This window comes from Glycomyces tenuis DSM 44171 (assembly GCF_000427885.1).
GTDB classification, from domain to species: domain Bacteria; phylum Actinomycetota; class Actinomycetes; order Mycobacteriales; family Micromonosporaceae; genus Glycomyces; species Glycomyces tenuis.
In genome coordinates this window covers 1-113611 of record NZ_ATYW01000015.1, presented here as the reverse complement: position 1 = coordinate 113611, position 113611 = coordinate 1, and the positions used below count along the sequence as shown (strand labels likewise).

Genomic DNA, 113611 nt, shown 5'->3' with positions numbered 1-113611 from the left:
GCAGAACTACCGCTCCACGCAGACGATCCTCGACGCCGCCAACGGCGTCATCCGCAACAACACCGAACGCGGCCGCGAGAAGCGACTGTGGAGCGACGAGGGCGCGGGCGCGCCCATCCTCGGCCACACCGGCGACAACGAGCACGACGAGGCCGCCTGGGTCGCGAACCGCATCGACGAGCTCGTCGACGCCAAGGAGACCGCCTTCGGCGACGTCGCGATCTTCTACAGGACGAACGCTCAGTCCCGCGCCTTCGAAGAGGTCTTCGTGCGCCGCGGCATCCCCTACAAGGTCGTCGGCGGCGTGCGCTTCTACGAGCGCAAAGAGGTCCGCGACCTTCTGGCCTACCTCAAGCTCACCGTCAACGGCGACGACACCGTCTCGGCGCAGCGAGTCGTCAACGTGCCCAAGCGGGGCGTCGGGGACCGCGCCGTCGCCGAGATCGAGGCGCTCGCCGCCCGGCACCGGATCTCCTTCCCGGCGGCCCTGCACCGCGCCGACGAGGCCGCCGGTGTCTCGGCGCGGGCCCGCGGCGGCATCAAGCGGTTCTGCGAGATCATCGACGAGGCCACCGAACTGGCGCGCACGGCCGGGCCCGAAGAGGTCCTCGACAAGCTCATCGCCGACACCGGCTACCTCGAAGGGCTCGAGCAGAGCACCGACCCCAGGGACGAAGGCCGCGTGGAGAACCTCCAGGAGCTCGTGGCCGTCGCCCACGAGTTCACCGAGCAGGTCGTGCGCGGCGCGGCCGACGCCGTCGACGAGGAGCCCGACATGGCCGCCGACGTCGCCTCGTTCCTGGAGCACGTCGCGCTGGTCTCCGACGCGGACTCCATTCCCGACCCCGAGGCCGGGGACGGCGGCGTGGTGACGCTGATGACGCTCCACACCGCGAAGGGCCTGGAGTTCGACACCGTGTTCCTCACCGGCATGGACGACGGCATGTTCCCGCACGAGCGGTCCATGTCGAAGCCGAGCGAGCTGGAGGAGGAGCGGCGGCTCGCGTACGTGGGCCTCACCCGGGCCCGCAAGCACCTGCACGTCACCCGCGCCGGGACGCGGAACGTGTTCGGGCAGCCGGAGTTCTACGCCGCCAGCCGCTTCCTCTCCGAGATCCCCTCGGGGCTGATCGAATGGACCGAGGCGGCGCCGCCGCCGCGCCCGCCGAAGGGCCGCACGCCCTCCTTCGGGCAGCCGATCGCGATCCGCGACCCGGCGGACGTGCCGTCCTTGGAGGTGGGGGACAGGGTCACCCACGACAAGTGGGGCCTGGGCCGGGTCGTCGAGCTCAAGGGCTCGGGCCCGAGGGCGCAGGCGCGCATCGACTTCGGCGACGGCGAGCCCAAATGGGTGATCCTCAGGCTCGCCCCGATCACGAAGCTTTAGGGCCTGGTTAAGCATCCTGGACGGGCGTTATCCGGCCCGTTTGCCCCGCCCGTCGCCCACCGCCACCCGACATCGTGCTCGCTGCGCTCGCTCTGAAGGGAAGGCTGCGTTGTCGGGGCGACCAGATCCAACACCGGGATCTGGGCGCCCCTCCGCCCTCGTGGCGACGCTTGCGAGCCATACCTTGGCACTGCGAGCGAACAAATGGACTCGGATACCGCCTCGCCCGGGATGCTTAACCAGGCCCTAGGTCAGCTCCAGACCGGCCGATTCGAGGTAGCCGATCGGCTCCACCGGCTCGCCGTCCACATGCACCTCGAAGTGCACGTGCGGGCCGAGCGAGAAGCCGGTGTTGCCCGCGTCGGAGATGTGCGTGCCCGCCTCGACCCACTGCCCTTCGGCGACGACGATCTCCGAGTTGTGGGCGTAGTAGGTCTCGACGCCGTCGCCGTGGTCGATGACGACGAGGTTCCCGAAGCCCGACTCCCATCCGGCGTAGGCGACGGTGCCGGGGGAGGCGGCGTAGACGGGCGTGCCGGTGGCCGCCGCGAAGTCGATCCCGTTGTGGTTGCGGCCCCACCGCTGCCCGAACAGGGACGTGATGTTGATGTCGTCGAGCATCGGCTGCCATTCGATCTGCGCCGGCTGCGCGGCGATCGGCGAGTCGCGCTGCTCGGCGGCGGCTTCGCTCGGCGCGGCCTCGGCCGCGGCGGTCGCCTCGGCCGGCGCGTGCGAGGACCGCTCGCCGGAGGGCTGCTCGGCCGAACCCGTTGCGGGGGCGGCGGTCTCCTCGGCGATCGCGGCGATGTCGGCGACGGCGTCCGAGGCGGCCGGGTCGGGCTCGTCGGCGGGAAGGCCAGCGGCGCCGGCCATGGCGACGATCGAGGAGGCCGCGACGGCGGAGCCGACGACGGCGGTGTATCGGCGCTGCGTTCCGTCGATCAGCGGGGCGAGTTCGGCCGCCCACGAGGCGCGGTGCTGGCCTCGCATGCGGTGCGGCCGGGTGGCGTGGCGTCGGATCGTTCCGGCGCCGGCCGGTCCGGGTCGGGACATCTATCCTCCGGGTTCGTGGCTGCGCTCATCGCGACGCGCCCGCGGGCGGGCGCAAACGTGAGCATGACAACCGGAACACCGTAACGCCGCCTCGCGCGGCGGAGCGAGATTCGTCACCGGTCGGTGTGTCGCAGCGCCTCCTGCGACTCGGTGAAGATCCGCACCACTTCGGGCCGGATCTCGGCGCGTTCGGTGAGTGTTCGGCCCCAAGGGATCCGGATGGCCTCCTCGACGCCGCCGACCGTGACGACGTAGTCGCCGCCGGAGCCGTCGAGGCCGGTCATGCGGGCCGCGGTCGCCTCGGGGCGGCCGCCGAGCCCGCGGCACATCACGAGCGTGTCGGCGGCGTGGTCCTCGTTCATGTGCCGGCGGACCGCGGCGACGACGTCGGGGCCGAACGGGTTCTCGCCTTCGCTGAGGTGCGAGGCCAGCGCCGCCAAGACCGATCCATTGTGGTCGTATGCGGTGAGGACCTCGTCGATGAGGTCCTCCCGCTCGGCCTCGTCGAGCTCGGCCTCGTCCAGCAGCGAGCGGTAGGCGTCCTTGAACGCCCCCGGGTCCGGGATGCCGGTGAAGTCGTAGAAGGCCGCGCCGCCGTCCGCGAAGTCGAAGCTCCGGCGCGCGGCCTTGCCGAAGGCCTGCCCGCCGGAGAGGTCGCCGAGGTAGCGGGTGTAGGCGTGGGCGATGTAGCCGCCGGGCCGGGCGCCGGCGGCCCGTTCGATCCGCTCGACGTAGCCTCGGGTGGCCGCGAGCGGCGCGATCGCGGTGCGCCAGTCGGGCCCCAGGAGGAATTCCAGATCGGACGCGAGCGCGTCGAGCCGCGCCAGCTCGCCGAAGACGAACGGCCCGGCGACCGGGTGGCCCCTCCAGTGCTCGGCGGCCGACTCGATCGCCTCGTACACGAAGTATTGCTGCGCATGCCAGCGCGTGTAGTCGCCCAGTGGGAGCGTGCCCTCGAAGAGCCGGCCGAACACGCCGGGCGCCTCGCCGTCGCCGTCGCCCGGATCGAGTGCCCGATGCCTCGACCGGCTCGCTTCGCGGACGCGGACCGAGAACGGCGTTGACGCGATGTCGCTTGCGGTGTTCGCCGGCATGTGCGGCCCCCCAAAGTGATCAGCGTTCCCATTCGATGGTAAGGCAAGCCTAAGCTACCGCGTCTCGGAGGGCCGTGGACGCGATCGCCGGACCCGTCATCAAGGACGGATCGAGCATCGGAGAGAATAATGCGAGTCGTACTCACACGTTCGACTGAAGCCAGAAATGGCCTGAGAATCACGTCGCAGGACTTTCCATGTGCGAGAGGACTGTGGCACGATGGCTGTACTGGTCCCCTTGAACAATACGGAACTCAGCAACTCACGGGAGGCCTCGTGAAACCGGTCAGACTGCTCAAGAAGGTCGCTGCCACCGCCGCGGCTGGTCTCCTCGCGTTCGGCATCGTCGCCGGAACCGCCTCGGCGGCCAGCGCCGGATCCGGTGAGATCGCGAGTGCCGGCTCGGGCGAGATCGCCAGCGCCGGTTCAGGTGAGATCGCCGGCGGCTCCGGCGAGATCGCCGGCGGCTCGGGCGAGATCGCTTAAGGCCGCGCTGCGGCCGAACAGCGCTCGGACGGTGTGCCGGTGATCCGAGAGCGGTACCCCCGACTATTCCGGGTCATGCCATGGGTGATCACCGGCCTCATCCTCTCGTGCGGCGTCGCCGGACTCATCGGGTTCGGCCCTCCTGACGGCTTCCCGCTGCTCGAACTCGCCTTCTTCGTGCCCGCCGTCACGGTCGCCCAGGGCCTGCTGGTGCAGCATCACGCCCGCGGGATGCGCATCTCCTTCAACCTCACCGACATCCCGCTCGCCCTCGCCCTGTTCTACCTCTCGCCGTTCTGGGTGGTGGCCGTCAAATTCGCGGCCTCGACGCTCTTCTACGGCTCCCGCTACCTCCGCACCGACATCGGTGCGCTCAAGCCGCTGTTCAACATCGGCCTGACCTCGACCGGCACCGTCGCGGCGGCGCTGTTCGTCCAGTACGCGGGCCTGCGGGCGGCGACCGACCCCTACACGTGGCTCGTCCTCATCGTGGCAATCGTCATCATGGGGATCGTCACCACGGCCTTCATCTCACTGATGCTGTACTTCCTGTCCGGGTGGGACAGCGTTGTCAAAGCCTGGATCGGCTTCGCCCTCACCATGGCCGGCCCCGTCGTCGCCGCCTGCGTCGGGCTGATCTTCCTCATCCTGCTCGACGCCACGCTCTGGGCGGGCCTGCTCGTCGGCTTCGTCGTCGTCGCCGTGGTCTACCTGGCCCGCAATTACATGCGGCTGCGCCGCCAGCGGCACGTGCTCTCCGAGCTCAACGACTTCACGCAGCTCGTCGTCGACTCGGTGCGCTCCAACCGCCTCATCGACGCCATGCTCGGCCGCCTCCGCGAGATCCTCTCGGCCGAGTCGGCCACCGTCTGGGTCCCGGCCCGCGGCCGCTACCCCGAGATCCGCCTCACCTCCGGCGTCGACGACCCCGGCCTGACCGACCTCGACCCCGTCCCCGGCAGCCTCCAGAACCAGGTCATGGCCTCCGGGGAGGGCGTGCTCGTGACCCCCAAGAACGGCAACCGTTCTCAGCACGCCGAGCTGGAGGCCGCGGGCCTGCGCTGCGCCATGCTCGTCCCGCTGCGCTCGGGCGACGAGGTCTACGGCTGCCTGTCAGTGGCCGACCGCATAGGCGGTGAGCTGTCCCACTTCGTGCCCGGCGACCTCCAACTCCTCGAGACCATCGCCGCGCACGTCAGCATCGCCGTCCAGAACGAGCGGCTCGTCGACCAGCTCCGCTACGACGCCTTCCACGACCCGCTCACCGGCCTGGCGAGCCGCCGCCGCTCCCTTGAAGCGCTTGCCGAAGCGATCGCGATCACCGTGCCCGGCGAGGTCGTCGCCGTCCTCATGTTCGACGTCGACGGCATGCACGAGATCAACGACGCCCTCGGGCACGAGGCGGGCGACGCCCTCCTCACCGAGTTCAGCCGCCGCCTCGCCGAGCACGCCCCCGACGCCTCCTTCATCGGCCGCATCGACTCCGACGAGTTCATCCTCCAGACGCGGCTGCCCTCCACCGAGGCCGCCGCCGACACCGCCAGGCGGCTGCGGAGCGAGGTGCAGGGCCCCTTCGAGTTCGGCGGCGTCGCCGTCGAGGTCTCGGCCGCCGTGGGCGTCGTCACCCACCCGGACTTCGCCACCGACGCCGACGAGCTCCTCCAGCGGGCCGACACCGCCACCCGCCAGGCCAAGCAGGCCGTCGACGGCGTCCAGACCTACCACTCGGGACTCGAATCGGAGAGCCTGCGCCGCATCGGCCTCGCCTCCGACCTGCGGCGCGCCCTCGACCGCGGGGAGCTGGAGGTCCACTTCCAGCCGAAGGTCGCCCTCGAGAGCGGCGCCCTGGTCGGCGCGGAGGCGCTGGTGCGCTGGCCGCACCCGACGTACGGGCCGCTCTCGCCCGAGGAGTTCATCGCGATCGCGGGCAGCACCGGGCAGCTGGGGCGGCTCACCGAGATGGTGCTGGCCGAGGCACTGCGCCACTCGGTCGAGTGGGCGAGGGAGGACGGGCCGCTGCGCATGGCGGTGAACCTCTCGCCGCGGACCCTGGCCGACGCGGCCTTCCCCGAGCGGGTGGCCGAGCTGCTGGCCGGTCACGGCGTGCCGCCGGACCGGTTGACCTTCGAGATCACCGAGGACGACATGGTCACCGACGGCTCGCGCCTGGCCCCGGGGCTCGACCGGCTGCACGAGACGGGCGTGCGGCTGTCGGTCGACGACTTCGGCACCGGCTACTCCTCGCTGGCGTACCTGCGGCGGCTGCCGATCCAGGAGATCAAGATCGACCTGCGCTTCGTGCAGGGCATGGCGACCGACGCCGACGACCGGGCGATCGTCAAGGCCGTGCTCGGCCTGGCCAGGCACTTCGAGATCGACGTGGTGGCCGAGGGCATCGAGTCGCACCAGACGGTCGAGCAGCTGCGCTCGATGGAGTGCGAGATCGGCCAGGGCTACTACTTCTCCCGGCCGCTCCCGCCCGACCGCTTCGCGGCCTGGCTGGACACCCAGGGCGGCGGCAAGGGCTCGGGCCGCCTCAGGGCCGTCTGAGCGGATGTGGCCTGAACCGCATCACCGGCCCCGCTTCGGACGAGCGGGCCGAATCATGTACTCTTGTCAAGGCCGCGTGAGAGCGCGAGCGCCCCAATAGCTCAGTCGGCAGAGCGTCTCCATGGTAAGGAGAAGGTCAACGGTTCGATTCCGTTTTGGGGCTCGGAGACACTGCGACATACGGCGGCGAGCCTCGCGAACCGCACGCGCGGTGTCCTGTGACTGCCTCCGACGAATATCCTGATGGCAGTGGGCGCACGGCGGTGTAGCTCAGTGGTAGAGCAAACGACTCATAATCGTTGTGTCGCCGGTTCGATCCCGGCCATCGCTACTTTTGTTCAGCGTCGACTACCGAGCTAGGCTAGTCGACGCTTTTGTTTTGTCCGACCGGCGCGCCCGAGGCGCGCTGCTTCACGAGGAAGGCACTCATCGTGGCCAAGGCTACCGACGTTCGCCCCAAGATCACCATGGCGTGCGTGGAGTGCAAGGAGCGCAACTACATCACGAAGAAGAACCGGCGGAACGACCCCGACCGGCTCGAGCTCAAGAAGTACTGCCCGCGCTGCAAGACCTCGCGAGTTCACAAAGAGACCCGCTAGGCTCCGCGCGCCCGGCATGCTCAACGCTTCGTATGCAGGGCGGACCCTGCCGACCACCGGACCGGTGGCGATCACCGCCGAGTCGGTGTCGCGTTTCGCGCGCGCCCTCGGGCTGAGCGACGCCGCCTCCGTGCCGCCCACGTATCTGATCACCCTCACGCTGCCCGCCGCGGACCCGCTCATCGACGACCCCGAGTTCGGGCTCGACTGGTCGAAGGTCCTGCACCGCGAGCAGCGCTTCGCCTACCATCGCGAGCTGCGCGCGGGCGCCGAGGTCACCTGCACGCCCGTCGTCGAGTCGATCAAGACCGTCGCGGGCAATGACCTGTTGACACTGCGCACCGAGGTCGCCGACGCCGACGGGCTCGCCGCCGAGGTGTGGACCACCCTCTTCGTCGCCGGAGACCCCCAGTGACCGAGCTCGCCGACCTCACCCCCGGAGACCGGGTCTTCGCCGCCTCCTTCCCCGTCTCGCGCGCCGACCTCGCCGCGTACGCCGAGGCCTCCGGAGACCGCAACCCCATCCACCTCGACGAGGCCGCCGCCAAGGCCGCGGGCCTGCCCGACGTCATCGCCCACGGCATGTACACGATGGGCCTCATCTCGCGGGCCGTGCTCGAATGGGCGGCCGAGGCCGGCCTTGACGCCTCGCTCGGCGAGTTCTCGGCGCGCTTCGCCAAGCCCGTCGTCGTCCCGGCCGGGACCGGGGCCGTCGTCGACGTGGAGGCCAAGGTGCGCAAGGCCGAGACCGGCTCGGTCGAGCTCGCGATCACGGCACTCAGCGGCGGCGAGAAGGTCGTCGCCCCGGCGCGGGCCACGCTCACTTCGAACTGAAGCGGGCGCCGCCGTCCGGCAAGCGCGATCCGACGCGCCCGCACCGCTGCGGAAAGCCGTTACCGCCCTGTCGTGGCGAGCGCGCCCCTCCTTCACTCGCCGTAGGCGAAGAAGCCCTTGCCGCTCTTGCGGCCCAGTTCACCGGCCGCCACGAGCCGGCGCAGCAGCGCCGGCGGGAAGAACTTCGGGTCGGCCGTGTCGTCGTAGATGTTCTCGGTGGCGTGCGTGATCACGTCCACACCGGTCAGGTCCGCCGTCGCCAGGGGCCCCATCGGGTGGCCGAAGCCCAGGCGGCAGGCCGTGTCCAGGTCCTCGGCCGAGATCACCCCGTCTTCGACCAGGCGCGCCGCCTCGTTCACGAAGGCGCAGATCAGCCGCGTCGTCGCGAAACCGGCCACGTCCCGGTTCACCACCACGCAGGTCTTGCCCGCGCTCTCGGCGAAGGACCGCGCCCGCTCCAGCGCCTCGTCGCCGGTGTGCAGCCCGCGCACCAGCTCGCACAGCCGCATCATCGGCACCGGGGAGAAGAAGTGCGTGCCCACCACCCGCTCGGGGTGCGCGGCCGCCGCGGCGATCTCCGTGATCGGGATGGCCGAGGTGTTCGTCGCCAGCACGGTCTCGGGCCCGCAGACCTCCGAGAGCCGCGCGAAGACCTCCTGCTTGACGTTCAGGCGCTCGAACACCGCCTCGACGACGATCTCGGCGCCGGCGGCCGCGCCCAGGTCGGTGGTGGAGGCGATGCGGCCCTGCGCCGCCCGCGCCTCGTCCTCGGCGACCTTGCCCTTCGCGACGAACTTGTCGAGGGAGTCGCCGATGGACGCCCTCGCCCGCTCCAGGGCGCGCGGATCGCTGTCGATCAGCGTCACGTCCCAAGCGCCGAGGGCCGCGACCTGCGCGATGCCCGAACCCATCAGTCCCGAACCGATTACCGCCACATGCGCCATGGGCAGAGGCTATATGGTCGAAGGCATGGCGGTCAATCTCACCAGGATCTACACCAAGACCGGCGACGACGGCACCACCGGCCTCGCCGACTTCTCCCGCGTGCCGAAGACGCATCCCAGGCTCGCCGCCTACGGCGACGTCGACGAGCTGGGCGCCGCCGTCGGCACGGCGCTGGCGTTCGCCGGCGGCGAGATCGACGAGCACATGACCGCGATCCTCCTGGCGGTCCAGAACGACCTGTTCGACGTGGGCGCCGACCTGTCCACTCCGGTCGCCGAGGACCCGAGGCATCCGCCGCTGCGCATCGACGAGGGCTACGTGACGCGCCTGGAGGGCTGGATCGACGAGTTCAACGCCGAGTTGGAGCCGCTGCGGTCCTTCGTGCTGCGCGGCGGCTCGCCGGGCGCGGCCCTGCTGCATCAGGCGTGCACCGTCGCCCGCCGCGCCGAGCGTTCGACGTGGACACTGCTGGAGGCCGAGCCGGAGACGACCCACCCGGTTCCGGTCACCTACCTCAACCGGCTCTCCGATCTGCTGTTCGTACTGGCGCGCACCGCCAATCCCGGCGGCGACATCCTCTGGCAGCCCCGGAAGTCGCAGCAGTAACACCGGTTCATTCTGGACACTGCTGCCCCTGCGTTGCTGAATTGTTACGCCTCGCGGACCGTCGAGCCTTGACCTGAGCGGTAACACCGGCAAAAATATGATCGGTAACATGCACCTAATGAATTCAAATCCCTCAAAATCTCACTCCAGTAGAAAGGCAGCACTCCCGTGCTCAAGAAATCCCTTGCCGGCCTAGCGGCCGGAGCACTCCTCCTCAGCGCGGCGGCCTGCGGCTCGGGCGACGACGGCGGCGGCGGTTCCGAGGACGGACTGGTCGTCGGCTTCGCCCAGGTCGGCGCCGAATCGGCCTGGCGCACCGCGAACTCCCAGTCCGTGCAGGACTCGGCCGCCGCCGACGACCGCATTGCCGACCTCCAGTTCGTCGACGCCCAGCAGGAGCAGGAGAAGCAGATCGACGCGATCCGCAACTTCATCACTCAGAAGGTCGACGTCATCGTCCTGGCACCGGTGGTCGAGACCGGCTGGACCGACATCCTCACCGAGGCCGAGCAGGCCGGCATCCCCGTGATCCTCGCCGACCGCGGCATCGAGGCCGCCGACGAGGACCTCTACGTCACCCGCATCGGCTCCGACTTCGTCGAGGAGGGCCGCAAGGCCGGCACCTGGACCACACAGGAGTTCGCCGAGAACGACACCACCCGCATCCTCCAGCTCGAAGGCACCGTCGGCGCGGCGCCGGCCAACGACCGCAACGAGGGCTTCTTCGAGGTCCTCGACTCCGAGGGCTTCTCGTACGAACTGGTCGACTCCCAGTCCGGCGACTTCACCGCCGAAGGCGGCAAGGCCGTCATGGAGACCTTCATCTCGACCCACGGCCTCGACGACATCGACCTCCTCTACGCCCACAACGACGAGATGGGCCTCGGCGCGATCCAGGCGATCGAAGAGGCCGGGTACGTGCCGGGCGAGGACATCAAGATCATCATCGTCGACGGCTCCAAGGCCGGATTCCAGGCCGGCGTCGAAGGCAAGCTCAACTACATCGTCGAGTGCAACCCCGCCTTCGGCGACCAGCTGATGGACCTCGTCGTCCAGGTCGCGAACGGCGAGGACGTCGAGAAGTTCACCCCCGTCGAAGAGGGCGCCTTCACCGCCGACCAGTTCGAGGCCGAGCTGCCCAACCGGCAGTTCTAGACGGTCGACCGCCCCGCGTCCGGGCGGCGACGGCGAGACCGAGTCCCGCCGGCCGCCCGGACGCCCCAGCCCTCCGACCCGTCCACCGAGCGAAGGTGAGAGCCCATGTCCGACGAGCCGATCGTCCAGATGACCGGCATCACGAAGGACTTCACCGGAGTCCGCGCCCTCGACGGCGTCGACTTCACCCTCCGGCCCGGCGAGATCCACGCCATCATGGGCGAGAACGGCGCCGGGAAGTCCACACTGATCAAAGTCCTCACCGGCGTCCACAGCCCCGACGCCGGACGGATCCTCCTCGACGGCCGGCCGGTCCGCTTCCACAGCCCCGGCCACGCCCAGTCCGGCGGGATCTCCACGGTCTACCAGGAGGTCAACCTCACCGACAACCTGTCGGTGGCCGAGAACCTCTTCGCCGGGCGCGAGCCGCGCCTGGGGCCGTTCATCAACTTCCGCGCCATGCGCCGCCGCGCGCAGGCCCTGCTGTCCGACATCGGCGTCGACCTCAACGTCGCCGCGCCGCTGTCGTCCTACTCGATCGCCACGCAGCAGCTCGTCGCCATCGCCCGCGCCGTCGACATCGAGGCCAAGGTCCTCATCCTCGACGAGCCGACCTCCTCGCTCGACCGCGAAGAGGTCGCCGTGCTGCTGCGCGTCATGCGCACCCTCGCCGACAACGGCTGCGCCCTGGTGTTCATCTCCCACTTCCTCGACCAGGTCTACGAGATCTGCGACCGGATGACCGTGCTGCGCAACGGGAGGCTCGTCGGCGAATGGGCCACGGCCGAACTGCCGGAGAACGAGCTCATCGGCCACATGCTCGGCCGCGAGATCGAGGCGCTCGAAGCGCTCGAACGGCGCTCCTCCGCAGGAGGCGCGGCCGAAGCGGCGCCGCTCGTCTCCGCCAAGGGCCTGGGCCGCAAGGGCGCCATAGCCCCCTTCGACCTCGACATCCGCGAAGGCGAGGTCGTCGGGCTCGCCGGGCTCCTCGGCTCGGGCCGCACCGAGACCGTCCGGCTCATCGCCGGAGCCGACCGCCACGACTCGGGCGCGATCGAATTCGACGGGCGAAGGCTCGGCGGCCACAACCCCCGCACCGCCGCCGCGCGCGGCATCGGCTTCTGCCCTGAGAACCGCAAGACCGAAGGGCTCGTAGGGGAGCTGACCGTCGCCGAGAACATGATCCTCGCGATGCAGGCCTCCCGCGGCTGGGCCAGGGCCATCCCGCCCGCCCGCCGCGCCGAACTGGTCGCCGAGTTCATCGCCAAACTCGACATCCGGCCGGCCAACGGCGACCTGCCGGTCAAGAACCTCTCCGGCGGCAACCAGCAGAAGGTCCTCCTGGCCCGCTGGCTGCTCATCGAGCCGCGCCTGCTCATCCTCGACGAGCCCACCCGCGGCATCGACGTCGGCGCCAAGGCCGACATCCAGCGCCTGGTCGCCGAGCTGTCCGAGGGCGGCATGGCCGTCCTGTTCGTCTCCGCCGAGCTCGAGGAGGTCACCCGGCTGTCCGACCGGATCGCCGTCCTGCGCGACCGCGAGCTCATCGACGTCCTCCACCAGGAGTCCGACATGACCACCGAACGCATCGTCGACACGATCGTCACCCGAGGGGGCGCCGAATGAGCAAGGCGTCCAACGCGGGCCGGACGGCGGGCGAGGGGCGGGCCGGCGCCTACCTCAAGCGGCTCATGTGGCCGCTCATCGTCCTCGCGGCCCTGCTCATCGTCAACATCGCCGTCACCGGCTTCGACTTCATCGTCCCCGACGTCCACGACGACCGGCTCTCCGGCGCGTTCGTCAACATCCTGCGCCGCGCCGCGCCGCTGCTGTTGATCGCGCTCGGCATGACGCTCGTCATCGCCACCAAGGGCATCGACCTGTCGGTCGGCGCGGTCTACGCCATCGGCGCGGCCATCGCCTGCCAGTACCTGGCCGGCCGCGACCAGTCCGCGGTCGGGGCCGTCGCCGCCGCCGTCGCGCTCGCGCTCGCGATCGCCGCCCTCATCGGCGCCTGGAACGGCACCATGGTCGCCCACTTCGGCGTCCAGCCGATCGTGGCGACCCTGATCCTCATGATCGCCGGACGGGGCATCGCCCAGCTCATCACCGGCGGGCAGATCCCGACCGTCGCCGACAGCTCGCCGTTCGTCGAACTCGGGCGCGGCGCCATAGCGACCGTCCCGGTGCCGATCTGGATCGGCGCCGCCGTCTTCGCCGCGCTCGTCCTGCTCACCCGCACCACCGCCCTGGGCATGCTGCTCGAATCGGTCGGCGGCAACCCCGAGGCGTCCCGCCTGGCCGGGATCCGCTCCAAGGGCATCACCGTCCTGGCCTACCTCATCGCCGGGACCTGCGCCGGGCTCGCCGGGCTCATCGGCGCGGCCAACCTCGGCAGCGCCGACGCCAACAACGGCGGCTTGTGGATCGAACTGGACGCGATCCTCGCGGTCGTCATCGGCGGCACCGCGCTCATGGGCGGCCGGTTCTTCCTGCTGGGCACCACTGTCGGCGTGGTCATCATCGGCACCCTCGAGGTCACCATCATCAACGTCGGCCTGTCCAGCCAGTGGCAGTTCACCGCCAAGGCGATCGTGGTGTTCATCGTCGCGATGCTCCAGTCGCCGGAGTTCCGCGCCTGGATCCTCAGACCGTTCCGGCCCAGAGCGGCCGAGCCGGCGCCCACCGACCCCGACCCCGAGAAAGCCCTCGCCAAATGAGCAGCACCACGCTGACCGAGCGGCCGACCCGCTCCACGCTCTTCGACGGCCTCAGCCGCTACATCCCCGTCGGCGCCACCGTGGTGCTGCTGGCGGCCATGTACCTCGGCGGGATCGCCCGCTACCGCAACTTCGACAACCCGCAGCTGATCCCGGACCTGTTCATCGGCAACGCCGCGCTCCTCATCGTCGCCGTCGGCATGACGTTCGTGATCCTCTCGGGCGGCATCGACCTGTCGGTGGGCTCGGTGATGGCGTTCTCGACGATGGCCTGCGCCTGGCTGACCGTCGACGCCGGACTCCCCGCGAGCGTCGCCGTCCCGGCCGTGCTCGCCTTCGGGGTCCTCTCGGGCACCTTCACCGGCGCGGTCATCCACTACTTCAACGTGCAGCCGTTCATCGCGACTCTGGCGGGCCTGTTCCTCTACCGGGGCCTGACGCTCCAGATCTCCGACCACGACGTGTCCATCAGGGAGATCGACTTCTTCTCGTGGGGCATGGAGCGCGTCGAGTTCGGCGACCCGCGGGACGGCGGCTTCAGCCTGCCGTACATCTCGTTCATCGCCTTCGCCGTCGTCATCGTCGCGTTCGTCGTCCTGCACTACACCAGGTTCGGGCGCGGCGTGTACGCCGTCGGCGGCTCCGAGCAGTCGGCGCTGCTCATGGGCCTGCCGGTGGCGCGCACCAAGATCGGCGTGTACGCCATCAGCGGCTTCTGCGCCGCGCTCGGCGGCGTCGTCGCCGCGTTCTACACCAAGAGCGCCAACCCGCTCGCCGGCGTCGGCTTCGAACTCGACGCGATCGCGGCCGTCGTCGTCGGCGGGACGCTCCTGACCGGCGGCGCCGGCTTCGTCCTCGGCACGGTCGCGGGCGTCATGGTCATGGGCCTGCTCTCGACGATCATCGCCTTCCAGGGGAACCTGTCCTCGTGGTGGGCCAGGATCGTCGTCGGCGTCCTGCTGCTGGCCTTCATCCTGCTGCAACGGGTCCTGGCCCGCTCGGGGGAGAAGCGCAAAGGCTGACCGGGACGGCGCCGGGGCCGCAGGCCCCCCACTGGCCGGCGGCCCCGGCGCTCGGCGCTACCGCGGCGCGAGCTCGACGCGGCGCAGCAGCTGCGCGTTGAGCGCCACGACGATCGTCGAGGCCGACATGAGCACCGCTCCGACGGCCGGGCTCAGGGTGAACCCGGCCCAGGCCAGCACGCCCGCCGCGAGCGGGATCGCGACGACGTTGTAGCCCGCCGCCCACGCGAGGTTCTCGATCATCTTGCGGTAGCTCGCCTTCGACAGCCGGATCACGCCGCTGACGCCGCGCGGGTCCGAGGAGGCCAGCACCACTCCGGCGGACTCGATCGCCACGTCCGTGCCCGCGCCGATCGCGATGCCGACGTCGGCCCTGGCGAGCGCCGGCGCGTCGTTGACGCCGTCGCCGACCATCGCCACGGTCAGGCCCCGGCCCTGGAGTTCGGCCACGGCCCGGTCCTTGTCGGCGGGCAGCACGTCCGCGAAGACCTCGTCGCGTCCGGTGAAGCCGAGGTCGGCGGCGACGGCCTCGGCGACGGCTCTGGCGTCGCCGGTGATCATCGCGATCGTCTCGATCCCCTGCGAGCGCAGCTCGGCGATGGCCTGCTTCGCTTCGGGCCGGATCTCGTCTTCGAGCGCGATCGCGCCGAGCACCCGGGACGGCCCGAGATCGACCAGGTACAGGACCGTCGCTCCGCGGGCCGACCAGCGCTCGGTCTCGCCGCCGAGTTCGCGCGGGGCCTCGGCGCCGAGCTCGCGCAGCAGCGCGGGCCCGCCGACGGCCAGGCGCCGCCCGTCCACGGTGGCCTCGACGCCTCTGCCGGTGCGGGAGCGGAAGTCGCTCGCGTGCGCGCCTTCGCCGTGCGCGTGGCCGTGGTGGGCGACGATCGCCCGCGCGAGCGGGTGCTCGGAGTCGGACTCGACGGCGGCGGCCAGGTGCAGGACCTCGCCCGAGTCGACGCCGTCGGCTCCGGCGATCCCGGCGACGGTGTGCTCGCCTTTGGTGAGCGTCCCGGTCTTGTCGAACAGGACGGCGTCGACGGTGCGCATCCGCTCGATCGCGAGCCGGTCCTTGACGAGGATCCCGGACTTCGCCGAGACCGCGGTGGTGATCGCGATGACGAGCGGGATCGCCAGGCCGAGGGCGTGCGGGCAGGCGATGACGAGGACCGTGACGGTCCTGACCACGCCGGAGGCGACGTCGCCGACGAGGGACCAGACCGCGAAGGTGACGGCGCCGACGCCCATCGCCACGTAGAACAGGGCGGCGGCGAAGCGGTCGGCCAGGACCTGGCCTCTGCCGCGCGAGGACTGCGCCTGCGAGACGAGGCGCTGGATGCCCGCCAGGGCCGTGTCGTCGCCGACGGCGTCGACGCGGACGCGGATCGCCGAGTCGGTGGCGACCGTCCCGGCCACGACGCGTTCGCCCGGGCCCTTGGGGACGGGCTTGGACTCGCCGGTGATCATGGACTCGTCGAGTTCGGCCTCGCCTTCGGCGATCTGGCCGTCGGCGGGGACGCGGGCGCCGGAGCGGACCAGGACGAGGTCGCCGACGGCCAGTTCGGCGACCGGGACCGAAGCGGCCCGGCCGTCGGGGCCGATGCGTTCGGCCTCGTCGGGCAGCAGGGCCGCGAGCGCGGCGAGCGCCCCTTGGGCCTGGCCGATGGCCTTCATCTCCTGCCAGTGGCCCAGCAGCATGATCGTCACCAGCGCGCCGAGCTCCCACCAGAAGTCGAGGTCGAACAGGCCGAACGCGGTGGCGAGGGAGGCGGCGTAGGCGACGGTGATGGCGGTGGCGATCAACAGCATCATGCCGGGGGCGCGGCTCTGGATCTCGCGGACGCCGCCGACGAGGAACGGCCGGCCGCCGTAGCCGAACACGGCGGTGCCGAGCACGGGGCCGACGAGCCCGATGCCGGGGAAGTCCAGTGTGTACCCGAACCAGTCCATGATCATGGGGCTGGTGGCGACGAGCGGGACCGTCAGCGCCAGCGTCAGCCAGAACTTGCGGCGGAAGGCCTCCGGGTCGTGTCCGGCGTGCTTGTCGTGCCCCGCGTGGGAGCCGTGGCCCGCCTGGGCGGTGTGGTCGGGGTGCGCTTGGCGGTGCTCGTGCGGAACGGGGGCCCCGGGCTCGCGGGCCTCATGGCCGTGGTGCCCGTGCTCGGCCCGGTGGCGCTCGTGGTCCGCGTGTTCGGCCTGGTGGTGGCCGTGGTGCCCGTGCGGGGCGTGGTGGTCGCTCATCGTCGGCTCCTTCGAGGGTCGTCGTACGCCTCAGCACAACATACCCTAGGGGGGTATATATTCCAAGGTGCCGAACGCCACTGCGACTCCTCGAATGCCCGGCTCGCTCGGCCTGAAACCGGCACGACGCCATAACGGATTGCGGAGTTGTTCGTCAAGATGTAGTATTCCTGCTATCAATCGAACGACTCCTATGATGGAGGTGATCATGGCGCAGCCCCCAACCGACGCCGGCCACGCCATCGCCGTGTCCGATCTCCGGATGCGATACGGCGACAAGGACGTCCTCAAAGGCGTCGACTTCACCATCGAAGCCGGCGGCGTCACCGCCCTCCTCGGCCCCAACGGCGCCGGCAAGACCACCACGATCGAGATCCTCGAAGGCTTCCGCTCCCGCTCCGCCGGCAGTGTCGAAGTCCTCGGCGCCGACCCCGAGCACGGCGGCGAGCGCTGGAAGGCCCGCATGGGCATCGTCCTCCAGGAGTGGCGCGACAACGGCAAATGGCGGGTGCGGGACCTCGTCGCCCACTTCGGCGACTACTACCGCCCGTACGCCGAGCCGTGGGGCGCCGACGAACTGCTCGACGTGGTCGGCCTCGCCACCCAGGCGAAGCAGCGCGTCCAGAGGCTCTCCGGCGGCCAGCGCCGCCGCCTCGACGTGGCCCTGGGCATCATCGGGCGCCCGGCGCTGCTGTTCCTCGACGAGCCGACGACCGGTTTCGACCCGCACGCCCGCCGCGAGTTCCACGAGCTCATCCACCGGCTCACCGATCTCGAGGGCACCACGATCCTGCTGACCACCCACGACCTCGACGAAGCCGAGAAGCTCGCCGAACGCATCCTCATCCTCGCCGGCGGCCGCATCATCGCCGACGGCTCGCCCGACCAGCTCGCCCGTGCCGCCGCCACCACCGCCGAGGTCAAGTGGATGCAGGACGGGCGGCTCCAGGTCCACGCCACCGACGACGCGACCGCGTTCGCGCGCAAGCTCCTCGCCACCGACGAGGGCGCGGTCACCGACCTGGAGATCCGCCGGGCCAGCCTCGAAGAGGCCTATATGACGCTCGTGGAGCAGTTCGAGGCCGGCGAGGCCGAGGCCGCCGTCGACAAGTTCTTGTCCAAGTTATGGCTCGCAAGCTTCGCCAAGAAGGAGGCCACCAAGTGAACCCCGCTGTGAACGCCTACAAGACCGGGTGGCGCCGGGCCCTGATCGAGACCAGGATCTCCCTGGCCACGCCGTCCGAGGTAGTGGGCATCGTCTTCCCGCTCGCCCTCGCGGTCACGGTGCTGCTGTTCCTGCGCGGCGTCGACGTCGACGACTCCCCTGTCTCCCTCGGCTCGATGAACATGCCGAGTCTGATCGGCATGATGATCGTCTGGGGCGGCGCCCTCGGTGTCCTCAGCACCATGCTGCTGGACCGCACCAACGGCACCATGCTGCGCGCCAAGTCGATGCCGGGAGGCATGACCGGCTACCTGGTCGGGAAACTCGGCATGACGGCGCTCGTCACCGCCTTCAACGTCGTGGTGCTCCTGGTCGTGGGCCTGGTGTTCTTCGACGGCGTGGAATTCGGTTCCCCGGACCGCTGGCTGCTGTTCCTGGCGGTGCTGGCGCTCGGCCTGGTGGCGACCATCCCGCTCGGCGCCGTCCTCGGGGCGCTGTTCGACAACCCCAGCAGCATGGCGCTGGTGATGATGCCGTTCATGGGGCTCGTCGCGATCTCCGGCATCTTCTACCCGGTCACGGCGCTGCCGGAGTGGCTCCAGGTCATCGGGCAGGTCTTCCCCACCTACTGGACCGGGCTCGGCATGCGGCACGCCCTGCTGCCCGACAGTGCCGTGGCGGTGGAGATCGGCGGGGACTGGCGGACGCTTACGATGTTCATCGTGCTCGCGGCCTGGGCGGTGGCGTCGCTGGCGTTCGCGCCGAAGCTGTTGAGCCGCATGGCGCGCCGTGAGTCGGGATCGACGATGACGGCCCGGCGCGAGAAGATGCAGCAGAACTGGGGGTAGGGCACGTGGCCGACGACGTCGTGCACAACCGCATCGCGATGCTGCGCGCCGAACGGGGCATCTCGCGCCGCCAGCTCGCCGACGCCCTCGGCGTCCACTACCAGACCGTCGGCTACCTCGAACGCGGCGAGTACAGCCCCAGTCTGTACCTGGCGCTGAAGATCGCCGAGTACTTCGAGGTCGCCGTGGAGGTCGTCTTCTCCACCAAGCCGTTCCCGAGACTCGGCGAGGGAACGTGAGTACGGCCGCGCCTCGGCGAGGGAACATGAGCCCAGCCGCGCACAGAACCTGAATCAGGGGCGGTTCCGCTCCCCGATCGGCCACAACACCCACAGGCCGCCGGGAGCGGGACCGCCCGCCTTCATCGACCGCAGGCATGCCATACGTATGGCATTCTTGAGTCATGTTGAAGACCACGGTTTATCTGCCCGAGGACCTCAAGGACGCCCTCCGGCGAAGCGCCGCCCAGCGCGGCGTGGCCGAGGCCGAGTTGATCCGTGAGCTTCTCGCGGCCGGGCTGGCGTCCGAAGCGCCGCAGTGGGACAAGCTGCCGACCATCCACAGCCCTGAACTCGCGGCGCTGGACGACGATGAGGAGTTCCTGCGATCGAGTGGCTTCGGCGAGTGATCGTCTGCGACACGAACTGCCTCCTCAGTCTGGTCAACGCTGACGATCCGCACCACATGGCGGTGCGCGAACTCGCCACTTCGCAACCGCGGCCGCTGCTCGTGAGCCCATTGGTGCTGGCCGAGTTCGACTACCTGGTGCGAAAGGTCGTGAGCGGCGCGGCGGCGCGCGGCATTCTGGTGCGGCTGCTGGAGGGGGGAATGATCGAAGTCCCGTCGCTGTCGCACGCGGATCTGCTGACGGCGATCAAAGTCGACGCCGAGTACAAAGCCCTGGATCTCGGCCTCGCCGATGCCAGCCTGGTCGTTCTCGCCCACCGCTATCACACCACCGACCTGCTCACCCGCGACGAACGGGATTTCCGGCCAGTGACACCACTGCAGGGCGGAGCGTTCCGGCTGCTGCCGAAAGACCGGTGACCGGACTGAGGTCCTACACACGCCCTGCCGGACGGCGGAGCTCAGCGGCCTTCGTAAAAGGCCGCCCCCGGAGGAGCGGCCTCGAGCCAGGACAGGAAACCGGTGACGGCCGAGTCGGTCATCGCCAACTCCACCTCACCGGTGGAACTCTTGCACCGCAGGATCGCCACCTCCGGCGGGAAGATCTGGGCCTCGGGGCCGGCCGGCTCGCGCCGCTCGGCCACCTGGAGGTCGGCGCGGGCGAGCGTGTAGCGCGGCCCGTACGCCAAGGAGAACATCCGGTACCAGCGCAGCGAACCGCGCTCGTACACGGCGAAACCGGGGGCCCACCCGCGTCCGGCCATGCGCCGCGACAGCCTCGCGGCCATCGCGACCGAGCCGTGCTTGGACAGCACGGAGCGGCGGACGTAGGTCAGCAGGAGGAACACCGCGACGGCGACCGCCAGGGCGGCGGCGACGAGCAGTGCCTTGACCATGGCCTACGCCGCGGCGGAGTCGACCGCTTCGGCGGTCTCGGCGAGGATGGTCACCCCGTCGGTGGTGACCGACAGGAAGCCGCCCTCGATCTGCCACGCGTGCTCGGCCCCGCCGGTGTGGATGCGGACCTGGCTGCCGACCTGGAGCTCGCCGAGCAGCGGCTGGTGGCCGGGGAGGACGCCGAGTTCGCCTTCGGTGGTGCGCGCGTAGACCGCCGTCGCCTCGCCGGACCACACCTTCGACTCGACGGCCACGACTTCGACGTTCAGTTGCTTGGCCACAACGCTCCTTCAAGCAGACTCCGAGGATGGATAGGGGGAAGTCTAGACGCCGCGGGCGCCGGCGTCGAATCGACCACCCCGGGCGGACCCGAGGATCACCCGCATGAGAGACGACGAGACCCCCGGCTCGGCCGGGGGTCTCGGGCGCTGTGCGGGTCCGCGTCGGCGGCGGTGCGGCGCCGGTCACGGACCGCCGCGTGCCGCTCGGTCAGACGCGGGCGCGGCGGGCGAGGCGCTCGGGGTCCATGATGATGACGCTCTTGCCGTCCAGGCGCAGCCAGCCGCGCCCGGCGAAGTCGGCGAGCGCCTTGTTGACCGTCTCGCGGGAGGCGCCGACGAGCTGCGCCAGCTCCTCCTGGGTGAGGTCGTGCGTCACGCGCAGGACGCCGCCGTCGCGGGTGCCGAAGCGGCTGGCCATGTGCAGCAGCGCCTTGGCGACGCGGCCGGGCACGTCGGTGAAGATCAGGTCGGCCATGGAGTCGTTGGTGCGCCGCAGGCGGCGGGCGATCACACGCAGCAGCTGCTCGGCGATCTCGGGCCGGTTGGCCAGCCACGGCCGCAGCGCGGTCTTGGACAGCCGGGCCATGCGGGTGTCGGTGAGCGCGGTCGCGGTGGCGGTGCGCGGACCGGGGTCGAACAGGGCGAGCTCGCCGACCATGTCCGAGGGGCCCATGACCGCGATCAGGTTCTGGCGGCCGTCGGCGGAGCGGCGCCCGAGCTTCACCTTCCCGGACATGACGATGTAAAGACTGTCGCCCGGCTCGTTCTCGGTGAAGACGGTCTGGCCCTTGTTGACGTCGACGTACTCCATCTCCTTGATGAGTGACTCGACAGCTTCGGGGTCGACGCCCTTGAACAGGGCGGCCCTGGCCAATACATCTTCCATGTCCGTTCGCACCTTTCTTCAACGCACCGCTAGTGCAAGTACTGAGTCTATGCCTCTTGTCCGCATTGCGGGAGCGAGACCCCCGTAAATCCACATGCGCACCGTCGACGCCGAAATCGACATTCGTACCCGAGCGAATGGGTTCCGGCGTTTCCGAGTACCACATCGTGAGCATAGACTCACCTGGTGAGCAGGGGTTTCGCTCGAAAACGGCAGTAGCGTCGGCGACGACCGGGTACAGCCTACCGCCATTGTGACGATCCGCCCAACGGCGAGTTGACGCCAGGTGCGGGACATGCGCCGTGCGCGCGCCGAATCGGCCGCCGTCACGTGCACGAACCGGTGTCGACCGCACCCGAGGCCCGCTCGCCCTCCTCGAGGACCGGCACCGTCTCGGCCATGGTGAGCGCGTACCCGGTCTCGGGGTCGTCGACGGCGGCCGCGAAGATCACGCCGAACACCTCGCCGTCGGGGGTGAGCAGCGGCCCCCCGGAGTTGCCGCCGATGATGCGCGCGTACAGCTGGTAGACCTCGCGGGTGACCGTCCCTGAGTCGTAGATGTCGGGGCCGGTGACCGTGCGGGCCTCCCGCACCCGCGCGGCGGTCGGCGTGTAGGGGCCCCCGCCGGGGTAGCCGACGACGATCGCGTCGTCGCCGGTGCCGCCGACCTCCGCGCTCAACGGCAGGGCCGGCGCGTCCAGCCCGGGCACCGACAGCACCGCCAGGTCCTTCTCCGGCTCGAACACGATCACCTCGGCGTCGAGCAGCTCCCCGTCGGATTCGACCCGCACGTCCTCGGTCCCGGCGACGACGTGCGCGTTGGTCGCCACCAGGCCGTCGGCGTACACGAAACTGGAGCCCTCGATCTGCCGGTCGCACTGCGGGGCCGAGCCGTGGACCTTCAGCACCGACGCCTGGGCGCCCACGACCACGCCGGAGGCCGCGAGCTCGGGGTCGGGCGGGTCGACCGGGCGGACCTGCGTCGGGTCGAGCCCGGAGAACACGTCGGGGATCTGCGAGGTGTTCAGCGATTCCCGCATCGAGTCGTAGACGCCCTTGACGGCCTCGGGCATGTACTCGTCGATGCCGCCGACCAGACTCGAGTTGCGGACGGCGGCGGCCACGGCGGGCATGCTCGAGTTCGCCAGCGGCGCGGCGGCCATCCACGTGACCAGCAGGACCGCGAGCACGGACACGACCGGCCCGGCGAGGTGGTCGAGCCGCATCGAGCCGTTCCGTTTGACCTTGCGGCGCAGTTTGAAGCCGATCGCGGTGGCGACGGCCTGCCCGCCGAGGGCCAGCGCGAAGACGACGACGAGCGCGGCGATGAGCTTGGCCAGCGGGTCGGTGTAGATGTCGGCGGCGAACGGCGCGAGCTGGACGCCGAGCAGCGCCCCGCCGAGGAAGCCGAGGAACGTCGCCGCGGAGATGATGAAGCCCTGCCGGTAGCCATTGATGGCGAACAGGAGCGCGAGCAGGACGATGACGACGTCGACCATCAGGCCGGCACTGTCCGCCTCCATCGCCCCTCCTCGCCTCGCCCGCGCCTCAGCACCCTTCGAGTTCCATCATCCGGCCAGTGTTCCATGGGCGCGACCAGCCTCCCAAGTCGAGCAGCCACGACAGTACCCCCGCGGTGAACCCCCAGATCAGCGGCACACCGGGGACGAGGAAGCCCGGCCCGGCCCGGCCCGAGCGGTAGCGGACGGTGCCCCGGGAGCCGGGGTCGGCGAGTTCGGCGACCGCCACCTGGTGGGCGGCGGCGACCTCGTCGCCGTCGACGGGCGTCACCGGATGCGGATCGGTCCACAGCGCCAGGACGGGCGTGACCGCGAAACCCGACACGGGGATCCACAGCGGCGGCAGGGCCGCGCCGACCGCGACGGTGCGCGGGTCGACGGCGAGCTCTTCGGCGGCCTCGCGCAGGGCCGTGGCGGCGGCGTCGGCGTCGCCGGGGTCGGCCGCGCCGCCGGGGAAGGCGACCTCGCCGGGGTGGTGGCGCAGGCCGCTGGCGCGCTGCTGGAGCAGCACCGACGGCCCGCCCGCGGCGCCGCGGTCGCTGAGCAGCACCAGCACGGACGCGGAGCGGGCCTCCTCAGGGGAGCGGAGCCGCGCGTTGTCGGCGGCGACCCTCGGCACCTCGGGGCCGCCCGCCTCGTCGGCGGCGGTGACGAGCGGGCCCCACCAGGCCGGGGGCGCGGGCCGCCGCGCGGCGCTCACGACAGCTCCAGACCGAACGCGGCCTCGGCGGCCGCGGTGAGGCTCCCGGCGGTCACGCCGGGCTCGTTGACGACGTCGGCGACGGTCCCGTCGGGGGCGACGAACGCGACCCCGGGCAGGGCCGGGACGCCGAGGGCGATCCGGACCGCTTCGTCGGCGTCGAACACCGACGGGTAGCTCAGCTCGAAGTCCTCGGCGAACCAGCGGCCCTTGTCGCGGACGTCGGCGCTGTCGACGCCGACGACGTCGACCTGGTCGCCGTGGGCCTGCCAGAACGCCTCGACTTCGGGGGCCTCTTCGATGCACGGGCCGCACCAGCTGGCCCACAGGACGACCACGAGCGGGCGGCCGTCCGTGACGCCGAACGCCGTGGGGGCCCCGTCGCCGAGGCACGGCAGCTCCAGTTCGCCGACCGGCTCGACCGGCGTCGTGGCGGCCTCGCAGGCGACCGACCAGCTCGGTTCGGGCCCGGCCGCGCCGCCCGGGTCGCCGGCGCCGTCGTCGGCGCCGCCCGAGCAGCCCGCGAACAGGGCCAGCGCCGCCGCGGCCGCGAGCGCCCGCCGCACCGGACCGCCGCTCACAGGGCCGCCTCGATGCCGGCCAGCTTCGCGAGCGCTTCGACGTTGCTGCCGCGCAGCAGCGTCACGGCCTCGGCCGGGTCGGTGGGGCCTGTGCCGAACGCGGGGCACTGGGAGGCGAGCGTGCACGCCCCGCACGCCGGCCTGCGGGCGATGCAGACCCTCCTGCCGTGGAAGATGATCCGGTGCGAGAACATGGTCCACTCGCGCCGCTCGATGAGCTGCTGCAACTGGAACTCGAGCTTGACCGGGTCCTTGCCGTCGGTGAGGCCGAGCCGGTTCGTCAACCGGATCATGTGCGTGTCGACGGGGATGCCGGGCAGCCCGAACGCGTTGCCCAAGATGACGTTCGCGGTCTTGCGGCCGATGCCCGGGAGCTTGACGAGGTCGTCCATGCGGTCGGGCATCGTGCCGCCGTGGTCGGCGACGAGCGCCCTGCCCAGTCCGATGATCGACTTGGTCTTGTTGCGGTAGAACCCGGTCGGGCGGATGATCGCCTCGACGTCCTCGGGGTTCGCGCCCGCGTAGTCGACGGCGGTCCGGTACTTCGCGAACAGCGCCGGGGTGGTCAGGTTCACGCGGACGTCGGTGCACTGGGCCGAGAGGATCGTGGCGACGGCCAACTGGAGCGGGTCGGCGTAGTCGAGCTCGCATCGGGCGTCGGGGTGGGCCGCGGCGAGCAGCCGGTCGATGCGGCGGGCGCGCCGCTTCTTGGCGAGCTCGCTCTCGGTTCCGTCTCGGTGGGAGGCGCGAGCCATCAGTCGGTCCAGTGGGAGTCGGCGGCGGTCACCCCGCCATGGTACGCGGCCGGGCCGAGGCGGCCCTCCCGGCGAAGCGCACGCGCGCTTCAGCGGCGCGCACGCGCCGTGCGCCCCACCGGGACGCGCCGCCTCGCGTGCAGCACCGCCGAGGCGCCCAGCAGCAGCACGGCGCCCGCCGCGGCCCAGGCCGGCCACGGCGCGAGCTCGGCGGCGGGTTCGGCGGCCGGCCGGGGCGGCGGGAGGCTGCCGGGGTCGGCGGCCACCGCCTCGGCCGCGTCGACCACGCCGGCGCCGAGGCCGTCCCCACCCGGCCCGGTCTCGGCGGTCGCCGTCAGCACGTGGCGGACGAGGTCGGCGTCGAGCCCGGGGTGGGCCGAGCGCACCAGCGCCGCCGCGCCCGCGACGATCGCCGAGGCGAACGAGGTGCCGGTGGCCTCCTTGTGGCCCCCGCCCGCGGCGGCGACCGTCAGGCCCGCGCTCGGCGCGGCCAGGTCCGTCTCGGCGCCGGTGACGGCCGTCGGCCACAGGTGACCGGACCGGTCGACGCCGGTGACGGCCAAGACGTCCGGGAGCCGCGCCGGGAACCACACCGCGTCGCCGTCGCCGGCCTCGTCCTGGTTGCCGGTGCAGGCCACCACGACCACGTCGTGGCGGTCGGCGTAGTCGATGGCGTCCGCGAACGCCTCCGAGTCGTACTGGCCGCCGAGGGAGAGGTTGATGACGTCGGCGCCGTTGTCGACCGCCCACCTGACCGCGTCGCCGACCATCGCCGAATCGTGGTACCGGTTCTCGTCGTCGAGGACCCGCACCGGCAGGATCGCCGCGCCCGGCGCCACGCCGGGGTGGCCCGTCGCGGCCCGCCCGGCGATGAGCCCGGCCACCGCCGTGCCGTGGCCGACCGGGTCGGCCTGCGCGAACGCCCGCTCGTAGACCGGGCCGGGATCGGAGCCCAGCGCCAGCAGCTGCGGATCGGCGCCGGTGCCGGCGTCGACGTAGCTGCGGCCCGGCAGGACCGCGCCGTCCAGGTCCGGATGGTCGGCGTCCACACCGGAGTCGATCACCGCGACCGTCACGCCCGAGCCCGTCGCCGAGGTCCACGCCTGCTCGGCGCCGACCGCCGCCAGGTGCCACGCCGCGGCGGGCGAGCCCTCGGCGGTGGGAGCGATCAGTATGACTGCCAACAGCGTCGAGCAGACACATGCGATAGTGGTGCGTGCACAGCGGTCCTTCATGAGAACGGGATCGTTACACAGCGAGGCCGGACGGCCACGGTAATGACACGCGTTCGTCTTTATGAATTCGTTATTTTTGCCCTACTGACGGAAACTTGACAACACCCTCGCGTTACGGTGACGATCGCGAGGGAACGCCGCGTTACCTCGTCGCTGCCCCATCGAGGACCGGTAGGGGGGAAGGGCTGAATGGGATCGATGTGGGAACCGAGTAACGAGACCGAGCATCGCCTCCGGGAGGTGCTGCGCGCCGACGACCAGGACGGATACTTCCGCATCCTCTCCCAGATCGAACTCGTCCTCCCTCTCTCCTATGAGGATCCGACGGGGCTGGGCGGCGCCGACACCTGGGCCACCTGGACCACCGACGACCGCACCCACATCCTCGCCTTCACCTCCGAGACCGCCCTCGCCGCATGCCTGAGGGACAACGCCGGCTCCTCCCGGCGCGTCCGCTTCGGCGCCCTCGCCGAAGCCTGGCCCGACGAGGACTGGTGGCTGGCGGTCAACCCCGGCCTGCCCATCGAGGGATACCTCCCGGCATGGTTCGTCTCACAGGTCGCCCAAGGCATGACCACCGTCCCCGGCGACCCCGCCCCGCCCGAGCCCCACTCCGGCGAGCAGTCCTTCGCCACCATGGCCCACTCCGACCCCTTCGCCAACCCCATGGAGCCCGCCCCGCCCGCCCGCGGCGGCAGCTTCATGCCCGCCGCCCCGCCCGTCCCCGAAGTCCCGCCCGTGCCGCGCCGCTCACCCGAGCCCGGCACCGCCGCCTCCGGGGCCTACTCGACCGTCGCCGGCACCACCGACGCCGGCCTGCCGCTGCGCCAACCGCCCGGCACCGAACCCCCCGCGCCCCCGCCGCCTCTCGCGCCCTCGCCGGGCTCCTTCGGCGAGCAGAGCTTCACCTCCCAGCCCGGAGCGCAGCACCACACCTCCCAACCCGAGCAGGCCTTCCCCGAGCAGCCCGTGTGGCCCGACGAGCAGACCGACTGGCCCGACGCCCCCGACTGGCTCCGCGAACAGCAGACCGGCCCCGCCGGCGCCCTCCCGCAGCGCGAACCGGCCGAGCCGTACCACGCCCCGGCCGACCCCTACCAGCCCCAACCCGGCTCCTCGGCGTTCGCCCCCCCGAACTCCTTCGAACCCCCCGCCCCCACCGGCTCCTTCGAGGCATCGAACTCCTTCGAGCCGTCCGGCTCCTTCGCCCCCTCCGGCGAGCAGCCCCCCTCCGGGCCGCCATCGGCCGAGTCCTTCGCCTCCATGTCCAGCGCCTTCGGCCGCAGGCCCTCCTCGCACAGCCAGCCCGCCCCCGGCGAAGCCGCACCGCAGCACAGCGAACCGGCACCGCCGGCCCCCGTCGAACTGTCCGGAACCGAAGCCGAGCCGCTCCTGGCCGAATCGGCCGCCGTCGGCGACACCGCCGCGTTCCTCCAGACCCTGCTGTGCACCACCGTGATCCTGCCCGTCGCCGACCCCGACGCCGTCGCCATCCGCGTCGGCGACCCCGCCTTCCGGTGGGCCTCGGACATCGTCGACGGCATCCACGGCATCACCGTCTACACCACGCTCGAGCGGATGCGCGCCCGCGCCGGCGAGGACGCCCCCCACACCGAAGTGCCCTTCGGCTGGCTCATCCAGCACTGGCCCGGCGTCGAGTACGCCCTCTACGTCAACCCCGGCACCGAGGTCGGCGCCAACATGTCCGGCCCCGAGGTCGAACCGCTCATCAAATGGGCCGAGGCCAAGGACCTGCTCGCCCTCGCCGCCGAGATGGAGCGCCGCCAGGCCGCCGAAGCGCGCGCCAAGGACCCCTCGCAGAGCGTCAAACCCGTCCTGTGGCAGAAGACCATCCCCCACGAGCAGGTCCCCTTCTACCTCGAACGCGGCTACGACCGCGTCGGCGGCTTCGTCCACCCCGCCGAAGCGGTCGACCACCTGCGCACCCCCGCCCAGCTCTACCTCGCGCTCGGCCTCCTGCGGGGCTCGGACGCCTTCAGCCCCACCGACGACGCCGTCCACGTCCTGCGCTGGATCGGCTACCGCACCGACCTGTACCCGCTCGCCCTCGGCGGCGGCGACGAGGCCGCCGCCCAGGCGCGCGGCGGCTGGATCATCGAACCCGGGCCCTTCCGCGGCGACGGCCTGGCCCCCTCCGAATCGGCCGACGACCAGATCCCCGAGCACAAGGTCGACTCGGTGCGGCTGCCGCACGGCGCCCAGATCTTCAGGATCGACTCGCGCGGCGACGTCACCGAGATCGCCGTCTTCGACGCCGACACGCGCGAATGGGCGCCCGTCGACGGCGCCGGCCGCCACACCTCCCACCGCGCCGACGGCGGCGGCCGACCGGCCGCCATCGAGGCGGCGCCGGCGCTCCCGGCCGCGCCGCCCGGCGACGCCCCGATGCCGACCGGGCCGATGGGCGAGGCCGCCCCCGGCTACGACGCCGCTGGCTACGAGAGCTCCGCCCTGGGCGACGCCTTCGGCTCCGACCCCGCCCAGGGCCACTACGACCTGGTGCGGCCCGCCCCCGAGGACAAGGCCGCGTCGGTGCTGGACAACCGCGAGTGGAAGGGCGCCTGAGCGTGAGGGACGGCTACATCGCGCGCTGGAACGGCGCCGAATACGACTCCAGCCCCGACGGCGCCCACGTGCGGCTGTACTCGCCGACCGGCGGCGACGGCTTCGTGCAGGTCGCCGAGGGCCGCTACCGGCGCGGCGTGCCGATCGGCGAGCTCGAGGACTTCTTCTACGTGCGCACCGCCTGCGTCTGGCGCGGCGAGCCGTTCTTCGTGCTCGGCGAGTCGGGCGACTGGCTGCGCCTGGAGTACCGCGGCGGACGCAGCGACGTGGCGATGCGCCTGGGCCTGGAGCCCTACGACACCGGCGTGTACCAGATCTGGGCGCCCGTCGGCGAGGTCAGCGAGATCGCCGAGCAGTACCTCTAGAACCGAGCGGTCCCCCTAGCGCGCAGGAGCACTCGGCAGGGCCCCTCGTCAGGTGAAAAACCGGCAGCGACCGCTTTCATGCGGCCGCCGTTTTGCTGTATGCTTCAGGAAACCGCAAGAAAGCGTTTGCCGCTCCCGTGTCGTCCGAGGAGCCGCGAACCGGCACAGCAGCAACCGTCTGGAGCAGCCCCTATGACAGAACGAATTCCCGTCGGCATCGCCGTCAACGGCGTCACCGGGCGCATGGGATACCGGCAGCACCTGGTGCGCTCACTGCTCGCCATCCGCGAGCAAGGCGGCGTCGAGCGCACCGACGGAACGGTCATCTGGCCCGAACTGACCCTCATCGGCCGCAACGCCGACAAACTCGCCGAGATCGCCGAACGCCACAACCTGGACCGATACACCACCAGCCTCGACGAAGCCCTCGCCGACGACGGCATCGACATCTACTTCGACGCGCTCACCACCCAGCACCGCCTCGGCGCCGTGGGCGCCGCCATCAAAGCCGGCAAACACGTCTACACCGAGAAACCCATCGCGACCAACCTCGACGACGCCCTCAACCTCGCCCGGGCCGCCCGCGACGCCGGCGTCAAGAACGGCGCCGTCGCCGACAAGCTCTACCTCCCCGGCCTGCGCAAACTCAAACGACTGGTCGACTCCGGATTCTTCGGCCGCGTCCTGTCCGTGCGCGGCGAGTTCGGCTACTGGGTCTTCGAAGGCGACTGGCAGGACGCCCAGCGCCCCTCATGGAACTACCGCGCCGAAGACGGCGGCGGCATGGTACTCGACATGTTCCCCCACTGGTCCTACGTCTTCGAAGGCACCATCGCCCCCATCAAAACCGTCACCGCCCACGTCACCACCCACATCCCCGAACGCACCGACGAACACGGCAAGACCTACGCCGCCACCGCCGACGACGCCGCCTACGCCATCTTCGAACTCACCGACGGCACCGTCGTACAGATGAACTCCTCGTGGTGCACCAGAGTCGACCGCGAAGAACTCGTCGAATTCCACGTCGACGGCACCGAAGGATCGGCCATCGCCGGCCTGCGCAAATGCCGCGCCCAGCACCGCGCCCACACCCCCAAACCCGTATGGAACCCCGACATCGACCAGCCGATCTCCTTCAGAAGCCAATGGTTCGAAGTGCCCGACAACGACGACTTCGACAACGGCTTCAAACTCCAATGGGAAGAGTTCCTCCGCCACGTCGTCGACGACGCGCCCTGGCACCACGACTTCCTCGCCGCCGCCCGCGGCGTCCAACTCGCCGAGGCCGGCTACCGCTCCGCCCGCGAAGGACGCCGCATCGAGCTCGAGGAGCTCCAGCTGTGAGCCGCGCATTCCACTCCCGCGTCATCTACTCCGCCGCCCACGTCGTCGCCGACCCCCTCGCCGACAACGGACCCGGCCGCCCCGCCGCCGTCGACTGGGACGCCACCCTCCAATACCGGCGCCACCTGTGGGACCTCGGCCTCGGCGTCGCCGACGCCATGGACACCGCGCAACGGGGCATGGGCCTGGACTGGGAAGCCACCAAAGAACTCATCCGCCGCTCCGCCGACACCGCCGGACCCGACGACCGCCTCGCCTGCGGCGTGGGCACCGACCAGCTCCCCGCCGCGCCCGCCGCACTCGACCAGATCCGAGCGAGCTACCTCGACCAGCTCGCCATCGTCGAAGACGCCGGCGCCGGCACCATCCTCATGTGCTCCAGAGCGATGGCCGCCACCGCCAAAGGCCCCGACGAGTACAAAGCCCTCTACGGCGAACTGCTCGGCGAAGTCAGCGGCAAAGCCATCCTCCACTGGCTCGGCCCCATGTTCGACCCGGCCCTCGACGGCTACTGGGGCTCGAGCGACCTCGACGAAGCCGCCGACACCTTCGTCGAGATCATCACCGAGAACGCCGACAAAGTCGACGGCATCAAGATGAGCCTGCTCGACGCCGACGCCGAGATCGCCCTGCGGCGCAGGCTCCCCGAAGGCGTCCGCTGCTACACCGGCGACGACTTCAACTACCCGCAACTCATCGCCGGCGACGAACAGGGCCACTCCGACGCCCTCCTCGGCATCTTCGACCCGCTCGCCCCCCTGGCCGCCAAGGCCGCCAAACGCCTCGACGAACACGACACCGACGGCTTCCACGCGATCCTCGACCCCACGGTCCCCCTGGCCCGCAAGGTCTTCGAAGCACCCACGTTCAACTACAAGACCGGCGTGGTCTTCATCGCCTGGCTCTCCGGCCACCAGGACCACTTCAAGATGGTCGGCGGCCTGGAATCGGCCCGCTCGATCACCCACCTCAAAGCGATCTACGAACTGGCCGCCGCCATCGACCTCTTCCCGAACCCCGCCGTGGCCGAAGAACGCTTCGACGCCCTGCTGAAAGTGGCGGGCCAAGCCCCGGTGGGCCCGCGATGAGCAACCGCGAACACTTCCCGCTCAACCGGTTCTCCTTCAACCACGCCACCGCCAAGTTCTGGGACCAGAGCGAGGCCATCGAACGCTGCGCCCGCACCGGCTCGGGCATCGGCCTGTGGCGCGAACCCGTCGCCGAACACGGCCTGGCCGCCACGGCGAAGCTGGTCCGCGACACCGGCGTCCGCGTCACCAGCCTGTGCCGGGCCGGGTTCTTCACCGACCCCACCGCGCAGGCCATCGACGACAACAAACGCGCCATCGACGAGACCGCCGAACTCGGCGCCCCCGCGCTCGTCCTCGTCGCGGGAGCGATCCCCGAAGGCGGCACGATCGACAGCGCCCGCGACGGCGTCGCCGAAGCCCTCGCGCAGCTCGCCCCGTACGCGGCCGAACGCGGCGTGACCCTCGCGATCGAACCGCTCCACCCCATGTTCGCCTCGGACCGCTGCGTCGTCTCCACCCTCGCCCAGGCCCTCGACCTCGCCGCACCCCACCCCGCCGAGGCCGTCGGCGTCGTCGTGGACACCTACCACATCTGGTGGGACCCCGAGGTGTGGAACGGCATCGCCCGCGCCGGAGCCGAAGGCCGCATCGCCTCCTTCCAGCTCGCCGACTGGATCACCCCGCTGCCCGCCGGCGTGCTCACCGGCCGCGGCCAGCTCGGCGACGGCTGCATCGACATGCGCCGCTACCTCGAGGCCGTCGACGCGACCGGCTTCGACGGCCCCATCGAGGTCGAACTGTTCAACGAAGCCCTGTGGGCCAGGCCCGGCGCCGAGGTCTTCGAGGAGACACGGGCGGCGTTCGCGCGCGTGCTGTCCTGAACCGCGAACCTCGCGGCCGTCGAGCCGCGGCCCGGGCGGCCAGACCCGGACCGCGGCTCGACGACCGCCGCTGACGCTCCTGCTCAGTGCCCTTCCGCGGCGGCTCCCGCCACGCAGAACCGGTTCCCGTCGGGATCGGCCAGCACCGTCCACCGGAACGACCCGCCCGGCGCCTCGTGGTCCGCGACGCGGGAAGCGCCCGCCTCGATCAGGCGGCCCACCTCCTTGTCGGCGTCGTCGGCCGCCAGATCGAGATGCACCCGCCCCGGCTCCGTGCCCTCCACGTACTGGAAGGCCAGCCCGGTCCCCGAGCCGAAGCCGACCATGACGTACTCGCCCCAATCGGTGGTGATCTCGCCGCCCAGCGCCTCGGCCCACCACTGGGCCAGCTCGCGAGGGCGATCGGTGTTCACCGTGACGTTCACAATGCTCAAATCCATGCCGGCCAACGTAGCCGCCGCCTCCGACAAGTCGAGGCGGGCGAGGCACCGGCGCGGGGCGGTCGCCTGGAGCGAGCCGAAGCCCGTGTCGCTCAAAGCGCCCCCGGCCGTCGGCGGCTCGGGTCGAACACGAGCATTGCCGCGAGGTGGCCGGCCGGCTCGTCCGGATCGAGCCGGCCGGTCCCCTTCCCGCGGGACCTCCGTAGGCGCCGCGCGGGGAGCGACCCCGCGCGGACTTGTGGTGGCGGTGTCTGCAGATCCCACTGCACCGCCGTGCCTACAGAGGTGGGAATGAAGCCTTGTCCGGGTTTTTCACAAGATCATCACCCCGTTGTCAATAGGGGGCAAGAAAAAGTTTTGGGCCTGTGGATAACTTCGGGGCCATCTGCCACGATGAGGTCATGAAGCTTCCCGGGAGCGGCCTCGTCAGCGGTCTCGCCGCCACCGCGCGCACCGCCACGCGCCGCGCCGTCACCCGCCAGTACCCCGAGCACGAGCCCGAACTGCCCGAGCGCACCAGAGGCGTCATCGCCCTGCTCGAGAGCAACTGCACCTCCTGCATGCTCTGCGCGCGCGAATGCCCCGACTGGTGCATCTACATCGACTCCCACAAGGAGACCGTCGAAGCCGAAGGGGCTGCCCGCCCCCGCCAGGTCAACGTCCTCGACCGCTTCGACATCGACTTCTCGCTGTGCATGTACTGCGGCATCTGCGTCGACGTCTGCCCGTTCGACGCCCTGTTCTGGGCACCCGACTTCGACTACGCCGAAGGCGACATCCGCGACCTGCTCCACGACAAGGAGCACCTGGGGGAGTGGATGGACGGCGTCCCGGCCTCGGCGCTGCCCGAGACGGCCCGGGCGGACGGTGAGCAGCGGTGACCCTCGCCGACGTGCTGCTCCTGGCCTTCGGGCTGCTCGCGCTCGGCGCGGCCCTGGCCGTGGTCACCACGCGCCGCATCGTCCGCGCCGGCCTGTGGCTCGCCGTGGCCTTCGCCGGCATCGCCGGCGCCGCCCTCGTCCTGACCGCCGAGTTCCTCGCCTGGGTGCTCGTCCTCGTCTACGTCGGCGCGATCGTCGTGCTGCTCCTGTTCGCCACCATGCTCACCAAGGCCCCCACCGACCCCTCCGACGAGCTCGACCGCCCCCGGCTCCCCGGCGCCGTCATCGCCGGCGGCGTCGGCCTCGGCCTCGCCGCCGTCCTCGTCGGCGCGTTCGGGTGGACCCGGGTGAGCCTCACCGGCCGCGAGAGCGGCGACGCGGCCGCCATGGGCGAGGCGATCTTCTCCGACTGGGTCCTGCCGTTCGAGGTCCTCTCGCTGCTCCTCCTCGCCGCCCTCGTCGGCGCCATAGCCGTCTCCACCAGGGGCTCGGCTGGCAACGAACGCATAACGGAGCCTCACTAGCCGCGCGGTAAGCTAGCGGCCATGACCTCACCGATTTTCGCACTGGCCGACGAGTACATCACCTCGTTCGCACGGCTGCATCCCATGGTCGCGGGCTCCATTGGCATCACAGGCGACTTCGGCGTCGCCTCCGACCTCGGGCCCGACGCCGAGGCCGAGCGCGCACAGCTCGCCCGGGACACCCTCGCCCGGCTGGGCGCCCTCGAATCCACCGGCTCGGCCGACGATCTCGCCCGGCTCCACATGACCGAGCGGCTCGAGTCCCAGCTCGCCCTCCACGACGCCGGCGAGTGGCGCCGCGCCCTGCGCGTCCCGTACGGCTTCCTCCAGAGCCTGTGCTCGTACGTCGACCTCGCGCCCCGCGGCACCGAGGACCAGTGGCGCACCACCGCCGCCCGCATCCGGGCCATCCCCGAGATGCTCGCCACCTGGCGCCGGACCATGGACGCCGGCATCGCCGCCGGGCAGACCGTCGCGAAACGGCAGGTCGCCGAGGGCGTCAAGCAGGCCCGCCGCAACGCCGACGCCCGCGTGTTCGACAAGCACGTCAAGGCCTACGGCGACGGGCCGCAGCTCCAGGACCTCGCCGACGCGGCCGAGGCCGCCTACGCCGCGTTCGTCGCCACCGCCGCCTACCTCGAGGCGGACTACGCGCCCCACGCCGAGGACCGCGACGGCGTCGGCGAGGAGCGCTACCTCCTCCACGCCCGCCACACCCTCGGCGCCGCCCTCGACCCCCGCGACGCCTACGCCTGGGGCTGGGACGAGCTGCACCGCATCGAGGACGAGATGGCCGCCGAGGCCGCCAAGATCCTCCCCGGCGCGAGCCTCGACGAGGTCGCCGCGCACCTCGACGCCGCGGCCCCCCTCACCGACCACGACGCCTACCTCGGCTGGCTCACCGAACGCCACCAGGCCGCCCTGGAGGCCCTCGACGGCGTCCACTTCGACATCGACCCGCGCCTGATGGCCCTCGACGTCGAACTCGTCCACGGCTCCTCGGCCGGATCGCCCTACTACACCGGCCCCAGCGAGGACCTCACGCGCCCGGGCCGCACCTGGTGGCCGGTCGCCGAGCGCGAGCACTTCGCCGTCTGGCGCGAACTCACCACCGTCTTCCACGAAGGCGTCCCCGGCCACCACCTCCAGATCGGGCAGACGAAGATCGCCGGCGAGGGCCTCAGCCGCTTCGCGAAGAACTACGGGTCCCTCTCGGGCCACAGCGAAGGCTGGGCGCTGTACGCCGAGCGCCTCGCCGACGACCTCGGCTGGCACTCCGACCCGGCCACGCGCCTGGGGATGCTCAAGGGCTCGGCGATGCGGGCCGCCCGCGTCGTCATCGACATCGGCTGGCACCTGGACCTGCCGCTGCCCGCGGCCGAGGCCGCGCGGCACGGCGAGCGCTGGAACTTCGAGGTGGCCCTGGAGGTCCTGCGCGAACGCGGCGGGATCGCCGGCCACCGGGCCCACGCCGAGATCGTCCGCTACGCGGGCTGGCCCGGACAGGCCATCTGCTACAAGCTCGGCGAGCGGGCCTGGCTCGCCGCCCGCGACGAGGCGAAGGCCGCCGCCGGGGCCGACTTCGACCTCAAGGCCTGGCACACCAGGGCGCTGAACCTGGGGCCGATCGGCCTCGACAACCTCGCCGCCGTCCTGCGCGGCTAGCGACGAAGACGACGGGGGCCGGGACGCATCGTCCCGGCCCCCGTCGTGCTCGTGCGGTCATTCATCGGTGATCTCGAGCCTCGCTCCGAGGGCCTTCACCGCGACGACCAGGGCCGCGGCCACCAGCACGATGTCCTTGACGATGTACTGCACTTCGAGCGTCGGCCCCGAGGCGAACAGTTCGTCGGCGAACAGGAACAGCGGTGCGAAGAAGCCCGCCGCGGCGCCGACGAGGGCCACCAGGCCCAGCAGCAGCAGCCGCCCGGTGATGAGCGCCAGCCCGATGAAGGTCTCCAGGGCCGCCACCGCGATCATGCCGAGGCGGTCGGGCATGAGCCCGAAGCTGAGCGCGTCGACGGTCTGGACGACCAGGCCCTCCGCCGGGCTGAGGCCGGGGACGAACTTGAGCGCGCCGAACACGAGGAAGACCAGGCCGAGGCTGACGCGCAGGACGTCGATGCTGGAGGGGGCCAGCGCCGCCGCGACGCGGCGGCGCACGGGCACTGAGCCGGACGGGGGAGCGGTCATGGTGGGAGTGGACATTGGAACCTCCTGGATTCCGTTGCGAAAGCATGTCGTTGACGGTCTCCAGAGTTCCGCTCGGGCACGCCCAGCCGAATCGGCCGAGTGATGTAAACCCGCCTGCGTCGTCCGCCGTAGGACGACGGCCGCGGGCGGTACCGGTGTGCCGCACGGGCGCGACGCCCGCGGTCGCGCCGGCGTAGCCGCGGCTACGCCGCTCGACGTACGCTCAGCGCCACCGCTCGGCCATCGCGGCGGCGGCCTGGTCGGTCTCGTCGCCGAGCTGGTGCAGCCGCTGCTGCTCGAGTTCGGCGAGGCGGGCGTTCAACCGCCTGGCCCGGTCGGCGCCGGGCAGCCGCAGCAGCCAGTTCCGGGCGACGGCCGAGAGCCGGTACTGCTCCAGGAGGTGCTCGAGGCCGGTGACCGGTGCGATCACGTCGTCCGCGGCCCGTCCCATCGCCGGGCGCACGGCCTCGGCCATGGAGCGGGCGTCGCGGGCGGCCTGGCGCACCTCGTCGCGCGCGACCGTCAGGTCGGCGGCGTGGCGGAGCCCGGCGTAGGCGTCCAGCAGGTGCGTCTTGGCCCGCGTGAGCGCCCCCATCAGGGAGGCGGCGGGTTTGCGGCCCTCGCGGGTGAACTCGGCGTGTTCGGCGAAGACCCGCACCTGCCCCAGCAGGGCCGCGACCCACGCCTGCGTGCTGATCCGGTCGATCTGCCGGTAGGAGTCCTCCTGCTCGGCCTGGAGCGTGCCGTACCAGCGCGGGTACTCGGCGACGGTCAGGTCGAGCTGGTCGAAGCGGTCGGCGAAGTGGACGCGGAGCGCCTCGAGGTCCTCGGTGTGCTTGAGTGCGGCCAGGAGCTGGTCGAGCTGCGGGCCGCCGTGCGGGGTGCCGATGAACAGGTGCCGGTAGCCGCGGACGGCGGTGCGGACGCGGTGGACGGTCGCGCAGGTGAGGCCGACCGATCCGGGCTCGTAGCGCTGCGTCTGCGCGATGGCCCGGTTCAGCACGTCGACCTGCTCGCCGATGTAGGCGCGGACGACGACGCCGGCGGGCGTGGACGGCGTCATCGGGCCGGTGCGGGCGTCACCGGCGGCAGCGGTCGTCGACACGGCTTCTCCTCCCGAATCGTCCTGCGATCAGTATCGCAGCGGCGTTCCGGGAGGAGGAGCATAAGTGATGATTTTTCGCCGTCGGCGCTATGACGGTATGCAGTCGAGTTCCGGCATCGACGTCAGCGAGCCGTTGACGTTGAAACCGAAGGTCACGGACTGGCCCGATGCGATGCTGGCGTTCCAGCCCGCCGGGCCGGCCATCTGCATGTCGCCCATAGTGGATATCTCGGTGTTCCACGCGTTGGTGATCGTGATCCCCGAGTCCGGAGGCCACAGCCAGTGGATCATCCAGTCGCCGATGTTGCTCGCGCCCGTGTTGGTGACCGTCATCTCGACGGTCGCCCCCGATCCCCAGCTGTTGACGCTGGCCTCGGCGGTGCAGGTGCCGTCGGTGGGCTCGTCCGGGGTGGTCGGGTCGTCGGGGTCGGTCGGGTCGTCGGGGTCGGTCGGGTCCGGGTCGTTCACGCCGCCGTCGTTGCCCGGGAAGTCCGCGTTCGGGTTGACGCCCGAGATCTCGCCGTTGCCGCCGTCGAACATCAGGTCGGAGCAGGCGTAGAAGTTCTCGTTGCTGTCAGACCGCACCCAGTGGGTGAAGATCATGTGGTAGCCCGAGCGCTCCGGCAGGGTGAGGCTCGCGTAGTAGTAGTTCCCGTCGTTGCCCGGTCCGCCCGACTGGGGCGGGTCCTGGATGGTCTCGAACTTCTCGATGTCGTCCCAGCCGATGGGCGTGTTCGGGTCCCAGCCCGGCTTGGTGATGTACAGGTCGAACCGGCCCGGGTGGTGGGCCCAGTTGTTGTAGCGCCACTCGTAGGTCGCGCCGGAGGTGACATGGGTCTTGGGCCAGTCGCCCTGGGCGTTGTAGGGCTCGAAGTCGTACGGGCCGCGGCCGCCGCCGTCGCACAGGCGGCCGTCGGGGATGTAGCCGACGGTCTGGCCCGCGCCGTTGGAGTCGAGGTTGCCGAACCAGTTGTAGAACGCGTTCGGGCCGGCCTCGTCGAGGGCCCGCTGGCACATCTCGTTCGTCGGGTCCAGCGCGCCGTTGCCCGCCAAGGCGTCGAAGTAGCAGAAGTACTGCCGCGAGCCGGGGAACACCGTGGCGCCGTGCGCTTCGGCTTTGGATTGTGTGAAGACCGTCGACAGGGCGGCCGCCATCGCCGCTGCGATGGCGACGGCCACTATCGCGATGAGCCTGCGGTGCCTTCTGCGCAGGCCCACGGCTGTCGCTGTGGACATGAGGTTCTCCTCTGTCGGTATGGAGCGCTCCCAACCTGGTTCTTCTCGAACCCGCGCTGTACTGCTGTCCTGGAGATCCGGCGTCCTGCGGACACCGCCAAGGTTATTCTAATATTCGAGTCTATCGATATAAAGGTGTCAGTGCAACGGCAGGGGCGCCCGACGTCGGATGCGGATAGACTCGTCTCCATGGACACCGGCGACACCGCTCCCGATTTCACCCTTCCCGACGAGACCGGACGGGAACGCGGCCTCGGCGAGCTGCTCGAGCACGGCCCGGTGGTGCTGTTCTTCTACCCGATGGCGCTGTCGGCCGGCTGCACGGTCGAGGCCTGCCACTTCCGGGACCTCGCCGCCGAGCTCACCGAACTCGGCGCCCAGGCGGTCGGGATCTCCACCGACGACGTCGCCAAGCAGGCCGAGTTCGCCTCCAAGCACTCCCTCGGCTACCCGCTCCTGTCCGACCCCGACGGCGAGGTCGCCGCCGCGTTCGGCGTCAAACGCAAGATCAGCGCCCTGCCGACCAAGCGGAAGACCTTCGTCATCGACACCGACCGCACCGTCATCGGCGTCGTCAAGAGCGAAGTGAAGATGAACGTCCACGCCGACAAGGCCCTCGACATCCTGCGCGAACGCCGGAACTCTCGCTGAGGGACACGGGGAGCCCACGACCGCCCGACCAGGACACGGCCTCCGCAGGGCGACGCCGAGCGGAGCACCGGAGACCGGATCGCTCACATGACGGCGTCGCGCAGGACGTCGTGCAGCGAGACCGTCGGCCGGTGGATCAGATCGCTCAAGTCCGTCGAGTCCGAATCCAGATCGCCGCGGGCGATCCCCTCGTCGGCGTCGGTGGCCATCGTCGCCGCCGGCAGCGGCAGGCCCGACTCCACCAGCGCCCGCGTGTACGCCTCGGGGTCCATGTTCTGGTAGACCACGTCGGTCCCGGCGACCTTCCCGATCGTCGCGGCCAGCTCGTCATAGGTGAACGGCTCGTCCCCGCACAGCTCGAAGACCCGGCCCGCACCGTGGTCCTCGGTCAGCAGCACCGCCGCGGCCTCGGCGTAGTCGTCCCGGGTCGCCGCCGCCACCCGGCCCTTGCCGGCCGCGCCGTACAGGGCCCCGGACTCGATGACCTGGTCGAGGTTCCGGGTGTAGTTCTCCATGTACCAGCCGTTGCGCAGGACCAGGTACGGCACGCCCGCGCCGTGGAGGTACCGCTCGGTTCCGATGTGCTCGGTGGCGAGGGCGACCTGCGAAGTGTCGGCGTGGAGCATGCTCGTGTACAGCAGCAGACCGACACCGGCGTACTTCGCCGCGTCGATGACACTGGAGTGCTGAGGCAGCCGCCTGCCCACCTCGGGACTCGAGACCAGCAGCAGTTTCTCGACGCCCGCGAGCGCGGGCTGGAGCGTGGCGGGCCGGTCGTAGTCGGCGTGGCGCACCTCGATGCCTCGTTCGGCGAGATCGGACACCTTCGCCGGATCGCGGACCAGCGCGATGATCTCGCCCGGCGGCACCTGGCGGTCCAGCAGACGTTCGACGGCGAGACGACCGAGATGCCCGGTCGCACCGGTGACGGCGATCATGTCGCATTCCCCCTCACACTTGCCCCACCGCCCATCGAAACACAGTCGGCAGCACCTGTCAGGGCAAGAGGGAAGTCAGCGGCGGCGGTTCACGACCGGGCCACAGATTCCGCTCGCGAGCTCGCGGCTGGGCCTCAGATTCCGCTCGCGAGCTCGCGGAATGCCCTCCCGCGGTGCGAGATCGCGTTCTTCTCGTCGGTGCTCATCTCGGCGCTGGTGATGTCGTACCCATCGGGGATGAACAGCGGGTCGTAACCGAAGCCGTTCGCGCCGCGCGGTTCACGGCCGAGGCGGCCGGGCATCTCACCGTGGACCACCAGTTCCCGACCGTCGGGCCACACCAGGGCCGCCGCGCACACGAACGTCGCGCCGCGCTTGTCGTCGTCGAGGTCGGCGAGCTGATCGAGCAGCAGCGCATTGTTCGCCTCGTCGTCCTTGGCGCGGCCCGCCCAGCGCGCGGAGAGCACACCGGGCATCCCGTTCAGCGCGTCCACGGCGAGACCGGAGTCGTCGGCGACGGTCGGCAGACCGGTCCGCGTCGCGCCGTCACGGGCCTTGAGCAGCGCGTTCCCCGCGAACGTCAGCTCGGTCTCAGGCGTCTCGGGATAGTCCTCGACGGCGTCGAGCCCCACCAGCTCCACCGAGGGCGCGGCCTCGGCCAGGATGTGGCGCAGTTCGGCGATCTTGCCCGCGTTGCGGGTGGCCAGCAGCATCCTCATGGCGACTACGACAGCAGCGTCCGGGCCTGGAGCGTGGCGAGCTCCTTGCAGCCCTTGACGGCCAGATCGAGCAGCTCGTCGAGCTCGGAGCGGTTGAACGTGGACTCCTCGCCGGTGCCCTGCACCTCGACGAAGTCGCCCTCGCCGGTGCACACCACGTTCATGTCGACCGACGCGGCGACATCCTCCTCATAGGGCAGGTCCAGGACCGGGACGCCGCGCACGACGCCGACGCTGATCGCCGACACCGAGGTCGTGAGGACCTTCTCCGGTTTGCGCGCCAGCTTCTGCTCCTTGAGCCAGGTGACCGCGTCGTGGAGGGCGACGTACGCGCCGGTGATCGAGGCGGTGCGGGTGCCGCCGTCGGCCTGGAGGACGTCGCAGTCGAGGGTGATGGTGTTCTCGCCCAGCGCCTTGAAGTCGACGCAGGCGCGCAGGGACCGTCCGATGAGCCGCGAGATCTCGTGCGTGCGCCCGCCGATCTTGCCGCGGATCGACTCCCTGTCGGACCTGGAGTGGGTCGAGCGGGGGAGCATCGAGTACTCCGCGGTCACCCAGCCTTCGCCGCTGCCGCGGCGCCACCGCGGGACACCGGGGGTGACGGAGGCGGTGCACAGTACTCGAGTGCGGCCGAACTCGACGAGGACGGAGCCCTCGGGATGGTCGGTCCAGGAGCGGGTGAACTTCACGGGGCGCAGCTCATCGGCCGCGCGCTTGTCGGGTCGAGTCATCTCCACCAGCGTACGGGAACGAACAGGCGTGTGACACACTGGTTGCTGCTCCTCCGCCCCTCGGCGGGGGCCGCGTTCGAGCGGCGACCGTGCTCTGCGGCCGCACGGCTCGGCTTCGCACGAGTGGCGGAACTGGCAGACGCGCAGGATTTAGGTTCCTGTGCCCTCGGGCGTGGGGGTTCGAGTCCCCCCTCGTGCACAGGATTTCTTATCAGGACCCGGCAGGTGACTGCCGGGTTCTTGTCATGGCCGGACCCTTCGGCGATCAACGCCCGGATTGGACCCCCTTCGTCGGCTCGTCGGCATGTTCGTGAAGTCGGGGCTGTATGGCCTGAGGACGGGTGGCGCTCGCTGCGAGCTGCGCATCGTTGGACAATTGCCAGGTTTATCAGAAGTGATAATCTTGAGTCATGGATGAGACCGAGCACGCATATGCGGAGGCCAGCCTTGACCTGCGGGCCGTATTGGACTCGGCTGCGCGGCTTCAGGAACTGGTTCCGGATGCGGTCCTGGTGGGTGGCTCGGCCGCGGCGCTGTATGCCGGGCATCGAGATTCGTATGATCACGACCATGTAATGGCTGACCTGCGGGATCGGTTCGATGTCGTGCTCGAGGCGCTCGAGTCCGAGGGGGAGTGGGTCACCAATCGAGTGCGTCCGGGCAAGATCATCCTCGGCAGTCTCGGTGACATAGAGACCGGTGTACGGCAACTGATCCGCCGGCGGCCGTTGGAGACCGCCGAGATCGAGTTGGGCAGTGGTCGGGTGCTTCGGGTGCCCACGCCCGCCGAGACTTTGCGGGTGAAGGCGTTCTTGATCGTGCGGCGGAACCAGACCCGGGATTATCTCGACGTGGCGGCCTTGAGCGATCGATACGGCATCGAGCGCGCGGCAGCGGTCCTGGGCGGCATCGACGAGTTCTATGCCGATCAGGGCAGCGAAGAGGAGGGGGTCCGGTCGCAGTTGATCCGCCAGCTCAGCGAGCCGCGTCCGGCGGACTTCGGAGTCACCGCTGAGCTCGGCGCCTATCGCAACCTCAGCGAGCGGTGGACCCATTGGTCGAATGTGGTCGCCGCCTGTGCTGAACTTGCCGAGCAGATCGCAAGGGGATGAGCGATGGCACTTCGATTCCGAAACCTGAACGTCTCACCGGACGATCCAGTGGAGCGATGGCCGGTCGAGGCCGTCCAGACCGCGCTGGAGCGCGGCTCGGTGCGGGACTGGCAGCGGCTGATCCAGGCCATCGACCGCGATCCCTGGGGCAAGACCGCCCGCCAGGTCGAGCACGTTCTGACCTACAGCCGCCCCTACGGTGTCGCGAACCTGATGGAGCGGGTGCTGCAGAGCGCCCGGACAGGTGCCGAACGCGCCGAGCGTGAAGTCGTGGCCGGGAGGATCACGCAGGCCATAGCCGACTCGGGACTGACACGCGCCGATTTCGCCTCGCGTATCGGGACCTCGGTCTCCCGCCTGTCGACCTATGCCACCGGCAAGGTCGTGCCGTCGGCGGCGCTCATGGTGCGCATTGAGCGGGTCGCCGCGGAGGCAGCTCGTCAGAAAGTCGCAAAATCAGGGCCGTGACCTGGGGTGACGGGTTCAGGTAGGCGGTTGCCAGGTGCACGGACTTCCTCATCCGGGTCCGGCAGGACCACCCGCCGGACCCGTTCCGGTGCCGTCGCCCGGCCGGTTCGAGGCCCGCGAACCGCCCCTCGCCCAAGGGGCGGCCGGGCCGGCGCCTCGAGACGCCGCGGGAAGCGGCGCGAGGACCGGGCGAAGCGTTCCGGACAAGCCGTCGTTTCGCAACGCCTCGATGCGAGAACCGAGGCATTGCCGGGAGCCGCCTACCGCCGCGACCTCCCGGCGTCGGTCCCGGAGGCGGCCGGTCGCGCGGGCCGGGACCGCCGAGAGGGCCGTCGGACGCGAGCCGATCCCCGCGACTACGGGCCGGGCGCAGGCCCCGCCGGGGCGGCGAGGTACCGCGGCCCCGGTGTCCACCTGCGCACGCCGCGGGAGAACGCCATGCAGAACGCGGCGATGGCGAGCACGCAGGCGGCGGCAGCGGCGAAGGACATCGCCACCAGGGCGGGCGCCAGGACCGCTTCGTGACCGGTGAGGTCCGCGTCGTTCAGCCAGTCGAGCGAGAGCTGGACCCACAGCAGCGAGCCCGCGGCTGCGACGCCGGCCCAGATCGCGGTGTGGACGCGGGCCCAGGCCCGTCCCCGCCGCAGCCCCACGATCGAGACGGCGGCCGGCAGCGCGAGCGCGAGCACGACGACGAGCGAGAGGACGAGCTCCGGCAGGTGCTCACCGAGCAGCAGCTCGGCGAGCGTCGGCTCCGGCTGCTCGGTGCTGGACGCCAGGTCCCCACGGGCCTCGGTGATCGAGGCGTTGACCGTCGTCAACGAGGTCAGCGCGATCAGTCCGACGGCGATCTGCAGCAGCGGCACGGACACCGGCCGCTTCGCCGGACGCTCGGATTCGGCCACGGCGACCGAACCCGGCGGGACCGTGCCGTGCGGCGCGGTCTCGACCTCGACCTCGCCGCGTCGGATGCGGTTGACGAGGATCCACCGCCGCGTGGGCCCGGCGCACAGCAGCCGCAGCAGCGAGCCGTAGACACCGGCCTGGACGGCGCCGATGACCAGCGTCGGCAGTGTGTGCTCGAGGTTCTCCAGCGCGGCGACGATCATGAGGACCGCCACCGGCAGGCCGATGGAGGATCCGATCACCGGCCAGACCCACGCCCAGCGCCTGCCTCGGCCGAGGTTGACCGGGAAGAGGACCGACAGCGCCGTGACGGCGACGGCGCCGACCAGCCCGAGCACACCGACGGGGCTGGGAGCCGTCGCGAGGTGCACGGCGGAGTAGATCTCGCCGGCGGCGGCGAGCGCCACGAAGACCCACAGCACGGCCTGCGCGGCGGTGACCGCGCCCGGTTTGGTCATCGACAGCTGCACGAGCCGCGGCGGCCGGCCCGCGGCCGGAGGGGAGGGAGGCTGGTGCGCGGGCTGCCGCGGCGGCGGGAAGGACATGGGGGTGATCCTCAACATCGATCGGTTTGGATCCCGCCTAGGTTAGCGGAGCCCGGCCAAGACGCCCGGACGCCGGTTCCGCCGCTCCCGACCGCCGGGTAACTGACTCACCGGTAGATGCGCACCAGCCCCTAGGCCAGCAATTATGGCGAAACGTGACGGATTCATCGCTCTTCGGGTATAAACAGGAGCATGGGGCTCGCCAGCGAACTGACGGCGGTCGGCATGTGGATACTTCCGGCCGAGGATTTCGAGCTGCTCGTACTCGGCGTCTTGGCGGCCCTGTTCTACGCAGCGGTGCACGCGGCGATCTTCCCCTGGCGCAAATGCCGCTGGTGCGACGGCTCGGGGAAGCGGTTCTCCCGGCGCACGTGGTACCAGCCCCGCACGTACCGGCCGTGCTGGTGCTGCCACGGCACCGGCAAGCACCTGCGCCTGACCAGGCGCAAGATCACGCGCCGCCGCGAAGGGCGGTGACCGCGCCGCGGGCACGCCATCGCGCCGGGCCCCGAACCGCCGGCGGGAACCCGGTCCGCGCGGCGTCAGTCGAGGCCGAGCTGCTTCTTGAGGCGGGCGACGTGGCCGGTGGCCTTCACGTTGTACTGCGCCAACGCGACCGTGCCCGTCTCGTCGATGACGAACGTCGAGCGGATCACGCCCTGGACCGTGCGGCCGTAGTTCTTCTTCTCGCCCCACGCCCCGTACGCCTCGAGCGCCTTGTGCTCGGGGTCGGACAGCAGCGGGAACGTCAGGCCGTCGCGCTCGACGAACTTCGCCAGGTCGGCGGGCTCGTCGGGACTGATCCCCAGCACCGCGTACCCGGCCTGCTGGAGCCCCGCGAGGCTGTCGCGGAAGTCGCAGGCCTCCTTCGTGCAGCCGGGGGTCATGGCGCGCGGATACGCGTAGAGGATGACCTTGCGGCCCTGCAGGCTCGACAGGGTCACCGTGTCACCGGTGTCGGCGGTCAGCGTGAAGTCAGGTGCGGCGTCACCAGGCTGAAGTCGTACGTTCACAGCAGGGAACACTACCGTCCGTCCCTGACAATCCCCTGGGAGCTCGCTCGACGGTAGCTGCGCGCACTCGACTGGACACGAGGCGCCCGCTTAACGCAAAATGATTGCAATAGCCCAATGGTGGACGCTTGAAGCCACCTGCCGGCGCCCCGCATCCGGCGCGGCCCCGGCCCCTACCCCCGTCGAAAGGCGGCGACGCCCATGTCCGAGCTCGCACTGCACATACCCAACGGCATCGTCGACATCCCCACCTCACTGGCGTTCGGCCTAGTCGCGGTCCTCGCGGTCGGCGCCTGCACCGTGGCGGCCCGCCGCGGCCTCGACGAGCGGCTCGTCCCGCTCGCGGGCCTGGCCACCGCGTTCATCTTCGCCGCCCAGATGCTCAACTTCCCGGTCGCCGCCGGCGTCTCGGGCCACCTGCTCGGCGGCGCCCTCGCCGCCGCGCTCCTCGGGCCGTGGCTCGGCGTGCTGTGCGTGACCGTCGTGATCGCCGTCCAGGCGCTGCTGTTCGCCGACGGCGGCGTCACCGCCCTGGGCCTGAACGTCGTCAACATGGCCGTCATCGCCACCGTCGCCGCCTACGGCGTCATCGCCCTGGCCTTGAAGCTCCTCCCGCGCACCCGCGTCGGCCTCACGGTCGCGGTCTTCGCGGCCTCGGTGGTGAGCGTCGTCGCCGCCTCGGCCGGGTTCGTCCTCCAGTTCGCGATCGGCGGCGAGGCCCCCGGCCAGACGCTCGGCGAGGTCGCCGGCGCGATCCTGTCCGTGCACGTCCTCATCGGCGTCGGCGAAGGCGCCATCGCCGCCGCGGCCGTCGTCGCCGTCGCCCTCGCCCGCCCCGACCTCGTCCACGCCCTCAAAGGAGCCCGGCTCGCCGAGGCCCCGACCGCGAAGGAGACCGCCCGCCCATGACGACCTCACGGTTCACACTGATCGGGGCGCTGGTCGCCCTCGTCCTGGCCGGCGGCGTCGCCCTGTTCGCCTCCTCCTCGCCCGACGGCCTCGAATCGGTCATGCTCGAAGGCTGCGAGACCGGCGCCGACGGCGAGATCACCGGCGGCGAATGCACCCTCCAGCAGGCCGGCGGGCACGAGATCGGCGGCCCCCTGGCCGACTACGGCATCAGCTTCGTCGGCTCCGAGACCCTCGGCGGCTCGCTCGCCGGGATCCTCGGCGTCCTGCTCGTCCTCGGCCTCGCCACCGGCCTGTTCCGGCTGCTCGCCCGCGGCGGGAAGGCCGACGCGGGAAGCGGCGGGGCGTGAACGGCGCCGAAGGGCTCTACCGGCCCGGGGCGAGCCCGCTGCACCGGCTCGCCCCGCAGGCCAAGCTCACGGCGCTGGTGGCGCTCACCTTCGCGGTCGTCGCCACCCCGCGCGAAGCGGTGTGGGCCTTCGGCGTCTACGCCGCGCTGCTGGCGGGCCTGTTCGCGCTCGCCCGCGTCCCGGCGGGATGGATCGCCTCCCGGAGCCTGGTCGAGGCGCCGTTCGCGCTGCTGGCGCTCGCGTTCCCGTTCCTGGGCGGCGGCGAGACCGTCCACTGGGGCCCGGTGGAGCTGTCGGTCGAAGGCCTGTGGGCCGGGTGGAACCTCATCGCCAAGGCCACCCTCGGGGTGTGGGCCGCGCTGCTGCTCGCCGCCACCACGCCCGTCGCGAGCCTCCTCGCCGGGCTGACGCGGCTGCGCTGCCCGCAGATCCTCCTCCAGATCACCGCGTTCGCGATCCGCTACGCCCACGTGAGCGCCGCCGAAGTCGCGCAGATGCGGCGCGCCCGCCTCGCCCGCTGCGACGACCCGCGCTTCCTGTGGCAGGCCGGGGCGCTCGCCCGCAGCCTCGGCGTCGTCTTCATCCGCTCCTACGAACGGGGCGAACGCGTCTGGCAGGCCATGGCCGCCCGCGGCTACACCGGGCGGCTGCCGCTCGACGTCGGCCCCGCCGGCGCCGGCATCGGCCAGTGGAGCGCCGCCATGGCCGTCCCCGCCGTCGCCGCGGGCGTCGCCCTCTGGGCGGCGGTGGGCGCATGAGCGCGCTGACCGTCGCCGGGCTCCGGCACGCCTACCCCGACGGGCACCGCTCCCTCGACGGCGTCGACCTGCGCGTCGAAACCGGTGAGCGCGTGGCCGTTCTGGGCCCCAACGGGGCCGGGAAGACCACGCTCATGCTCCACCTCGTCGGGCTCCTCGACGCCGCCGAAGGGACCGTCGCCGTCGGCGACCTGACCGTCGAGAAGCGGCACCTCGCCGAGATCCGCCGCCGCGTCGGCATCGTCTTCCAGAGCCCCGACGACCAGCTGTTCATGCCCACCGTCGCCGACGACGTCGGCTTCGGCCCGGCCAACCTCGGCCTCGAGGGCGCGGCGCTGCGGCGGCGGGTCGACGCCGCGCTCGCCGACGTCGGCCTCACCGAGCTCGCCGACCGGCCCCCGCACCACCTCTCGGTCGGGCAGCAGCGGCGCGCCGCGCTCGCCGGCGTCCTCGCCATGCGCCCCGAGATCGTCGTCCTCGACGAGCCGAGCGCCGGCCTCGACCCGGCCGCCCGCCGCGAACTGGCCGCCGTCCTGCACCGCACCGCCCCCACGCTCCTGCTGGTCACCCACGACCTGCCGTACGCGCTGCAGCTGTGCGAGCGGGCCGTCGTCCTCGACGGCGGCCGCATCGTCGCCGACGCGCCGACCCCCGCGATCCTCGCCGACGCCGCCCTGCTCGAGCGGCACCGCCTCGAGCTGCCGTTCGGCTTCTCCCTGGAGGCGGCGCTCGCCGCCGAAGGCTGAACGGGCGGGCGCCTCGGCGCCCGGACGCCGGATGCGCCGAACGGCGCCTCAGGAGCCGTTCGCGATCGCCGCCTCGACCTCGGCGACGAAGTCCGCCGGGTCGACCTCCTCGCCGCCCACCTTCACCGTCGGCGTGCCCGACACGCCCTGGTCCCCGGTGGCCGACTCGGTCCCGGCCTGCACCCAGCCCTTGTAGGCGCCGTCCGCGACGCACTGCTCCCAGTCCGAGCCGAGGCCGACGTCGGCGCCGATCGAGGTCAGCTCGTCGTCGCTCAGCCCCTGCGAGTTCTCCGCCGGCTGGTGCTCGTACAGCGCCACGGTGTAGTCCAGGAACTCCTGCTCGCCGACGTCGGCCGCGCACACCGCCGACGCGGCCGCCCGCGTCGAGTACTCGGTGCCCTGCGAGAGCCGGTCGAGGATCGCGATTGGGTGGTAGTTCACCGTCACCGAGCCCGCGTCGACCCACGCCTGGATGTTCCCGGCGTACGTCGACTCGAACTGCTTGCACGCCGGGCACAGGTAGTCGAGGTAGATGTCGACCTCGACGGGGCCCGAGCCGATCTGGACCGCGTACGAGTCCGTGGTGGCCGCCGCCGGGTCGTTGACCTCGTAGCCGGAGTCGCGGTTCAACCAGATCCCGAGGCCCAGCAGGCCTCCGATGAGGACGACGGCGCCGCCGATCGCCACTCCGAACAGGACCTTCTTCCGTCTGGCCTCGGCCGCCCGCTGCCTCCGCAGGGCCTCGGCGGCCTGCCTGCGCCCGGACTTCCCCATGCCGATCAACACCTCTCTCAAACCTGTGCTCGATCCACGAGGCGGATTCGAGTACGCTCGGCGGCGATGCCTCGCCTCGACCCGGTCCGCCTCGGCCCGCTGACGTTCGCAGCGGCCGTCATCGGCGTGCTGTGGGCCGCACCGGCCTTCCCGCACGCGCTCGCGACCGGCTCCGAACCCGCCTCGGGCGACGTCCTCGACTCCCCTCCGGGCGAGGTCATCGTCGAGTTCAACGAGCCAGTCACCCCCGTAGACGCGGCCACCGGCGTCGTCGCTCCCGATGGTGACCGAGTCGACACGGGCACCGAGCTCGGCGACGGCGGGGACGAGATGGTCATCGCGATGGATGCCGACCAGGAAGGCACCTACCTCGTCGGCTACCGCGTCGTCTCCGACGACGGGCACCCCATCTCCGGGACCTTCACCTTCGCCGTCGGCCACGAGACCGAGGCCCCCGGCGCCGAGGCGCTCGCCGCCGAGACCGACCCGCTCGTCCAGGCCCTGCTCTACGCCGACCGCGGCCTCGGCTACGCCGGGCTCGCCCTCGCGCTCGGCGCCGGCGTCCTCCTCGCCGTCGGCGCCCGGCCCCGCGACTTCGCCGCCCGCCTCGTCGCGACCGGCCTCAGCGCCGTCGCCGCCACCGCCGTCGCCGGCATCGTCCTCCAGGCCGCCTACGAGTCGGGCGTCGCCGTCTCCGGCGTCGACGCCGCCGCCCTGCAAGCGGTCATGTCCTCCAACTTCGGCCTGGCCGCGCTGCTGCGGCTCCTGCTCGTGCTGCTCGCGCTGCCGCTGCTGCGCCTGCTGACCACCGGCGAGGCGCCCGGTAGGCCCGTCCTCGCCGGACTCGTCGGCGCGGCCCTGGGGCTGACGGCGACCTGGCCGCTCGCCGGGCACCCCATGGCCACCGAGCCGGTCGCCCTCGCCTTCGCCGCCGACTGGATCCACGTCGCGGCCGCCCTCGCCTGGGCCGGCGGCGTCGCCGTCCTGCTCATCCTCGCCTGCCACCGGCGCGGCGAGGTCCCCGAGGACGGCCGCCGCTTCTGGGTCGCGCTCGTGCCGTGGCTGCTCGCCTGCGTCGTCGCCGCCGGCCTCGCCGGTGCCCTGCTCCACATCGACTCGGTCGAGGCGCTCACCGACACCACCTACGGGCGCCTGGTCGCGCTCAAGGCCGCCCTCCTGACCGTCATCGTCGCCGTCGGCCTGTTCACCCGCCGGGCGACGCTGCGCGGCGCCGCGGGCCGCACCGCCCTGCGGCGCCTGGCGGGCGCCGAAGTGGCCCTGGCCGCGGCGATCCTCGCGGCCGTGGTGGTGCTCGTGCAGGCCGTGCCCGCCAAGACCGCGCTGCTGGAGACCGAGCAGGGCCCGACGTCCGCCGAGTCGACCGGTACCTCGACGCTGGTCACCACCGACGTCTTCTCCGGGCAGCTCGCCCTCGAACCGGGGCGGCCCGGCCCGAACTCGGTGCGGATCATCGCCACCGGGCTCGACGGGCAGCCGTTCGAGGCCGTCGAATGGGAGGCCTCCTACGGCCTCGAAGGCGCCGAGGCGGCGACGCTGCGGCTCATCGAACTGCGCGGCGGCATCCTCGGCGGCGAGGTGAGCCTGACCGAGGCCGGGCGGTGGGTGTTCGTCTTCACCCTCACCGACGCCGCAGGGAACACCGCGACGGCCGAGGCCGCCGTCGACATCGCCTTACCAGTCGCCGAAGGCGTCCCGCGTGTTCTGGGCGAGCCGCTCGCACCACTGCTCGAGGTCGCGCCCGAGGTGCTCGGCCAGGAACCGCGCGGTGTAGTTCGCCAGCGCCGGGTGGTTCCGGTGGCCGCGCACCGGCACCGGCGCCATGAACGGCGCGTCGGTCTCGACCAGGACCAGCTCGGCGGGGGCGGCACCGGCCGCCCCGCGCAGCGACTCGGCGTTCTTGAACGTCACGTTCCCCGCGAAGCTCATGTGGAAGCCGCGCCGGGCGCACTCGGCGGCGAGCGCGGCATCGCCCGAGAAGCAGTGCATGACCACCCGGTCCGGCGCGCCCTCCTCGTCCAGGATCGACAGGACGTCGGCGTGGGCGTCGCGGTCGTGGATCACCAGGGCCTTGCCGCGGCGCTTGGCGATCTCGATGTGGGCGCGGAAGGACGCCTGCTGGGCGGCCCGGCCGGTCTCGTCGGTGCGGTAGTAGTCCAGTCCGGTCTCGCCGAGCGCGGCGACGCGGGGGAGCGAGGCGAGCTCGTCGACGGCGGCGAGCGCGCCGTCGAGGTCGGCCAGGAGCGGGGCCTCGTTGGGGTGGAGCGCGACCGCGGCCAGGACGCGGCCGTCGGCCTCGGCGAGGGCGGCGGCCCAGCGGGAGGAGGCGACGTCGGTGCCGACCTGGACGAGCGTCGCGACCCCGGCGGCCTCGGCCTGGTCGACGAGTCCGCGGACCTCCTCGCTCCCCGGCTCGGGCGCGACCGACTCGTCGACCGGGTACCCGGCGGCGACGATGTCGAGATGCGTGTGGGTGTCGGCGATCGGAGCCGGAAGCGGCTCGGGACTGGGTGCCGGATCGGGTCGGTACACGCCTCAACCATGCCACGCCGGCCCCGCGGCGGGACCGAGCGGGACCGGCGGACTCGCCCAAACGCCTGCGATGCCCTCGTCGTAACATCGACTTCACATTCCCGACATAACAATCTGACAGCCGGGTTCTAGCTTGGCGAGCAACCGTATACCGGTCGTGGACACCACACACACCGCCTCCACGGCTCCGCCGCGGCCCTCGCCGCGGCGCCGAACCCCCACACCCCCTCGGCGGGTGTCGCCGACGCCCGCCCCCGTACCCCGCGCCGAAACGAGCCGCCCATGACACGTGACCTCGCTTCCCGTCGAAACCGAGCCGCGGCGCTCCAGCAGCGCCGCCCGACGGACCAGACCGACCCCGCCCCGCACGCGATGCTCGTCACCGTCGAATGGCGAGGCGAGAAGTACCAGGCCGCGCCCTTCGCCGGCGGCGCCGCGTGGGAGCTGTTCTCGGCGCTGCCGCGCCCCGACTTCGTCCCCAACCCCCGCCCCGGCACGGAGTACCCGCACCGCTGGTTCGCGAGCGCGGGGGAGGTGCTGCGCGACGGCGTGCCGGTCAGCGTCGGCGACGAGCGCTCCATGATGGTGCCGCTCGCGCCCGGCTTCGACCTGGAGTACGTGCGGCGGCTGACGCAGACCCCCCACCTGGACCCGGCCGCGCGCCTCCTGCTCGACCGGGTGCGGCGGTCCTCGCCGCTGGTCGAGGGCGAGCCGATGGAGCGGCCGCTGACCGCGGCGCAGGCGGTGCGCATGATGGAGACCGCCGCCGTCCCCGGCGGCTTCTGCTACCGGCACAGGGACATCGCCTACCTGCGCACCCCCTCGGGGCGCAGCATCCTCGGCGGGGAGACCGAACCGGGCGACCAGCGGGTGTTCGCACTGCGGTGGCCGGTGGCCTCCCCCGAGGACTACCACGCGCCGGTCGCCCCCGAATACGAGGGCCTGGCCGCCATGCCGTCGTCGGACCGGCGCGGCATGCCGGTGCTGGGCACCGGGTTCGCGCTCTCGTCGGGGCACCTGCTGCCCGAGTACGTCACCGCCGACATGGTCGACCTGCCGCTCCCGGAGGGAGCGAAGCTGCTGGCGTACACCACCGACGGCTCGGAGACGGAGCTGTTCGCCTACGCGGACCGGCAGTGGACGCCGCTGAGCGCCGACCGGCGCGTCGCGATCCCCGGCGTGGAGGCCGGGCGGGCGGTGCCGGTGCGCCGGATCCTCAGGGAGGTCACGAAGGCGGTCTGGAAAGGCGTCCCCGGTTCGCTGGTCGACGCCGACGAGGAGTGGGGCCGCTTCCGGCTCTCCAGGCCGAGCCCCGACGCGCTGTCGCGCACCGGCGCCGAGCCCGTCAGGCGCGGGGTGTACGAGAAGTGGACGGCCCGCAGCGAGCTGAGTCGGCCCGGGTGAGCGGCCCCGCCGACGGCCGCGGCCCCCGCGCCCCGGACGGGGCGCGGGGGCCGCGGCCGTCGCCTCACGCGTTCAGCCGCTCGATCTCGTCATCCACGATGGACGGGTCGAGCTTGGCGAAGATCGGGACGGGCTTCTCCAGCGGCGTCCCCGAGCGCACCGGCACCGACTCCCACGCCGGGACGTCCGAGTAGTCGCCGGTCAGGATCGGGTACGTCCCGTCGATCGCGCCGCCCTCGTCGAGATCGGCGACCTCCTCGACGCGCGGCATCGGCGCGAAGACGCCCTCGCCGCCGAGCAGCTCGTACACCCGCTGCGAGGAGTGCGGCAGGAACGGGCTCATGATCGTCTTCAGGTCGCTGACGGCCTGGAGCACCGTGTGCAGGACCGTGCCCTGCCGCTTGGGGTCCTCCTTGAGTTTCCACGGCGCCGTGTCGGCCAGGTACTTGTTGGCCGCGGCCACCGTCTTCATCGCCTCGCCGATCGCCGCGCGCACCTTGTTGGCGCCGATGAGCCCCCCGACCGTGTCGAAGGCCTCCCGGGTGGCGGCCAGCAGCTCGCGGTCGACCTCCTCCAGCTCCCCGGCCTCGGGGATCGCCCCGAAGTTCTTCGCGGCCATCGCCACCGAGCGGTTCACCAGGTTGCCCCAGCCGGCCACCAGCTCGTCGTTGTTGCGCCGCAGGAACTCCGCCCACGTGAAGTCCGAGTCCTGGTTCTCCGGCCCGGCCGCGCAGATGTAGTAGCGCAGCGCGTCCGGCGAGTACCGCTCCAGGAAGTCGCGGACGTAGATCACCACGCGCCGCGAGGAGGAGAACTGCTTGCCCTCCATCGTCAGGAACTCCGAGGAGACCACCTCGGTCGGCAGCTCGAGCCGCCCGAGTGCGCCCGGCTCGCCGCCGGCGGCGCCCTCGCCGTTGTTGCCCAGCAGCATCGCCGGCCAGATCTCGGAGTGGAAGACGATGTTGTCCTTGCCCATGAAGTAGTACGAGACCGCCTCCGGGTCCGACCACCACCGCTTCCACGCCTCGGCGTCACCGGAGCGCCGCGCCCACTCGATCGAGGCCGACAGGTAGCCGACGACGGCGTCGAACCACACGTACAGGCGCTTGTCGGGCCGGTCGACCCAGCCGGGCAGCGGGATCGGCACGCCCCAGTCCAGGTCGCGCGAGATCGGCCGCGGCTGCAGGTCCTCCAGGAGGTTCTTGGTGAAGCGGACGACGTTCGTGCGCCACCCCGTCCGCGTGTCCAGCCACGCGTTCAGCGCGTCGGCGAACGCGGGCAGGTCCAGGAAGAAGTGGTCCTCCTCGACGAACTTCGGCGTCTCGCCGTTGATCCGCGAGACCGGGTCGATCAGGTCGGTCGGGTCGAGCTGACGCCCGCAGTTGTCGCACTGGTCGCCCCGCGCCGATGCGAAGCCGCAGTGCGGGCATGTGCCCTCGATGTAGCGGTCCGGCAGCGTCCGCCCCGTCGACGGGCTGATCGCGCCCAGCGTCTTCTTCTGGAGGAGGTAGCCGTTGTCGTCGAGCGTCGTGAACAGGTCCTGCACGGTCCTGTAGTGGTTGCCGGTCGTGGTGCGCGTGAACAGGTCGTAGGACAGGCCCAGCGCGTCCAGGTCCTCGACGATGACCCGGTTGTACTTCGCGGCCGCCTCCCCGGGCTTGAGGCCCTCGGCGTCGGCCTGCACCAGGATCGGCGTGCCGTGCTCGTCGGTGCCCGAGACCATGAGCACCTGGTGACCGCGCATGCGCATGTAGCGGGCGAAGACGTCGGCGGGCACCCCGAAACCGGCTACATGTCCGATGTGGCGAGGGCCGTTGGCGTAAGGCCAGGCCAGCGCGGTCAATACGTGAGTCATGCGCCCCATGATAGAGGCCCCGTCCCCGCGCCCACCAAGGTCCGAGCCCCACCCGCGCCCCCCGACACGGCGAGTCTCCCCCGATTCCGCCCTGCGGGACGCTTTCGGTGATGCAATACCGGTATGTCCAGAACTCACCGCGCGGTCGAGACCGAGACCGGCGCCCGCCCCGGCGCGCAGCGAACGCCGGGAACGCAGCGGGACCCCATCGGCTCCCAGACCGAGGGCATGGAGGCGATCCGCGCGGTGTGGGAACGGGCCGCCGACGCCCGCGGACGCCACGCCAGGCCCGTCCCGGCGCCGCAGCCCCGGCCCGCGCGCCTCGCCCCCGCCCTGCTCGGCATCCTCGTGTGCGCGTGCCTGCTCATGTTCCTCGCCTGGGTCAGCGCCCCCGCCCTGTGGATGACCATGGGCCACGGCCAGACCGGCACCGTCACCGTCACCGCCTGCACCGGCGAGGTCGCCCCCGGCTGCACCGGCGTGTTCGAGACCGACACCTGGGCCAAGGAACTGCGCCTGACCGGCGAGGTCACCGCCGCCGACATCGGCCGCGAACTCCCGGCCCGCGCCACCGGCCCGGGCACCTCCAGCGCCTACGTCGGCGGCGCCGGCGGGCTCCTCCTGCGCTGGGCGCCGGCCGTCGCGCTCTACATGGGCTGCGGCTTCGCGCTCGTCGCCGCCAGCGGCGCCACCCGCCTGTACGAGCGGCGCGGCGCGGCCATCGGCATGTGCTGGGCGGCCGCCGTCGCCGTCTGGCTCGCCGCGATGGCCTTCGCGTGGTGAGGCTGTAACCGTGCCCACCGCCGGGCACTGCCGCTGCGAGCAGCGCCGGGCGCGCCGTAGAGTGGGACCCGCCCCCGGTTTGTACGCCTCCATGCCGCCGCTGCGGCGCGCCCAAGTGAATTGACCGTCCTTCCCTCCTTGCAGGGCTCCTCGGGAGACAGCGTGAGTGCATCTTCGAAACCGGTGGCGCAGACCTGGTTCGGACCCATCACCGCCGTGCAGCGGCGCGCCATGTTCGCGCTCGTGCCGGTGGCCGTCGCCTTCGGCCTCGTCGTCGGCCTGGCCTTCCTGCCGCTCGCCAGCGGCTTCGGCGGCATGGCCAAGGTCGGCTCCGAATCCGTCCTCGAGCTCCCCGACGACCTCGTCCTGCCCCCCGCCCCCGAGACCTCGACGCTGTACGCCGCCGACGGCGAGACCGTGATCGCCACCTTCGGCGACCAGTACCGGGTCGAGCTCGAGTACGAGCAGATCCCCGACTCGGTCAAGGACGCGCTCGTCGCCACCGAGGACTCGAACTTCTACGAGCACAACGGCGTCGACCCCGAAGGCGTCATGCGGGCCCTGGTCACCAACGTCGCCGCCGGGGAGGTCACCGAGGGCGCCTCGACCATCACCATGCAGTACGTCCGCCAGGTCCTCTCCTACACCGCCACCACCCCCGAGGAGGTCGCCGCCGCCAGCGAGGTGACCGTGGAGCGCAAGGTCCAGGAGATGGGCTACGCCCTCGCCCTCGAAGAAGAGATGCCCAAAGAAGACATCATCACGAACTACCTCAACACCGTGTACTTCGGCCACGGCGCCTACGGCATCGGCGCCGCCGCCCAGGTCTACTACGGCAAGGTGCCCGCCGACCTGACCGTCGCCGAGGCCGCCATGCTGGTCGGCCTGATCCAGTCGCCCAGCGCCTACGACCCCATCGACGGCTCCACCGAGGCCGCCCAGGCCCGCCGCGACCACGTCCTGGACCGCATGGTCCAGACCGGGGCCCTCACCGAAGCCGAAGGCGCGGAGGCCAAGGCCACCGAGCTCGGCATCAACCCCCAGGAGGCCAACAACACCTCCGGCGGCGCCATCGACTCCGAGTACGGCTTCTTCGTCGACTACTTCGAGCAGTGGTGGCAGCAGCAGGAGGACTTCGGCGAGACCGCCGACGAACGCAAGGCCCGCCTCTACCGCGGCGGCTACGAGATCGTCTCCACCCTCCACGTCGACCTCCAGGACACCGCCCAGGACGCCATCGAGCGGCAGCTCGAGACCGGCTCGGAGTTCGCGCTCGGCAGCGTCGTCATCGAACCGGGCACCGGGGCGATCGAGGTCATGGCCGTCAACCGCAACTACTCCAACGACATCTCCGAGAACGGCCCCAACACCTCCAACGACGACTACAAGGGCACCTACCCCAACACCACCAACCCGCTCTTGAGCGGCAACTCCGCCGTCCCCGGCTACCAGGCCGGGTCCTCGTTCAAGATCTTCACCATGATCGCCGCCCTCGAAGCGGGCATGCCGCTGTCGACGTCGATCTACTCGCCCTACCAGTACACCTCCCAGTACGTCGTGGGCGACGGCGCGGCCTCCTGCGGGAACTACTGGTGCCCCAAGAACGCCTCCGCCTCCGAGGTCGGCGACTACGACATGTGGACCGGCTTCGGCGAATCGGTCAACACCTACTTCGTGCAGCTGGCCGAACGCGTCGGCGTCGCCAACGCCATCGACGTCGCCATGCGCCTCGGCGTCGACTTCCGCAACACCAAAGACCTCGGCCTGGTCACCGGCGAGGCCGCGAACAGCTTCGGGCCGTTCACCCTCGGCGTCACCCAGGCCACGCCCATGGACATGGCCGCCGCCTACGCCGCCCTGCCCGCCGACGGCCTCTACTGCGAACCGATCCCGGCCACCTCGGCGGCCACCAGCACCGGCGACACCATCGCGTTCCCCAGCACCTGCAACCAGGCCATCGACACCGAGGTCGCCCGCGCCGCCGTCGACGCCGCCCGCTGCCCCACCGGCGACGGCGCCGTCAAGGGCGAATGCACCTGGGGCACCGCCGAGCAGGTCGGCGACGCCGTCGACGGCCCCGTCGCCGGCAAGACCGGCACCACCGACTCCAACTCCACCAACTGGTTCGTCGGCTTCACGCCCAACGCCGCCGCCGCCGCGTTCGTCGCCGACCCCGACAGCCCGCAGCACTTCGTCGGCACCGCCAACCTCGGCAAGCCGGCCAACGCCGTCGCCGACATCCTCGCCTACCAGTGGGACGAGGAGGGCGAAGGCGAGTTCACGCCGCCGAGCGACCTGGTGCGATAGCGCCCGGCCTGATCCACGGGCCGGGCCCCGCCCCCGTAGACTCACCCCGGTGAGCGCCACCGCAGTCCGGCCCGCAGCGCCGCCCGCCGCCTGGCGGCCGGCCCTGCCCCCAGGGCCGCTCCCCAGCGTCCGGGCCCGCCTCGCGAGCGGCCCCCCCTCCGACGGCCGCCGCGCCCTGATCGTCACCCTCGGCGTCACCGCGCTCGCCGCCGTGCTGCGCCTGATCGGGCTCGACCACCCCAAAGGCCTCATCTTCGACGAGGTCTACTACGCCCAGGACGCCCACACGATGCTCGCGCACGGCGTCGAATGGGACGCCGGCAGCGACGGCTCGGCCTACGTCGCCCACCCCCCGTTCGGCAAGTGGATCATCGCCGCCGGGGAAGGCCTGTTCGGCTTCGACGAGATCGGCTGGCGCATCAGCGCCGTCGCCGCCGGCGTCGCGGGCGTCGCGATCCTGACGCTCCTGGTGCGCCGGCTCACCGGTTCGACCATGCTCGGCGGCACGGCCGGACTCCTGCTCGCCGTCGAAGGCAGCCACTTCGTGCTCTCGCGCGCCGCACTGCTCGACATCTTCTTGGCGACGCTCATCCTCGCCGCCATGTACTGCCTCGTCCACGACCGCGACTGGCGCCGCGCCGGCTGGCTCGCCGCCGTCGAAGACGGGCTCGACCCGCGGCGCGAGCGCCCCCGGCTCGGCGTCCCGTGGTGGCGCATCGCCACCGCCGTCCTGCTCGGGCTCGCCATGTCCACCAAGTGGAGCGCGCTGTGGTACATCATCCTGTGCATCGTGCTGTTCATCGTCTGGGACTGGCGGCTGCGCGTCGACGCCGGCGCCCGCAGGCCGCTGAGCGACACCCTCGTCTACGAGTTCGCCCACAACCTGTGGTTCGGCTTCCTCGCGATCGGCACCTACATGGCGACCTGGGCGGGCTGGTTCGCCAACGACACCGGCTCCTACCGGCACTGGCTGGCCGAGAACGGGCACACCGAGCCGCCCGTGATCGGCCCGCTCGTCAACTGGATCCAGTACCACCTGAGCGTCTACGAGTTCCACTCGGGCCTGTCCTCGGAGCACTCCTACCAGTCGGTGCCGTTCGAATGGCTGTTCAACCTGCGGCCGGTGGTCTTCTACTGGAGCTCGGACGTCCCGTGCGGCTCGGACCGCTGCGCCGCCGAGATCCTCCTGCTCGGCACGCCGCTGCTGTGGTGGGCGTTCGTGCCGGCGGTCTTGGCGGTGCTGGCCTGGGCGGTGTACAAGCGCGACTGGCGGGCCTGGTTCATCCTGGCGGGCGTCGGCGCGGGGATCATCCCGTGGTTCGCCTACCCCGACCGGACCATGTTCTTCTTCTACACCGCCCCCGCCGTCCCCTTCTTCATCGCCGCGGTCACCTGGTGCCTGGGCATGATCATCGGCCGCCACCGGCCCGGCGGCGCCGTCACGGCCTCCCCGGAGCGCCGCCTGACCGGCGCGCTCATCGTCAGCGCGTTCATCGCCGTGGTCGTGCTCTGCTTCGCCTACTTCTGGCCGATCTACACCGGCGAGGCCCTCGACTACGGCGAATGGCGCTCCAGGATGTGGCTCGACTCCTGGATCTGACCGCCTCCGCCCCGAGAGCCGCACCACACTCGGCGCCCGCGATCGCCGTGCGGCCCTGTGCTACAGTTGTCGGCGCTCGGGGCTTTGGCGCAGTTGGTAGCGCGTCTCGTTCGCAATGAGAAGGTCAGGGGTTCGAATCCCCTAAGCTCCACCACGGTGCTCGTTGGTGCTCGGTTGTCTATGGCGGTGGCCGAGCACCGTGAGCTATCATTCGCGACTGCGTGATCACTGGAAGACGCTGGTGTTGGATTTCGCGGTGTCGATACACTCATAGCCTTAGAGAGTGTTTAAGGCATTCTTAGGCTGATTTGTCGGTTTCAACTGGTGGCCGCCACGAGAGTTCGGTCCGTCCACTGAGTCTTCGGCTCATGAGGTCGATCATGGCCCAGTGGATGTGGGCGGCCGACCGTTCGGGCAGGGTCTCGTAGTCCCGGGCGAGCCTGCGGTGCTGTATGAACCACCCGAAGGTCCGCTCTACCGGCCATCGAGGTGTCGGCTCGAATCCCTTGGCCTGCCCCGGCTTCGGGGTGACCACAAGGTCGATCCCGGCCGCGTGGGCATGCTGGGCGACGCTCACCCGGTAGCCGTTGTCGACCAGCAGCGCGGCGACACTCGGATGATCTGCGGCGATGCGGTCGACCAGAGCCCGCCCACCGGCGGTGTCCGAGACGCTGGCGGCAGTGACGATGACGGCCAGGACGAGACCGAGCATGTCGGTGACAATGTGGCGCTTGCGGCCCTTGATCCGTTTGCCCGCATCGATTCCCTGGGCTCGCTCGGGCACGTTCGCGGCGGTCTTGACCGATTGGGCGTCGGCGATCGCCGCGCCCGGGCGCACGGCGCGGCCTGCGGCTTTGCGGGTCTTGGCGCGCAGGAGGCCGTGGAGGCGCTCGGCGGTGCCGTCGCGGTTCCAGGCCGCGAAGTACCAGTAGACGGTTTGGGGGGTGGGAAGTCGTGGGGCAGGTGACGCCGCTGCACGCCGGTGCGGTTGACGTACAGGATCGCGTTCACGATGTCCCTGAGCTGGTGCTTCGCTTCGGCCAAGCCGAGGCCGGCCGCGGCGCGGTCGCTCCGCCATTTAGTTACGACGGGTTCGATCAGCGCCCACTGCGCATCCGACACGTCCGAGGGGTACGAGGGCCGAGAATCGTTCATGCACAACCGAACGAGCACTCCCGGCCCTCAGTTACGGGCCTCCCTCAGATCCCGACCCATCGGGGCCAGACGCCCTCTAAGAGCTGGTTACAGGTTTCCGAGGGTGCGCGGCTGAGGATTGAGGGTCAGTCGGCCGGTCCTGGGTGGCCTGAGTTACGCAACACGCTGGCGACGAATGCGGTCTTGCCGTGTGTATATGCCTAGCGGTCGTGACCATGCTGGTCAGAGAGCTGACGTTTCAGGTCTTCGTAGCGTCGGGCAAGCGCATCATCGCTGCGAAGTGCGTCGCGGAACGCGATCTGGGCGATCCAGCGGGGGTGTCCGGAGGCATCCGGCTTGACGAAGAAGCGCCGCCACGCCCGACGGTCGGCCCGCGACCTGGCCCGATGAAGAGGTCGTCGAACAGGCCACGGCCGCCGGTCTCGACTGGCCGGTCGAGACGGCGTTCGCGGCCTCCAAGGACGGATGCAGACTCGACCGATTCCAGGTCAGGACCTGCAACGCCATCAGACGGCACACCGTCCGGGTGCGCGCCGCCCCGTGGCCGCCGCCCGGCTGCGGCATCGGACTGTCCGGGAGGAGTTTCACGGGGCCCCAGGAGAGGCGGCCACTGTAGTCCAGGCGGCCCGACGCCGCCCGTCGGGCCCGGTCGCTATTCGCGTGCGGTGGCGAGCGTCGTGGGGCGCGGGCGAGTGGCCACCGCGGCCGTGCACAGGGTGGCGGCTCCCACTACGAGGAAGGAGCCCGCGACGACGACGGCCGTCATCGTCCAGGGGACGACGGCGATCGGCACGCCGACCAGGCGGTCGATGGCGGCGCGGATCCCGAGCAGCGCTGCCCCCGCGGCCAGGCCGGAGAGCAGCAGCGCGATCGTCGCCACCGCCCACGACTCGATGAACGCCATCCGCAGCACCTGGGCTCGGCTCAGCCCGCTGAGCCGGGCCACGGCGAACTCCGTCTTGCGCTCCGAGGTCGCGATCACCACGGAGTTGATGACGGCGATCAGGGCGTAGAGACCGGACAGCCCCATGATGACGGCGTTGATCCTCCAGTTGAGGTCGTCTTGCGCCGACTTCGCCCGGGATATCGACTCGGCGACGGTGTACACCTCGCCGAGACCTGCCGCTCGGATCTCCATGCTTACGGCGTCGACGTCGGTTCCGGCTGCGATCCGGACGATGGTCTGCGTCGGCGCTTGCGCGAGCTGTTCGTCCGATACGAGGTCGCGGGGGAGAAGGAAGCCGTCGTAGGACAGGGAGGAGTCGAACACGGCGACCACCCGCAGCGTGACCTCGCGTCCTGCCACCGACGCCTCGATCGTGTCGCCGACCTCGTGGCCGTTGAAGCCGCGCTCGACGACGACGGTCTCGCCGTGCAGGTCGTCCAGGCTGCCGGCGGCCGGAGTCCGAGTATGCGTCTGCTGATACGCGGCCGGGTCCATTGCCAGGAAGCCGGTGTCCTCGCGCTCCACCGCCTCACCGCCCTCACCGTCGGGGTACCGCTCGATGAGGGTAACGGTCACGGGTGTCTGCGCGGAGGCCGCCGCCACCCCGGGGATCGAGGCGATTCGTGCCGTTTCCTCGGCCGTGGAGGTCACCACCAGGTCGCCGGCAATGTCCCTGGCCTGCTCCTCCTCGATGCCGTTGCTGATGGAGAGCAGCGTTCCGGTCAGTCCGATGAGCAGGCCCGACAGCACGATCAACGGTGCGGCGGTCGACGCCGTGCGCCGCACCGCGTCCCGCAGGTTGGCCGCGGCGAGACCACCCAACGTGGTGCCGCGCAGCACCAGGCCGACAGCGCGCCCCACCAGTGGCACGAGCAGCGGGCTGAGCATGCTGAGGCCGATGGCGCCGACCAGAGCGATGTTGGCCGACAACGCGATGGCCCCTTCAGGCGGCGCGTGCGCAGAGACGATCGCCATCGCCACGGCACCGCCCGTGAAGAGCAGTCCGACGATCCACCGGCCCGCCGTCATCACCCGCGCGGCGTCGCCGACGTCCCGCAGCGCGTCCAGCGGCCGGACGGTCGCGGCCCGACGCGACGCCGCGAACACCCCAGTGAGCGCCACGCCGATCCCGACGCCGAAGGACACCGCCAGGATCCAGTCGTGCCACTGCGCGGAGAACCCGGGCGGGATCAGCTCCAACACGACCAGGAGCCGGGACTGCGCCTCTTCGGCCAGGATCCCGAGCGGAACGCCGATGGCCGAGCCGAACAGGGCGAGCAGGAGCGCCTCGGACAGCAGCAGCCGGCGCAGCTGGCCTCTGCTGCCGCCGACGAGCCGCAGGAGGGCGAGGTCGCGCCGACGTTGCGCCACGGTGAACGCGAAGGTCGAGCTCACGATGAAGATGGCCAGGACATAGGCGATCCCCAAGGTGATGCCCAGCAGGGACACCGCGCCTTCATAGGCGTCGCGCATTTGTGCTTCTGCGCCGGGGTCCAGGCCCGGCGGGAGGTCCTGCGTGGCGGCCGAGACCAGGATGAGCAGGGAGGATTGCACGAGCGCGACGCCGGTCGCGACGGTCAGGATCGCGCCGGTGAACAGCGGCCAGCGTTCGGCGAACGTGTTGAAGGAAAGTCGCAGCATCGGTTCAGTCCTCCAGCGCCGCGAGCCGCTCGGCGACCCCGTGTGCGTTCAGACCGGCGGTGCGGTCGACGATCCGGCCGTCGGAGAGGAATACGACCTGGTCGGCACTCGCCGCGACCGCCGGGTCGTGGGTCACCATGACGATCGTCTGCCCGTCCGAGTCCACCATGTCCCGGAGCAGATCGAGTACGACGCGGGCCGACTTCGAGTCGAGCGCGCCGGTCGGCTCGTCGGCGAACAGCACCGCCGGCCTGGTGACCATTGCGCGGGCGATGGCCACTCGTTGCTGCTGGCCGCCGGACAGTTCTCGGGGCCGGTGCCGTATCCGGTCGGCCAGTCCCACACCGGCCAGCACGTCGCGGACTTCCCGGGCGGACACGCGCACGCCGGCGAGTTTGAGCGGGAGCGCGACATTCTGCCCGGCTGTCAGCGATCCGAGGAGGTTGAAGCTCTGGAAGACGAAGCCGATCTGGCGGCGGCGCAACGCGGTGAGCTCGGCGTCCGAGCTGGTGGTGATGTCGAGCTCACCGATGCGAACCTGGCCGCTGGTCACGACTTCCAGACCCGCCGCGCAGTGCAGCAGTGTGGACTTGCCGGACCCGGACGGCCCCATCACCGCGGTCCACGAGCCGGCCGGGAAGTCCGTGCTGACACCGTCGAGTGCCCGCACTCGGGCCTGCCGGGTCCCGTACTCCTTGACCACGCCACGCATTTCGATCGCAGTTGTCATAGTCGATCATTCAACCGATCCGCGAGCGCGGCGGAAATGACGTACGCCCCCGAATCCATGGTAAGGCGCTCCCTACCCTGGAGAAGCCGTGCACCACCTTGAACAGGCTCGCCCTGTCCTCGCTGGGGACGCACGGGACGTGTCAGGCCGCTTGTGGCTGTGAACTGATCACCCCGGCGTCGCGCGGTCTCGACCAGGCGTTGGATGCTCCAGACGCTGATCCCGTGTGCCGCTGCGAGCTCCCTCTGCGGGACACCATTGCCGAACCCGATGGCGATCTCCCGACGATGGGCGGCGGTCAGTCTGCGGCTCAACGCATGGGGTTGCGGCAGGGGCGGCTGGTCCGCGATTGAGGCATCGCAGTCCGGGCGCGGCCGCCAGGAGCGGCCTGACGCCGCCGTCAACGGCTCTGACAGGACCGTCACACTCTCGAGTACCTTGTCTGCCCGCGGGTTTGGGTTCGAATAAGAGCGTAGAACCTCCACCACGGTGCTCGCTGGTGCGCGTCCGCGTATGGCGTGATCGAGCACCGCGAGGTGTCCTCTCTAGACTCGGAACACAGGAGGCCCCGGCACCCGCAGCTTGACGAACATAAGGGAACCCTTTGTCCGCCCGCGAGGCGGAAGGGCTCCCAGATCCCGGTGTTGGAGCTGGGAACCCGGCAGCGCAGCGAGCGGGCCGGGCAGCGCCCGTTCGGAGTCCTCGGACAGGCCCGAGGTCCGCCGCGGCGCCCCGTCGAAATGCCAATCGCGGCAGGGCGTCCATGAAGACCGGGGGACGGGAAATCGGACGGCGCGCCGTATCGCCGACGCGGACGGCACCATCGGCCATGCGTCCGCCGGTGCCCACCGGACCGATCGCCCTGCGACCGTGGCGGTGCTCGATGAAGACCCGCGTCACTGCGACCGCCGAACCGGGACCGCACACGGGTCCGCTGTCGACCGCCCTCCCCGTGCGCGCACCGCGACCGCCGAGTCAGCGGCCGAACGGTCCGGCGGCATCGGCGCCCACCACGTCCCCCGAACTGATCGCACCCTGCGCGACGGCCGCGCAACCGGCTCCCGCCACCAGCACCACCGCAGTCGTGCCGAGTGCCCAAGACATGCCCGCGGCGAGGTAGACCCCGCCGATCACGGCTATGGCTCCCGTCTGGGCCAGCAGCGGTCCAGTCGTGTTGAGCGCCGAGAGCGCGGAGACGCGATCGGACGGCACCACCTCGGACAGTCCGGTGATCAGCGGGCTGTACCCGGCCGCGTGCCCGGCCCCGGCCAGCGCCAGCAGCGGCGTGAGACTCCACGGCGACGCCCCGGTCGCGACCGCCGCCACCACGCCCGCCAGCACGACCGGTCCCGCCACGGGCAAGGCGCGTATCAACCGCTCGGGCATGCGCGCCCAAGTCAGGCTCATCGCCCCGAACCCGATCGTGTAGGGCAGGAAAGCGATCCCCGCGGCGAGCGGTGTCCATTCCAAGTCGTGCTGCACGTGCAGGGTGAAGGTGAACAAGAAGGCCGCGTAGCAGCCCATCACGACCGCGCACGCGATCAGACCGGACTTCATGCCGCGCGGACGCAGCACGGCGAGGTCGAGCAGGGGCGGCCGTGCCCGTGCCTGATGGCGTACGAACCACGCCAGCAGCACGAGCGAGGCGCCGAGGGCCGCCCACGTCCACCATGGCCAGCCGGCCTCCCTGCCCAGGGTGAGCGGCACCGTGAACGCGCCCATGCCGAGCGCGAGGGCGACGACCCCCGGGACGTCGAAGCGACGCGCCCCCGCCCGACCGGTCCGCCCGCCGGCATCGGCCGACAGCGGCGCCCGGACCACCGTCACCAGCAGCAGCGCGCCCACCGGCACGTTGATGAGGAACACGGGCCGCCACGACAGCCCGAACAGGTCCGCCGACACCAGCAGCCCTCCGAGCAATTGGCCGAGCGCGACACCCAAGGCGAGCACCATGGAGTACCAGCCGACCGCGCGGCGCCGGGCGGCGCCATGGAAGTGGCGCTGGATCAGAGAGAACACCTGCGGGATCAGCAGAGCGGCGCCGACGCCCTGGACGGCGCGGGCCGTGACCAGCGCGGCCGGCGTCGGCGCCGCACCGCAGCCGAGCGACGCGGCAGTGAACAGCGCGAGGCCCCATAGGAACACCCGCCGATGCCCCGCGACATCGCCGAGCCGGGCCCCGGTGACGATGAAGCCGGCGAGCATCAGCAGATAGCCCGAGAGCACGAGCTGCTGCATCGCGCCCGTGGCACCGAGGTCCCGTTGGATCGAGGGCAGGGCGACGTTCGCGATGGAGCCGTCCATCGAGGCCATGACCTGGGCGACAAGGAGTACCGCGAGGAGTGGGCGCTTCGGCATGGCCACAGGCTGCCACGGGGGACGGCTCCGGTCTTGAACATCCTTGCTCGGCAGGGTCGCCGACGCCGTTCCCGGCGCCGGTCAGGCCGGATCGTCACCGCCTCCGGCTAAGGTGGGGCCGTGCTCCGCTCGCAGCCCGTCATCACCGCCCCCGAGTACTCGGTGCGGGTCGTGACGTGCTCGGACGACAGCCGCCGCTGGTCGGCTGCCGAGACGGCCGACACGTTCGGTCTCGTGCTGCCGCGGCGCGGCCACTTCCGGATGACGGACGACGGCTTCGAACATGCCGTGGACGTCACGCAGGGATACCTCCAAGTCCCCGGGCGCGAACACCGCTTCGCGCATCCGGCGGGCGGTGACGAGTGCACGTTCGTCTCGCTCGGCGCCGCGCTGTGGGAGGAGATCGTCGGCGACCGTCCCCTGCCCATCACCGTGCGGGTCGACGGCGTCGCCGAACTGGCGCACCGGCTGCTGCTCCGGGCGGCACACGATGGCGCGGACCCCGACGAGCGCCTGGTCCGGACGGTGGCGGCGGCCGCGCGCCTCTCGCCCTCGGCCGAAGCCGACGCGGCTGCCCGAACGGCGACCGCCCGCGCCTCCCGGGCCCGCGTGGCCGCATTGGCGCGCGAGGCCGTCCTGGAAGGCGACCCCGCCTCGCACGACTTGGTGAGCCTGGCGCGCGTGCTGCGCGTTTCACCCGCCCACCTGAGCCGAGTGTTCCAGGCCGAGACCGGCATCAGCCTCACCCGGTTCCGCAACCGCATACGGGTGAGCCGGGCACTCGCCCGACTCGAAGGCGGTGACGCCGACCTGGCCGCGATCGCCGGAGACCTGGGCTTCGCCGACCAGGCGCACCTGACCCGCACCGTCCGGGCGACGCTGGGCACCACGCCGGCCCGGGTGCGCAGCGCGTTCGGCGAGCGCCGCGGCTGATCCCGAGTCCGGGAAACCGAGTGGCGCGCAAGCGGTCGCCAGGGAGCCCGGAGCTCGATCGGCGGTACGGTCGCCGCCACATCCGTCCATGGTAGGGCGGGCCCCACCCCCGGTCGGGGCGCTCGCAGGATGGTCGGAGCCGTTCGGCGCCAATAGCGTTGGGGCCATGAAAAACCAGAAACCGTCAAACACGCCGTGCTGCTGTGGGCCACCGCCGTCACGGCGGGCGTCATCGAGACCGTGCTCGCCGTCGCCGACATCGCCCGCGAATCCGGGCTGGACACCGGCGTCTGGATGAACATCGGACTGCGCTCCCTCGTCTACGTCGGAGCACTCGTCCTCATCGTGAACTTCTCCCGGGGCCGCCGCTGGGCTCGGATGAGCCTTGTCGCCCTGTTGTCGGTGATCGGCATGGCCGCGATGGCCGTGCCGGCCGCGATGGAACTGGCGACCGGCGAGTCGTTCCTGACCGCGGTGGGCGGCGACGGCGAGTTCACCATGGCGTTCGCCATCGTCCGCCTCACCCACATCGCCACGGTCGCGCTCGCGACGGCCCTGATGTTCTCCGCGTCCGCCAACCGCTACTTCGCCAAACGAGGCGACCGGCTCGCCGCTGCCTGACGACAGCGCCGACCACCGACAGGGCGCCGTGACGACCGGGGCGCCCACCCACCCCCCGACAGCTTCGACCGTCCGGGACCGACCCGACGCGAACCACGAGCCGGCCGTGTCACCGCGCCGGCCGCCCACGAGACGAAGGCGAACCATGCGACCACTCACCGAAGACCTCCCCAGACGCCTTGCCGCCGCGACCGCGGCAGCGATCGCGGCGGCGGCCCTCGCCGCCACCGCGTTCACCGTCCCCGCCGCCGGCGCCGATACCGCCCGCGGCATCGACTGGCAGCCGTGCCCTGACCGGCCTGACATCGACTGCGCCACCATCGAAGTCCCTCTCGACTACGACCACCCCCACCGCGGCACGATCGAGATCGGCCTCGCCCGCGCCGAAGCCGCCGGCCCCGGCGAACGGATCGGCTCCCTCCTGGTCAACCCCGGCGGCCCCGGCGGATCCGGCGTCGACACCGTCAAAGACGGCTTCACACACCCCGCCTTCGACGTCATCGGCTTCGACCCGCGCGGCGTCAACACCAGCACCCCCGTCCAATGCGACCCCGCGCTCGTGCAGGCCGCGAACGCCATCGCCCACCCCGCGAACGAAGCCGAGTTCGAGGCCCGCCTCGCCGCCAACGCCGCCCTGACCGCCGACTGCCGCGAACGCACCGGCCCCCTCTTCGACCACATGGACACCCGCACCACCGTCGAGGACATGGAACGCATCCGCCGCGCCATCGGCGAAGGCGACCTCAACTACCTCGGCTACTCCTACGGCACCCTCATGGGCCAGCAGTACGCCGAGGAGTATCCGCACCGCATCCGCGCCATGGTCCTCGACGGCAACCTCGACCACGGCATCGACACCGCCTGGGAGTTCGCGAGCGCCGAGACCGCCGCCTTCGAGGACAACTTCACCGCCTTCACCGCCTGGTGCGACACCACTCCCGGCTGCGCCCTCGGCGGGGGCGCCGCGGCCGCCTACGAGGACCTCAAGACCGCCGCCCGCACCGGCACCCTCACCGACCCCGCCACCGGCGAGCCCGTCGACTTCCACGCCCTCACCGCCACCGCCTTCGCCGCGAACTTCCCGCAGCGCTGGCCCGACCTCGCCGCCGCCCTCGCCGCCCTCCGCGACGGCGTCCCCCACGAGGCGGCCCTCGCGGCCCCCGAGAGCGAACCGGTGAACTACGCCGCGCTCCCGATCTACTGCCAGGACTGGTCCTACCCCGTGCCCGACTTCGCGGCCTGGCAGGATCTCGCCGACCGGGCCGCCACGGCCTTTCCCACGGTCGAATGGAGCCCCTACAACGACAATCTGCTCGGCTGCCTCGGCACCGGTATCGAACAGACCAACCCGCAAGGGCCGCTCGACATCGACAACGCACCGCCGCTGCTGATCATCGGCACCCTCCACGACTACGCGAGCGTCCACCCCTGGTCGCGCACCGTCGCCGACCAGGCCGATCAGCACCTGCTCACCTATGAGGGCTACGGGCACACCATCTACGGCAAGGCCAGCGACTGCATAGACACCGTCGTCGACGCCTACCTCATCGACCTCGACCACCCGCGTCGAGACCAGAGCTGCCCCGGTCTCGACCACCCGCCGGCCCCTGCCGGCGGCACGAGTTGACAGGCGAGCCCCTCCCATGGCTCCTCAGGCCGCCACAGCCCCGACCGTCCCGACCCGGCGTTCAGGACGAGGAACTCGAAGCCCGCCTCCCCGAGCGGGCCCCCGATGGAACCGGTCGGAGGTTCGAACCCCCCGTCCTCCCGCTGGACCCCGTTGCAGCCGAACCGGAGGCCCAGCGGGCGGTATCGGACCGACGGGACCCGCCCTGGCCCGCCGAGGACCGCGGCGGGAAGGCTCGACCCCGGCCCGAGTCGGGCTCGGCGGGTGTGCTCAGCCGCTGGCGCCGGGGACGATGAGGCCGGTCTCGTAGGCGGCGATGACGGCCTGGGCGCGGTCGCGGAGCGCGAGTTTGGGGAGCACGCTGGAGACGTGGGTTTTGACGGTGTGGTCGCTGACGACCAGGGCGCGGGCGATCTCGGCGTTGGACAGGCCGCGGCCGAGCAGGAGCAGGATCTCCCGCTCGCGGGCGGTGAGACGGTCGAGGACGGCCCGATCGGCCCGGGGCCCGGTGCGATGGCGGACGACGTCGTCGATGAGGCGGCGGGTGACGGCCGGCGCGAGCAGGGCCTCGCCGGCGTGGGCGACGCGGACGGCGTGGACGAGATCGTCGCGGCGGACGTCCTTGAGGAGGAAACCGCTGGCGCCGGCGCGGAGCGACTCGTAGACGTAGTCGTCCTGGTCGAACGTGGTGAGGATGATGATCCTCGTGCCACTCTCGGCACGGAGCGCCTTCGCGGCCTCGATGCCGTCCATGACGGGCATGCGCACGTCGAGCAGGGCGATGTCGGGCCGGTGCTCGCGGACCGCGCTGACCGCGGCGGCGCCGTCGGCGGCCTCGGCGACGACTTCCATGTCGGGCTGGGCGTCCAGGATCATGGCGAAGCCGCTGCGGACCAGCTCCTGGTCGTCGGCGATCGCGATGCGGATGGTCATGTGCTGCTCCGGGGCAAGTGTGCTTCGACGGCGAAGCCGCGGCCGCCGGGACCGGCGGTGAAGGCGGCGGTGCCGCCGCAGGCGCGGGCGCGCTCGCGGATGCCGACCAGGCCGCGCCCTGCGACGGGGCCCGGTCCGGCGCCGACACCGTCGTCGGTGACGGTGATCGTCAGACCCTCGGTGCGCCAGTCGAGGGCGACGCGGGCGGTACCGGCGCCCGCGTGTCTGACTATATTGGTCAGCGCTTCTTGGACGATGCGGTAGCCTGCGGCTCCGGTGTCCGGCGGCAGGTCTGCCGGGGCCCCGAGACGGTGAGGGCGATGTCGACGCCGCCCCGGGCGGCGCTGTCGACCAGGGCCGGGATGCCGTCGATCGAGGGCGGCGGCGTCTCGTCCCGGCCGCGCTCCTCCCACAGGCCCAGGAGCCTGCGCACCTGCCCCATGGCGCCGCGGCCGGATTCGGCGATGGCGTCGAAGGCGGCCGCGGCCCGGTCGGGATCGGTGCGGACGACGACGGGCCCGGCCTCGGCCTGGACCACCATGAGGCTGACGGCATGGCCGAGGATGCCGTGCATGTCGCGGGCGATCAGCGCTCGCTCTCTGGCGGCCGCCCGCTGAGCCTCGGCCTCCTTCTCCTCGCGGAGCTTCTCGGCGAGCGCGTGTCGCTGGGCCGTGAGCCGCCCGAGAGCCCAAGCCGTCGCTATGAGGATGAGACCGCGCGCGGTGGTCTCGCCGCCAGTGGTGCCGATGACGACGCGGACGGCCTGGACCACGCCGATCACGCCGACCGCGGCCAGCGACCACGCCCTCGCGCGCCCGGTGCCGTAGGCAGCGGCCGTGTAGACCGCGACGAGGACGGCGTACGGCACCTCCTGGGGCGCGATGTCGGGATCGAACCCGGAGTACACCTGCTGCGCCGTGAGGACGGCGAGCAGGACCGCGAGCGGGGAGCGCCGCCGCCACACCAGCGGTGCGGCCAGCGCCAGGACCGGCAGGTACTGGGCGGGCGTCCAGCCCCCGGCCGGGTCGGCGACGCGGGTGGTGAACAGGAACGGCGCGGTGTGCCCGGCGAGGACGGCGAGAGCGACCGCGAGGTCGGCCGCCAATGGCGGCCGCGCGGACCAGCGGCCCCGGAGCGTTCGCAGCGGCATCATCGCGTTTCGTGTTCAGGTGTAGGAGGGCCCGGTCATGTTATAGACCGTGGCGATGCAGGCGAACGCGACTGTGGTCGCGGTGAGGATCGTGTAACCGACCCGCCCGTGCTTCGGCCACCAGCGCCGCCGCCAGGCGAGGACGCTGAAGGCGGCCATCGCGGCGCACGCGGGAACGGTGGGAGTGGCGGCAGCGAGGAGCACGACCAGCGGGGCCGAGGCGGTGGCGACCGCGATCTGGAACGCCGACGGCTCGCCCGCGAGCCCGATCAGCAGCACGGCGACGGTGGCGACGAGAGCGCATGCGCCCCAGGCGGTCAGGCTTGCGGCACGGGCGGTCCGCGGGCGGACCCGTCCCCGGCGGCGCGCGATCAGCGCCGCCACAGGGAACCAGAGGAGCCCGATGAGGGCGGCGGCGACCCCGAGGCCGAGGACCGCCAGATGGGGGCGAGGGCTCTCGAGCGGCCCGGTGCGGACGAGGACCTCGCTCGCGCCGGAGACGGCGATGGTGCCCTCCTCGGTGAAGACGAGCCGGTCCCAGGTGCCGGGCCGCTGGAACTGCCCGGGGGCGACCTGGACCCAGGTGACGCCGTCCCCCCAGATCCCGTGGGTGACGATGCCGCCGTCGCCGGCGGCTTCGACGCGGACGGGGGTCTCGAAGAGCGACTGCAGTTTGTAGAGGCTGTGCTCGCTGATGCGGCTGGAGCGGTACTGGCCTTCGTACTGCTCGGAGTCGCCGCCGGGCATCGGTTCGGGCGCGGGCGCCTCGAGGACGGGCAGGAGCTCGGCAGCGAGCAGCTCGGCGAGGGCGTGCCCGTCGATGCCCGCACCGCCGTAGCCGTCGCCGTTGGCGGCGATGTGGAGGCCGATCCCGTACTCGGGCAGCAGGAACATGGTGGTGTGGAAGCCGGGGAAGTCGCCGCCCTTGAACCAGGCGTCGTGGCCGGCGACGCGGATCTGCTCCCAGCCGAAGCCCATGCCCGGCAGGGACTCGTGCTCGGTGTACTGGCGGGCGAGCATCTGCTCGGCCACGCCGGGGCCGAGCCGCGGGTCGGCATCGAGGGCGGCGGCCATGTACCGGGCCATGTCGGCCGAGGTCGCGACCGGCCCGGCCCCCGAGGCGGGGAAGTCGGCGTAGGCGAGGTCGACGGCTGTGTTCTGCCCCATGCGGATCGCGTACCCGGTGGCTTTGGCCGCCGCGATCGCCTCGGGGTAGGGAAGGGCGACGGTGGTGCCGTCCATGCCGAGCGGTGCGAGCACGTGCTCGGCCACGTAGTCCTCGTAGGGGACGCCGGAGACGGCCTCGACGAGGTAACCGGCGAGCGCGAACCCGTAGTTGCTGTAGGTGACCGATGCACCGGGAGGCCGGACGCGCTCGGGCTGGACTTCGGCGATGCGCTCGCTGAAGTCGGGGATCTCGGCGGGATCGGTGCCGCCCGAGCCTACGAGGTGGTCGTCGTCGAATCCGGCGGTGTGGGTGAGCAGGTGCCTCAGGGTGACCGGCCGGCCGGGGTAGGCGTCCTCGATCTGGAAGCCGTCGAGGTATTCGTTGACGTCGGTGTCGAGGTCGAGACGGCCTTCGGCGACGAGCCGGAGTGCGGCCTGCGCGGTGAGCAGCTTCGCCTGCGACCCGATGAGGAACCCGGTGCGCTCGGGATCGACCGGCGTCCGTGCCTCGAGATCGGCGTGCCCGAAGCCATCGGAGTAGACGGTCGCACCGTCCGCCACGACGCTGACGGCGGCGCCCGGGATCTCCTGCGCCGCACGCGCCTCCTCGACATAGCCGACGACGACCGCTTCGATCCGCGCGGAGATGTCATCGGGTTCGGCCTGCGCCGAGCCCGGCACGAGCACGATGCCCGCCGATACGGCCCCGGCCAACAGCGGCTTCCACATGTGGTCCTCCAAGCTCGCGAGTGAACACGATCAATACTCGGAAGAAAACCGCCGCGGCGCATCGCCGCCGCGAGCGGTCTTCGACCTCACCCGCACGGGCGAGAACCGACAACCCCGAGCCTTCCCGCGACGGAACGCGTACGCGCGGGCACTGGCCCGGTGAGGCTCCGGGAGCCGGTTCGCGTGGCCGCCGACCCGCGGTGACGGGTCCGGGCAGGCCGCTGCAAGCTCCACCATGGGCAACCAGATGAACAGCGTAAACGCCGCTGGATCACGACTCGCGAGAGCCGGATCCGGCGGCGTCGTTTCGCAGCAGCGCCCGTGGCGAAAGGACCGAACCCGCCTCAGGTGAGGGCCGGGACGCGCCGCAGGTCCTCCACGGTCGTGGCGTACGGCAGGTCGACCAGCGCCCCGCCGGAGAAGAACCTGGTGATCAGGTCGACGACCTCGCCGGACCGCTCGAGGTGCATGAGATGGTCGGCCCGGCCCATCTCCACGAACCAGCTCTCCCGGCACGTCAGCGCGAACTCGCGGCACAGCGCCGGCGGCGTGAGCGTGTCGTGCTCCCCGACGAGGAACACCGTCGGCACCACCGGCTCCAGCGAAGTGTCGACCAGCTCGCGTTCGAGCAGCCGGCGGGTGTTCGCCACGAACTTGTCGAGCTCGTCGTCGGTCAGCTTCCCGAACCGCAGCGTCAGGATGCGCTTGACCACCGCCGCCGAGGCGATGTCCGCATGCGGGTCGACGGTCATGAGCGTCTCGACGGCGACCTGCCCGAACCGTTCCCGCTCACCCGAGGCGATGAGGTCGAGGACACCGAGCATCGCCGGGCGGGCGCCGTCGGGAATAGTGCTCATGGTGCCGGCCAAGGCCATTCGGGCCACCCGCTCCGGATCGGTCTGCGCGAGCCGGTAGGCGATCGCCGTGCCGTAGGAGCCCGCGAAGAGGTTGACCCGCTCCAGGCCCAGCTCGTCGAGCAGATGCCGCAGCGCCCCGGCGAGCAGTTCGGAGCCGTGCCGGGGCGGCAGGAGATCGGCCGCGCCCCAGCCCGGCAGGTCGGGGCAGACCACGTCGGCGCTCTCGAGCAGCCCCTGCTCGATCCGCCCCCAGTCCTCCTTGCGCTGCATGGCCCCGCCGATCAGCACCACCGGATCGAAACGCGGATCGGCCGAGCGGGACACGCGCGAGCAGTACCGGAACCCCTCCCACTGGTGTGCGTGGACGGTGGAGGGAAGCGGCGTGCGCGGCATGGAGACTCCCATTCGATGATCACTGGGCGACGCTGGAGATATGGGAGGCCACTGTAACGGGATAAATGCGAATTTCTGGTATTTTGTGGCGCGGCCGGGTCGTATGTCCGCCTTCGCGGGCGGGTCGAGCTCAGGCCGCGACGCCCTTCCACGCCCACCACAGGCCCGCGTAGACACCCTCGGCCGCGAGCAGCTCCTCATGCGTCCCCTCCTCGGCGATGCGGCCCTCCCGCACCACCGCGATCCGGTCGGCGGCCTCGGCCGCCTGAAGCTGGTGGGCGATCGCGATGACGGTGCGCCCGTGCAGCGCCGCCGCCAGCGACGCCTCCACACTCCCCGCGCTGCCCGGGTCGATGCCCGCGGTGGCCTCGTCGAGGATCACCACGTCCGGGTCGGCCAGGATGACCCGCGCCAACGCCAGCTGCTGCGCCTCGGCCAAGTTCAACTCGTGGAACTCCTCGCCCAGCATCGTGTCCAGGCCGTCCGGCAGATCCGCCGCCCAGCGCGCGTCCACCATCCCCAGCGCCCGCCTCAGCTGCTCGTCGTCGGCCTCCGGCGAGGCCAGATTCAGGTTGTCGCGCAACGTCGCGGTGAAGATGTAATGCTCCTGCGTCACCAGGATCACCTTGCGCCGCAGCTCCTCCAGCGGAACATCGGCGACGGCCGCGCCGCCGAGCGTCACCGATCCGGTGCGCGGGCGGTCGATCCCCGCGATGAGCCGCGCGATCGTCGACTTGCCCGCCCCCGAAGGACCGACCACCACCAAGCGCTCGCCGCGCCTCGGATGCAGGCTCAACCCGTGCAGCACGTCGGGGCCGTCCCCGTAACCGAAGGTGACATCGTCGAGCCGCACCTCCGCGCCCTCCGACGCGGCGCCGCGCTCCTCGTCGGGCATGAGGTGCACGCCCTCGACACGAGCCATCGCCGCCCCGCCCATCTGGAACTCGCTGAGCGCCATCATGGAACGGAACACCGGGCCGTCCAGCCGCAGCGTCAGCATCGCGACCGCCACGACCTCCCCGACCGACACCCACCCCTCCATGTACCACAGGCCGCCGACGACGGTGACGACCACCGCCGGAGTCAGGAAAGCCAGGTCGGTGGCGGGAAAGAACCACGTCTGGAGGCGCACGATCCCCTTGAGCCGCTTCATGTGGGCGGCCGCGCGCCCGTAGCCGGCCTCACGGCGCTCGTCCTGCATCCGGTAGGCCGCCACGGCCTGCGCACCCGCCGCCGAGGCCGTCAGCGTCTCGGCGATCTCGCTCAGCGCCGCCCGCTCCTTGAGGAACACCGGACTGGCCAGGCGCACATAGCGGCGCCCCGCCAGGACCAGCGCCGGAGCGCCGACGAGGAACAGCAGGCCCAGCAGCGGACTGACCACGAACGCGGCGGCGGTGATGACGACGACCTCGATGAGCGCCACGGCCACCTCCGGCCCGGTCTTGCGCAGCAGCTCCGCGACCGCGCCGACGTCTCCGGAAGTGCGCGTGGCGAGATCGCCCGTCCCGGCCCGCTCCACGGTGCCCAGCGGCAGGCGCAGCACCCGGTCGATGAACGACTCCCGCAGCCTGGCCGCGGCCCGCTCCCCGAGCCGGTAGCCGAGGCGGCGGCCGGTGCGCATGAGGACCAACTGCGCCACGACGCACCCGGCGATGACCGCGCACACCAGGTCGACCCGCGAAGCCGTCCAGCCGGTGCCGATGCCGTCGATGACCTCGCCGAGCATGACCGGCAGCGCCGCGCTCGCCCCGGCCGCGGCGACATAGAGGGCCACGACGCCCGCGAAGGCGGCCTTGTCGTCGAGGACGAGCCGCTTGACCGCGCGCATCATCTCGGCGCGGCCCGCAACCGGCAGGCGGGTGGAGGGGACGCTCATCGGGACTCCTGTCGGGATGTGAGGCTGCGGTATTCGCCGTCGAGGGAGAGCTCGGCGTGGGTGCCGGTGGCGCGGACCTTGCCGTCCCACATCCACGCGACCACGTCGGCACGGGCCAGCCACAGCGGCGAGGCGGTGACGACGGCGGTGGTGCGCCCGCGGCGGGCCGCGGCGACGCGCTCGGCGATGAGGGACTCGGTGTGGGCGTCGACCGCCGAAGTCGGCTCGACGGCCAGCAGCGTCTCGGCGTCGGCCGCGAGCGCCCGGGCCAGCCGCAGGCGCTGGCGCTGGCCGCCGGAGAGGTTGCGCCCGCCGTTGGTGACCTCCCCGTCGAGCGTCGAGCCGAGGCTGGAGTGGACGTCCTCGGCGCAGGCGACCCGGATGGCGCGCATGGCCGCCTCGGGCTCGACCCGGAGGGTCTCGCCGAGGCTCTGCGCGAACAGGTAGTCCTCGCGCAGCAGCAGGACGCCTTCGCGGACCGCGTCGAGCTCCAGCTCGGCGAGCGGCACGCCGCCCCACTCGGCCTGCGAGTCACGGTAGCGGGCGAGGCGCTCGAGGGCGAGCGCGGCGGGCTTCCCTTCGGCGCTGACGACGACGGTGAGCTTCCCCGGTTCGACGGCCAGCCCGCTCTCCCGGTCGCGCAGGATGCCGCTGGCCTCGCGCCGGGTGCCGCCGTCGGCGATGTCGGGCCCGGTCTTGAAGAACGCGGTCAGCCGCCGCGAGGAGACCTGCGCGGCGATGACGGCCTGCGCCATGCCGATGAGGGCGCCGGCGTGCTGGGCGAGGAGTGCGGTCATGCCGAAGGCGGCCGACAGCTCGCCGATGGTGATGGCCTCGTCCAAGGCCAGGCGCGCCCCGACCCAGGTGACGACGGCGATGAGTGCGAGCGGCAGGCTCGCCCGCAGGCCCTGCACCCACGAGTCGGCGGTGGCGACCCCGTAGCCGGCCTCGCGCAGCTCCGCCGAGGCGGCGCGGTAGCGCTGGGAGAACTGGGCCTCGCCGCCGACGCCTCGCAGCACCCGCAGGCCCCCGACGACGTCGGCGGCCTGCCCGGTGAGGGTGGCGACGCTTGCGCGGTAGGCGATCTGGTGGTGCTGGAGCCGGCCGAGGAGGGGGCCGACGAGGAAGCCGATGGCGAACACGCCGCCGGCGGCGACGGCGCCGAGCCTGGTGTCGGTGTTCCACAGGATGACGGTGCCGACGGCGAGCATGACCAGGCCCATCCAGCCGAAGCCGAGCTGGAAGATGAACGAGCCGGTCTTGTGGGTGTCCTCGGTGGAGAGGTTGACCATCTCGCCGGGGGAGACGCTCCCGCGCACGCCGGTGCCGGCGGTGTTCAGGTGGTCGGTGAGCGCCTCGACAGTGCCGACGCGCGAGTGCGACTCGGCCATGAACAGGAAGCGGTACCCGGCGACGAAGATCCAGGAGCTGGCGATCGCCGTCGCGACGAGCGCGAGCGACCAGGGGAGCAGTGTCGCGGTGGAGCGGGCGATGATCACCTCGTCGATGACTTTGGAGATCACCCACGGCAGCAGGATCCAGGCCGTGCCAGAGACGCTCAGCGCAAGGAATCCGAGGAGCACTCGCGAGGTCTGCGCCCGCGCGACCTGCCAGAGGTACCGCCACGGGGTGGTGGGGATGTCGGCCGGGGAGGGCGGGACGGGGCGCAGCGGGTTCGGCTTCACAAGGTTCAAACGTAAGGAAGGTTCCCGGTGCCGGCAATGCGTTTTCCGGCGATACGGCCGTGATGAGCGCCGCCTGTGACGGGCCCCGCAATCATCACTGATCGGGCACTGATTGAGCACTGACCGGGCAGTGCTCACGCTGGCCGAGTGCTGACCGGGTACTGGCTGGGCTGCGCTCCTCGCCGGCCGAGTACTGACCGCCGTGCGTTCATCGCTGGCCGGGCGCTGGCCGGGTTGTGCCCTGCTCGCGAACCGGGTCTGGCCCAGTGGTGTGGTGGGGTGCGCGGTGCGTGAGGGTTTGGCGCGGGCGGGCGAGGTGGCCGGTCCCGCTCGCCCGCGCCGTTTCCCGCGGGACCTCTGTAGGCGCCGCGCGCGGGAGCGACCCGCGCGCGATCTTCTATGGCGGTGCCCGCGGATCCCACTCGCACTGCCTGCCTACAGAGGCAGAGGAAAGTCAGAGGAACTACCAGCGCTGTATCCGTTTTTGTATGGACACTCTCACGCGTAGTCAAGACTTTCAAGGATGCTTTTTCGGCCTGTGGATAACTTCGCGAGCAGGTGGTGTTTTCCCTGTTCAATGCGCTTGGTGAGTTATGCTCGGGGATCGGTTCGCCTGTGGATGACTGTCCGGTGCGCGCGGGGTCACCTCTGTATCCTCGCCAGGGCCTCGGCCGCGCTGTGGAGCCCCGAAGTGAACCTCGGGTTGGCGCTCATCGCCGGTTCGGCCCTCGCGATCGCCCTCCACGCGTCGTCCTTGTACGTCTCATCGCCCGTCGCCTGGAACGCCTCCAGCAGCGCCGTCGCGGCCAGGGCCCAGCCCGAGGCCGTCGGGCCGTCGTGCACGTCCGCCGGCCGCGTCACCAGCGCCTCGGCGTCGGTCGCCGTGTCGTGGAAGCCGCCCAGGCCGTCGGTGAAGCGGCCGCGGATCTGCTCCAGCAGCGCCGCCGCCCGCTCGGTCCAGGCCCCGCCGAGGCGCAGGAAGCCCAGCGCCACCGCCGCGTAGTCCTCCAGCACGCCCGGCGCCTCGGACGCCGTGCCGCCCAGTGAGGCCCGTGCCAGGCGGTCGTCCTCGCCCAAGTGGAGGCGCGCCAGCGTCTCGGCGGCCCGCTCGGCCGCCAGGAGCGAGTCGCGGTGACCTGTCCGGGACGAGTACTCGGCCAAGGCCGCGATCGCCAGGCCGTTCCAGGCGGCCACCACCTTGTCGTCGCGGCCCGGCTGCGGCCGCCCCCTGCGGGCGGCCAGCAGGCGGTGCCGGATCGCCGCCAGCCGCGCGCCGTCGGCCGGATCGCGCGGCAGGAGCAGCACGTTCGCGTCGTGTTCGAAGTTCGGTCGGCCTTCGGCCAGCCCGAAGGCCTCGGCCGCCCAGGCCGCGTCGTCCACGCCGAGCGTCTCGGTCAGGTCCTGGAAGGTCCACACGTACGTCAGGCCCTCGACGCCGCCGGTGTCGGCGTCGAACGCCGCCGCGAAGCCGCCCTCGGCGGTCGAGAAGTGCTCCAACAGGAACGCGGCGGTCTCGTCGGCCACCCGCGCGTACAGCTCGCCTTCGCCGTACAGCCGCGCGTACAGCCACAGCAGCTCGGCGTTGTCGTACAGCATCTTCTCGAAGTGCGGCACCACCCACGCCTCGTCGACGCTGTAGCGGGCGAAGCCGCCGGCGAGCTGGTCGTAGATCCCGCCGCGGGCCATCCGCTCGGCGGTGAGCCTGACGTGGTCCAGCGCCGCCTCGTCGCCGCTGCGCACGTAGTGGTCCAGCAGGAACCGCAGCGAGGGGACGCTGGGGAACTTCGGGGCGGTCCCGAATCCGCCGTTGGTGCGGTCGGCCGAGGCCAGGAGGGCCCGCGCGGCACTGTCGAGCATCTCGGTGCGCACCGGCGGGGCCGGGGGACACGGGCCGTCCAGCGGGCAGGCCACCGTGATGTCGGCGAACGGCGGGCCGGTCTGCGCGCTCGCCTGGACGATCGCCGCTCCTTGGCTGCGAAGCTCTTCGCGCTGCTCGGTCCACGCGGTGTGCACGGCGTCGAGCAGCCGCAGGAAGTGCGGCTTGGGGAAGTAGGTGCCGGCGAAGAACGGGGTGCCGTCGGGGAAGGCGAACACGGTCATCGGCCAGCCGCCCTGCCCGGTGATCGCCATGGTCGCCTGCATGTACACCGCGTCGAGGTCGGGGCGCTCCTCCCGGTCGACCTTGACGGGCACGAACCGCTCGTTCATCGACGCCGCCACGGTCGCGTCCTCGAACGACTCGTGCGCCATGACGTGGCACCAGTGGCAGGTGGAGTAGCCGATGCTGATGAGCAGCGGGACGTCGCGGCGCTCGGCCTCGGCGAGCGCCTCCGGGCTCCACTGGCGCCACGCGACCGGGTTGTCGGCGTGCTGGCGCAGGTACGGCGAGAGGGCGTCGGCGAGCTCGTTCATGCCTCCAGACTGTCACACGCGGAGCCGGAGGGGACGCGGTGAGCTGGCGTGGCGGCGGCACGCCGGAAGGCGGGGGTAAGGCTGGCTGTACCGGGCGGCGGGGGCAGGCTGGGCGGTGAAGTGGGGCGCCCGCGTCACTGCGCCCGCGCCGTTCCGCGGCGAGCCTTGAGGGCATGAGTTCACAAGCCCCCCAGCGAGTTCACGACATCACCTTGCAGCGGTTGACGACCGCCGGCTTCGCGCTGCTCGGCACGGGCCTGGTCTCCATGGTCGTGCTGCACGCGACCTCGGGACTGAACCCGGTCGACGTCGTCATCAGTCTGCATCTCTACACGCCGCTGGGCTGGCTGCTGCCGGTGTCCCTGGCGCTGTTCGGCGGCGGCGCGTGCGCCTTCGCCTTCGCCGCGCGCAGGGCCGGCGCCCCCCGCTGGCTGAGCCGGATGCTCCTGGTCTGGGCCGGGTTCCTGGCGCTGGTGGCGCTGTTCCCGACCGACCCGCCCGGGCTCGACGAGGTCTCGGTGGTCTCGGCGATCCACCGCTACTCGGCGTTCTGCGCGTTCGCGACGATGGCGCTCATGGGCCTGGCCTTCAGCCGCTGGGCGAAGAGCGCCGACGGCGGGGAGCGGTGCCCGGCGCCGGTCCGCCGGGCGGTCGCGGTCTTCAGCTGGATCGGGCTCCTCGCGTTGGTCTCGTGCTCGACGCCGTACGTCATGGAGTGGTTCGGCGTGCCGCGCGAACCGGGCGCGTACGCGGCCGGTCTCCTGCAGCGCACGACGGTCGGTTCGGAGCTGGTGGCGCTGGCCGTCCTCGGCGGCTGGCTGCGCGAGCGGCGGGCCGGTTCAGGACGCGAGTTCGCCGCGGCGGCGCCCGCGGCGCCGGTCGCGGCGGATCAGCAGCAGCAGGCCGAGCCACGATACGGCTATGACGACGAGGGCCGCCCAGCGTACCTCGGTCGTGAGTTCGGCGGGGTAGATGACGTCCTCGAGGTGCGTGCCGGTGAAGCCGCCCGCTTCCATGCCGGCCTGGCCGGCGCGGAGCCGGAGCTCGTGCTCCAGCGGCGTTAGCGGGCAGTCGGTGCCGGTCACGACGTGGACGAGGGCGTAGGCGGCGGTGGCGGCGTGGACGAACCAGACTCGGCGCCACCGCCACGCCACGAAGCCGCCCAGCAGCAGGAACGCCAGGAACAAGAAGTGGGCGGTCATCGTGAGGTCCGCTAGGAGCCCGTAGGGCATGCCGCACCTCCGGCGGTGGCTATGCCCCTATTATCCAGCTTCCGGCGGCCCGTGTCAGTAGAAGCCCTCGGACTCGGACTGGGCCCACGCTCCGCAGGGGGTGTCGTACTTCCCCTGGATGTAGCCCAGGCCCCAGTTGATCTGGGTGACCGGGTTGGTCTCCCAGTCGTCGCCTTCGGTGGCCATCTTGGAACCCGGGTAGGCCTGGGGGATGCCGTAGGCGCCGATCGAGTTCGCGGCCAGCTCGTTCCAGCCCGACTCCTTGGACCAGAGTTGCTCCAGGCACGCGAACTGCTCGAGGTCGAAGCCCCAGTCGAGGGTGATCGCGCAGCCGGTGGCTCGGTTGCCGGAGAACTCGTCGCAGCTGGAGGGGATGTCCACTGAGGTGGGGTTGCTGTTCGCGGCCTCCGCGGCGGCGGCGGCCTCGGCGGCCGCTTGGGCTTCGGCTTCGGCGTCGTCGAGGCCTTCGGCCTTGGAGACCGCGTAGTCGGCGACGGCCGCGGCCTTGGTGTCGACGTCGGCCCCGGCGGTCGCCTCGATGTAGTTGAGGTGCAGCGTCCTGGTCTGCTCGTACGCCGCTTCGGCCTCGGCCTGCTGTTCGGCGGCGGCCTGGCTGGGGTGGGCGGCGTCGTCCTCGGCCGGGGTGTCGCTGATGGCGCTGACGGCGATGACCGCGCCGAGCGCGAGGACGAGGACGGCGGCGAGCCGGGCCGCGTGGCGGGTCAGCAGGGGGATCATGTCGTCGGCTCCTGTGAGCGGTCGCGGTCCGCGCCGCCGGGGCGGGCGCGGACCATCGGGGGACAAAGGGGTCGGGGTTTCAGTACCAGCCGTTGTTCTCGGAGTGCTCCCAGGCCGCGCAGGGGGTGCCGTAGCGGCCTTCGATGTAGCCCAGGCCCCAGCGGATCTGGGTGACCGGGTTGGTCTCCCAGTCGTCGCCCTCGCTGGACATCTTCGATCCGGGCAGGGCCTGGGGGATGCCGTAGGCGCCGATCGAGTTCGCGGCCAGCTCGTTCCAGCCCGACTCCCTGCTCCACAGCGCCTCGAGGCAGCCGAACTGCTCGAGGTCGAAGCCCCATTCGAGGTTGATGGCGCAGCCGGTGGCTCGGTTGCCGGAGAACTCGTCGCAGCTGGAGGGGATGTCCACTGAGGTGGGGTTGTTGTTCGCCGCTTCCGCGGCGGCGGCGGCCTCGGCGGCCGCTTGTGCCTCGGCTTCGGCGTCGTCGAGGCCTTCGGCCTTGGAGACCGCGTAGTCGGCGACGGCCGCGGCCTTGGTGTCGACGTCGGCGCCCGCGGTCTCGGCGATGTAGTTGACGTGCTGGAATCGCACTTCCTCGTACGCCGCTTCGGCTTCGGCCTGCTGTTCGGCGGCGGCCTGGCTGGGGTGGGCGGCGTCGTCCTCGGCCGGGGTGTCGCTGATGGCGCTGACGGTGATGACGGCCCCGAGTGCGAGGACGAGGACGGCGGCGAGTTTCGAACCGTACCGGGTCAGCAGTGGGATCATTCGCTCAACTCCTGTGTCGCGGGCACGTGTCCACATGTGCCCGCGACACAGCATGACAGAGCCGGGCCGCTAGCCTTCGAGCAGGTTGGTGACCATCTCCGCGATCTCGGAGCGCTCACTTCGCGTGAGGGTGACGTGCGCGAACAGTGGGTGTCCTTTGAGGACGTCGATGACGGAGGCGACGCCGTCGTGCCGGCCGACCCGGAGGTTGTCCCGCTGGGCCACGTCGTGCGTGAGGACGACCTTCGAGCCCTGGCCGATGCGCGAGAGCACGGTCAGCAGCACGCCGCGCTCCAGGGACTGGGCCTCGTCGACGATGACGAACGCGTCGTGGAGGCTGCGGCCCCTGATGTGGGTCAGCGGCAGCACCTCGAGCATGCCGCGCTCGAGGACCTCGGTGATGACGTTGTCGTCGGTGACCGCGCCGAGCGTGTCGAACACGGCCTGGCCCCACGGGCTCATCTTCTCGCCCTCGGTGCCGGGCAGGTAGCCCAGCTGCTGCCCGCCGACGGCGTACAGCGGGCGGAAGACGATGACCTTCTTGTGGACCTCCCGCTCCAGGACCTGCTCGAGCCCGGCGCACAGCGCGAGGGCCGACTTGCCCGTGCCGGCCTTGCCGCCCAGGGAGACGATGCCGATCTCGGGGTCCAGGAGCAGATCGAGGGCGACGCGCTGCTCGGCGGAGCGGCCGTGGATGCCGAAGGCCTCCCGGCCGCGGACGAGCCGGATCTTCTTGTCGGCGGTGACGCGCCCCAGCGCCGAGGCGCCGGAGCCGCCGAGGACGAGGCCGGTGTGGCAGGGCAGGCCCGTCTCGGGCGGCAGGTCGACGTCCTCGCCGTTGAAGAGCCGGTCGATGTCCTCGTCGGCGACCGCGATCTCGGCCATGCCGGACCAGGTGGGGTCGACGGCCTGGCCGTGGCGGTACTCCTCGGCGGGGACGCCGACGGCCGCGGCCTTGACGCGCAGCGGCATGTCGTTCGTGACCAGAACGGTGCTCTGCCCCTCCTCGCCGAGGCTGTGGGCGACGGCCAGGATGCGCGAGTCGTTGGCGTCGACGGCGAAGCCCGCCGGCAGGCCGGAGGTGTCGACGTGGTTGAGCTCGACCCGGAAGGTCCCGCCGGCCTCGCCGATCGCGATCGGCTCGTCGAGGCGCCCGTGCCGGACGCGGAGCTCGTCGAGGCGCCGGAGGCATTCGCGGGCGAACCAGCCGAGTTCGGGATGGTGCCGCTTCCCCTCCAGTTCGCCGATGACCACGAGCGGGACGACCACGTGATGTTCGTCGAACCGTGAGAACGCTCCAGGATCCGATAGCAGAACCGAGGTGTCGAGGACGTAGGTGCGCTGTGTCAGCACGGTCGCCTCCCGGGTGTCGATGTGTGGGGGACCAGCCCCGTTGGTATTCACACTCTAGTTGGGAGGTGTGTCACTTCGCTACCGTTAAATGCGTTGAAACCGTAACTCGAGGTCACTGGCGCGTCGGGAATCCGACAAAATAGACACGCCCGGTTATGGACCGATCACGGAAAGTCGCCCCACTTTCGGTGAGAATGAACATCGTGTCCACCGTGAGCGTCGCCGAACTCAAATCGGCCATCGCCGCCGCCCTCCAGCAGGTCCGCGACGGCCAGGCCGCCATCACCGCCGCCAGCCAGAACATCGAGGCCGCCCAGGGGCGCCTGTCGGCCGTCACGGCCGGCTCGGGCCACGACGCCGTCGCCACCGCCCAGGCCGCGCTCGCGCAGGCCGCCGCCGAACTCGAACAGTCCCTCGCCGCCACCTTCGCCGCCGCCGAGCAGGCCGAAGGCTACGCCTCCACCCTCTGAGAACGGAGCCCCTGTGGACGTCGCCGCCCTCGCCAGCGGGCTCCGCGCCCTCGCCGCCGAGCTGCCCGCCACAGGCCTGGCCGCCGCCGACGACCACCTCGACCGCGCCCTGGCCGAGCTGCGGGAGGCCGCCAGGGAATCGGGCGCCGAACTCGGCCTCCACCGCCTCGGCGCCGCCCGCGAGCACCTCGCCGCCGCGCGCACCCGCCTGGCCGAAGCGGGCACGGCCGTCGACGACTACCTCGAGGCCATCGGCGCCGCCGCAGCCGCGGCCGGCGCCGCCCCGGCCGCGACCGGGCCCGCCCCGAAACCGGCCGCGGCCGTCGACCCCCGGCAGTGGTGGACCGAGCGCGTCGACGAGCTGTGCCGCCGCACCGGCACGCCCGCACCCGCGCAGGCCGCCCCCACGGCCCTGTTCAACGAGCTGCTCAAGGCCGCCGCCGACGGCTCGGCCGCGACCTACCACCGCCGCCTGCGCGACGCCGGACCCGAGACCGGCGTCAAACTCCCCGGCCTCGCCTGGCCGCTCGTCCGCGCCCTCGCCGCCGAGCACCTCGGCCGCGCCCCCACCGCCCGCGACCTGCCGGTGCTGCGCGACCGCTGCGCCGACCGCGTCCGCGCCCTCGTCCCCGGCGTCGACGCCGAGCACCTCGCGGCCGCCCTCGCCGCCGCCTGCACCCTCGGCCCCGCGCGGCGCCGCGGCGACGCGGCCGAGACCGCCGCCCTCGGCCCGGCCCTGGTCGCCGCCCTCCACCGGCTCCCCCGCACGAGCACCGGCACGAGCGAGCGGAAAGGCCGACGATGAGCAGCTGGCGCAGGCGACTGGTGGCCGCGATGGCCGAGGAACTGAGCACCGCCCGCGGCGAGGCCCGCGAACTCGCCGAACGCGCCGCGACGGCCGCATCGGCCGCGCGCGCCGAGACCGAGGTCGCCATCGGCGCCGCCGAACGCAGGCAGGCCGGGCTCGGCGCCGTCCACGAGCGCGTGGCCGCCACCCTCGAGGCGAGGCGGGCGCACGCGGTCCGCGCCGGCGCCCAGGCCGTCGCCGACGCCGCGGCCCTCGCCGCGCCCACCGCGGCCGGCGCGTCCTGGGACGGCTGGATCCCCTACCCGGCGCCCGGCAGGGGCCCCGCCCCGCTCCTGCGCGTCGGCGCCCTCGACGAGAGCGCCTTCGACGGCAGTGCCTGCGGCACCCCCGCGCTGCCCGCGCTCGTCGCCCTCCTCGACCGCGCCCACCTGCGCATCGCCTCCGACGCCGCCGCGGCCCTGCCCGGCCTGCTGCTGCGGGCCGTCGGCGCCGCCCCCGCCGGGGCCGTCCGCCTCCACGTCTACGACCCCGAGCGCCTCGGCGGCTCCCTCGCCTCCTTCGCGCCCCTCGGCAAGGCCGGCCTGCTGTCCTTCATCGGGCCCTCGGGGCTGCGCGACGCGCTCGACGCGCTCGTCGAAGACGTCAGGCGCGTCAACGCCGACGTCCTCGCGGGCGAGCACGCCACCCTCGCCGAGCTCGCCGCCGCCACCGGGCGGCGCCCCGAGCCCTGGCGCGTCCTCGTCCTGCTCAACTCCGACATCGCCGCCTGGACCGCCCACGAGCGAGCCCAGCTCGCCCGCCTGCGGCGCACCGGCGTCGGCGCCGGCGTCCACCTCGTCGCCGTCGGCGACGGCCCCCTCGGCGAGGACCCGGCCGAGACCGACGACCCGCTCCGCCTGAGCGCCACCGCCTACACCGGCCTGCCCGGCGCCCGCCTCCGGCTCGACCCCGCCCCGCCCGCGCGCACCGTCACCGCCGCCGCCAAGGCCGTCGCCGAGAAGCACCTCGCCGGCCGGGAACCGGCCCGCCTGGTCGACCTGCTCCCCGCCCGGCTGTGGGCCGCCAGCTCCGCGGGCGGCCTCGACGTCGCCCTCGGCGAGCGCCCCACCGGCGACGTCGCCCGCGTCGCCCTGGGCGACGACCCGCCGCACGCGCTCGTCGGCGGCCCCTCCGGCTCGGGCAAGACCAACCTCCTCTACGCCTGGATCGCCGCGCTCGCCTCCACCTACCACCCCGACGAGCTCGCGCTGTACCTCCTCGACTTCAAAGAGGGCGTCTCCTTCGCCCGCTTCGCCGCGGGCAGGAGGGACCCCACCTGGCTCCCGCACGTCCGCCTCGTCGGCGTCAACATCAACGACGACCGCGAATTCGGGCTCGCGCTCCTGCGGCACCTCAAGGCCGAACTGCGCCGCCGCGCCGAGGCCGCCAAGGCCCACGAGGCCACCAAGCTCGAAGAGCTCCGCGAGGCCGACCCCGGCGGGCACTGGCCCCGCATCGTCGCCATGGTCGACGAGTTCCAGGTCCTCCTCGAAGCCCGCGACGCGGTCACCGACGAGGCCGTGAGCCTGCTCGAAGACCTCGCCAGGCGCGGGCGCGGCCAGGGCATCCACCTCGTCCTCGCCTCGCAGGACGTCGCGGGCATCGAGGCGCTGTGGGGGCGCCCCAGCCTGGTCGCCCAGTTCACGATGCGGATCGCCCTGCCGAAGGCCCGCCGCGTCCTCGCCGAGAACAACCACGCCGCCGACACCGTCCCGCGCTTTCACGCCATCGTCAACGCCGAATCCGGCGTGCCCGGCGCCAACACCACCGTCGCCCTCCCGAACGCGGGACACGCGGCCGCCTGGGAGCCGCTCCAGCGGCGGCTGTGGGAGGCCAGGCCCGAAGGCAACACCCCGCCTATGCTGTTCGACGGCGACCTCGTCCCCGCGTTCACCGGACAGGTGCCGCGGACCGAGACGGCGCTGCTGGGCCAGACGATCGACGTCGCCGCCAGGCCCGCCGAGCTCGCCCTCCACCGCGCGCCCGGCCGCAACCTCGCCGTCCTCGGCACCCGCACCGCCGAGGCCGCCGACGTCCTCGCCGCCGCCGCGCTCTCCGCCGCCCGCGCCCAGACCGTCGCCGTCGACCTGTGCTGCCTCGAACCCGACGCCGCCGCCGGGGCCCTCGCCCTCGCCGCCGCCCTCGAGACCGAAGGCGCCGACGTCGCCTGGCACGACGGCCTCGCCGAGACCTGCAAGGACTGGCAGACGCGCGCCGACGGCGCCTTCCGGCTCGTGCTGCTGTACGCCGTCGACGCCGGCTCGCCCCGCCTCGACGCCGCCGAGGCCGCGTCGTTCCGCTCGATGCTCCTGGACGGCCCCGAACGCCACCTCCACACCCTCGGCTGGTGGCGGTCCGTCCCGCGACTGCGCGAAGACCTCGGCGGCTTCGCCGCCCGCTTCGACGCCGTCGACGCCTGGCTCGCCCTCGACGTCCAGGGCCCCGAACTCGCGCCGCTCTCACCGGCCTCCGGCGGCCCCGCCTGGTACCCCCGGGCGAGGCGCGGCCTCTACTTCGACCGCGCCCGGCACCGCGCCCCGCACGTGGTCATCCCCTACCGCGCCACCGAAGGCCTCCCGCGACCGACCGCCGTCCTCGACGGCCCGCTCTGAGAGGCGCCATGGACACCGAATACGCCGACGCCGTCGCCCGCTACCGCAGCGAACGCGAGGCCGCCGACGCCGAGATCCGCTCCGCCCGCGACGCCTACCGGGCCGAGACCGCATCGCTCGCCGCCGCCGTCCGGGCCGCCCGCGAGCGGCGCGGCGAGGCCGACCGCGCCGCCGCCGAGGCCACCGCCCTGGTCGCCGAGACCGACAAGGCCGTCACGGAGCTGTGGCGGGCCCTCGGCGGCTTCGTCGGCCCCCGCCGCACCGGCCAGGTCCCCCCCGCCGGACCGGCGGGGGAGAGCGCGGACGCCGCCGCGGTCCGCGCCCGCATCGCCCGCGCCGGACGCCTGCTCGAACTCGCCCGGCAGGGTGAACTGCCCATCGACGCGCCCCGCCACACCGAACCGGCCGCCGCCGGCATCGGCGCCGCCCTCGGCGCGGCCGCCGTCGCCCTCGCCGCCTGGACCCTCACCGCCGACCCCGGCGACGCCGTCGCGCTCCGCCGGGCCCTGGCGGCGGCGACCCTGTTCGCGGGCGTCGCCGCCGGCCCGATCGTCCTCGGCGCGTGGCTGTCCTGGCAGTACCGGGTGCGGCCCCGCCCCACCCAGACGATCGCGTGCGTCGCCGCGGCCGTCGTCGCCACATGCGCGCTGGCGGGGGTGTTCCTGCGGGGGACGTGACAGCCGACTTGCCGCCATGAGGTACACCTGATGCGTCCCCGAAACGTGAGGAGACCGTTCCATGGCGGGCATCGACGACACCAGCTCGTGGCATTACGGCCCCCTGCCGTCCACCGACGACGCCCCGGCGTGGATCTTCGGCATCGTCCCCGACGGTTGGATCGCCGGCATGCCGGAGGTGAGCGTCGACCGCGACGAGATGATCATCATCTGCCCGCTCCCGGCCCCCGACCACCCCGGCGACGCCACCGAGTCCGACCGCGCCGCCACCGAGGAGGGCCGCATCTCCCGGTTCCGCGAGGCCACCCGCGACATGCGCGTCCAGATCGCCCAGCAGCTCCAGTACCGCTACCACCGGCAGGCCTCCTGGGGCGCCAGGTGCGGGGCCACCACCATGGTGTTCACCCACCAGTCCATACCGGTCACCACCAGGCTCCGCCAGCCCGAGCGGCTCGTCCTCGACACCCTCGTCGGCTCCGGCGTGGCCGCCTCCCGCTCCGACGCGCTCGCCTGGTGCGTCCGGCTCGTCGAGCAGCACGCCGAGGACTGGCTCAAGGAACTGCGCGAGGCGATGCTCAGCGTCGACGACCTGCGCCGCCGCGGCCCCGCCGTCTGACAGCGGAGCCCTTCACAGCAGCAGCGCCGCCACGGCCGCCAGCACGGCCGCGACCGCGACCGCCGAGCCGATCGCCCACGCCCTGGCCCGGTGGCCCCCCGGCACTGCCTCGTGTTCCCTGCGGTGCGCCATCGCCGCCTCCGATGCTCGACCTGCGGTGAGTATGGCTTGCATCCTCGCGCGGCCCGCCGCGCCGCGCCGGGGAAACACCCGAAACCCGCCCCGGGCGGCGCCTCCGCACGCCTCCTCGCAGTGCGCTAACGCGCTCGAACAATGATCGAAACCGATCCGATTCGTTGGTGCGGTGAACCTAATTCATGGTTTCGCTATCACTCTTGCTCGAAGAAGCATGAAATACAAGTAGATCTGCTCATTCCGAGCTCGAATGCGCAAGCATTCGAAACCTGCGTGAGAAATCCCTGCTCAAGTCGTCTTCATTCGAGCATTACCGCCTCGGTGAGGGCAGGAGGTCCCGTAACGTCCAAGACACCGGTCCCGGCCGGCGACCCCGCCCGCGACCGGACCGCCCTGAACCGAAGGAGCGACAGTGAGCACAGTTTCAGAGACCGCAGAACCCACGACGGGGCTTATGCGTCCGCCGACCCGCCACGAGCGCCTCATCGCGTGGGTGGCCGAGATCGCGGACCTCACCGGCCCCGACCAAGTCGTCTGGTGCGACGGATCCGACGCCGAATGGCGGCGCCTCACCGCGGAGCTGGTGGCGTTCGGCACCCTCGAGCCCGTCCCCGCCAAACCGGACTCGTTCCTCGCCCGCACCGACCCCGACGACGTCGCACGCGTCGAGGAGCGGACCTTCATCTGCTCGAACGACCCCGAGGATGCCGGCCCCACCAACAACTGGACCGCCCCCGACTACATGCGCGAGACCATGACCGAGCTTTACCGCGGCTCGATGCGCGGACGCACCATGTACGTCGTCCCCTTCTGCATGGGCTCGCTCGAAGCCGACGAACCCCGATTCGGCGTCGAACTCACCGACTCGGCCTACGTCGCCGTCAGCATGCGCATCATGACCCGCATGGGCGCCGACGTCCTCGAGGCCATGGGCGAGGACGCCGACTTCGTGCCCTGCCTGCACTCGGTCGGCAGGCCGCTCGAGGCCGGCGAGGCCGACGTGCCGTGGCCGTGCAACGAGACCAAGTACATCTCCCACTTCCCCGAGGACCGCGAGATCTGGTCCTACGGCTCGGGCTACGGCGGCAACTCGCTGCTGGGCAAGAAGTGCTACGCCCTGCGCATCGGATCCGTCATCGGCCGCGACGAGGGCTGGCTGGCCGAGCACATGCTCATCCTGCGCCTGACCAGCCCCGAAGGCAAGGTCTACCACGTGACCGGCGCCTTCCCCTCGGCCTGCGGGAAGACGAACCTCGCGATGCTCGAGCCGACCATCCCCGGCTGGAAGGTCGAGACGCTCGGCGACGATATCGCCTGGCTCCGCTTCGGCGCGGACGGCCGGCTGTGGGCCTCGAACCCCGAGTCCGGCTTCTTCGGGGTCGCCCCCGGCACCGACTACAAGACCAACCCCAACGCGATGCGCACCATCGAACGGGGCCACACCCTGTTCACCAACGTCGCGCTCACCGAGGACGGCGACGTGTGGTGGGAGGGCATGGGAGAGGCGCCCGAGCACGCCGTCGACTGGCGCGGGCAGCCATGGACGCCCGAGGCCGAAGGCCCCTCCAGCCACCCCAACAGCCGGTTCTGCACGCCGATCAGGCAGTGCCCGGTCCTCGCCAGGGAATACGACGACCCGCGGGGCGTGCCGATCGACGCGATCCTGTTCGGCGGGCGCCGGGCCACCACCGTGCCGCTGGTGACGCAGGCCCGCGACTGGGTCCACGGCGTCTACATGGGCGCGACGCTCTCCAGCGAGACCACCGCCGCCGCCGCCGGCCAGGTCGGCCTGGTGCGGCGCGACCCGATGGCGATGCTGCCGTTCATCGGCTACAACGCCGCCGACTACTTCGGGCACTGGATCGCGATGGGCAAGGCCGCCACCGACGCCTCGCTCATGCCGCAGGTGTTCTACGTCAACTGGTTCCGCCGCGGCGACGACGGCCGGTTCCTGTGGCCGGGCTTCGGCGAGAACGCCCGCGTCCTGAAATGGGTCGCAGAACGCCTCGAGGGCCGCGCCGACGCCGTCGAGACCCCGATCGGGCACTGCCCGACACCGGAGTCGCTGGACGTCTCGGGGCTCGACATCGACCCGACCGACCTCAAGGCCGCCCTCGAGGTCGACCGCGACGAGTGGATCGCCGAGATCCCGCTCATCGAGAGCTGGTTCACCCGCTTCGGCGACAAGCTCCCCGCGATGCTCTGGAGCGAGCTGGACGCGCTGAAGCACCGCCTCGACCTGCGCTGAGCACCACCTGCCCCCACCCGGGGAGACGTGCGGGCCGCCGCCACCGGGCGGCGGCCCGCGGGCCGCGACTCGGTGCCCGCAGGAGCGCCCGGCGCACCGGCCTACAATTGTCGGTCGTGGCGATCGCAAACCTGCTTTACCGCATCTACGAGCGCCGGCTCGCCAACGAGCTGGCGGGCAGGCCGCTGCCCAAGCACATCGGCGTCATGGTCGACGGCAACCGCCGCTGGGCGCGCGACATGGGCCTGACCGACCCCAACGACGGCCACAGGGCCGGCGCCAAGCACATCGAACGCTTCCTGTCCTGGTGCGAGGAGCTCGGCGTCGAGCACGTCACCATCTGGCTGCTGTCCACCGAGAACCTCTCCCGGCCCGCCGAGGAGCTCGACCCGCTGCTCGACATCATCTGCGAGCTCACCGAGGAACTGGCCGAGACCCCCCAGCCGTGGCAGCTGCGGATGGTCGGCGCCCTCGACCTGCTCCCGCGCGACCACCAGTCCCGCCTCAAGGACGCCCAGCAGCGCACCGCCGGCAAACGCGGCGTCCAGGTCAACCTCGCCGTCTGCTACGGCGGCCAGCGCGAGATCGCCGACGCGGTCCGCTCCCTGCTGCTCGAGCACGCCGAGGCCGGCCTCACCCTGGAGCAGGCCGCCGAGGCCGTGGACGCCGCCTCCATCGCCAGGCACCTCTACATGACCGGTCAACCCGACCCCGACCTGGTGATCCGCACCTCCGGTGAGCAGCGGCTGTCCGGTTTCCTGCTGTGGCAGTCGGCGTACTCGGAGTTCTACTTCTGCGACTCGAACTGGCCGGACTTCCGCCGCGTCGACTTCCTGCGCGCCGTCCGCTCCTTCGCGACCCGCAACCGCCGCTACGGCAGATAGCCGCCCTCAGGCGCCGGGCTCGACCGCGACGCCCGCCTCCTCGAAGTCCCGGAGGGCCTTCGCCCGCGTCTCCTCGGCGACGGCCGCCGTGTAGCCGAGCAGGACCGTCGCCCGGAAGCCCTCGCCGACGGCGTCCAGCGCCGTGGCCCGCACGCAGTGGTCGGTGGCGATGCCGACGACGTCGACCTCGTCCACGCCGCGCTCCCGCAGCCACTCGGCCAGGCCCGTCTCGCCGCTCGAGCCCTCGAAACCGGAGTAGGCCGCCTCGTAGGCGCCCTTGTCGAACACGGCCTCGGCGAGCGTGTGGTCGAAGTCGGGGTGGAAGTGCGAGCCCGGCGTGCCGACCACGCAGTGCGGCGGCCACGAGTCCCGGAAGTCCGGCTCGGCCGAGAAGTGGAGCCCCGGGTCGATGTGCCAGTCGCGGGTGGCGACCACATGGTCCCACCGCTCGCGTTCGGCGCCGATGAGCTCGGTGACGCCGCGGGCCACCGCCGCCCCGCCGTCGACGGCCAGCGAGCCGCCCTCACAGAAGTCGTTCTGGACGTCCACCACGATCAATGCCCTGCTCATGTTTCAAAGCCTATCGAGCGGGTACGGATCTGTCAGGGGTGGGACCTTAAAAGGGCCCGGAGGCATCGTCTCCGGGCCCTTTTCTCACGTGGCTCAATGCCCCTTCTTCGACTCCGGGACCAGGTGCCCCCACTTCTCGTCGAAGACGGGCCGCTCGGAGCGGATGCGCGGGATCCGGTCGAAGTTGCGCAGCGGCGGCGGGCAGCTCGTGGCCCACTCCAGGGAGCCGCCGTAGCCCCACGGGTCGTTCGTCTCGACCAGGCGGCCGGACTTCCAGGACTTGAACAGGTTCCAGATGAACGGCAGCGTCGACAGGCCCAGGATGAACGCGCCCACCGTCGAGATCATGTTCAGCGTCGTGAAGCCGTCCCCGGCCTGGTAGTCGACGTAGCGGCGCGGGAAGCCCTCGTTGCCCAGCCAGTGCTGCACCAGGAACGTGGTGTGGAAGCCGATGAACGTCAACCAGAAGTGGACCTTCGCGAGCCGCTCGTCGTACATGCGCCCGGCGACCTTCGGGAACCAGAAGTACACGCCGGCGAAGACCGCGAACACGATCGTGCCGAACAGGACGTAGTGGAAGTGCGCCACCACGAAGTAGGAGTCCGAGACGTGGAAGTCGATGGGCGGGCTGGCGAGCAGGACGCCCGACAGGCCCCCGAGGAGGAAGGTCACCAGGAAGCCGAGGCTGAACAGCATCGGCGCCTCGAAGGTCAGCTGGCCCTTCCACATGGTGCCGATCCAATTGAAGAACTTGACGCCGGTGGGCACGGCGATCAGGAAGGTCATCAGCGAGAAGAACGGCAGCATGACCGCGCCGGTGGCGTACATGTGGTGGGCCCACACCGCCATCGACAGGCCCGCGATGGCGAGGGTGGCCGCGACGAGCGTCTTGTAGCCGAAGATCGGCTTCCTGCTGAAGACCGGGAAGATCTCGGAGACGATGCCGAAGAACGGCAGCGCCACGATGTAGACCTCGGGGTGGCCGAAGAACCAGAACAGGTGCTGCCACAGGATCGCGCCGCCGGTCTCGGCGTCGAACACGTGCGCGCCCAGCTGCCGGTCGGCGACGACCGCGAGGAGCGCGGCGGCCAGGATCGGGAACACCAGGATCATCAGCAGGCTGGTGATGAGGATGTTCCAGGTGAAGATCGGCATCCGGAACATGACCATGCCCGGGGCCCGCATCGTCACGATCGTGGTGATCATGTTGACCGCGCCGAGGATGGTGCCCAGGCCCGAGATGGTCAGGCCGACGAACCACATGTCGGCGCCGATCCCGGGGGAGTTCACGGCGTTCGACAGCGGCTGGTAGGCGAACCAGCCGAACGCGGCCGCGCCGCCGGGCGTGATGAAGCCGGCGACGGCGAGCGTCGAGCCGAACAGGTACAGCCAGTAGGCGTAGGCGTTGAGCCGCGGGAACGCGACGTCGGGGGCGCCGATCTGGAGCGGAACCAAGTAGTTGCCGAAGGCGAACACGATCGGGGTGGCGAACATGAGCAGCATGATCGTGCCGTGCATCGTGAACAGCTGGTTGTACTGCTCGGCGGAGACGATCTGCATCCCCGGTCGGAACAGCTCGGCGCGGATCAGCAGGGCCAGTACGCCGCCGATGCCGAAGAAGGCCATCGACGTCACGAAGTACATCAGGCCGATCTGCTTGGCGTCGGTGGTGCGCAGGGTGCGGGCGAGCCAGGAGCCCCTCGGTTCGCGGCGCACCGGCCAGGGGCGCGCGACGATAGGCGTTGGTTCGACCTTGGGCTCAACCGTGGTCACCTGTGGGCCTCCAGATTCTGTTTCCAGGTAGCGAACGCAGAATAGCCCCCCGATTCGGCTCTCCTGCGGAGGGGGAAGAGCGAAGCGGCGTGGCGGTGCGTGAGCGTTCGGTGGTTATCGCAGGTGGTTCGCATGGTACGGGCGGAGCGCGGCGAGCGGGGCGGACCACCGCGGAGGCCGGCGGCGCCGGTCCGTGAGCAATCTCCTACGCGTCCGCGCGGCGGATGCGGTGGGCCGCCGCCGCGCGGGCCCTCAGCTGCGGGCGTCGGGTTCCAGCGCGGCGTAGACCCGCTTGACGAGCAGCGCGGTCTCGTAGCCGACCTGGCCGAGGTCGCAGCCGGCGTTGGCGAGCACGGCCACCTGGGCGCGGTCGCCGACGGCCATGAGCAGCAGCACGCCCTCGTCCATGTCGATGACCGACTGGCGGATGCGGCCGGCGTTGAGGACCTTGGCCGCCCCCGTCGTCAGGCTGGCGAGCCCGGAGGTGATGGCGGCGAGCTGGTCGGCGCGGTCGGTGGACAGGCCCTGCGACGCCGCGAGGGCGAGTCCGTCGACGGAGACGGTCAGGGCTTCGGAGACGTCCGGCACCTTCTCCACGAAGGAGGTCAGGAGCCAGTCGAGTTCACCGACACTGTTGTCCTTGCTATCCATCTCCCTGCTTTCTACTGAAGTTTTCGTTGTTCGTGTTCCGAGGCCGCCGCGATGCCGGAGGCGAAGCCGGTCAGGCGGTCGCGGATCTCGGCGGGGTCGAGGTCGACGCCGCCCGAGCTCGGTCCCGCGCCGGGGACGGCCCCCGGCAGCAGCCGGGTGCCCGGCGCCCGCCGCGGCAGTTCCGTGCCGTTCGGGCCTCCGGCGGATTCGAGTGCTCTGTTCACCTTCCTGAAGGTAACATCCACCGGCTCCGCCGCGGGTCCCGCAGTGACCGCCGAACCGTTCGGGGCGCCCCCGGAGGGCCCGCGCGTCTGCCCAGCTACCGGGCGTGGTTCGGGCGTCACTCCGGCCTTGAGGGGCCGGGGCACGATCGGCTCGGCGGCGCCCTCGGCGGCCGCGTCGGAGCCGGTGCCGGTCATCGGCAGGTTCGCGGCGTGCGCCGACAGCGCCAGCCGCGCCGAGGAGGTCCCCGGCGCGGTCGGGAGCAGGCCGGCGGTCAGCTCGGCGTGCGCCGAGGCGGGGATGCGGACGAGCGCGAGCGTGCCCTTGCCCATCGTGGAGTGCAGCTGCACGCTGATGGCGTGCTCGGCGGCGAGCCGGCCGACGACCAGGAGGCCCATGGTGGCCGTGAGCTCCGAGTTCAGCTGGGTGGGCTCGGCCAGGCGGCGGTTGATCGCCGACATCTGCTCGGGGTTGAGGCCGATGCCGTCGTCGGCGATGGAGATGACGATCTCCGAGCCCGAGCGGCGGGAGGTGACGCGGACCTGCTGCGTGGGAGGGGAGTAGGAGGCGGCGTTGTCGAGCAGCTCGGCGAGGATGCGGACGACGTCGCCGGCGGGCCTGGTCTCCAGGCGCGCCGAGACCTGGTTCTCGACGACGACGCGCCCGGCGCCCTCGATCTCGGAGACCGCGTCGCGGATGATCGTCTCGATGTCGGCGGGGTGGTTGTAGCGCCGCTGCGGATCGCCGCCGGCCAGCAGCAGCAGGTTCTCCTCGTTGCGCCGCATGCGGCTGAGCAGGTGCTAGACGCTGCGCCACTCGTCGGGGACCTCCGAGGGCGAGTCGTCCACCAGCGACTCCATGACCTGCTGCTGGCGGCGGATGAGGCTCTGCCCGCGCCTGGCGAGGGTCTTCATCATCGCCTCGACGTCGATGCGCAGCAGCGCCTGGTTCGCGGTCTGGCGCAGCGCCTGGTGGTGGGCGGCGCTGAACGCCTCGGCGAGGCTGTCGAGCTCGTCGGAGTAGCGGGCGTCGGTGGCGACGATCGTCTGCCGTTTGGCGGCCTGGAGCAGCCGGTCGACCTCGTCGGCGTTGGAGGCCTGGGAGACCGCGGCGACGGTCTTGGGCAGCGTGTCGTAGGCGGCGGTCAGCGTGGCCTCGCGGACGGAGTCGACGCGCAGGCTGATGCGGCGGGCGAGCATGGCCGCGGAGATGATCGCCGTCAACGCCAGCACGATGATCAGCGCGAATGTGGTCAGCAGCGTCCGCGTCGAGGAGTCGCGCAGGGCGGCGACGTCGCGGTCCAGGACCTCCACGGCCGTGTCCTGGGTCCGGTGCAGGGCGCTGACGACCGCCGCCTGCGCGGCGGAGAACTCGGCGGGCTCCAGGTCGGGGATGTCGCCGTCGAGGTAGATCAGCAGCGCCGCCCGGGCGGTGTCGGCCTCGTCCGTGGCCATCGCGGTGCGGTAGACGTCCCTGATCTCCTCCGAGGCGCTGCTCTCCAGCTCGAGGATCTGGCGGTCGAAGGAGCCGGACAGGTGCGCGACGTTGCCGAGCGACACCCGTCCGACCAGGATCTCGTCGGCGGCGGCCAGCGCGGTCAGGTCGTAGGCGACGCTGAACTGGATCTCGGCGGCGAGCCGTCCCGCCTGGAGCGAGGAGTCCAGCGCGTCCAGGTGGGAGGCGATGGCGGCGTTGTCCACCAGGCCCGGCAGCCGGGAGGTGAGGCTGACGAGCTTGTTCGCGATCGTCTGGTAGGTGATGAACGCGTCCACGACCTCCCGGTCGTTGAAGGTCAGCTCGCCGGAGGCCAGGCGGTCCATGGCGCTTCGGGCGCCGTCGAAGCGCTCGAAGTGGTTGAGCAGCTCGTCCAGGGAGTTGGACAGGGCGGGGAACCGCTCGCTCGCCGGCCCGGCCACGGACCCGAACTCGACCACCGCCTCGTCGGTGCGCTGGCGCAGCGAGTCGATGTCGACCTCGTCCATCGAGCCGGTCAGCGCCGCCTGGAGCATCGGCGCGCCCTCGTCCTGGTGCCCGTCGAGGACGTCGGCGGCCGCTCCGGCGAGGTCGGCGAGCACCTCGGCGTCGGTCGCGTCCTGGTACTCGCCCCACACGTGCACGGTCTGGAACAGCCCCAGCACCAGCATCCCCATCAGCGCGGCGGCGATCGGCAGCATGAGCTGCATCCGGATCGGAAGACGGCTGGTGCGCTGCCGGGCTTTACGGGACATCGGGGGAGTCCTTTCTGGGCGACGAACCGCACTGCGGTGGGGCTGGGACTATCTTCGCTTGTAGTGGCGGTTCGTCGGCGGGCAGGGGTGGATCAGCCGACGAGGGGACGGCCTTCGGGGTAACGGTACAACCGGTGCCTGGTGCGGATCGCGAGGGACGTCGCCAACAGCACCGGCCCGATCCGTCCTCCGTACATCAGTACGATCGACACCACTTTGGAAGGGTCGGAGAGCGCGGCGGTGATGCCCGTCGACTGCCCCACCGTGGCGCCGGCCGAGGTCGCTTCGAAGAGGATGTCGTGGAGCCGCAGGTGCGGCTCGAACATCTGGATCAGGATCGCTCCGGCCGCGATGAAGGCGACGTAGAGCAGCGCCACCGACATGGCCTGCCGGATCACCGAGTCGCTCAGCCGGGTGCGGAACGCCGAGGCCTCGGGTTCGCCGCGGATCTCGGACCAGATGACCCACAGCAGCACGAAGAACGTGGTGACCTTGATGCCGCCGGCCGTGGAGGCCGAGCCGCCGCCGATGAACATCAGGATGACGCCCACCAGGACCGAGTGCGTGTGCATCTCGCCGACCGGGATCGTGTTGTAACCGGTCGAGCGGAGCATGACGTCCTGCATCAGCGCGGGCAGCAGCTTCTGGTGCCACGCGAACGGCCCCAGCGTGGCCGGGTTCGACCACTCGAAGGCCAGGAAGACGACGAACCCGCCGACGAACAGGATCGCCGTCCCGGTCAGCGTCATCTTGGTGTGCAGCGTCCACTTCCTGCGGCCCCAGTCGCGCCGGGCCAGTTCGTACAGGACCGGCATGCCGAGGCCGCCGATGATCGAGGAGGCGATGATCGGGACGATGATCCAGGGGTCGTTCTCGAAGTTCTCCAGCGAGTTCGCGAAGAGGCTGAAGCCGCCGGAGTTGAACGAGCTGATCGAGTGGAAGGCGCCCTGCCAGATCGCCTCGGGCCTTGAGAAGCCGTATTCGAGGTGGAAGCGGCCGGCCAGGAAGGCGGCGGTGACGGTCTCGACGGAGGCCATCACCAGGACCGCGCGGGAGAGGACGCCTCTGACATCGCCCATGTTGATCGCGCGGTTGGTCTCCGCCTGCGCCATCAGCCGCGAGCGGAGTCCGAGCCGCTTGCTGACGACCAGGCCGAGGAAGGCGGCGCTGGCCATGATGCCGAGGCCGCCGATCTGCATGGCGACCATGAGGACGGCCTCGGCGAAGACCGTCCAGTGGGACGAGGTGTCCAGTGTGATCAGTCCGGTGACCGTGACCGCGGAGGTCGCGGTGTACAGCGCGTCTATCAGGCGGGTGCCCGAGTCGGTGGCCTGGGAGATCGGCAGCCACAGCAGCACGGTGGTGGCGGCTATGGTGGCCGCGAACCCCATGGGGACCAGGCGCACGGGGTGACGGGTGAACCAGCCGGTGAAGAAGCGCATGTCAGGTGGTGGAGGCGAACGCCTCGACCTTCTCCGTGCTGCCCGAGACGATGAGGGTGTCGCCTTCGAGGATGACGGTGTCGGGGGTGGCGTAGGTGAAGTCCTCACCGGTCTTCTTGACGCCGACGACGGTCACGCCCCACTTCGAGCGCAGCTTCGACTCGCCCAGCCGCTTGTCGACCGCCTCGGCCGGCGCCCTGGTCTTGACGATCGCGAAGCCGTCGTCGAACTCGATGAAGTCCATCATCTTGCCGCTCACGAGGTGCGCGACCCGCTCGCCCATGGCCGCCTCGGGGTAGACGACGTGGTGGGCGCCGGTGCGGTGCAGGATCTGGCCGTGCTTGGCGTTGATGGCCTTCGCCCAGATCTCGCGGACCCCGGCCTCCTCGCAGGCCAGGACGGTCAGCACGCTCGCCTCGATGTCGGTGCCGATGGCGACCACGACGTGGTCGAACTCGCCCACGCCCAGCTGCGCCAGCACGGCCGAGTCGGTCGAGTCGGCCTGCACCACGTGGGTGAGGGAGTCGGAGGCGCGCTGCACGATCTCGGGGCGCTCGTCGACGGCGAGGACTTCGTGGCCGAGCCTCGTGAGGGATTCGGCGACGGCCGTGCCGAAGCGGCCCAGGCCGATGACGGCCACGGCTTCCTCGGGGGTGACATCGCCCTTGCCGAACAGATTCATAAGCGCCGGTCCTCGCAGTAACGGGTTGACACGCTGTTAGATTCTGCCACTGACCGAGCGTGACGTCGCCGCATACCGCGCCCGGGCCGGTCGGCGTGGCCGCTGGGGAGGGAGCGGAGGCCCCGCGGAGGCCGCCGTCGCGGCCTTCGGGCCGGTATCCGGGAGGGGCGGGCGGGCACGTAAAGAGGGGGCGGCCCTAAACCCCTCATGGCCGCCCCCTCGAACACCCCTAACACTCTCCAAGGATGGAGGAGGTTCCAATTCTACTCTGACAGGACGGCCCGGAGGAAGTCCTGTGTGCGCACTTCTTGGGGATCCGAGAAGATTCTGTCGGGTGTGTCCTCTTCGACGATGACGCCCTGGTCGAACATCATGACGCGGTTGGAGACGTCCTTGGCGAAGCCCATCTCGTGGGTCACGATGAGCATCGTGATGTTCGTGGTGTCGGCGATGTCGCGCAGGACGCCGAGCACGTCGGCCACCAGCTCCGGGTCCAGAGCGGAGGTCACCTCGTCCAGGAGCAGGATGTCCGGGTCCATCGCCAGGGCGCGGGCGATCGCCACGCGCTGCTGCTGCCCGCCCGAGAGCTGGTTGGGGTAGTTGTCCACCTTGTCGGACAGCCCCACCAGGTCGAGCAGGTCGCGGGCCTTGGACTCGGCCTCCTCCTTCGAGCGCTTCAACGTGTGGACCTGCGCCTCGGTGACGTTGCGCAGCACCTTCATGTTCGGGAACAGGTTGAACTGCTGGAAGACCATGCCGACCTTCTGGCGCCGCTGCCTGAGGTAGCGCTCCGAGGCGACGTGCAGCTTCCCGCCCTTCTCCATGTGGGAGTAGGGCGCGCCCTCGACCCAGATGACCCCGCCGTTCTCGTCGGGGTGCTTGACCGGGGTGACGAGTTCCAAGGTCATCAGCAGGCGCAGGATCGTGGTCTTGCCCGAGCCTGAGGGCCCGATGAGCGTCACGCGCTCGCCCGCGCCGATCTCGAAGCTCAGCCCCTTGAGCACCTCGAGGTCCCCGAAGGACTTGTTGACCCGGTCGAACTTGATGATCGGGTCAGTAGTTTGACTTGGCAAGGCGAATCTCCAATCTCCGCATCGCGACCGCCACCGGGTAGGAGGCGGCGAGGAACAGCAGTCCCGCGATGGTGTAGCCCTCGACGTCGCCGGTGTAGTTCAGGCCCGTGTAGGTCTGGACCTGGGCGATCATCTCGATGACGCCGATGGCGAACAGCGTCGGCACTTCCTTGAACATGGCGATGAGCCAGTTCGCGACCGCCGCGGTCGAGCGCCGCATCATCTGCGGCAGGATCACCGCGAACCAGGTGCGGTGGGCCGGCAGGCTCAGGGCCGTGGCCGCCTCCCACTGCCCCTTCGGGATCGCTTCGATCCCGGCGCGGAAGGACTCCGAGGTGTACGAGGCGTAGTGGAGGCCCAGCACCGCCGAGCCGACGGCGAAGGCGCTCCACTCGGGGTTGATGTAGAGGCTGACCGCGTACCACACGAACAGCACCTGCACCAGCAGCGGGGTGTTCCGGATGAACTGCATGAACCAGCTGACGGGGCGGCGGACCGCGGGGGGCGCCGACTGCTCGACGATGGCGACCAGCAGCCCCAGGACCACTGCGATGACGCTCGCGACGAGGGTGACCTGGAGGACGACCCAGAAGCCGTCCAGGACCATCGGGAAGATCTCGGCGGCGCGTTCATTGCTCCAACCGCTCATGCCCGGTCACCTCCTCCTTCCGTGACGACATGGTCGTCGGGCTCCAGCCCGCCCAGCACGCCGCCGACGGTCTCGGTGTCCTTCGTGCGGGTCGTGGGGTGGCCCTGGCCCAGGCCCCGCTTCGCCCGGCGCTCGAGCGCCCGCATGCCGGTCCAGATGAGCCAGGCCAGGATGAAGTAGATGACCAGGATCAGGCCGAGGTGCACCAGCAGGTCCTGCCCCGGACGTCGGCCGAGCGTCTCGGCCCAGGCGGTGAGGTCGATGATCTGCACCAGGGAGACCAGCGCGCTGGCCTTGAGCAGCATGATCGCGAAGGAGCACAGGGACGGGATCATCTCCGGCCAGGCCTGCGGCAGGATCACCAGTCGCATCTTCTGCGCGCTGGTGAAGTTCAGCGCGGTGGCCGCCTCCAACTGCCCCTTGGGGACCGCCGCGATGGCGCCGCGCACCACCTCCGAGGAGTAGGCGCCGTAGTTGAGCGCCAGCGCGATGATCCCGGTCAGGATGGCGTAGTCGAACTGGATGCCCAGCAGCTGCGGCATGGCGTAGGCGAACCAGAACAGCTGCACCACCACCGAGGAGCCGCGGATGAACTCCACGACGGTGCGGGCGGGGGTGCGCACGATGAGGTGCTTCGAACTGGTCATGAGCCCCAGCCCGAAGGCGACGACCAGCGCCAGCGCCGAGGCGCCGACGGTGACCTGGACGGTCACCCAGAACGGCTCGGCATAGCTGGGCAGCGAGTCGATTATGGTCTGCCAGTCCATGGCGCTACTGGTACGTGTCCGGGCAGAGGTCCTCGGCGGTCAGGCCCTCCGGGTGGTTGACGTCGGCGGTGAAGCCGTACGGGGAGACGATGCCCTCCCACGTCGCGGTGTCCTCGAGCAGCGTGGCGACCTCTTCGTTGACCGCGTCGCGGAAATCCGAGTCGCCGGGCTGGAAGACCCCCGCGCCGGCGCCGATGATCTCCTCGCCGCTCTCGGGGTCGATGAGCCAGAAGGGCTCGGTGACCTCGACCTCGGCGTCCGCTTCGGCGGCGAGCTTCAGGTTGGCCGAGGTCAGGCCGATGGCGTCGCAGCGGCCGGCCTTGAGCTCGAGCATGAGGGCGTCGAGGTTCGCCTGGACGTTGATCCGCTCTTCGTCGAAGATCGCGGAGGCGACCTCGTACTCGCTGGTGCCGTTCATGACGCCGATGACGCCGTCGGTCTCGGCCATGTCGTTGAGCGTGGTCCACCCGCCCGGGTTTCCGGCCAGCACCATCAGCGCGTCCGGCATGATGTAGTCCGGGTTCGCGAAGGCCACGGCCTCGCAGCGCTCGGGGGTGATGTACATGCCGGCGACGACCATGTCGTGGGTGCTGCCGAGCCCGGGGATGAGGGACTCCCACTTGGTCTGCTTCCACTCGATCTGGTCGGCCGAGATGCCGAGCTGGTCGAGAATGTAAATGTAGGTGTCGACGGACTGGCCGGTGACCGAGCCGTCCTCGGCGGTGTAGGCGTAGGGGGCTTCGTCGGCGTAGGCGACGCGCAGCTTGCCGCCGTCCTGTGCCTCTTCCAGGAGGCCGCCTCCACCGCCCTCCTCGGTCCGGGAGCAGGCCCCGAGAGCCAGGACGGCCGCGCCGCCGGAGGCGCCGAGCATCAGGTGGCGACGGTTCAGTTTCAAATTGTCTGACACGGTGGTCTCCTCCAGAAACTTTCTCGTGTTCATTGCCGACCTTAGCGTTCTAATGTAAGTTTGTCGACAATCCGATGATCGACGTTCGGTAACGAAATCGCCGGAAAACCACGCAACCGGTGCGCGCTACAACCCAACCTTTCGACAGAGCGTGCGTTACGAGTAGCGCTAAGATGCTGATCAGTACGGACAGAAGGAGAGAGACGGCTGTGTCGGATCGCATGAGCGGGTTGTCGAGCACCCGTCAGGTTGGGCGCCTGGCGCCGGTACGGCGCACCTCTACGGTGGACCTCATCGCCGACACCATCCGCAACGCGATCCTCGACGGCGCGCTCCCTCCCGGGGCTCCCTTGGGGGAGGCCGAACTCGCCTACCAGCTCGGCGTCAGCCGCGGCCCGCTGCGCGAGGCCATGCAGCGCCTGACCGCCGAGGGCCTGCTCGTCATCCCCAGGCGCCGCGGCCTGGCCGTGCGCACCATGACCGCCGAGGACGTCCGCGACATCCACTGGCTGCGCTCCCGCATCGAGGCCGAGCTCGGCCGCCGCCTCCTGGCGCAGCCGCCCGCCGAGCGCAAGCCGATCCTCAAGGAGCTCGGCGTCGAGGTCAAGCGGATGCAGCGCGCCCTGAAGAACGACGACGCCCGCGAACTGGGCGACGCCTACCTCGACTTCCACCGGATCCTGGCCGTCGCGGCCGGGTCGCCGCGGCTGGCGCGCATGACGGGCACCCTGCTCATCGAGACGCGGCTGTGCACCCTCTCCATGTACGAGCACTTCGAGGTCCACCGCGACCTCGCCGGCGAGCACGTCGCCCTCCTGGGCGCGCTGACCGACGGCGACGCCGAGGGCTTCTGCGACCTGCTCGACGCCCACCTCCAGGATGAGGTGCGGCGCCTGCTCGCCGAGCCCGCGGAGGCCAAGCAGGAGGAGGACGAGCGCCTCCTCGCCGAGACCCCCGACGTGCCGCAGCCGCTCGACCGCCTCGACCTGCCCGAGGGCGTCTAGCCCGCCCGCCGCCGCGCGGCGATCCCCGTGCTCGCCCCCACCCCGCATGACCGGCGGGGTACCCCCTTGCCGCCCAAACGGAACGGTCACAGTCAATTTTCCGACTCTTCGTATTCCGTCTCTGGATCGTTCGTTACGGAGTTGATATAAACAGGGCCCAGTCCCCGGACAAAATTCGAGACGGAGCCCAAAATGCCATACCCCCGGCGAATCTCCACAATGGTGGGCACAGCCATCGCCGCGACGCTCGCCGCACTCGTCCTCGTTCCCGCCTCGGCCTGGGCGCAGACCACGGAGTACGTCGCCCTCGGCGACTCCTACGCCTCCGGCGTCGGCACCCGCGACTACATCGACGACGGCTCCGGCTGCAGCCGGAGCGAGTCCGCCTATCCGAGCCTCCTCGCCGCCGAGCTCGACGCGGACCTCACCTTCGCCGCCTGCTCGGGCGCGACGACGACCGACCTCATCGACGACCAGCTCGGCGGCCTCTCCGCGAGCACCGACCTCGTCACCGTCACCGTCGGCGGCAACGACACCGGCTGGGCCTCGGTCATCCAGCAGTGCGCCTACCCGTACCCGCTGACCTGCGACGCGCAGATCGACGAGGCCGAGCGCTACATCCGAGAGGACCTGCCGGGGCGCCTCGCCGCCGCCTACGAGGCGGTCGCGTCCGCGGCGCCGAACGCCGAGGTCATCGTCCTCGGCTACCCGCGCCTGTTCAACGGCGAGGAGTGCAACGTCATCACCCGCATCAGCCCCGAGGAGCAGGCGCGGCTCAACGACGCGGCCGACCTGCTCGCCGAGACCGTCGGAGCGGCGGCCGAGGCGCACGGCCTGCGCCACATCGACATGCGCGACGCCTTCGACGGCCACGCGATCTGCGACGACGTCGAGTGGCTCAACGGGATCTCCTGGCCGATCGCCGAGTCCTACCACCCCAACGTCGACGGCCAGAGGGACGGCTACTTCGCCGAGCTGTCCGCCGCCCTCTGAGCGACACGACGAAGGGCCCCGCCGCGAACGCGGCGGGGCCCTGGTCGTCTCAAGTACTACAGGAAGTTGGCGTCAGGGTCGCAGATCAGCCACTTGTCGTCCTCTTTGACCAGGTCGATGGTCTGGGTCTCGTCGACCGGCTGGCTGCCCAGCTCGCCCATGGTGATCTCGCCGGTGGTCTCCACGTCGACGGTCGCGGTGTCGCCGTCGATGGCCTCGTTGCTGACGGTGTACTCCACGTTCACCTCCATGCCGTCGAGGGCCGAGGACTGCTCCTCGGTGAGCTCGCCGCCGCCGCCGACCTCCGCCAGCGCCGACTCGATCGACTCCTGCGAGCCGGAGCAGAAGTACGGGAGCATGTCGTCGACGACCGCATCGGGGTCGGTGAAGATGTCGCCGGACTCGACCGCGGCCATCGAGGTCTCCATGTACTTCTCCACCACCTCGGTGGGGGAGTCGCCGGCCGACGGCTCGTCGCCGGCCCCGCCGCCGCCCATCTGCCAGACCAGCAGGCCGATCACGGCGCCCAGGACCACGACGCCGCCCACGATGCCGACGATGAGGCCGGTCTTCGACTTCTGCGGCGCGGGCGGCAGGCCGCCCTGCTGCCCGTAACCGGGCTGCTGAGCACCGTACCCGGGCGGCTGCTGGCCGTAGCCCGGCTGCTGGGGCTGCTGGCCGTAGCCCGGCTGCTGCCCGTAACCGGGCTGCTGGGGCTGCTGGCCGTATCCGGGCTGCTGCTGCGGGGAGTAGCCGCCCGGTTGGCCTCCTTGAGGCGGTTGCTGGTTCGGGTCGAAACCCGGTTGTTGCGGCGGGTAGGCCATGATGCTTCCTCAGGTCTCAGGATTCTGTCGCGCCAGGTTAACACGTACGTGCAAGCGGCAAGGGACCCTGCGGGACCCGTGCTACTCGCCCTCGGCCGCCGCCGACTCCTCGTCCTCGCCGGTGTCGAACGTGGGGATCTCGTCGCTGTCGGGCGCCTGCTGCTTCTTGGCCACGGTCGGGTCCAGGCTCGGCCCCTTGGGGATGAGCGACAGCATCGACTCGGGCACGCCGACCGATTCGACGTCCCCGTAGCCGAGCAGCTTCTTGGTGGAGCCGGTCTCGCCGACGTCGACCAGGCCGTAGCGGTAGCCGAGGCTGTCGACCAGGTACGTGATGCCCTGGATGGTCTGCCCCGGACTCGACTGCGCCGACACCAGCGCGGCGGTGCCCGGCGGCAGCACGGGCTGGGCGGTCTGGCCCGGCACGTTGGAGACGATGTCGCCCTCGGAGTTGATGTCCATCGACTCGGCGGCGTCCGTCATCGTCTTGGGCGCCGTCTCGTACATGGCGATCGAGATCTTGGCCTCGTCCTTGCTCAGGTCCGGGTCGAAGACCGCGCACACGGCGAAGCGGGCCGGGTCCACCGTCCACAGCTCCTCGACATCCTGCGGGAAGTCGTCGGAGCCGTACGCGGCCTGCGCGCCGGTGTCGTTCTTCACCTGGGCCGGGATGGTGAGCGTGTCCAGGCCGGTCTCGTCCTGGAGCAGCCGCCGCTCGGTCTCGGTGATCTCGGCGAACTCGTCGCCGTTCGCCCCGTCCTGCATCAGCACGAACAGCTCCTCGCCGGCCTCGACGGTCTGGCCGTACTGGAGGACGCCGTGCTCGTCGGTGGAGACGCCGGAGTCGGTGCCGAAGCCCTCGCCGGGCTCGGCCGCCAGCGCCGCGCCCGAGGGGATCGTCTTCAGCATGTCCTCGTTGAGCGGGATCGACTCGGCCCGCTGGAGGTCCAGCACGTTCAGCACCCGCTCGTCCTGAATCTCGTACTTCCGGTCGTTCCACAGCAGGTAGAGGTCCTGCTCGGCGGGGTCGGCGACGGCGGTCCTGGCCAGCAGCCACTGGTCTTGGCCGAGCCACTCGGGCGCGGGCAGGTCCTCCACCACGAGCTGCGTCAGCATGTGGCTGTCCTTGCTGCCCTCTTCGGCGGGCATCGTGCAGGCGTTCCAGTTCTCGCTCTGCAGGAGGCTGTCGGGCGGCGGCGGCTCCGCGGGCGCGCCCGTGATGCCGATGGGGAAGCCGCGCGGGACGCCCTCCAGCGACTCGGGCTTGAGGTCCTGGACCGGCGGCTCGCCGTCGTAGGGCTGGAGCAGCAGCAGCGCCGAAGTGTAGTTGGCGACCGGCCACAGCTTCGCCGGCTCGCCGGCCTCCTCGTCGCCCGGCGCGTAGGTGTAGACGTAGATCGCCTGCGTGCCCTTGACGGTGATGATCGATCCGATGACGGGGTCCTCGTTGCCCTTGTTGAGCAGCGCGGCGATCGCGAAACCGGCGAAGATGAGCACCATGATCATCACCGAGACGAAGATCGAGACGCCGATGCGCCGCAGCGGACGCTCGACCGAGTCGGGGTTCGCCAGGACCAGAGCCTGGTTCATCCGCGAGGTGATGAAGCGGTGGGCGTCCACCTGTTCGCGGCGGGAACGCATCTGCGGCATCGGATTCGGCCTCTCTCGGGATCGGCTCGGGGGCGGGGGTCAGCCGCGCAGGGTCAGCGCGAAGGAGTACAGGTGGCAGATCCAGCCGGCCAGCGGCAGGATCGACACGATCAGGAGCGCCTCGCAGATGTCGAGCATGCGGCCCCACGTCGGGGCGATCTTCTTGCCCGCCACGGCCAGGCCGTAGACCATCGCGATCAGGGTCAGCAGCGTCAGCGCGCCCAGGATCGCGACCAGGCGCACGAAGGTGCCGCCGTCGATGAAGATCGCGGTGAGCACCGCGGCCAGGCCGCCCATGCCCGCGGCGAGCATGACGATGCGGGCCGGGCGGTCCTCGATGGTGCGCGAGCGGCTGAGCAGGACCAGGGCGATGACCGTGGCCAGGATGACGCCGGGCGTGGTGCCGGAGAACGCCAGCGCGATCGTCGAGACCACGCCGACCACGGCCGCGAAGGCGTACAGCGCCTCGAGGTAGTTCCCGGCGTGCTCGGAGAGCTTGAGGATCCGCTTGCCGTCGACGGACTCGGCGTCGCCCTCCTTGAGCTCCTCGGTGGTGGCCGGCAGCTGCGGGGTGGGCACCATCGCCATGGTCAGCGACAGGCGCGGCGCCGAGGGCAGGATCGCCAGGGCCAGCGGCGCGGCGATCGCCGCGCCGGTCGCCGCGGTGGCCGGGTAGTTGGGGTGGTCGACGAGGATCATGAAGCCCACGGCCACGGCCAGCACGACCGCGCCGAGGATCGAGGTGATGAACACCGGAGCCGAGGCCATGTCGCCGACGGCGACCATGCTGAGCACGCTGAACAGCAGGATCGCCGCGGCGGCGATCATGACGTGCGGCGCGGCCAGGTCGGAGATCCTCGTGTCTCCGGCGGCCAGGAGCAGGCCGCCGACCCCGCCGTAGAACACGGCGGTGACGCCGAAGTAGGTGGCCGCGCGCGAATCGCCGACCGCGCGTGACAGCAGCAGCGAGGCGCCGACGAGGACGAACGCCACGCCCAGCGCGACGACCGCGCCCGGCAGCTGCGGCGGGCCGGTGAACAGCACCGCGATGGCGCCCGCGGCCAGGGCCGCGGTGCCGACGCCGGTGGCGAAGCGCTTCGTCGCCAGGTGGTCCCAGCGGTTGCCGCGCTGCTCGGTGGCGGTGGCGACGGCGTCGATGACGTCGTCGAAGACGATCTCGGGCTTGGCCGCGTCGGCCGGGTTCAGGTACAGCATCTCGCCGTCGGTGATCGACAGCTGCGAGCACGAGTGGCCCGTGTCGAGCGGCTCCTCGCCGAGCCTGGACAGGATCCAGCCGCCGTTGTCGCCGGCCTCGTCGATGTAGTACTCCCCGGCCTGGTGCAGGATGGTCGGCAGGAGGTCGGACAGTGGGACGTCTGAGGGCAACGCGAGGTCGATCCTCGTGCGAGGGCTGACGATCGTCACCCTGCTCAGGGTGGCCGACTTGGTGCTCACCGCGCGAACCTCCGGGTCGGGTCGAAACTGGGGGGACTCGTCCAGGATAAATCCTCCGCGCAACCGAGCACGGGCGCCCGGTGGCGATGCGGTTCTACCCTGACAGTGCGATACTCGACAGAGCGCACTTATATCTTTTATACGGCAAGACCAAAATTACCGCTCGCAAGCTTCGCTGTGAGCGCCGGATTACAGCTCGCAAGCTCCGCCGTGAGTGTTGCGTCACGGCCCGCAAGCGGCCTCGCCGAAGTTCGCGAGACGCGAGCGAGTCGAGCTGTGGCAGGCGCCTCCCCCGGTGATTGAGTACAAGGACCCATTGTGACGACCAAACTCTTCCGCAGGCCGCCGCGTAAACGCGGTCCGCAGGCCCCGCGCGGCGACATCCTGCTCGAATCCCCGCCGGACATGCCCGACCCGCAGCCGAAGTCGATCAGCCAGTACCTCATGATCCTGCCGATGCTGTGCGGCGCGGGCGCCATGACGCTGATGATGATGCGCCGCGGCGGCGCCGGCGGCGGGGTCGACCCGCTCATGATGGCCATGGGCGCCATGATGGGCATCTCGATGATCGGCATGATGGCCACCAACATCACCTCGAACCGCGGCCAGAAGAAGGCCGAGTTCAACGCCGACCGCCGCGACTACATGCGCTACCTCAACCAGGTCCGCCGCCGCGCCAGGAAGGGCGCCGAGCGGCAGTGGCGGGCGGCGCGCTGGCGCCACCCCGACCCCCGCGCGCTGTGGTCGCTGGTCGGCTCGCGCCGGATGTGGGAGCGGCGCCCCAAGGACGACGACTCGCTCGAGGTCAGAGTCGGCGTCGGCAAGCAGCGCATGACGATGAAGCTGGTGCCTCCCGAGACGAAGCCGGTCGAGGACCTCGAGCCGATGACGTCGATGGCGCTCAGGCGCTTCGTGGCGGCGCACTCCAACGTCATCGACATCCCGCGTTCGATGAAGTACACCGAGGCCGGGCGCATGGTCCTGCGCGGCGACCGGGCCCTGGTGATGGACAACCTGCGCGCCCAGCTCTGCCAGCTGGCGGTCCTGCACTCGCCCGACGACGTCCTGATCGCCGTCGTCGCCGACAACGAGCGCATGCCCGAGTGGCACTGGATGAAGTGGCTGCCGCACCTCCAGCACCCCAGCGAGGAGGACGGCGCCGGACCGGTGCGCATGTTCTACAACTCCACCGGCCAGCTCGAGACCGCCCTGCGCGACCAGATGGCCAGCCGCGCCGGATGGTCGCCGGGGGCCACCTCCGGCGAGGGCGAGCGGCACCTGGTGATCATCCTCGACGGCGGCGAGGTCGACCCGACCGGGATCGTCGCCGCCGGCGGCATGGCCGGGGTCACCGTCTTCGACTTCTCCGGCTACCTGCCGCGCAAGCCCGGACCGGACACCAAGCTGTTCGACGTCGCCGTCGAGGAGATCCGCACCGACCAGGCCGGGCGCCGGCGCGTCCTCGGCAGGCCCGACCGGCTCTCGTACAACCAGGCCGAGGGCATCGCCCGGAGCCTGTCCCCGTGGCGCCTGACGCTCAAGGGCGCGGGCGGCTCCACCGAGTCCGGCGACGAAGAGGCCTCGCCGATGGCGAACCCGTCGAGCCTGCCGGAGATGCTGGGCTTCAACGACGCCGCCGCGCTCGACCCGGCCGTCCACTGGCGCGAGAAGCCGATCAAGGACTACCTGAAGGTCCCGATCGGGCCCGGCCCGGACGGCGCGATCGTCGACATCGACTTCAAGGAGGCCGCCGTCGGCGGCATGGGCCCGCACGGCCTGCTCATCGGCGCCACCGGCTCCGGCAAGTCGGAGGTGCTGCGCACCATCGTCGGCTCCCTGATCGCCACGCACTCCTCCGAGGAGCTCAACTTCATCCTCGTCGACTTCAAGGGCGGCGCCACGTTCGCGGCCCTGGACGAGCTGCCGCACGTCTCGGCGGTCATCACGAACCTGGCCGACGAGATCGAGCTGGTCGACCGCATGCAGGACGCCCTCGAAGGCGAGCTGGTGCGGCGCCAGGAGGAGCTGCGCCGCGCCGGCAACTTCACCAACCGGTGGGAGTACGAGAAGGCCCGCGCCGCGGGGCAGCCGCTCGATCCGATGCCGACGCTGCTGATCATCGCCGACGAGTTCTCCGAGATGCTCGTCGCCAAGCCCGAGTTCATCAACCTGTTCCTCCAGATCGGCCGCATCGGCCGCTCGATCGGCGTGCACATGCTGCTGGCCTCGCAGCGCCTGGAGGAGGGCAAGCTCAAGGGCCTGGACACCTTCCTGTCCTACCGGGTGGCGCTGCGGACCTTCTCGGCGCAGGAGTCGCGCACCGTCATCGGCTCCGGCGCGGCCTATGAGCTGCCGCAGCAGCCGGGCCACGGCTACCTCCAGGTCGGCACCGAGGACCTGGTGCGCTTCCGCGCCGCCTACGTCGGCGGGACCTACAAGCCGCCGAAGAAGATCGCCTCGCGCGCCGAGCGCATCGCCGCCGTGCAGCACAAGGTGCAGCGGTTCCTGCCCGGCCGCGTCGAGCTGCCGCCCGAACCGGAGCCCGAGGAGGAGCCCGAGGAGGTCGTGGCCGAGGTCGAGGAGGACGAGAACGAGAAGCTCTCCGAACTCGAGGTCATGGTCAACAACTGCCTGGGGATGGGCCGCCCGGCCCACCAGGTGTGGCTGCCGCCGCTGGCCGATCCGCCCACGCTCGACCAGCTGCTGCCGCCGCTGGAGATCGACCCGGTCCGGGGCCTGACCCCGCAGGGCTTCGCGCTCAACGGGAAGCTCCACGCCGTCATCGGCGACGAGGACCGGCCGTTCGAGCAGAAGCGCAGCCCGTTCATCGTCGACCTCTCCGGCGCGCAGGGCACCGTCGCCATCGCCGGCGGGGCCCAGTCGGGCAAGTCGACGATGCTGCGGACCATGATCGGCTCGCTGGCGCTGACGCACACCCCGCGCGAGGTGCAGTTCTACTGCCTCGACTTCGGCGGCGGCACGCTGCGCGGCATCGAGGAGCTCCCGCACGTCGCCGGCGTCTTCGGCCGCCAGGAAGA

102 protein-coding genes, 4 tRNA genes and 4 pseudogenes (1 of these 110 cut by a window edge) are annotated in these 113611 nt (G+C 71.3%); 55 read left to right on the top strand and 55 right to left on the bottom strand.

The window, feature by feature from the left end:
* Positions 1-1387, top strand: the 3' portion of a protein-coding gene (gene pcrA / locus YWW_RS0116520; protein WP_026930968.1) for a DNA helicase PcrA. It extends 860 nt beyond the left edge of the window; 1387 of the gene's 2247 nt are visible here — the last part of the coding sequence; its start codon lies off the left edge, out of view; it ends in the stop codon at positions 1385-1387.
* Between the two features lie 246 nt (positions 1388-1633).
* Here pcrA and YWW_RS31065 read toward each other — a convergent pair whose 3' ends face one another.
* Both YWW_RS31065 and YWW_RS36935 read right to left on the bottom strand, forming a co-directional pair.
* Positions 1634-2440 carry a M23 family metallopeptidase gene (locus YWW_RS31065; RefSeq protein WP_081687523.1) on the bottom strand — a complete coding sequence of 269 codons (807 nt, stop codon included), beginning with the start codon at positions 2438-2440 and terminating at the stop codon, positions 1634-1636.
* A gap of 113 nt (positions 2441-2553) precedes the next feature.
* Positions 2554-3534, bottom strand: a complete 981-nt coding sequence (locus YWW_RS36935) for a biliverdin-producing heme oxygenase (RefSeq protein WP_051325920.1) — start codon at positions 3532-3534, stop codon at positions 2554-2556.
* A 276-nt stretch (positions 3535-3810) separates the two neighbouring features.
* Between YWW_RS36935 and YWW_RS0116505 the strand changes: the two genes are divergently transcribed.
* The 7 genes from YWW_RS0116505 (at position 3811) to YWW_RS0116475 (ending at position 8003) form a co-directional block, all read left to right on the top strand.
* A complete protein-coding gene (locus YWW_RS0116505) occupies positions 3811-4020 on the top strand; it encodes a hypothetical protein (RefSeq protein WP_026930967.1) in 210 nt (69 codons plus the stop codon).
* A gap of 75 nt (positions 4021-4095) precedes the next feature.
* On the top strand, positions 4096-6570 hold the full coding sequence (locus tag YWW_RS31055; RefSeq protein ID WP_051325919.1) for a putative bifunctional diguanylate cyclase/phosphodiesterase: 2475 nt from the start codon (positions 4096-4098) through the stop codon (positions 6568-6570).
* 90 nt (positions 6571-6660) lie between these two features.
* A tRNA-Thr gene (locus YWW_RS0116495) sits at positions 6661-6733 on the top strand.
* A gap of 96 nt (positions 6734-6829) precedes the next feature.
* Positions 6830-6901 (top strand) — tRNA-Met (locus tag YWW_RS0116490).
* A 100-nt stretch (positions 6902-7001) separates the two neighbouring features.
* Positions 7002-7169, top strand: coding sequence for a 50S ribosomal protein L33 (gene rpmG / locus YWW_RS0116485; RefSeq protein WP_342673579.1), 168 nt, complete (start codon positions 7002-7004; stop codon positions 7167-7169).
* Between the two features lie 16 nt (positions 7170-7185).
* Positions 7186-7584, top strand: coding sequence for an FAS1-like dehydratase domain-containing protein (locus YWW_RS31050; RefSeq protein WP_051325918.1), 399 nt, complete (start codon positions 7186-7188; stop codon positions 7582-7584).
* A complete protein-coding gene (locus YWW_RS0116475; protein WP_026930965.1) occupies positions 7581-8003 on the top strand; it encodes a MaoC/PaaZ C-terminal domain-containing protein in 423 nt (140 codons plus the stop codon). The genes YWW_RS31050 and YWW_RS0116475 overlap by 4 nt, the downstream gene beginning before the upstream one ends.
* 92 nt (positions 8004-8095) lie before the next feature.
* On the opposite strand, the gene YWW_RS0116470 is transcribed toward YWW_RS0116475, so the two are convergent.
* The gene (locus tag YWW_RS0116470) at positions 8096-8947 is read right to left on the bottom strand and encodes a 3-hydroxyacyl-CoA dehydrogenase family protein (protein WP_026930964.1); all 852 of its coding nucleotides are present in this window, start codon (positions 8945-8947) and stop codon (positions 8096-8098) included.
* 25 nt (positions 8948-8972) lie between these two features.
* On the opposite strand from YWW_RS0116470, the gene YWW_RS0116465 reads away from it, so the two are divergent.
* From YWW_RS0116465 to yjfF, 5 genes are all read left to right on the top strand, one after another.
* On the top strand, positions 8973-9554 hold the full coding sequence (locus YWW_RS0116465; protein ID WP_026930963.1) for a cob(I)yrinic acid a,c-diamide adenosyltransferase: 582 nt from the start codon (positions 8973-8975) through the stop codon (positions 9552-9554).
* A 168-nt stretch (positions 9555-9722) separates the two neighbouring features.
* Complete coding sequence (locus YWW_RS0116460) at positions 9723-10709, top strand: ABC transporter substrate-binding protein (protein ID WP_026930962.1); 987 nt, start codon at positions 9723-9725, stop codon at positions 10707-10709.
* Positions 10710-10814: 105 nt separating this feature from the next.
* Complete coding sequence (locus YWW_RS0116455; RefSeq protein ID WP_026930961.1) at positions 10815-12335, top strand: sugar ABC transporter ATP-binding protein; 1521 nt, start codon at positions 10815-10817, stop codon at positions 12333-12335.
* Entirely contained in the window at positions 12332-13429 is a 1098-nt protein-coding gene (locus YWW_RS31045) for an ABC transporter permease (RefSeq protein WP_081687522.1), read from the top strand. Before YWW_RS0116455 ends, YWW_RS31045 begins: the two co-directional genes overlap by 4 nt.
* Positions 13426-14451 (top strand): galactofuranose ABC transporter, permease protein YjfF, encoded by a 1026-nt coding sequence (yjfF, locus tag YWW_RS0116445; protein ID WP_026930960.1) that lies wholly within the window; start codon positions 13426-13428, stop codon positions 14449-14451. The genes YWW_RS31045 and yjfF overlap by 4 nt, the downstream gene beginning before the upstream one ends.
* 57 nt (positions 14452-14508) lie before the next feature.
* On the opposite strand, the gene YWW_RS31040 is transcribed toward yjfF, so the two are convergent.
* On the bottom strand, positions 14509-16692 hold the full coding sequence (locus YWW_RS31040; protein ID WP_081687521.1) for a heavy metal translocating P-type ATPase: 2184 nt from the start codon (positions 16690-16692) through the stop codon (positions 14509-14511).
* A gap of 208 nt (positions 16693-16900) precedes the next feature.
* Between YWW_RS31040 and YWW_RS31035 the strand changes: the two genes are divergently transcribed.
* The 5 genes from YWW_RS31035 (at position 16901) to YWW_RS0116415 (ending at position 19752) form a co-directional block, all read left to right on the top strand.
* Positions 16901-17857, top strand: coding sequence for an ABC transporter ATP-binding protein (locus YWW_RS31035; protein ID WP_211228595.1), 957 nt, complete (start codon positions 16901-16903; stop codon positions 17855-17857).
* The gene (locus YWW_RS0116430) at positions 17854-18705 is read left to right on the top strand and encodes an ABC transporter permease (RefSeq protein WP_026930959.1); all 852 of its coding nucleotides are present in this window, start codon (positions 17854-17856) and stop codon (positions 18703-18705) included. Before YWW_RS31035 ends, YWW_RS0116430 begins: the two co-directional genes overlap by 4 nt.
* Positions 18706-18743: 38 nt before the next feature.
* Entirely contained in the window at positions 18744-18944 is a 201-nt protein-coding gene (locus YWW_RS0116425; protein ID WP_035701729.1) for a helix-turn-helix domain-containing protein, read from the top strand.
* 164 nt (positions 18945-19108) lie between these two features.
* Complete coding sequence (locus YWW_RS31030) at positions 19109-19333, top strand: ribbon-helix-helix domain-containing protein (RefSeq protein ID WP_035701666.1); 225 nt, start codon at positions 19109-19111, stop codon at positions 19331-19333.
* On the top strand, positions 19330-19752 hold the full coding sequence (locus YWW_RS0116415) for a type II toxin-antitoxin system VapC family toxin (RefSeq protein ID WP_035701669.1): 423 nt from the start codon (positions 19330-19332) through the stop codon (positions 19750-19752). The genes YWW_RS31030 and YWW_RS0116415 overlap by 4 nt, the downstream gene beginning before the upstream one ends.
* Positions 19753-19793: 41 nt before the next feature.
* Here the strand turns inward: YWW_RS0116415 and YWW_RS0116410 are convergent, their stop codons facing one another.
* The 8 genes from YWW_RS0116410 to YWW_RS31015 all read right to left on the bottom strand — a co-directional run bounded on the left by YWW_RS0116410 (position 19794) and on the right by YWW_RS31015 (position 26136).
* Positions 19794-20228: a DUF2550 domain-containing protein gene (locus YWW_RS0116410; protein ID WP_035701671.1), complete on the bottom strand. Its 435-nt coding sequence runs from the start codon at positions 20226-20228 to the stop codon at positions 19794-19796.
* A gap of 3 nt (positions 20229-20231) precedes the next feature.
* Complete coding sequence (locus YWW_RS0116405) at positions 20232-20510, bottom strand: F0F1 ATP synthase subunit epsilon (protein WP_026930955.1); 279 nt, start codon at positions 20508-20510, stop codon at positions 20232-20234.
* Between the two features lie 208 nt (positions 20511-20718).
* The gene (locus tag YWW_RS0116400; RefSeq protein ID WP_026924818.1) at positions 20719-21396 is read right to left on the bottom strand and encodes a Crp/Fnr family transcriptional regulator; all 678 of its coding nucleotides are present in this window, start codon (positions 21394-21396) and stop codon (positions 20719-20721) included.
* Between the two features lie 326 nt (positions 21397-21722).
* The gene (locus YWW_RS0116395) at positions 21723-22919 is read right to left on the bottom strand and encodes a MarP family serine protease (RefSeq protein WP_081687520.1); all 1197 of its coding nucleotides are present in this window, start codon (positions 22917-22919) and stop codon (positions 21723-21725) included.
* Between the two features lie 25 nt (positions 22920-22944).
* On the bottom strand, positions 22945-23616 hold the full coding sequence (locus tag YWW_RS31025) for an NUDIX domain-containing protein (protein ID WP_035701674.1): 672 nt from the start codon (positions 23614-23616) through the stop codon (positions 22945-22947).
* A complete protein-coding gene (locus YWW_RS31020) occupies positions 23613-24197 on the bottom strand; it encodes a TlpA family protein disulfide reductase (protein WP_051325917.1) in 585 nt (194 codons plus the stop codon). Before YWW_RS31020 ends, YWW_RS31025 begins: the two co-directional genes overlap by 4 nt.
* A complete protein-coding gene (gene nth, locus YWW_RS0116380) occupies positions 24194-24952 on the bottom strand; it encodes an endonuclease III (protein WP_026930953.1) in 759 nt (252 codons plus the stop codon). Before nth ends, YWW_RS31020 begins: the two co-directional genes overlap by 4 nt.
* An 89-nt stretch (positions 24953-25041) precedes the next feature.
* The gene (locus YWW_RS31015) at positions 25042-26136 is read right to left on the bottom strand and encodes a S8 family serine peptidase (protein WP_051325916.1); all 1095 of its coding nucleotides are present in this window, start codon (positions 26134-26136) and stop codon (positions 25042-25044) included.
* A gap of 249 nt (positions 26137-26385) precedes the next feature.
* Here YWW_RS31015 and YWW_RS37815 point away from each other — a divergent pair, with 249 nt between their 5' ends.
* From YWW_RS37815 to YWW_RS0116350, 5 genes are all read left to right on the top strand, one after another.
* Positions 26386-28773, top strand: a complete 2388-nt coding sequence (locus tag YWW_RS37815; protein WP_155830212.1) for an SseB family protein — start codon at positions 26386-26388, stop codon at positions 28771-28773.
* Positions 28774-28775: 2 nt separating this feature from the next.
* On the top strand, positions 28776-29138 hold the full coding sequence (locus YWW_RS0116365) for a hypothetical protein (protein ID WP_026930951.1): 363 nt from the start codon (positions 28776-28778) through the stop codon (positions 29136-29138).
* A 192-nt stretch (positions 29139-29330) separates the two neighbouring features.
* A complete protein-coding gene (locus YWW_RS36930) occupies positions 29331-30485 on the top strand; it encodes a Gfo/Idh/MocA family protein (protein WP_026930950.1) in 1155 nt (384 codons plus the stop codon).
* Complete coding sequence (locus YWW_RS31010) at positions 30482-31573, top strand: dihydrodipicolinate synthase family protein (RefSeq protein ID WP_155830211.1); 1092 nt, start codon at positions 30482-30484, stop codon at positions 31571-31573. The genes YWW_RS36930 and YWW_RS31010 overlap by 4 nt, the downstream gene beginning before the upstream one ends.
* Entirely contained in the window at positions 31570-32397 is an 828-nt protein-coding gene (locus YWW_RS0116350) for a sugar phosphate isomerase/epimerase family protein (protein WP_026930949.1), read from the top strand. The genes YWW_RS31010 and YWW_RS0116350 overlap by 4 nt, the downstream gene beginning before the upstream one ends.
* A gap of 83 nt (positions 32398-32480) precedes the next feature.
* On the opposite strand, the gene YWW_RS0116345 is transcribed toward YWW_RS0116350, so the two are convergent.
* A complete protein-coding gene (locus YWW_RS0116345; protein ID WP_035701742.1) occupies positions 32481-32837 on the bottom strand; it encodes a VOC family protein in 357 nt (118 codons plus the stop codon).
* Between the two features lie 401 nt (positions 32838-33238).
* Here YWW_RS0116345 and YWW_RS31005 point away from each other — a divergent pair.
* From YWW_RS31005 to YWW_RS0116330, 3 genes and pseudogenes are all read left to right on the top strand, one after another.
* Positions 33239-33671 (top strand): annotated as a pseudogene (locus tag YWW_RS31005) (4Fe-4S binding protein); the annotation flags it as partial.
* Between the two features lie 43 nt (positions 33672-33714).
* Positions 33715-34242: an NADH-quinone oxidoreductase subunit J family protein gene (locus YWW_RS31000; protein WP_051325914.1), complete on the top strand. Its 528-nt coding sequence runs from the start codon at positions 33715-33717 to the stop codon at positions 34240-34242.
* A 21-nt stretch (positions 34243-34263) separates the two neighbouring features.
* Positions 34264-35907 (top strand): DUF885 domain-containing protein, encoded by a 1644-nt coding sequence (locus YWW_RS0116330; RefSeq protein ID WP_026930947.1) that lies wholly within the window; start codon positions 34264-34266, stop codon positions 35905-35907.
* Positions 35908-35964: 57 nt separating this feature from the next.
* Here YWW_RS0116330 and YWW_RS0116325 read toward each other — a convergent pair whose 3' ends face one another.
* The 3 genes from YWW_RS0116325 to YWW_RS30995 all read right to left on the bottom strand — a co-directional run bounded on the left by YWW_RS0116325 (position 35965) and on the right by YWW_RS30995 (position 38776).
* Positions 35965-36450, bottom strand: coding sequence for a hypothetical protein (locus YWW_RS0116325; protein WP_211228593.1), 486 nt, complete (start codon positions 36448-36450; stop codon positions 35965-35967).
* Between the two features lie 208 nt (positions 36451-36658).
* Complete coding sequence (locus YWW_RS36035; RefSeq protein WP_026930945.1) at positions 36659-37540, bottom strand: CHAD domain-containing protein; 882 nt, start codon at positions 37538-37540, stop codon at positions 36659-36661.
* A gap of 87 nt (positions 37541-37627) precedes the next feature.
* Positions 37628-38776: a lytic polysaccharide monooxygenase gene (locus YWW_RS30995; RefSeq protein WP_211228592.1), complete on the bottom strand. Its 1149-nt coding sequence runs from the start codon at positions 38774-38776 to the stop codon at positions 37628-37630.
* 189 nt (positions 38777-38965) lie between these two features.
* Between YWW_RS30995 and YWW_RS0116310 the strand changes: the two genes are divergently transcribed.
* Positions 38966-39427, top strand: a complete 462-nt coding sequence (locus tag YWW_RS0116310) for a peroxiredoxin (RefSeq protein WP_026930944.1) — start codon at positions 38966-38968, stop codon at positions 39425-39427.
* Positions 39428-39510: 83 nt separating this feature from the next.
* Here YWW_RS0116310 and YWW_RS0116305 read toward each other — a convergent pair whose 3' ends face one another.
* The 3 genes from YWW_RS0116305 to rph form a co-directional block, all read right to left on the bottom strand.
* Positions 39511-40365 (bottom strand): SDR family oxidoreductase, encoded by an 855-nt coding sequence (locus tag YWW_RS0116305; protein WP_026930943.1) that lies wholly within the window; start codon positions 40363-40365, stop codon positions 39511-39513.
* A 134-nt stretch (positions 40366-40499) separates the two neighbouring features.
* Entirely contained in the window at positions 40500-41084 is a 585-nt protein-coding gene (gene rdgB, locus YWW_RS0116300; RefSeq protein ID WP_026930942.1) for an RdgB/HAM1 family non-canonical purine NTP pyrophosphatase, read from the bottom strand.
* A 5-nt stretch (positions 41085-41089) separates the two neighbouring features.
* Positions 41090-41815, bottom strand: coding sequence for a ribonuclease PH (gene rph / locus YWW_RS0116295; protein WP_026930941.1), 726 nt, complete (start codon positions 41813-41815; stop codon positions 41090-41092).
* 117 nt (positions 41816-41932) lie between these two features.
* Between rph and YWW_RS0116290 the strand changes: the two genes are divergently transcribed.
* From YWW_RS0116290 to YWW_RS0116280, 3 genes are all read left to right on the top strand, one after another.
* Positions 41933-42014 (top strand) — tRNA-Leu (locus YWW_RS0116290).
* A 211-nt stretch (positions 42015-42225) separates the two neighbouring features.
* Positions 42226-42927 (top strand): hypothetical protein, encoded by a 702-nt coding sequence (locus YWW_RS0116285; RefSeq protein WP_026930940.1) that lies wholly within the window; start codon positions 42226-42228, stop codon positions 42925-42927.
* Between the two features lie 3 nt (positions 42928-42930).
* Positions 42931-43395 carry a helix-turn-helix domain-containing protein gene (locus YWW_RS0116280; protein WP_035701687.1) on the top strand — a complete coding sequence of 155 codons (465 nt, stop codon included), beginning with the start codon at positions 42931-42933 and terminating at the stop codon, positions 43393-43395.
* A 356-nt stretch (positions 43396-43751) separates the two neighbouring features.
* Here YWW_RS0116280 and YWW_RS0116275 read toward each other — a convergent pair whose 3' ends face one another.
* Entirely contained in the window at positions 43752-44846 is a 1095-nt protein-coding gene (locus YWW_RS0116275; RefSeq protein ID WP_026930938.1) for a hypothetical protein, read from the bottom strand.
* Between the two features lie 192 nt (positions 44847-45038).
* Between YWW_RS0116275 and YWW_RS0116270 the strand changes: the two genes are divergently transcribed.
* Positions 45039-45323, top strand: coding sequence for a hypothetical protein (locus tag YWW_RS0116270; protein WP_026930937.1), 285 nt, complete (start codon positions 45039-45041; stop codon positions 45321-45323).
* A 65-nt stretch (positions 45324-45388) separates the two neighbouring features.
* Here the strand turns inward: YWW_RS0116270 and bcp are convergent, their stop codons facing one another.
* Positions 45389-45859: a thioredoxin-dependent thiol peroxidase gene (gene bcp, locus YWW_RS0116265; protein WP_026930936.1), complete on the bottom strand. Its 471-nt coding sequence runs from the start codon at positions 45857-45859 to the stop codon at positions 45389-45391.
* A gap of 201 nt (positions 45860-46060) precedes the next feature.
* On the opposite strand from bcp, the gene YWW_RS0116260 reads away from it, so the two are divergent.
* From YWW_RS0116260 to YWW_RS0116245, 4 genes are read left to right on the top strand one after another with little or no spacing between them, the layout of a single operon-like run.
* Positions 46061-46768, top strand: a complete 708-nt coding sequence (locus YWW_RS0116260; RefSeq protein WP_026930935.1) for an energy-coupling factor ABC transporter permease — start codon at positions 46061-46063, stop codon at positions 46766-46768.
* The gene (locus tag YWW_RS0116255; RefSeq protein WP_026930934.1) at positions 46765-47118 is read left to right on the top strand and encodes a PDGLE domain-containing protein; all 354 of its coding nucleotides are present in this window, start codon (positions 46765-46767) and stop codon (positions 47116-47118) included. The genes YWW_RS0116260 and YWW_RS0116255 overlap by 4 nt, the downstream gene beginning before the upstream one ends.
* Positions 47115-47876, top strand: coding sequence for a cobalt ECF transporter T component CbiQ (gene cbiQ / locus YWW_RS0116250; protein WP_026930933.1), 762 nt, complete (start codon positions 47115-47117; stop codon positions 47874-47876). Before YWW_RS0116255 ends, cbiQ begins: the two co-directional genes overlap by 4 nt.
* Positions 47873-48622, top strand: coding sequence for an energy-coupling factor ABC transporter ATP-binding protein (locus YWW_RS0116245; RefSeq protein ID WP_035701693.1), 750 nt, complete (start codon positions 47873-47875; stop codon positions 48620-48622). The genes cbiQ and YWW_RS0116245 overlap by 4 nt, the downstream gene beginning before the upstream one ends.
* Positions 48623-48670: 48 nt before the next feature.
* Here the strand turns inward: YWW_RS0116245 and YWW_RS0116240 are convergent, their stop codons facing one another.
* On the bottom strand, positions 48671-49396 hold the full coding sequence (locus YWW_RS0116240) for a DsbA family protein (RefSeq protein WP_026930931.1): 726 nt from the start codon (positions 49394-49396) through the stop codon (positions 48671-48673).
* Positions 49397-49462: 66 nt separating this feature from the next.
* On the opposite strand from YWW_RS0116240, the pseudogene YWW_RS37425 reads away from it, so the two are divergent.
* A pseudogene (locus YWW_RS37425) lies at positions 49463-50698 on the top strand (copper resistance CopC/CopD family protein); the annotation flags it as partial.
* A gap of 390 nt (positions 50699-51088) precedes the next feature.
* On the opposite strand, the gene YWW_RS37420 reads toward YWW_RS37425, so the two are convergent.
* The gene (locus tag YWW_RS37420) at positions 51089-51946 is read right to left on the bottom strand and encodes a TatD family hydrolase (RefSeq protein ID WP_245595447.1); all 858 of its coding nucleotides are present in this window, start codon (positions 51944-51946) and stop codon (positions 51089-51091) included.
* A gap of 282 nt (positions 51947-52228) precedes the next feature.
* Between YWW_RS37420 and YWW_RS0116230 the strand changes: the two genes are divergently transcribed.
* On the top strand, positions 52229-53350 hold the full coding sequence (locus YWW_RS0116230; protein WP_026930929.1) for a hypothetical protein: 1122 nt from the start codon (positions 52229-52231) through the stop codon (positions 53348-53350).
* Between the two features lie 64 nt (positions 53351-53414).
* On the opposite strand, the gene metG is transcribed toward YWW_RS0116230, so the two are convergent.
* Positions 53415-55205 (bottom strand): methionine--tRNA ligase, encoded by a 1791-nt coding sequence (metG, locus tag YWW_RS0116225; protein ID WP_026930928.1) that lies wholly within the window; start codon positions 55203-55205, stop codon positions 53415-53417.
* Positions 55206-55328: 123 nt separating this feature from the next.
* Here metG and YWW_RS0116220 point away from each other — a divergent pair, with 123 nt between their 5' ends.
* The 4 genes from YWW_RS0116220 (at position 55329) to YWW_RS0116205 (ending at position 60049) form a co-directional block, all read left to right on the top strand.
* The gene (locus YWW_RS0116220; RefSeq protein WP_026930927.1) at positions 55329-55988 is read left to right on the top strand and encodes a hypothetical protein; all 660 of its coding nucleotides are present in this window, start codon (positions 55329-55331) and stop codon (positions 55986-55988) included.
* 162 nt (positions 55989-56150) lie between these two features.
* The gene (locus YWW_RS0116215) at positions 56151-58295 is read left to right on the top strand and encodes a transglycosylase domain-containing protein (protein WP_155830210.1); all 2145 of its coding nucleotides are present in this window, start codon (positions 56151-56153) and stop codon (positions 58293-58295) included.
* Positions 58296-58344: 49 nt separating this feature from the next.
* A complete protein-coding gene (locus YWW_RS0116210; protein WP_026930925.1) occupies positions 58345-59895 on the top strand; it encodes a dolichyl-phosphate-mannose--protein mannosyltransferase in 1551 nt (516 codons plus the stop codon).
* A gap of 78 nt (positions 59896-59973) precedes the next feature.
* Positions 59974-60049, top strand: a tRNA-Ala gene (locus YWW_RS0116205).
* A 144-nt stretch (positions 60050-60193) separates the two neighbouring features.
* On the opposite strand, the pseudogene YWW_RS30990 reads toward YWW_RS0116205, so the two are convergent.
* From YWW_RS30990 to YWW_RS30985, 5 genes and pseudogenes are all read right to left on the bottom strand, one after another.
* Positions 60194-61050 (bottom strand): annotated as a pseudogene (locus YWW_RS30990) (IS5 family transposase).
* Positions 61051-61250: 200 nt separating this feature from the next.
* Complete coding sequence (locus tag YWW_RS38025; protein WP_342673580.1) at positions 61251-61517, bottom strand: GrpB family protein; 267 nt, start codon at positions 61515-61517, stop codon at positions 61251-61253.
* Between the two features lie 185 nt (positions 61518-61702).
* The gene (locus tag YWW_RS0116195; protein ID WP_026930924.1) at positions 61703-63637 is read right to left on the bottom strand and encodes an FtsX-like permease family protein; all 1935 of its coding nucleotides are present in this window, start codon (positions 63635-63637) and stop codon (positions 61703-61705) included.
* A gap of 4 nt (positions 63638-63641) precedes the next feature.
* Positions 63642-64367 carry an ABC transporter ATP-binding protein gene (locus YWW_RS0116190; protein ID WP_026930923.1) on the bottom strand — a complete coding sequence of 242 codons (726 nt, stop codon included), beginning with the start codon at positions 64365-64367 and terminating at the stop codon, positions 63642-63644.
* 975 nt (positions 64368-65342) lie between these two features.
* The gene (locus YWW_RS30985; protein WP_051325941.1) at positions 65343-66725 is read right to left on the bottom strand and encodes an MFS transporter; all 1383 of its coding nucleotides are present in this window, start codon (positions 66723-66725) and stop codon (positions 65343-65345) included.
* 120 nt (positions 66726-66845) lie between these two features.
* Between YWW_RS30985 and YWW_RS30980 the strand changes: the two genes are divergently transcribed.
* The 3 genes from YWW_RS30980 to YWW_RS30975 all read left to right on the top strand — a co-directional run bounded on the left by YWW_RS30980 (position 66846) and on the right by YWW_RS30975 (position 69906).
* Positions 66846-67658, top strand: a complete 813-nt coding sequence (locus tag YWW_RS30980; RefSeq protein ID WP_035701712.1) for a helix-turn-helix domain-containing protein — start codon at positions 66846-66848, stop codon at positions 67656-67658.
* 195 nt (positions 67659-67853) lie between these two features.
* Entirely contained in the window at positions 67854-68279 is a 426-nt protein-coding gene (locus YWW_RS0116175) for a hypothetical protein (RefSeq protein ID WP_026930922.1), read from the top strand.
* 145 nt (positions 68280-68424) lie between these two features.
* Positions 68425-69906 (top strand): alpha/beta fold hydrolase, encoded by a 1482-nt coding sequence (locus YWW_RS30975; protein WP_051325912.1) that lies wholly within the window; start codon positions 68425-68427, stop codon positions 69904-69906.
* A gap of 270 nt (positions 69907-70176) precedes the next feature.
* On the opposite strand, the gene YWW_RS0116165 is transcribed toward YWW_RS30975, so the two are convergent.
* From YWW_RS0116165 to YWW_RS30955, 8 genes are all read right to left on the bottom strand, one after another.
* Positions 70177-70839, bottom strand: coding sequence for a response regulator (locus YWW_RS0116165; protein WP_026930921.1), 663 nt, complete (start codon positions 70837-70839; stop codon positions 70177-70179).
* Entirely contained in the window at positions 70836-71072 is a 237-nt protein-coding gene (locus YWW_RS38270) for a sensor histidine kinase (RefSeq protein WP_425402701.1), read from the bottom strand. The genes YWW_RS0116165 and YWW_RS38270 overlap by 4 nt, the downstream gene beginning before the upstream one ends.
* A 5-nt stretch (positions 71073-71077) precedes the next feature.
* Complete coding sequence (locus tag YWW_RS30970; protein WP_051325911.1) at positions 71078-71992, bottom strand: DUF7134 domain-containing protein; 915 nt, start codon at positions 71990-71992, stop codon at positions 71078-71080.
* Positions 71993-72004: 12 nt separating this feature from the next.
* Complete coding sequence (locus YWW_RS30965) at positions 72005-73885, bottom strand: serine hydrolase domain-containing protein (protein WP_051325910.1); 1881 nt, start codon at positions 73883-73885, stop codon at positions 72005-72007.
* Between the two features lie 344 nt (positions 73886-74229).
* Complete coding sequence (locus tag YWW_RS30960; protein WP_051325909.1) at positions 74230-75135, bottom strand: alpha/beta fold hydrolase; 906 nt, start codon at positions 75133-75135, stop codon at positions 74230-74232.
* A 130-nt stretch (positions 75136-75265) separates the two neighbouring features.
* Complete coding sequence (locus tag YWW_RS0116145) at positions 75266-77011, bottom strand: ABC transporter ATP-binding protein (RefSeq protein ID WP_026930920.1); 1746 nt, start codon at positions 77009-77011, stop codon at positions 75266-75268.
* Complete coding sequence (locus YWW_RS0116140; protein ID WP_155830209.1) at positions 77008-78696, bottom strand: ABC transporter transmembrane domain-containing protein; 1689 nt, start codon at positions 78694-78696, stop codon at positions 77008-77010. Before YWW_RS0116140 ends, YWW_RS0116145 begins: the two co-directional genes overlap by 4 nt.
* 642 nt (positions 78697-79338) lie before the next feature.
* Entirely contained in the window at positions 79339-81108 is a 1770-nt protein-coding gene (locus YWW_RS30955; RefSeq protein WP_035704633.1) for a thioredoxin domain-containing protein, read from the bottom strand.
* Positions 81109-81281: 173 nt separating this feature from the next.
* Between YWW_RS30955 and YWW_RS0116130 the strand changes: the two are divergent.
* A pseudogene (locus tag YWW_RS0116130) lies at positions 81282-81908 on the top strand (DUF998 domain-containing protein); the annotation flags it as partial.
* 39 nt (positions 81909-81947) lie between these two features.
* Here YWW_RS0116130 and YWW_RS38265 read toward each other — a convergent pair.
* The 4 genes from YWW_RS38265 to phoH2 form a co-directional block, all read right to left on the bottom strand.
* Complete coding sequence (locus YWW_RS38265; protein WP_425402700.1) at positions 81948-82310, bottom strand: DUF2784 domain-containing protein; 363 nt, start codon at positions 82308-82310, stop codon at positions 81948-81950.
* An 84-nt stretch (positions 82311-82394) separates the two neighbouring features.
* Complete coding sequence (locus YWW_RS0116125) at positions 82395-83078, bottom strand: aggregation-promoting factor C-terminal-like domain-containing protein (RefSeq protein WP_026930917.1); 684 nt, start codon at positions 83076-83078, stop codon at positions 82395-82397.
* A gap of 79 nt (positions 83079-83157) precedes the next feature.
* Positions 83158-83841 carry an aggregation-promoting factor C-terminal-like domain-containing protein gene (locus YWW_RS0116120; protein WP_026930916.1) on the bottom strand — a complete coding sequence of 228 codons (684 nt, stop codon included), beginning with the start codon at positions 83839-83841 and terminating at the stop codon, positions 83158-83160.
* A 69-nt stretch (positions 83842-83910) separates the two neighbouring features.
* Positions 83911-85194, bottom strand: a complete 1284-nt coding sequence (gene phoH2, locus YWW_RS0116115) for an RNA 5'-3' helicase PhoH2 (protein WP_026930915.1) — start codon at positions 85192-85194, stop codon at positions 83911-83913.
* 203 nt (positions 85195-85397) lie between these two features.
* Between phoH2 and YWW_RS0116110 the strand changes: the two genes are divergently transcribed.
* The 7 genes from YWW_RS0116110 (at position 85398) to YWW_RS0116075 (ending at position 93683) form a co-directional block, all read left to right on the top strand.
* Positions 85398-85664 (top strand): hypothetical protein, encoded by a 267-nt coding sequence (locus YWW_RS0116110; RefSeq protein ID WP_211228590.1) that lies wholly within the window; start codon positions 85398-85400, stop codon positions 85662-85664.
* A 13-nt stretch (positions 85665-85677) separates the two neighbouring features.
* Complete coding sequence (locus tag YWW_RS0116105) at positions 85678-86469, top strand: hypothetical protein (protein WP_026930913.1); 792 nt, start codon at positions 85678-85680, stop codon at positions 86467-86469.
* Entirely contained in the window at positions 86466-89123 is a 2658-nt protein-coding gene (locus tag YWW_RS30950) for an FtsK/SpoIIIE domain-containing protein (RefSeq protein WP_051325908.1), read from the top strand. The genes YWW_RS0116105 and YWW_RS30950 overlap by 4 nt, the downstream gene beginning before the upstream one ends.
* Positions 89124-89131: 8 nt before the next feature.
* A complete protein-coding gene (locus YWW_RS0116095; protein ID WP_026930912.1) occupies positions 89132-89800 on the top strand; it encodes a hypothetical protein in 669 nt (222 codons plus the stop codon).
* A 61-nt stretch (positions 89801-89861) separates the two neighbouring features.
* Positions 89862-90416 (top strand): hypothetical protein, encoded by a 555-nt coding sequence (locus YWW_RS0116090; protein ID WP_051325907.1) that lies wholly within the window; start codon positions 89862-89864, stop codon positions 90414-90416.
* A 547-nt stretch (positions 90417-90963) separates the two neighbouring features.
* Positions 90964-92799, top strand: coding sequence for a phosphoenolpyruvate carboxykinase (GTP) (locus YWW_RS0116080; protein ID WP_245595443.1), 1836 nt, complete (start codon positions 90964-90966; stop codon positions 92797-92799).
* 116 nt (positions 92800-92915) lie between these two features.
* Positions 92916-93683 carry an isoprenyl transferase gene (locus tag YWW_RS0116075; RefSeq protein WP_026930909.1) on the top strand — a complete coding sequence of 256 codons (768 nt, stop codon included), beginning with the start codon at positions 92916-92918 and terminating at the stop codon, positions 93681-93683.
* A 6-nt stretch (positions 93684-93689) separates the two neighbouring features.
* Here the strand turns inward: YWW_RS0116075 and YWW_RS0116070 are convergent, their stop codons facing one another.
* The 11 genes from YWW_RS0116070 to YWW_RS30940 form a co-directional block, all read right to left on the bottom strand.
* Complete coding sequence (locus YWW_RS0116070; RefSeq protein WP_026930908.1) at positions 93690-94253, bottom strand: nicotinamidase; 564 nt, start codon at positions 94251-94253, stop codon at positions 93690-93692.
* A 93-nt stretch (positions 94254-94346) separates the two neighbouring features.
* Positions 94347-96026 (bottom strand): aa3-type cytochrome oxidase subunit I, encoded by a 1680-nt coding sequence (gene ctaD / locus YWW_RS30945; RefSeq protein ID WP_035700502.1) that lies wholly within the window; start codon positions 96024-96026, stop codon positions 94347-94349.
* Between the two features lie 252 nt (positions 96027-96278).
* Positions 96279-96677 (bottom strand): roadblock/LC7 domain-containing protein, encoded by a 399-nt coding sequence (locus YWW_RS0116060; RefSeq protein ID WP_026930907.1) that lies wholly within the window; start codon positions 96675-96677, stop codon positions 96279-96281.
* Between the two features lie 11 nt (positions 96678-96688).
* Positions 96689-97684, bottom strand: coding sequence for a sensor histidine kinase (locus YWW_RS0116055; RefSeq protein WP_026930906.1), 996 nt, complete (start codon positions 97682-97684; stop codon positions 96689-96691).
* Positions 97685-97699: 15 nt separating this feature from the next.
* Positions 97700-99127, bottom strand: a complete 1428-nt coding sequence (locus tag YWW_RS0116050) for a hypothetical protein (RefSeq protein ID WP_155830208.1) — start codon at positions 99125-99127, stop codon at positions 97700-97702.
* A gap of 92 nt (positions 99128-99219) precedes the next feature.
* Positions 99220-100569 (bottom strand): TrkH family potassium uptake protein, encoded by a 1350-nt coding sequence (locus YWW_RS0116045; protein WP_026930904.1) that lies wholly within the window; start codon positions 100567-100569, stop codon positions 99220-99222.
* A 1-nt stretch (position 100570) separates the two neighbouring features.
* On the bottom strand, positions 100571-101251 hold the full coding sequence (locus tag YWW_RS0116040; protein WP_051325906.1) for a potassium channel family protein: 681 nt from the start codon (positions 101249-101251) through the stop codon (positions 100571-100573).
* A gap of 263 nt (positions 101252-101514) precedes the next feature.
* Positions 101515-102324, bottom strand: a complete 810-nt coding sequence (locus tag YWW_RS0116035) for an amino acid ABC transporter ATP-binding protein (protein WP_342673578.1) — start codon at positions 102322-102324, stop codon at positions 101515-101517.
* Positions 102305-102973: an amino acid ABC transporter permease gene (locus YWW_RS0116030; protein WP_026930901.1), complete on the bottom strand. Its 669-nt coding sequence runs from the start codon at positions 102971-102973 to the stop codon at positions 102305-102307. Before YWW_RS0116030 ends, YWW_RS0116035 begins: the two co-directional genes overlap by 20 nt.
* Positions 102970-103740: an ectoine/hydroxyectoine ABC transporter permease subunit EhuC gene (ehuC, locus tag YWW_RS0116025; protein WP_026930900.1), complete on the bottom strand. Its 771-nt coding sequence runs from the start codon at positions 103738-103740 to the stop codon at positions 102970-102972. The genes YWW_RS0116030 and ehuC overlap by 4 nt, the downstream gene beginning before the upstream one ends.
* 4 nt (positions 103741-103744) lie before the next feature.
* On the bottom strand, positions 103745-104647 hold the full coding sequence (locus tag YWW_RS30940) for a transporter substrate-binding domain-containing protein (RefSeq protein ID WP_162145962.1): 903 nt from the start codon (positions 104645-104647) through the stop codon (positions 103745-103747).
* Positions 104648-104877: 230 nt separating this feature from the next.
* On the opposite strand from YWW_RS30940, the gene YWW_RS30935 reads away from it, so the two are divergent.
* On the top strand, positions 104878-105651 hold the full coding sequence (locus YWW_RS30935) for a GntR family transcriptional regulator (protein WP_211228589.1): 774 nt from the start codon (positions 104878-104880) through the stop codon (positions 105649-105651).
* 219 nt (positions 105652-105870) lie between these two features.
* A complete protein-coding gene (locus YWW_RS0116010; protein ID WP_026930899.1) occupies positions 105871-106644 on the top strand; it encodes an SGNH/GDSL hydrolase family protein in 774 nt (257 codons plus the stop codon).
* 56 nt (positions 106645-106700) lie between these two features.
* Here YWW_RS0116010 and YWW_RS36925 read toward each other — a convergent pair whose 3' ends face one another.
* The 3 genes from YWW_RS36925 to eccD form a co-directional block, all read right to left on the bottom strand.
* Positions 106701-107468 carry a nuclear transport factor 2 family protein gene (locus YWW_RS36925; RefSeq protein ID WP_051325903.1) on the bottom strand — a complete coding sequence of 256 codons (768 nt, stop codon included), beginning with the start codon at positions 107466-107468 and terminating at the stop codon, positions 106701-106703.
* An 81-nt stretch (positions 107469-107549) separates the two neighbouring features.
* Entirely contained in the window at positions 107550-109109 is a 1560-nt protein-coding gene (gene eccB / locus YWW_RS0116000) for a type VII secretion protein EccB (RefSeq protein WP_162145961.1), read from the bottom strand.
* 48 nt (positions 109110-109157) lie between these two features.
* Positions 109158-110573: a type VII secretion integral membrane protein EccD gene (gene eccD / locus YWW_RS0115995; RefSeq protein WP_026930897.1), complete on the bottom strand. Its 1416-nt coding sequence runs from the start codon at positions 110571-110573 to the stop codon at positions 109158-109160.
* Between the two features lie 318 nt (positions 110574-110891).
* Between eccD and eccCa the strand changes: the two genes are divergently transcribed.
* The coding region (gene eccCa, locus YWW_RS0115990) for a type VII secretion protein EccCa (RefSeq protein ID WP_026930896.1) at positions 110892-113611 on the top strand (2720 nt) is incomplete at its 3' end.

Bases quoted from the DNA above. Each gene is read 5' to 3' on its own strand.
- YWW_RS31065 (WP_081687523.1), bottom strand. From the start codon at position 2,440: ATGTCCCGACCCGGACCGGCCGGCGCCGGAACGATCCGACGCCACGCC.
- YWW_RS36935 (WP_051325920.1), bottom strand. From the start codon at position 3,534: ATGCCGGCGAACACCGCAAGCGACATCGCGTCAACGCCGTTCTCGGTC.
- YWW_RS31055 (WP_051325919.1), top strand. From the start codon at position 4,096: ATGCCATGGGTGATCACCGGCCTCATCCTCTCGTGCGGCGTCGCCGGA.
- YWW_RS31050 (WP_051325918.1), top strand. From the start codon at position 7,186: ATGCTCAACGCTTCGTATGCAGGGCGGACCCTGCCGACCACCGGACCG.
- YWW_RS0116470 (WP_026930964.1), bottom strand. From the start codon at position 8,947: ATGGCGCATGTGGCGGTAATCGGTTCGGGACTGATGGGTTCGGGCATC.
- YWW_RS0116465 (WP_026930963.1), top strand. From the start codon at position 8,973: ATGGCGGTCAATCTCACCAGGATCTACACCAAGACCGGCGACGACGGC.
- YWW_RS0116455 (WP_026930961.1), top strand. From the start codon at position 10,815: ATGTCCGACGAGCCGATCGTCCAGATGACCGGCATCACGAAGGACTTC.
- YWW_RS31045 (WP_081687522.1), top strand. From the start codon at position 12,332: ATGAGCAAGGCGTCCAACGCGGGCCGGACGGCGGGCGAGGGGCGGGCC.
- yjfF (WP_026930960.1), top strand. From the start codon at position 13,426: ATGAGCAGCACCACGCTGACCGAGCGGCCGACCCGCTCCACGCTCTTC.
- YWW_RS31040 (WP_081687521.1), bottom strand. From the start codon at position 16,692: ATGAGCGACCACCACGCCCCGCACGGGCACCACGGCCACCACCAGGCC.
- YWW_RS31035 (WP_211228595.1), top strand. From the start codon at position 16,901: ATGGCGCAGCCCCCAACCGACGCCGGCCACGCCATCGCCGTGTCCGAT.
- YWW_RS0116425 (WP_035701729.1), top strand. From the start codon at position 18,744: ATGCTGCGCGCCGAACGGGGCATCTCGCGCCGCCAGCTCGCCGACGCC.
- YWW_RS31030 (WP_035701666.1), top strand. From the start codon at position 19,109: ATGTTGAAGACCACGGTTTATCTGCCCGAGGACCTCAAGGACGCCCTC.
- YWW_RS0116410 (WP_035701671.1), bottom strand. From the start codon at position 20,228: ATGGTCAAGGCACTGCTCGTCGCCGCCGCCCTGGCGGTCGCCGTCGCG.
- YWW_RS0116400 (WP_026924818.1), bottom strand. From the start codon at position 21,396: ATGGAAGATGTATTGGCCAGGGCCGCCCTGTTCAAGGGCGTCGACCCC.
- YWW_RS0116395 (WP_081687520.1), bottom strand. From the start codon at position 22,919: ATGGAGGCGGACAGTGCCGGCCTGATGGTCGACGTCGTCATCGTCCTG.
- nth (WP_026930953.1), bottom strand. From the start codon at position 24,952: ATGGCTCGCGCCTCCCACCGAGACGGAACCGAGAGCGAGCTCGCCAAG.
- YWW_RS37815 (WP_155830212.1), top strand. From the start codon at position 26,386: ATGTGGGAACCGAGTAACGAGACCGAGCATCGCCTCCGGGAGGTGCTG.
- YWW_RS36930 (WP_026930950.1), top strand. From the start codon at position 29,331: ATGACAGAACGAATTCCCGTCGGCATCGCCGTCAACGGCGTCACCGGG.
- YWW_RS0116350 (WP_026930949.1), top strand. From the start codon at position 31,570: ATGAGCAACCGCGAACACTTCCCGCTCAACCGGTTCTCCTTCAACCAC.
- YWW_RS0116345 (WP_035701742.1), bottom strand. From the start codon at position 32,837: ATGGATTTGAGCATTGTGAACGTCACGGTGAACACCGATCGCCCTCGC.
- YWW_RS0116330 (WP_026930947.1), top strand. From the start codon at position 34,264: ATGACCTCACCGATTTTCGCACTGGCCGACGAGTACATCACCTCGTTC.
- YWW_RS0116325 (WP_211228593.1), bottom strand. From the start codon at position 36,450: ATGTCCACTCCCACCATGACCGCTCCCCCGTCCGGCTCAGTGCCCGTG.
- YWW_RS30995 (WP_211228592.1), bottom strand. From the start codon at position 38,776: ATGTCCACAGCGACAGCCGTGGGCCTGCGCAGAAGGCACCGCAGGCTC.
- YWW_RS0116310 (WP_026930944.1), top strand. From the start codon at position 38,966: ATGGACACCGGCGACACCGCTCCCGATTTCACCCTTCCCGACGAGACC.
- YWW_RS0116305 (WP_026930943.1), bottom strand. From the start codon at position 40,365: ATGATCGCCGTCACCGGTGCGACCGGGCATCTCGGTCGTCTCGCCGTC.
- rdgB (WP_026930942.1), bottom strand. From the start codon at position 41,084: ATGAGGATGCTGCTGGCCACCCGCAACGCGGGCAAGATCGCCGAACTG.
- rph (WP_026930941.1), bottom strand. From the start codon at position 41,815: ATGACTCGACCCGACAAGCGCGCGGCCGATGAGCTGCGCCCCGTGAAG.
- YWW_RS0116285 (WP_026930940.1), top strand. From the start codon at position 42,226: ATGGATGAGACCGAGCACGCATATGCGGAGGCCAGCCTTGACCTGCGG.
- YWW_RS0116280 (WP_035701687.1), top strand. From the start codon at position 42,931: ATGGCACTTCGATTCCGAAACCTGAACGTCTCACCGGACGATCCAGTG.
- YWW_RS0116275 (WP_026930938.1), bottom strand. From the start codon at position 44,846: ATGTCCTTCCCGCCGCCGCGGCAGCCCGCGCACCAGCCTCCCTCCCCT.
- YWW_RS0116270 (WP_026930937.1), top strand. From the start codon at position 45,039: ATGGGGCTCGCCAGCGAACTGACGGCGGTCGGCATGTGGATACTTCCG.
- YWW_RS0116260 (WP_026930935.1), top strand. From the start codon at position 46,061: ATGTCCGAGCTCGCACTGCACATACCCAACGGCATCGTCGACATCCCC.
- YWW_RS0116255 (WP_026930934.1), top strand. From the start codon at position 46,765: ATGACGACCTCACGGTTCACACTGATCGGGGCGCTGGTCGCCCTCGTC.
- YWW_RS0116245 (WP_035701693.1), top strand. From the start codon at position 47,873: ATGAGCGCGCTGACCGTCGCCGGGCTCCGGCACGCCTACCCCGACGGG.
- YWW_RS0116240 (WP_026930931.1), bottom strand. From the start codon at position 49,396: ATGGGGAAGTCCGGGCGCAGGCAGGCCGCCGAGGCCCTGCGGAGGCAG.
- YWW_RS0116230 (WP_026930929.1), top strand. From the start codon at position 52,229: ATGACACGTGACCTCGCTTCCCGTCGAAACCGAGCCGCGGCGCTCCAG.
- metG (WP_026930928.1), bottom strand. From the start codon at position 55,205: ATGACTCACGTATTGACCGCGCTGGCCTGGCCTTACGCCAACGGCCCT.
- YWW_RS0116220 (WP_026930927.1), top strand. From the start codon at position 55,329: ATGTCCAGAACTCACCGCGCGGTCGAGACCGAGACCGGCGCCCGCCCC.
- YWW_RS0116195 (WP_026930924.1), bottom strand. From the start codon at position 63,637: ATGCTGCGACTTTCCTTCAACACGTTCGCCGAACGCTGGCCGCTGTTC.
- YWW_RS0116190 (WP_026930923.1), bottom strand. From the start codon at position 64,367: ATGACAACTGCGATCGAAATGCGTGGCGTGGTCAAGGAGTACGGGACC.
- YWW_RS30985 (WP_051325941.1), bottom strand. From the start codon at position 66,725: ATGCCGAAGCGCCCACTCCTCGCGGTACTCCTTGTCGCCCAGGTCATG.
- YWW_RS30975 (WP_051325912.1), top strand. From the start codon at position 68,425: ATGCGACCACTCACCGAAGACCTCCCCAGACGCCTTGCCGCCGCGACC.
- YWW_RS0116165 (WP_026930921.1), bottom strand. From the start codon at position 70,839: ATGACCATCCGCATCGCGATCGCCGACGACCAGGAGCTGGTCCGCAGC.
- YWW_RS30970 (WP_051325911.1), bottom strand. From the start codon at position 71,992: ATGATGCCGCTGCGAACGCTCCGGGGCCGCTGGTCCGCGCGGCCGCCA.
- YWW_RS30965 (WP_051325910.1), bottom strand. From the start codon at position 73,885: ATGTGGAAGCCGCTGTTGGCCGGGGCCGTATCGGCGGGCATCGTGCTC.
- YWW_RS30960 (WP_051325909.1), bottom strand. From the start codon at position 75,135: ATGCCGCGCACGCCGCTTCCCTCCACCGTCCACGCACACCAGTGGGAG.
- YWW_RS0116145 (WP_026930920.1), bottom strand. From the start codon at position 77,011: ATGAGCGTCCCCTCCACCCGCCTGCCGGTTGCGGGCCGCGCCGAGATG.
- YWW_RS30955 (WP_035704633.1), bottom strand. From the start codon at position 81,108: ATGAACGAGCTCGCCGACGCCCTCTCGCCGTACCTGCGCCAGCACGCC.
- YWW_RS38265 (WP_425402700.1), bottom strand. From the start codon at position 82,310: ATGACCGCCCACTTCTTGTTCCTGGCGTTCCTGCTGCTGGGCGGCTTC.
- YWW_RS0116125 (WP_026930917.1), bottom strand. From the start codon at position 83,078: ATGATCCCCCTGCTGACCCGCCACGCGGCCCGGCTCGCCGCCGTCCTC.
- YWW_RS0116120 (WP_026930916.1), bottom strand. From the start codon at position 83,841: ATGATCCCACTGCTGACCCGGTACGGTTCGAAACTCGCCGCCGTCCTC.
- YWW_RS30950 (WP_051325908.1), top strand. From the start codon at position 86,466: ATGAGCAGCTGGCGCAGGCGACTGGTGGCCGCGATGGCCGAGGAACTG.
- YWW_RS0116095 (WP_026930912.1), top strand. From the start codon at position 89,132: ATGGACACCGAATACGCCGACGCCGTCGCCCGCTACCGCAGCGAACGC.
- YWW_RS0116090 (WP_051325907.1), top strand. From the start codon at position 89,862: ATGGCGGGCATCGACGACACCAGCTCGTGGCATTACGGCCCCCTGCCG.
- YWW_RS0116070 (WP_026930908.1), bottom strand. From the start codon at position 94,253: ATGAGCAGGGCATTGATCGTGGTGGACGTCCAGAACGACTTCTGTGAG.
- YWW_RS0116060 (WP_026930907.1), bottom strand. From the start codon at position 96,677: ATGGATAGCAAGGACAACAGTGTCGGTGAACTCGACTGGCTCCTGACC.
- YWW_RS0116055 (WP_026930906.1), bottom strand. From the start codon at position 97,684: ATGCGGCGCAACGAGGAGAACCTGCTGCTGCTGGCCGGCGGCGATCCG.
- YWW_RS0116050 (WP_155830208.1), bottom strand. From the start codon at position 99,127: ATGTCCCGTAAAGCCCGGCAGCGCACCAGCCGTCTTCCGATCCGGATG.
- YWW_RS0116045 (WP_026930904.1), bottom strand. From the start codon at position 100,569: ATGCGCTTCTTCACCGGCTGGTTCACCCGTCACCCCGTGCGCCTGGTC.
- YWW_RS0116040 (WP_051325906.1), bottom strand. From the start codon at position 101,251: ATGAATCTGTTCGGCAAGGGCGATGTCACCCCCGAGGAAGCCGTGGCC.
- YWW_RS0116030 (WP_026930901.1), bottom strand. From the start codon at position 102,973: ATGAGCGGTTGGAGCAATGAACGCGCCGCCGAGATCTTCCCGATGGTC.
- ehuC (WP_026930900.1), bottom strand. From the start codon at position 103,740: ATGGACTGGCAGACCATAATCGACTCGCTGCCCAGCTATGCCGAGCCG.
- YWW_RS0116010 (WP_026930899.1), top strand. From the start codon at position 105,871: ATGGTGGGCACAGCCATCGCCGCGACGCTCGCCGCACTCGTCCTCGTT.
- YWW_RS36925 (WP_051325903.1), bottom strand. From the start codon at position 107,468: ATGGCCTACCCGCCGCAACAACCGGGTTTCGACCCGAACCAGCAACCG.
- eccB (WP_162145961.1), bottom strand. From the start codon at position 109,109: ATGCGTTCCCGCCGCGAACAGGTGGACGCCCACCGCTTCATCACCTCG.